We start from the raw sequence: 93,950 nt of genomic DNA, 5'->3' as shown, positions 1-93,950 counted from the left end.
GTCGGAGGGCCAGTAGCAGGCCCTCCGACGCCGATTTCATGCGCCAATTGCAGTCTTGGGCGAGGAATGGGTGTGAGATACGTCCGGCGTGCGCACTGCGGAAACTTGCGTCTCGCGCGAGCGATATGGGAGGCACATTGGCTCCTGCCCCTCGAATCTGACCGGCCCCCACCGAGTGGTCCGCGTGGACTGTTAGGTGTTTAGTCCCAGCATGTGATGGAGTGGTTTCATATTGAAGATATCTGGCTTGGATTTCCGGAGCTCTTCGATGGCCTCGTAGGTTGTCTTGAAGCGCAGAGCCTTCAACTGCTTGGCGAAGTTGTAAGCGACGAGCCAGTCGCGGACATGGCGGCGCAGTTCATTGATCGACGTGTAATGGAAGGATTTGACGGTGGCCTCCTTGATGGTGCGCACCATCCGTTCGGCCTGGCCGTTGGTCCATGGGTGATAGGGCTTGGTGAGGCGATGCTCGATGCCGTTCTGCTCGCAGACACGGCCGAAGATATGGCCGATCCATCCCAGTGGGCCGCCTTGGTCCCGCTGCACGAACTGTACGCCGTTATCTGTCAGGATGGTGTGGATCCTGGTAAGTGATAATTTTCCCCCACGCGGGGCGGACGGGCGCGGGCTTCGATTAGAAGCTGGCGCCTAATTTCGTTGTATCTAATTTCGATCGTGCTTTGCTCAGGCGGCGTTGGCGGTGGCACTCGTTTCGAACGTCATTTCGGCGGCCTTTGTATCGACCCAGTTCCCAGGTAGCAGGTCATCGATGGGCTCGCCGTCGCCGCGGGTGACGATGCGGGCAAGGACGTCGGCCAGGTAGGCGGCGGGGTTGATCGCACCCAGCTTGCAGGTCTCGATCAGCGACGCGATCGCCGCCCAGTTCTCGGCGCCCAGTTCGTGGCCCGCGAACAACGCATTTTTCCGTTGGAGTGCGATCGGCCGCATCGACCGCTCCACCGGGTTGTTGTCGATGTCGATCCGGCCATCGTCGAGGAACCGGACGAGCCCGGCCCAGTGGCTCAGTGCATAGTTGATCGCCTTGAGGGTCGGCGAGCCGCTGAACATGCGCCGGCGCTTGGCGTCGAGCCAGTCATGCAGCTCGTCGACGATCGGGCTGGACCGCGCCTAGCGGACGGCAAGGCGCTCCTCGGGCGTGCGACCGTGGATCTCGCGCTCGATGTTGTAGAGCAGCCCGATCCGGTGCAGCGCTTCGGTGGCGATCGGCGCGCCATCGCCCTTGCCGCCGGCGTCGAAGAAGCCGCGGCGAACATGCGCCCAGCAATAGGCCAGCACCGAGGGTCCGCCGGGACGTCCCGCCTTGCCGAACTGGCCATAGGCTTCATAGCCATCGACCTGCAGGATGCCGTGATACTCGCCGAGGAGCTTCGCCGCCCACATGCCGCCCCGGCCCGGCATGTAGCTGTAAACGATCGCGGGTGGATCGACCCCGCCATGCGGGCGGTCGTCGCGGACCATCGCCCACAGGTAGCCCGTCTTCGTCTTGCCGCTGCTCGGCGCCAGCACCATCGCGGTGGTCTCGTCGACGAACAGGCGATCGCTCTTCAGAAGCTCCGCCTTCTGCCGGTCGACGATCGGCTTCAGATAGCCCGCCGCGCGGCCGACCCAGCCCGCGAGCGTCGCGCGATCGATCGTCACGCCCTGGCGCGCCAACATCTGCGCCTGCCGGTAGAGCGGAAGGTGATCAGCGTATTTCTTGACGAGGATATCGGCGAGCAGCGCTTCCCTCGGCAGGCCGCCCGGCACCACATGCGCGGGAGCCTTCGCCTGCGCGACGCTATCGCCGCACGATCGGCACACCATCCTCGGCCGCACCGTCACGATGACGCGATATTGGGCGGGGATGATGTCGAGTCGTTGGGACCGATCCTCGCCGATCCGGTGCAGCGCACCGCCGCAGCCCGCGCAGCAGCCGGCCTCCGGCGCGATCTCGATCTCGTGACGCGGAAGATGCGCCGGCAGCGAGGCGCGGGTTCGTCCGCCGCACGCTTGCGCCGCGGCGGCGCGATGCCGGTGGCTTCCTCGCCCTGTTCGACCAGCAGTTCGGCTTCGGCCATCGATACGTCGCGATCTTCGAGCGCCAGCGCGAGCTGGCCGCTGTCGATCTTCTCCGACCGCTTGCCGAAGTGCATGCGATTGAGGACATCAAGAAGGTGCTGGAGCCGGGCGGAGCGGAGCCGTTCGGCGATGATCATCGCCTTTAGTGCCTCGACGTCGTCGGGCAGCTCTTCCACCCCCTCGCTCATGGTGCGGATGGATACATTATTTCGCGGTTTTCTGCCCGTTTTGTGCGGCAAGACGAGTCATTTTCACGGCCTATAACGCCATCACCGGACGCGCCACACGCGGGGCATGAACACGCACCCAGTCGAGCCCTTCGATCAGCGCCGAAGCCTGCGCCGCGGTAAGGCTCATCACCCCGTCGCCGAAGCGCGGCCAGCGGAACGTGCCCGTCTCGAGCCGCTTCGTCACCAGCACCAGGCCGGTCCCGTCCCATAGCAGCAGCTTGATCCGATCGGCGCGCTTGCGGCGGAACACGAACATGATTCCGGAGAAGGGGTCGCGGTTCAGCTCGTGCTGCACGAGCGACGCCAGGCCCACCATTCCCTTGCGGAAGTCGACCGGCTTCACCGCCACCAGCACTTTGAGTGGTCCCGGCGGGATGATCATGTCGACACCTGCACCGCGAGCAGCACCCGCTCGATATGGTCGGCAGTCACGCCGTCGGGAATGCGGATCGTCATGCCCTTGATGTTGATGCGGATCTCGGCGCCGCTGCCCTGCGCCTTCGGCTCCTCGACCATTGCCGGAACGAAGGCCGGCGCGTCGTCCGATTCCATCCGTTCGCGCGCTTCCCGGCGCCAGGCGTAGAGCTGCTGCGGCAGGATATCGTTCCGGCGCGCGATATCCGCGACGTTCGCCCGCGGCGCCATACTCTCGGCGATGATCCGGGCCTTCGCTTCCGGCGTCCACTGCCGACGCTCGCGACCCGCCGGGATCACCTCCATCGGGCGAGCACGACCGTTCCCGTTGCTTTCGAAGCTACTTTCGAACGTCGTTACATCGCCCATCGCTAGTTACGCTCCCGATACAGAAGGCGCGCAACATAACGATCTCAGAACATTCGAAAATGTGGGGGTAAATTAGCGCTTACGGTGGCCTGCTGCCGGTTTGGTGGACACCGAGATAAGTTCATTCAGGCTACCCCAGCTTCACGTTCGAAGTCGATAGGACTGAGGTAACCCAAGGTCGAGTGACGCCGGGTCGGGTTGTAGAAGCATTCGATATAATCGAACACGTCGGCCTTCGCCTGCGCCCTCGTGCGGTAGATCTTCTTCCCGATCCGCTCGGTCTTGAGCGAGGAGAAGAAGCTCTCCATGGCGGCATTATCCCATACATTGCCGGACCGGCTCATTGAGCAGGTGACCCCATTGTCGGCCATGAGCCGCTGGAACTGCTCGCTGTTATACTGGCTGCCCTGATCCGAGTGATGCAGGAGAGCATCGGGCTTGCCGCGCCGCCAGATCGCCATGATCAGCGCATCGGTGACGAGCTGGGCTGTCATGTTGGGAGTCATCGACCATCCGACCACCCGGCGCGAGAACAGGTCGATCACCGCAGCAACATAGAGCCATCCCTCGGCCGTCCAGATATAGGTGAAGTCGGCCACCCACTTCTGGTTCGGCCTGTCTGCCGTGAACTGGCGATCGAGCACGTTGCCGGCGATGACCGAACGATCGCCGTGATCCTTGGGAAGCCCGCGTCGCCGCGGCCTCGCTCGCAGACCCTGCGCCCGCATGAGCCGTTCGATCCGGTGCAGGCCGCAGGACACCCCATCGGCCAGCAGGTCGTGCCAGACACGGCGCGCGCCATAAGTGCGATAACTTCCTACATGGCTGGCACGGACCTTCGCACCGATCACCTCGTCGTCGCGGGCACGCTGCGACGGCGGGCGGATCAGCCAGGCATGGAAGCCGCTTCGCGAGACACCGAGCGCCCCGCACATCCATGCCACCGGCCAGATCCCTCGGTGCTTCGCGATGAACTGGAACTTCATATCGAGTCCCTCGCGAAGTAGGCGGCGGCTTTTTTTAGGATGTCGCGCTCCGCCTTCAACTTGGCCAGCTCGCGCCGCAGGCGATCGATCTCCATCTGCTCCGGCTTCATCTGACCGTGACCGGGAAAGGCATGACCCGGATCGGCGGCAAGCTCCCGGACCCATTTACGCAGCACGTTCGCATGCACATCCAGATCGCGCGACGCCTGCGCGATCGTCACCCCGCGTTCGCGGACCATCCTCACCGCCTCAAGCTTGAACTCGCGGCTGAACTTCCTTCTTTGCATTGTGGACCTCCGATAGGTGGAAACACCCTATCTCGGTGTCCACCAAACCGGCAGCAGGCCACGGATCCTGTATGGCACCGTCTTGATAAGCACGCGCAGGAACGCTGCCGCGGCAAGCTTGGTCGCCCGGCGATAGATGCGGGCGAACACCAGCTTCGAGGTGCGGTCCACTTCGACATAGAGGAAGCCTCTTCCGCCTTCATAGCGCAGTTCCGCGATATCGACGTGGAAGTAGCCAATCTCATATTTCTTGAACTTCTTCGGCTTCTCCCGATCGGCTTTGGGCAACCGACTGATCCCGTGGCGTTGCAGGCAACGGTGCAGCGACGAGCGTGTCAGGTGTGGGATCACGTCCTTCAGCGCGATGAACACGTCGTCGAGCGGCAATCGCGCCTGCACCGGACACCGGATGTGTTCGAGGTGCTGGAACGGGGCTGCGCGCAAGTGGGTTATCCCGCCTCGATCAGGGCTGACAATGGCAGCGAATTTTATCTCCCGCGAGCTCGATCTGTGGGCCTACATGAAGGGCGTGACGCTCGACTTCTCGCGGCCTGGCAAGCCCACCGACAACGCGTTCATCGAGAGCTTCAACGGCAAGGAATGCCTTAACGCCCACTGGTTCATGAGCCTGGATGACGCGGTGCGAAAATGCGAGGCTTGGCGTAGGGACTACAACGAGGTACGACCGCACAGCGCGATCGAAAACAAATCACCGATATCGCTCATGTTGGCATCAGCGGCACATGGCCCGCCCTGATGTCAGCACGCTGGAAGGCTGCCAGCAGGGCGGTCCAGAAACGGGTAGCAGCTCAGAAGCCATCGAGTATCTTGGCAAGTTCTGGACGATCCTGGGATGTCGGTTTGCCCCGAACTTCGTCGTTCTGATCGCAATGCAACTCGGGTACGCAAATCCTTGTCCCTGGTTCACTTGACAAATTTTCAGAAGTAGCAATTTTAGCTCCTATCCTGAGTAGCAGGTAAAGATTGTGCTGTTCTTGACTGATTTTCAGCAGGGACTCGAACCTCGGCGCGCAGAGGTTCCTGGGCGCGTTCAAATTCGCCGCGGTGTGCAGCCCATCCTGCTCGTCTGCCGATATGAGTCCAGATCAGATATTCGATGTCGGCCCATTCGAATGGCGCTGGATCGATCGACGAAGCTTGGCTGTAGTCAGGGTCCAACAAGGGAAGAAGGACGAACGCGGGCGCGAGACGGAGCGCCGCTGCGCAACGTAAATGGTCATCGAGCGCCACGGCCGGGTTACCGCTCTCGATCTCTCGTAGCCAACGAACGCTCAATCCAACTCTGCGGGCAAGATGCTCCTGACTCAAGCGACGGCGAAGACGCTCGCTTTCGATGCGCCGCCCAGAGAACTCCTTGAGCTGATCCAGCGAAGCGACGCCGCCCTTCTCGCATGTCCTGGTGTCCGACATGAGCTTCCGTCCGAATAGTATGTGGTGCGCTAGCGCTCCATGCGAGGCTGGCTATCGCTGAGCGACACAGCAAGTAGAGATGCTTTCAGTCTATTAGCTTCGTTCATCTTCAAGGATTTCAGTCTGTGTCGCGCCTGACGCAATTCCCTTCAATTCATTGATTCCAATATGAAAGTTGGAATCACGATGCTCGGCTGCGGCACAATCGTGCCGCCTTGGGGAACGCGCCTGCCCTCACGATTGCCGCTGGCTCACAGCGCGTCCATCTATCCCTCCGTTCCGACCGGCTGACTTATCACTGGCTGCCTCATCGGACGTTCACGCAACCCACATCGAACGGGCGCCGTCGCGCCAGGGAGGACTCATGTCATGCGATTCCGCGAACGATCGTGCTGCGCCTCGATTCCGGTTATCGTCATTATCGGCGAACGGCCCCTTCAAGAAACCTGCCGTCTTACTGGCGGCGGCCGCACTTCTCGCCTCGCCGGTCGTTTGTGCACAAGAGAAGACGGAGAAGGTGTTGCTGGCAAAAGCCGCAGCGGAGGCGGAGCAGCAACTCAAGCAAACCTTCACAAATCTCCAGTTCGATGATTTCGAACCGGCGCCGGTGAAAGGCGCGATCTATCAAGCGAGTGCTGGCGGCCGGATCGTCTATTATGCGCCCGAGAGCGAGCATCTCTTGTTCGCGTCGATCTTCGACAAGAACGGCGTCAATCTGACAGCCCTCGCGCAGGAAGCCGGCATCTCCAACCGTCTGAAATCGATAGACTCCTCACAGGCGCTTGAAATCGGCCCCAAGGATGCGCCGACGGTGATCGAATTTACCGATCCCGACTGCCCCTATTGTCGCGCGCTTAATCGATATTGGGCAGCGAAGGCCGCCGAGGGAAAACCGGTCCGGCGTCTCATATTCTTCGTGAGCGGCATTCATCCGGAAGCCGCGGCAAAGTCCGAGCACATCCTGTGCTCAGTCGATAAGGCGGTAGCCTTTAAAGCCATCTATTCGGGTGCCGCGCCGACAGCGCTGCGAACCTGCGCTGAAGGCCGCGGAAAGGTCGAAGCTCACGCCAAAGTGGTCAGCGCCGCTGGTGTCAGCGGGACGCCGACCTTGATCGCGGGCGGCAAGCTCATCTCCGGATTTCAGCAGGCCGAGATCGAGGCCTTTCTATCCTCGGCGAAGACCAACCGTGTCTCTCGCTGAATTCCATCTCTTCATGGCGGCTGCTCGGACGCAGAGAGCATCATCGCTCTCGGTCCCAACGCACCGGAATGCCGGCGGCGACGCCCCTTCGGGCCGTCCAGCACCGCCGTCGGCCGACAACGATCACCATCGATGCCGGCAGGCAGAGTTCAGGGCGGCCCAATGCCCAAGAAAGCAATCATTCATGGTCAAAAAACTTACCAGAACCGTACTTTCGGCCGCCGATGTCGGCGTACCGGTCCTGCTTCTGTCGCTCCTCGCGGCAAGCGCCCACGCCTTTACCGCGCCCGTGGCGGGGGATCTCGGCTACGACATCTACGACATTGTCGTGAACCAGGGTGTCAAAGGCCCGCTCGGCTTCGTCGGGGGCGTCGCCGCCTTCCTGTTCGGCGTGTCGCGACTGTTCAGCAATATCATGATCGGCATCCCGACGATCGTCGCTGCCGTCTGCCTCATTAAGGCGGACAGCATCCTTCAAACCTTCGGCATGGTGATCTGACGGCATCGGAACGTGGGCAAGCATTCGGGTTCCACGCTCGCCCACGTTCCGGTCACCGGGAGGAAGTGCTCCCGGACCCTCGTCTTCGCTTTCGATTTGCTTCGCTGGTGAGGACCGTAGCAGGAGGAGAAGGGTCGATGGACGAACGCTTGCCCCAATATCTGCACAAGCCGGTTCAGATCCTGTGGTTCGGATCGGACGAGTTCGTGTTGGTGGTCACCACCATCTTCGTCGCCGTCATCGTCGGCGGACTGGTCGGTTGGGCGTTCATCGCGGCCCTTCTCCTTTTCCTGCCATGGAAGCGCGCGCAGCCGCGCGGTTTCCTCGCCCATCTCGCATGGCGCTGGGGGATGCTTCGCTTTCGCCATTATCCGGGTCCGACCCAAACCCGATTTTACGAGTGAGGCCGCAGATGTTCTCGCGTCATCGCAAACCCCGAAGCGCGCCGGTCGACCCGCTGCTCGGTAAACCCGCCAGCTTCGGGATCCATCGGTACATTCAGGGCTCATCGAACCTCTTCGAAGAGAACCGGCTGCTCAAGTTCGCGATCGTCGGGCTGTTCGGCATTACCGCGGTGCTTGGCACGGTCATTTACAGCTCGGACCAGAAAGAGCGCACGGTGGTCGTGCCGTTCGGTTCGGGCGGCGATCTCTATGTGACCGGCTCGAAGCCATCGGCCGCCTATATCCGCACGATGACGCGCAATATCGTCGCGCTCGCCGGGACCTATTCGGCCTACTCGGCCGACCGGCAGTTCCAGGAACTGCTCTCGATCGTCCATCCATCGGCGTACGACAGCATGCGCGACAGCCTGAACGGCATATTGGACGAGCTCGCGGGCAATCCGACGCTGTCGATCGCGACCTACATCCGCCCCGATCAGCCGGTCCAGTGGACCGAGCGTGACATCCTGGTCCCGATCGAGAAGGTCCGCGTGATCGGCGGTGTCATCCGCAAGTTCCGCGGCGAACTTCGCGTCCGCTACGCCATCGAGAACGGACGCTTCTGGGTCATTTCGCTCACCGAGGAGAAATTCGATGTCCAGCCTCGCTAGGCTCGCGGCGGCGCTGCCCGTTGCCGCGCTGCTGTTGCCCGCGCCCGCATCAGCGCAAGCCATCACCGTCCTTCCCGACCAGATGAGCACGATCCGCCTCTCAAACCGCGACGTCAATCATATCGTCTGCGTCGGCGGCGAGATCGAGGATGTAAAATTCTCGGCCGAGAAGGCGATCGCGGTCGAGCGCGCGGGCTCCGACGCCTGGATCAAGTTTCTCGTCAAGGAAGTCGACGATATGGGTATGGTGACGCGCAGCTATGTGACGACACCCTCTGAGTTCTTCATCAGCTGCAACGGGGCCATCTATCCGCTCTATGCCGAGCCTACGGAAATTCCCGCGCAAACGGTCACGCTTGCTCCCGGACGGCCGCAGCGCGCACGGGCCAATGAGGAGCTGCTCGGGCCGCTAGTCGAGGAAGAGAGGGCAGTGTCGATCACGCTCGCGATGCTTCAGGACCGCGTGCCGGCAAGCTTCACCGAGGTCGCGCCGCGGTCGGGAACGATCACGATTGCCGGCCTCCCCTCGGCGCAGCTCGTCGAGCGCCGGCGTCTCGCGATCGAAGGCTCCGGCCTTTCCGTCTCCGAGTATCGCCTCGGTAGCGACAGCGATGTCGTGCTCGAGGAACAGCAGTTCCTCGACCGCGCGCTTGGCATCGACATCTTCGCAGTCACGCTCGACCGACTGAGCCTCAAGGCGGGCGAAAGCGCGCGGCTGATCGTTATCCGCCGGGGAGACGGCGAATGAACGACACGCCCGAACAAGAGCCGCTCGATCTCGGCGAGGTCGGCAAACCGCTTCCGCCCGAGGCCACTCGCGGCCCCGCTCTTCTCGCATTCAAGGAGCGCTGGGCGACGCTGGGCTCGAAACAGAAGCTGCGCGCCAAGCAGTTGAGTGTCGCGGGCGTCGTCGCGATGCTCGGTACCGGTCTCTACGCGGCGAGTACAGGCGGAGATGAGAAGGCGCCCGAGGCGCCAGCGGTGACCAAGCTCGACATGGGCGCCGGCCTGCGCGGCGACAGCCTCGAGACCAAGCTGCGGGGCGACCTCCAGAAGATTCTCGATGGCCAGACCTTGCTCGGCGACCGCGTCACCGCGATCGAGGAGGGCAAGGTCGTGCCCGGCAGCAAGCCAGGCGCACCTCCCGACGGCGACCCCGGGCTTCCCCCGGCTCTGCCGGGCGCGATACCGGATTATCCACCCGCGCCCGGCGATGCCGAAATCGCGACGGGCGAGATCCCGCCACCTCCTTCACCACCCGCGGCGCCCCCTGCTCCTCCTGCGCCCCCGGTTGAAAAGGCCGTCGGCGCGATCGGCGCCGCGGTGACCGCCCCCGGCACGATTGCCGCGGCCGATGGCAAGGGCGCGCCGTCTGGCGCTAAAAAAAAGACCCGGACGATCTATTTGCCACCTGGTTTCATGAAGGCGCGGCTGCTGACCGGGATCGACGCGCTCGCGAGCCGCGATGCTACCTCGAACCCCGAGCCGCTGATTGCGCGCGTCCAGGCGCCCGCCGTGCTGCCGAATGACGTCAAGGCCAATCTCTCGGGCTGCTTCGTCATCGGCAACGCGACGGGCAGCCTCGCCAAGGAGCGGGTCGAGGTCCAGCTCGTATCGCTGTCCTGCGTCGATTTCGACGAACGCTCGGTGGTCGACCAGCCGATCAAGGGTTTCTTCGTCGACACCGACGGCAAGAAGGGGCTGTCGGGCAAGGTGGTAACGCGCGCCGGCGCGAGTCTCGCGCGCGCCTTCATCGCCGGCACGATCAGCGGGATCAGCCAGACGGTCGAGAACACGGTCGGTGACGTGTCGACATCGGCCTTGGGTTCGGTGCGGACGCTCGATGTCGGCGACGCCGCCAAGGTGGGGATCGCAGGCGGCCTCTCGAAGTCGTCCGACAAGCTCACCGACTTCTATCTCGATCTCGCGCGGCAGGCGGGACCTATCGTCGAAGTGGGCGCCGCCAAGGACGTCGTCGTCGTCATCCAGGAAGGCGTCACGCTCGAGATCAAGCCGACCGCCGGGAGCAAGTTCTGATGCCCCCGCCCATCCTCGGAGGAATATCGATGACCGATATGTCAAACCGGCGCCGCGCGCGCCTCTGCTCAGCCGCACTCTTGCTTGCCGGCGTCTTGCCACTCTCAGGGTGCGCAACGCTCGGCTCAGCGATGTCGCCGTACAGCGAAAAGTTCAGCTGCAAGAACGACGATCACGGCCAGTGCATCCATCCCGAGAAAGCCTATGAGGATGCGGCGGAGGGCCGGGCTTCGCGTTCGGACCCGGCGGTGACACGCGACAAGATATTGCTCAAGGCGAACCAGCGCGGCACCGCGCGCCGAGGACGCAGCGATGCTGATGCCTATGGTGATTACCGCGACAGCGTCTACCGGGAGCTTCAGGGGCTGATCGAGGCGCCCGAGGCGCCGATGCTGCGGCCGGCGCAGGCGGTGCGAACACTGATCCTGCCCTATGCCGATCGGAACCGGCCCGACCGGCTCTATATGCCGCGTTTCGTCTATTCGGTGCTTGAGCCCCCCTCCTGGGTCGTCGGCGGCTATCTCGTGCCGCCGGTCTCAGCCGCGGCGCGCGTGCCGGTGCTCGAGCAGATCCGCGAGGTGCCCGGAAGCGAACTGACGCCGCCGGTTGTGCCCGCGCGCGCGGAGCCGCGGCCATGAAGGCGCCCGGAACCGGCGGTGGTCTTACCTTCTCCGACCTGCACCGCGCCGTTGCGCGCGACCGCTATTCGGATTTCCTCCCGCTCGTCGCCTGGGTCGAGGAAGAGGAAGCCTTTCTCTGCATCGATGATGGCTGGGGCTATGCTTGGGAGTTGACCCCTACCGCCTATATGTTCGCGCATGTTCACCAGGCGCTGCTCGGCCTGTTCAACGTCCAGTTTCCCGAGAACAGCGTCGTCCAGCTTATCAGCTTCGCCGACCCGCTGATTGCGCCAGCGCTCGACGCCTATCTCGACCTCAAGACCCGGCCAGATCCGCTGATCCAGGCATCGGCGCGCCGGACGCACGCTTATCTAAACGAAGGCCGGAACGGGCTTGGCGCGCTCCACGGCATTCCGGTGCGTGATTTCCGGACCTTCCTCGCTGTCAAAACGCGCGCCCCCATGCACAGCGACCTGCGCCGCCAGATCGAAGAGCAGCTTGCCAAGCTCGGCATTCGCCGCGTCGAGCCGCACGAAATGATCTCCTTCTATCGCCGTATCTTCAACGGCGTCTTCGAGGACGCTCCTGGCGTATTCGCCAGCGGTGCAGCCGGGCACCCCGCCCCGCCGATCCGCAAGCAGATCGTCGATGCCGGCCCCGATCTCGCTTTCGACGGACCCGAAGTGTTCCTCGGGGGCCAGGTCGCACGCTGCCTGACGCCGAAAGCGCCGGCGAGGCGGGTTACCGCGGAACACATGAACCGGCTGATGGGCGGGATGCGCGGGAGCGCCGAGGACAGCGACCAGATTGGCGGCCCCTTCCTCTATTGCCTCAACATCCTCTTCGACCATTCGCAGTTCGAAATTCACAAGCGCGCCCAGATATTGTCGGCGCAGAAAGCGGCGGGCAGCTTTGCGGTCGAGGTCGGCAAACAGATCGAGGAAATCGGCTGGGTGCTCGACGAGGCCGGCAACAGCCGTTTCGTCTCGGTCATGCCGACCGTCTGGGTGTTCGGCCGCGATTCCCATCACGCCCGCGAGATGGCCGCGCGCGCCAAGCGCCTCTGGGAAAGTGAACCGCTGCCCTGGATGGTGCAGGAAGAATCCTACCTCAATCCGATCTTGCTGACCGCGAGCCTGCCGTTCGGCCTTTATCCCGAGCGCCGAACGATCAAGATGCTCGAGCGCGATTTCCGGATGCCGGTGAAGGCGGCAGCGCTGATGGCGCCGATCCAGACCGACTTTCGCGGAGGCGGCCGCCCTGCCCTGCTCTATGTGGGCCGCAAGGGTCAGCTCGTCACACTCGACCTCTTCGATCCGCGCATCAACAATTATAATTTTGTGGTCGCGGCCGAAAGCGGCGCGGGCAAGAGTTTCCTCCTCAACGATCTCTGCCGGCAATATTATGCCCAGAACGCCCTCATCCGCATCATCGACATTGGCGGATCCTACCGCAAGCTCTGCACCCTCTGCTCGGGTCGTTATATCGACGTCGGCGAGGAACGGCTGGTTCTGAACCCGTTCGACCTCGGGCTCGCGCTAGACGGCGAGGACAAGCATTCGGCGATCGCGATGGCGGTCGCGATCGTTGCCGAGATGGGGAACGCGGCGACGCGCAAAGGCGTTTCGACCTCAGAATGGAATCTCATCAAGTCGGCCGTCCAGTGGACGATCGATGGGGGCTATGCCGATGAAGGCATCGACTCGGTCCGCGCCTGGCTCGGTGCCTATCCGCAATTTGCCGCAGCCGATCTCGACCGTGTCGAGCATCTGAAGCCGGTCGCGCGCGAGCTCGCGTTCAATCTCAGGGATTTCGGCTCGGATGGCGCTTACGGGCACTTCTTCAACGGGCCGTCGACCTTCGACATCTCCGCCGACGAGTTCGTCGTCCTCGAGCTCGAGCGGCTGAAAGCCATGCCTGACCTGTTCAACGTCATCGTCATGGTGGTGGTAAATGCGGTGACGCAGGAGCTCTACCTCTCGGCGCGCGACCGGCCCCGCTTCGTGCTTTGTGACGAAGCAGCGCAGTTCATGACGAAAAGCGATGGTCAGGATCTGTCGCGGCTGGCTGAAGCCTTCGCACAAGGCTACCGCCGTGCCCGCAAATATCAGGGCAGCTTCGGCATCGTCCTCCAGTCTATGAACGACCTCACGCTGTTCGGCGGCACAGGCCAAGTCATCCTCGAGAATGCGGCGACGCGGTTCCTCCTGCAAGGCTCCACCTATGATCGTGCTGTCGAGAGCAAAATTCTTGACTATTCCGGGTTCGTCCTCGACCTCCTGAAATCGGTCCGCAACAACAAGCCGAACTATAGCGAGGTCTTCATCGACTCTCCGCTCGGGCTCGGGGTCGCGCGGCTTGTCGTCGATCCCTTCAGCTACTGGATCAACACCAGCGCGCCCGGCGAAGTCGCGGCGTTCGAAGCACTGATCCGGGCCGGGCGATCGCCGCTCGAGGCTGTGTGCGAGCTCGCCGACGTCGATCCCCGCGAGATATTGGGCGATAGCCGCGACTTGCCGCGAGCATCGGAGCCAGCGGCATGAAGCGGCCTTCGCTCCATCCCGACGAGCTAGCGATGCAGCTCGACGCCATGTTGCCCGCCGATCGGGCGCTGTTCGACGCGGCCGTTGCGGCAGTGGCCGAGCGGCAGGCACTGGGTTGGCGGTTCCGGCTCGTCATGATCGAATCCGTCATGATGGCTGGCCTCGTTCTCATCGCCGGACTGCTGGTTGACCAGCCGACGTCGCTGTTTACGCAGGCGTCGGTGACGGTCGGAATCGCTTGCTTCGCAAGCGGGCTGGTCCTGATCTGGCTCTCGTCCGTGACGAGCGGTCTGATGCTCCGGTGGCGCGGTCATCGGCGGACACGATGAACGGCCTCCTCTCCCACGCTCCTTCGCCCATCGCGGTCAGGTTGGCCGTCGGTGGCCTGATGCTCGGCCAGGCGCAAGCCCTCATCCTCTTCGCCGCGCCCGGCCCAATCGCGAACTCGCCGCGATCGCTCATCGTCGTGCTGAGCCTTCTCTCGTTGGTTTCACTTGTCGGTGCGATCATCGGTGTTGGCAGCTCCGATCCGCGAGAAAGATGGAGGAGATATCGTCGTGGAACATGATCGCGGTAGCATTCGAGTGGCCGCCTGGCAGTTTGGCACCTCGTTGATGCTCGTGTTTGGGGCATTCGTCATCGCCGCCACGGCGCGTGGACAGACCGCGGCGATCGGGCGCACCTGGGCGATCGCTGAACCCGATGCCCTTTCTGAAATCGAGGCGCGCGTTGCGCAGCAGCCGAAAAGCATCGCGGGTCGTTTCGGTCCGCGTGAGAAGTGGAGCGCAATGCAGTCAGCCGCCCTCGGCGTTGCGCGCGCGAACAGGAAACGAAGCGTCGTGCCGTTCCACACGCTCGATTTTGAGGTCCGGTTGGACGACGGCAAACTGCTCTATCCCAAAGGCTACACCTTCAACCCCCTCACCTATGTGTCGATGCCGCAGCGCCTGATCGTGGTTCATTCGCGCGACCTGAACTGGGCGCTTGGCCACGCGCGGGCGAGCGACTGGATATTGCTCGCCGGAGGCGGCCCGGAGGTGACCGACCCGATCGCACTCGGAGAGAAGGTTGCGCGCCCGCTGTTCATTCTCGAAGAGCGCGTGAAGGAGCGGCTCGATCTTCGCGTTGCGCCGGTCATAGTCGCGCAGGTCGGACAAAAGCTCGAGCTCAGCGAGTTCGCGCTTGAACGAAAAGGCCCGGCTCCCGCGAGCCAAATCCTACGCTCGGCGAGCACGCCGTAATTTCGCCAGCTCTTTTTTGGCGCCTTCATCCAATCGCAAATCCGGTCATCCGCCTATTCGGACGCCGCGACCCAGGGGAGCTCTAATCGGAAACGAAGACAGAGTTCTTCATCTTGACGCCCGCCTGGCTCCGGCTGGACGGGCGTCTTTTTTTACTTCGATGAAGTTCGCAAGATTCCGCAGGGTCCCATTTGGCCCGATCGTCGACTTCGTTGATGCCTGGAGGAACTCGCTTCGCAAGAAGCGAGCTTTGGTGCCTTCCCTTCGCCATGGTCTGGTCCGCAAGGACGCGACGGGACCGCGAGCAGACATCTGATCGGCAAATCCAACCTCAGCGTCACGGAAGCCGGCCCCGCACCGCTGATAGCGGCAACGATGTGCCCATCCGCGGCATATCCTTTCCCATCTGGTTGCGACGAGCATGTCGGCGGGTCCATCTCCGCTTCGGGCAGGCCAATCGCCCATACAGAGCGCCGAAGCCTCATCCAACCTTTTCAGCGCCCTACCTGGCGGAACGGAGAAGTCATGCCAGCTTGCCGACACTTGCGCGCGACTTCCGCATCGGGGAGCAGCGGCGCCAGGCGCCAAGTCGAGCCGAAGAAGACGCGCCGGTCCTTTCGCTGGGCGGTACCCGTCGGGCTCGGCGCAGTTCTCGCTTTCATCCCCGCTCCAGCGCAAGCATCCAAATGTCCGAGCGACACGATCTTCAACCCGATCACCAAGGTGCGTTGGAACTGCATCTTCCCCATCACCATCGGCGGCGTGCGCGCCGGCAGCTACGACAAGCTCGACAAGGCGCTCGACGCACAATCGGCGTCGAAACCGCTGTGTGCGTGCCGCAAAGGTGCAACCTTCTGGTTCGGTGTCAAGGTCAGTTTCTGGACTCCGAACCGGATGATCGACGTGGTGACCGAACCCGGCTGCATGATGGCGCTCGGCACGGACATCATGGCGACCGGCGGCAAGCTCCAGGGCAGCCAGTCGTCGATTTCGGACGGCACGAACACGACGAAGTTGTTCGCGCAGATGCACTATTATGTCGCGCCGGTCTGGAAGATGCTCGACATGTTCAGCGATCTTCCGTGCCTCGAGGATGACGGTTTCGACGTCGCGCTGATGACCGAGGTGATGCCGACCTGGCAGTCGGGGACGCTGGGAGCGATCATCCAGCCCGAAGGCATCCTGTTCGGCAATCCCGCGGCCGGCCTTGCCTGCATGTCCGACAGCGCCGCGGCGGCAGCGGGCAAGGTCATCGACCCGCTCTTCTGGTGCATGGGCAGTTGGGGAAGCACCTATCCTGTCGCCGGCGACATTCACATGGGCGACCGCGTCGAAGCCTGGGCGGGGCTGGCAGCGCGCGGCACGTTCATGATGGGCCGGCTCGGCGCGCTGACCATCCATTCGGCGGACGGCTGCTCGTTCAAGCCGCAGCCGATCTGGACCAAGAGCCGATACAAACTCCAGCTCATGGAGCCGGTGAAGGGCGGCAAGTGCGTCAACATCGGCCGTCCCGGCGCGCTCTGGACCTCCGGCAAACACGCGCCGGGCAAGGACAACGCCCAGTTCATGCTCTTCGAGAAAGCGATCTGCTGTGCCGGCATTTCGACGCCCTGACCCGGCACTTCCCGATCGTCTCGTGCGCAGCCCGGAATCGGCCCGGTCTGCCCGCCACAGCCCCGGTGGCTGCCGGCAGGCGCGCGAGGCGGGAGCGGCGCCCTGCCCCCTCTCGGGCGCCGCTCCACCTGCAGACGATACGGGTAAATTGCCATCGCCACAAGCGAGACCGGCCCTGATCCCGCCGTGTCCTCGGGTAAAAGCGGTGCTCACGGTGTTCGACGGCCAGGCCGTCTATCGGCACCTCTCGCCCGGATCCGATGACTTCCGGGCGGGAGACCTGTTTCGGCTCGCGCATGGATCGCGCACTGTGGACGGTGATCGTTCGTGAAGCGCTCGGTTTCTCTCCTGTTGCTGCCGATGGCGGCAATGGCTTCCGCCAGCACACTGGCGCAGTCAGTCGAGGACCGCGCGCGCGCAGCCGCGGAAGCTTCTCGCGCGAAGTCCTCGACCAGCAAGGCGATCCAGGAGAATTACCTCACCCCCGGCCTCAGCGGACAGCCGATCGCGACGGTCGATCGCAGCCAGAGCTTTACGCCGAGTCTCGCCTGCCAGAAAACATCGAGCCTCCTCGAAATCCTGATCCAGCCTGACGGCACGGGCGACATCAACACCGTCCGCATCGCCCGCGACACCGATCTCGACGGCAGCTTCGACCGCGTGTCCACCTTGCCCGTGCCCGTCTCGGGCATCTGCGCCAACGGCGTCATCGCTTGCCAGCCCGGAAGCTGGAACGCGTGCAACTATCATCGTTGGAACGTCGATGTCTCGGGCGACCTGGGGCTCGCCGCCGCCGAAATGGCCGAACTCGCGGGCTGTTACTGCGTCAACAACAGCTGCGGCGCGAATCTCGTGATGGACAATCTGCCGTCGGTGCTCAAGGATCTCGGCGGCGGCGCGATCGGCGCACTCACGAGCCACGATCCCCGCGTCGGCGTGGCCGAGGCGCGCATCAACGGCCCGCTGATCCAGTATGTCGGAGCGCAATCAACCGCCTGCACGGCTTTGCCGGACCTTCCGCAAACAGCCTATCGCGGCCGTCCGACTTCGATCCTCGGCGACGCCGCGGCGACCGCAGCCGGAAGCTCGCTGTTCCAGAGCCTCAAGGGATCGCCCGCCGGCATCGGCAAGGCCGAACAGGTCCGCGCCTGCACGATCGAACGCGACGTCACACTGCGGCCGCTCGCGTATGAGGATATCGTCTCCGCGACGGGCGTCATCTATTCGGTTCAGGGCTGCGGCGAAGGCTGCCGACGCTTTCGCATCATCGGAGATGGCAATTGCAGTAGCGCGCCGCCGATCTTCACCGCGCGCTTCGAAGTCAGCGACCCCGCGAAGCTCCTGTCGGCGCGGATCGTCGAGATGGGCGCCGACGACTGGGTCCAGGGCCGCATCAACGGCCGCGTCGTCGGCTCCGCGGGGCCGCGTCCGTGGCTGACGACAGGATTGCCTTCAGGCGACTGCCGCACCGATGGCGGCGCGGCGCGCAATTACACCTCCTATGATTTTACCACCGACCTGCGGGCGGGGCCGACGACGGTGTCGGCACGCGTGCGCGGCGGCGGCGGCGGTGCGCCTCTCACGACCGAATGGGGACTGGTCGACGTCGAGATTCGCGTTTCGGACGCATGCGAACCGAGCGACCGGCTCGTCGACCAGTGCGAAGATATTGGCGCCAATCAAAAGTGCCGCCTCGACAGCGAGAGCGTCGATGGCGTCCAGACGTTTCTGAACGGCGTCGGCACCGGCCTTCGCCCCCTCCCGCGGTCGCGCCAGTTCGGCACGGGCAGTTGCACCGCTACCCTTACCCGCGACTTTTTCCTGCGCCAGCGGACCTATAAATGCGCGATCGACACCGGCGCGATGCCCGAACCCGACCTGTCGCGCGGCGCCTATATCATCGATCGTTCGACCGAGACGCTGCTCGCCGACCGCGTTCGGACGGCCGACGGCGGCAGCGCCGCGTCTACGCGCGCCTTCGCGCTTCCCGATCGCGGCTCGGTTCCAGCTTGCGAGGCGGTCTGCAAGACGCGCTCTGCGAAAGCCAATACCGACGCGGCGCCTGCGGGCGTCGTCGGCGCGCAGCAGACCAGCCCGACCGGCTTCGACACCTTCTATCACGCCTGCTCACCGGGCAATGTCTGTCCCGCCGGTCCCGGCGAGACCATCGTCACGCCCTGCGGCTGCCTTGATACCTTTCCCGAGGCGGTGGTCATGATGCAAACGGTCAGGCTCGCTGGCGCCGATCTCGCCTGCACGGCGACAGCGCGATGATGGGCCGCTTTCTCTTCTGGCCGTCGCGCCTCGCGCTGATCCTGTTCGGCATCGTCGCCTTCGCGCTCGCCGTTTACGCGTCGGCAGCGCAGGCGCAGCAGATTTGCGCGGTCGACCTCAATGGCAATGGTGACGCCGACGACGCGGGCGAGACCGCTAGCTGCGTCGGGATGCAAGGTGGTAGCTGGCAGTGCCCGATCGAACGGGCATCGTGCGCGCCCGAGCCCGGCGGCGCGTCGTCCTGCCCGCTTGGTTCGCAATATGCGTGCGAGACGCTGGCGAGCGGCGGCGTGCCGAGTTGCTCGCCGAACGCCTGCATCGATACCGCGGCAAACCCGATCGAGGATGAACCCGTCGTCGACGATCCGGGCGCGCCCGCCGACGGCGAAGTCGACACCGACGGCAATTGTCTCGGGAACATCGAGATATTCGGCGGCCGCGCGCTGCGCTGCCGCCCAGCGGGCCTCAAGACAACCTTTTCCAACTGCTGCAAGGACAAGGGTAAGATCGTCAAGGACGGAATGGGCTCGTCGATCGCGTCGACGCAGACGAAGATCGCGATCGCCAAGGGCGTGTTCACCGGAGCCCAAGCCGCCTATGCCGCCTTCCAGGCGGGCGCGACGGCAAGCCAGGCGGCGAGCGCGGGCGCCAATGCGATCATTGTCGGCATCGATCCGACCTCGATCGCGATCAGCCTCGCGGTCAACGTCATGATCGAGTTCCTCCTCTCCTCCTGCGACCAGCAGGACATGGAGACGGGCATGCTACGCGGCTCGGGCATGTGCGTCGAGGTCGGCTCCTATTGCTCGTCGAAGATCCTCGGCATCTGCGTCCAGAAGTCGCGCAGCCATTGCTGCTTCAATACCAAGCTCGGCCGCATCATCCAGGAACAGGGCCGCCCGCAGCTGAAGTCGTTCGCGGATGGCTGGGGACCGGTGAAGACGCCGAACTGCCGCGGGTTCACGCCCGAAGAGTTCCAAGCGCTCGACTTCAGCCGAATGGACCTCTCCGAATATTATTCGGAAGTTCAGGCCCGCGCGCAGGCCGACATCCAGTCAGACATGAAGGATCGTATCGATGCCTATATGCAGGCCATCGGCCGCTAGGCGCCGCGCCGTACTCGCGGTGGCGCTCGCCGACGTAGCCGGCATCGCCGGCCTTGCCGCAGCGCAAATATCGCCGGGCATCGACGACAACCCGTCGGCGCGCGAGAAGGTAGAACGCGAGGGCGAAGCGGCGATGGACCGGCTGAAGGGCGCGGTGTCGCGCCGCAAAGCCCAACAGCAAAACGGCCCATCTGACCTGCCGAAGCCGAGCGAGGTCGAACGCCGGCGCGCCTTCGAGGCGATGCGCGACCGTGCCAAGTCGCCAGCGATGGAAGCCCGCGCCCGCGATGCGCTTGAGACCGGCAAAGACCGCTTCGCCGCAGAGCGCGAGGCGATGGCGAAGCGGCTCGGCCAGGCACTCGGGCTCGAAGCGCCCGAGATCAAGGCCGTCGCCGATGCCGGTCCGGCGCCGGCGGCGAAAGGCTGGGTGCCTGTGCTGTTCGTCTCCTCGTCGATGCCGTCGTCAACGCTGCGCACCTATGCAGCGCAGCTCGAGAAGGCACGCGGTGTCCTCGCGTTTCGCGGCATGCCGGGCGGGATGGCCAAGGTCGCGCCGATGGCGAAGCTCACCGCCGAGATTCTCCGCCTCGATCCCGGCTGCGAGGGACCGGCATGCGTGATGCGCGACGTGCAGGTGATCGTCGACCCGCTGGTCTTTCGCCAGCACGGCGTCACCCGCGTGCCCGCGCTCGCCATGATCCCGGGCGATCCGGTGCTCCCCTATTGCGAGCGCGAGGAGGAAAGTCCGCGCGGGAGCCATATCGCTTACGGCGATGCCGCCCTTTCCGGTTTGCTCGAAGAAATTGCCCGCCTCGGCGGAAAAGAGGAGGTGCGCGATGCTCAGTCTCGCCTGGAAGGCCGGTAAGCATCTGGCGATCGGTTTGAAGGGACTGCCGCGGCGCGCAGCCGTTGCGCTCGGCAGTCCGGGGCTCGGCGAGCCCGCGCGCCCCGACCGGCTCTGGAAGGCGACGGCGATCGTTGTGCCACTCGGGCTTCTGACGTGCTGGGCGATGCAGCAAGCCATTCTCGTGATGTCGCCGTCGATCGACGCCTGGGCGGTGCGCGCGGCGCCGGGGCCGATCGAGAAGGGCGATTTCGTCCTGTTCATGCTCTCCCATCCGCTGGCCGGCCCCGAACCGGTCAAGGTGACCAAGCGCGCGCTTTGCATGCCCGGCGAGCGCATATCGCTGATCGAGAAACCGTCGACGATGGAGCCCCACGCCATGGACGGGTGGTATTATTGCGACGGCGTCCTGCTCGGCGTGACCAAGCCCTACGGGCGAAATGGCCAGCGGCTCGACTATTGGCGGCCCGATCACGGGCTGATCCCGCCGGGATTGATCTATGTCGGCTCGCTGCACCCGAGCGGGTTCGACAGCCGCTATTACGGACCGGTGCCGATCGCGCGCCTCACCCGCATGGAGAAGCTGCTGTGATCCGCCCTGCCCTCCTCGCGGCGCTCATCACGGCCTTCCCCGCCGCCGCGCAGCCGACCTCACCCACCCGCGAACCGAAGCAGGGCTATTGGTGGTATCAGGCACCGCCGCCGGTCGAAGATGCGGATGCCGAGCCCGACGCGCTGATGAAGCCGGCGATACCGCCGATGGCGGAACTGGCGACATGGACGCCGCCCAAAATCCGCAAGCTGATCGAGCAGCAACGCGACTATGCAGCGACCGTGCTCACCGTCGACGCGGTCGCGGACTTCTGGCGGCTGCAGGACTTCGCGCGGCGCAAGGCACGTGCGTTCGCAGGCGTGACTCAGATCGCCTTGCTTCAGAACCCCGAACTCAATGCCAAGTCCGCCAACCCGATCGTCGGCGACGCGCGCGCGGCGATGGGTGCCGAGAAGGAAGCGGTTCGCCGCCGGTATCTCCGCGCCCACGCAAGCCAGTTCGCGCTCGTCATGTTCTCGCGGAATTCCTGTGGCTATTGCCGGGTGCAATGGCCGATCCTCGAACGGTTCCGCGAGGAGACGGGCTGGCAGGTCACACAGATGGATCTCGAGCGCCGACCGGAGCTCGGACAGCGCTTCGGCGTCGAGGTGACACCGACGACGATGGTGATCCGCCGCGACAGCTCGGCAAGGATGGTGATCGCGTCGGGTGTCGAATCCTATCCCAATCTCGCGCAGACCACATACCAGGCCGTGCGGCTGATGCTCGGCGACATTCGGCCCGAACAGTTCCTGACCGGCGCGGGCGAGGAAGATGGTTTCTTCGACGCACTCGGCAATGGGCCGGTTTCCGCGACCGATCCCCGTGTGTTGGGCGGCGACCTCGTCGGTGCGGGCTTGGAGCCGCGTCGATGACAGCGTCTATTGCCGAGCAGCGCAGCGCAGTTGGATCAAGCTTTCGATTGATCGGGGTTCATCGCAGATTGCCCATGCTTTGCCAGAAGGCCAACAGCGCCTCGATCGAAGCTCACGAAGGTCTCGCCTCCCAGCCATTGGCCATCGTGGGCGATGACCCCATCAGCGAAGTCTCCACCTTGCTCCAGTATTGCAAGCCCCGCTTCAACAGCCTGTCGGTCCGCTGCGACATTGCCGGCGTCGATAAGCAATCTGACCGATGCAGCGACCCTTGCCGCCTCATAGCGATACACTTTTCTGAGCACCCAGCAGAACTCGCACAAGGCCGGAAGCGTCACAGCAACAAGTTCTGCTTCCTTCAGGAGCTTTTTTGCCAAGGGGCTTTGAACGGGATCGTCCAGCGTTGCGGATCGGACGAGGATATTGGTGTCGGCAGTAATTTTCACAGCTGTCCGGCCCAGCCCTTTTCAATGGCCTCATTCATCTCCTCGATCGAGATGGGCCGCTGGCCTTCCCGCTTGAGTGACCCGAAGAAATCCTCAATCTTTCCGGAAGGCCTGATGGCCCGAATCTTGATTTCACCGCCGGGGAGTTTGTCAAAGCTGATCTTGTCGCCTGGATGGACGCCGAGATGCCTGAGCAATTCCTTCCGCAGCGTGACCTGCCCTTTCGCGGTAATGGTAACAGCGTTCATGTGGCGAGTCCTTTCAATAGCACAAGGTAAGAGCAAATCCCCTTACCTGCAAGGCGAGTTCAGTATGTTGGCGCGATGTGCAAGCGCGCTGAGCATGAGCATCCTAGTCATTTCGCCCGGCATGGCGCAGACTGTCAGCCGCGAGGATGCAGCGCGCGCCGCGATCCATCCGGTCGGAACAACTGCGGCGATGAACCACTGGCTCTCGCGCGTTCCGGTGACGCGCGCTTTCCCGCCGGACTTTACCGAGGAACTGCGCGGACGCAGTTCGGCCTTCGTCGTCGAGATGAGCACCGCGCCCGGCTGCGTTCCCTGCGCCGATCTCTGGACCAAGCTCGGAAGTCTGGGAAGGCGATATGGCTGGCAGGTCCGCGCCATTTCCGCGCAGGAAGCGATGCTGCGATCGGGCCGGCTCGGCTTGCCCTGGATCGGGCATCCGGTCGCATGGGTGCGTCCGATGAACGATACGAACCGGATCATTCCAATCGCCGTCGGGACCGATCATGCGCCCAATTTAGCGCGCAACCTCTATCTCGCCGCGAAGATGCTGACGGGCGTTCGCCCAGCGGTAGGCGTCCGCGCACTCTCGAAATTCACTGGAATCGTTGGGGGCCCGTCGCGATAAGCCGGACGGAACTTTCTTAGCTCTGGCGCGGAATCTGCTTGAAACATCAAAGCCATGATGCATGCTTCATAAGCTGAATCTGGTCTTGTCATTATTGCCTCGCGTCGGGCGTAGGACGCGACCTGAGCGAGATTCTTGTTTTGATAACCGCTCGCGACTATATGAAAACAACGATCCAAACAGGATCGTGTTATGAGTGGAATGATGGCAAACGCTGTAACTCAAGTGCTGACGACGGTGAACGCCCCTTATGGGGCGGCCGTTTCCGCACATCAGCTTGCTGCCATGATCGTCGACTTGAAGAGCGCGATTGACTGCAACGCGCCGGTTTTCGCTTTCTTCTCCGAAGTGCCGCTGAACGTCCAGGAACAGTTCATGGCAGCGATGGGCGTAGACGCAAGTCAAGCGAGCCAAGTCGCCGATAAAATCTCCGAACTTTCGGGCTACACGCTACCGCTGGCGGCCTGACGCCGTGTCTGCAAAGCGGCCGAGCGAATGGCCGGTCCTTTTCAATCTCGCCGTAGATATTCTTGACCATTTCAGGAAGGCGAACGGCTTCGCGCCTCAGTGGAGCTTCGGCGGCGGAACCGCACTGATGCTGCAGATCGATCATCGTGAAAGTCACGACATCGACCTGTTTCTGGACGATCCACAAATCCTCCCATTTCTCAATCCGGAAACGCAAGGCATCAAACTCGATCACGCTCCTGACAGCTATCAGGCAGGCACCGATATGCTGAAGCTTGCTTATCACGATCTGGGCGAAATTGATTTCATCTGCTGCGACAGCATCATTCCAGATCCAACACGAGCGCACGACGTTCAAGGTCACGCCATCGCGCTTGAAACGCCAGCGGAAATCATCGCTAAAAAGGTCTTCTATCGCGGTTGGAGTTTCCAGCCGCGCGATATGTTCGACCTTGCAGCGGTCGCCGAGCATTTTGGACCCGACTATGTAGTCGGGGCTATTGAGCATTGCGGCCGCGCGAGGTGCGAAACGGCTCTGGCAGTCATCAACAAAACGAATCCCGCCTATGTTGAAGGGATTATTGGCCAGCTCATGCTTCGCGAAAAGACGCGCAATCTCGTTGCCCACTCCCGAGAAATCAGTCGAGACCTGATCGGACGAGCTTCAGCGAAACAGCCTATCCTGAATCCGGATACCCGGCCGCATGAGTCCGACCGGTGAACGATACGAACCGGATCATTCCGATTGCCGTTGGCACCGAATCATGCGCCCAATATCGCGCGCAATTTATATCTCGCCGTAAAGATACTGACCGGCATGCGCCCTGCAAGCCGGGGTCCGGGCGTTTTCGAAATTCACGGGAATTGTTGCTCAAGGGCCGGACATCTCACCGCAACGCCGAGCAAAGCCATAACTTCGAGCTTATTCCGGTTGGATATCCGTTCAGGGCGAAGAAGCGAAATCGAGCAACGACTTATCCCTGCAAATCTGGAGCTACGATCCAGATTTGCAGGGATCACATCATCGGCGTGCGTCCGACATGGCCGACGAGAGTCCGAGATGTTCCACGAAAGGATCAAAATCGCGGTCGCTGTAGAGCAGTGCTAACCCGTCTTCTATGCAACGGGTGGCGATAAGCGTATCGATGGTCTTGCGAATAGTGGCCCCTTTGCCGCGTAGTGCCCGAAAGTTTCGGGCCGCCTGGATCGCGATATCGCGACCTCCGATATCGATCTGGTCGAGAGACCCCATCAATCTCAGCCCGACGTTGAAGTCGCGGTCGCTGGTGAAACCCTGCAGGACTTCAGCCAGAATGATGTCGCCGGTCAGCAGTGGCTCGGCGCCTAGCAATGCGTCTAATCGTTCCGTCTGCGGTGTGGCATCGCCCCGGAAATAATCGATCCAGACGCTGGAATCGACGAGGATCACCCGTCGGTTCTCATGGCATCAAGATCGCCCGTCCAAGCGAGCTTACCCCGAAACTTCCGAATCTCGTCCTGTTTGCGAAGCCGAAGCAACGTCCGCAAGCCGAGCTCAACGGCCTCACGCTTTGTCTTGAGGCCCGTTGCCCGGAGAGCTTCGCTCATAAGATTATCGTCGATGACGATGTTGGTCCGCATGATGTGTATCCTTTTCTTAGATCATACACATACGAACCTTTGAAAGCGTTTGCAATCCATCACGGCATCTTGCCGACCCTGAAACATGGGACGAGGCGATGATCGACATGGCAGTGGCCCATTTCGCGTGGGACATATTGGCGGAAGGACCTTGCCTCTGAGAGGCGCGTACGTGCCTCTGCCCTTGTCGCGAGAGGTCAACACAAGCGACCCTGAGCGGGTTCAGCCTGCCACATCCCGCCCCTGAGAAAGAACGCTGATGTCCTCGCTTGGCGGCCGCCGCGCCATTATGATCGCCCTCATCCTGTCAACCTGCGGAGCCGGCGCGCCGGGAGCCTATGCCCAAAGCTGGGCCGAGCATTGGTTCGACAATGTGACCTACACGTCGCCCGGCAGTTTCGAGGACCAGGCGCGCGGTTATGTGACCGCGGGCGGCTTCTCGGGCCGCGTCGACGTCCACAACGACTATCTGATGAGCGTGACGCTGCCCAAGGTGCGCGCGGGCTGCGGTGGCATCGACATGTTCCTCGGCGGCATGTCGTTTCTCGATCCCGACTATCTCGTCCAGAAGCTCGAGAGCATCCTGCAGGCCGCGCCCGCCGTCGCCTTCCAGTATCTCCTCGAAACCCTCGACGAGAAGATGGGCAACATCATCTCGAAGATGGAGGCGGCGACCAACTTCCTGAACTCGATCCAGGTCAACGACTGCCGCCTTGCGAACCGCATGGTTCAGATCGCTCGAGGAGACGACAATATGTCGGGGATCATCGAGGAGATGACCGGCTATCGCTCGATCAAGCAGGGTTATGCGAAAAGTTATCAGCAAAGCCGCGAGAAGATTGAGGCGAACAATAATAATCCGACCGAGGATCTGAAGGAAGCGCTCGCCAACTGCCCGCGCGAGGTCACCGACATCTTCCGCACCGGCTCGCTGCTCGCGCACGCCGCCGCGCGCGTCGGCGCCAGCGAATGGACCAGCGTGATGCGTGCGCGGGTCGGCGATGTTTACATGCGTTGGGACGCGACCGACAAGGTGCCGCTCTTTTCGGCCATCCCTGCCTGCCCGCGTCAGGACACCGAAGGCGTCGAGGATTTCCTGACCGGACGTGTCCAGGCCCGGTCGCTCAACGTCCCGCCGACCAGCGCTGACTGCGCGACTGACGGGCCGGGCCGCGGCGCGCTCGTCCTCGCGCGTGAACGGATGCAGACGATCGCGACCAAGATCCGCACCCGCGCCGCGCTGACTGCCGAAGAGCGCCAGTTCGTCGCCAATGTGAAGACGCTCCCCATCTACCGGATGCTCGAATGGGGCGTGCGCGAAGGCGTCGAGGATGCCGTGATCGGCGATACCGACGAACTGGTCGCCCTGACCCTCGCCTACCAGATGCTCAATGATCTCACTCGCAGCATCGATTTCGCGCTGTCGAATGCCGAGCGCGGCACGTCGGCCGCCGGTGCCGCCGACGCAGGCAATGCCAATATCTGCCAGACGCGCATCCTCACCAAGGGGATAGAGCAGCTGCGCGATCTTCGCGAGGAAGTGCTGCGCCAGCGCGCGCAGATGCGCCAGTCCTATATGGCGGCGCTGAACCAGGCCAACCTCTCGGCGAACTATGCCGGGCTCGTCCGCCAGCGCGACCGCGACGCGCGCGACGCCGCCGGTGCCGCCGCTAACCGCAATCGCTGATCGCGATGTGCTCCCGATTCCTTTCCGCGCTGATCGCCGCCCTCGCCGCCACCGTGCCGACCGCTGCGCTAGCGCTCGAAACCAGCTTCCACACCTATGACGGGTTCAACGAGACCGTCGACGCGTTCCGGCTCGTCTCGATGATCTTTGCCGATCCGCGCTACGAAACGCTGGTGCTCATCGTCGCGGTCGCCGGGATCGCGCTCGGCGCGCTACTCGCGAGCGTGCGCGGCAACGGCATGGGGATCGTCGCTTTCGGCTTTCAGACGCTCGTCGGCATCGGGCTTTTCGTCGGCATGGTTGCGACCACGGGCACCGTCCATGTCTACGACCGGGTCCGCAACGCCTATCAGCCCGTTGGCGACGTCCCGAACCTGATCGTTCTCGTCGCGGGCGTCACCAATATGATGGAGCGGGCGATCGCCGAGACGATCGACGATAATACGATCGACCCCAATGCCAAGCTCGAGTTCGGTGCGGGTGGTCACAGCTTTGACTTGTTCCTGAACGCTGTTAGCCCGCGAGGGCCGATGACCGACACCTTCCTCGATGCAACGATCAAGGATTATGTCCGGCAATGCTATCCCGTCGCGCGCGTCTCTCCCGCCTATGGCATCGACGACGATCAACTCTTTCGTACCACGAACGATCTTCCCGCGGCTTTTGCCGCGATGTCTGGGCCGGCGACCTTCAGCACCGTCTTCACTGCCACCGACAAGGGCGGAACAACGGTGAGCTGCACCGAGACTTGGACGCATATCTCGGACCGGCTTTCCGATCCGTCGCTGTTCCACGGTTACAGTCAACAGGTCTGCGAGCGCACCGGCTATGACGTCTCGAACGCGGCTCAGCTCCAGCGCTGCCGGTCGAACCTCGGAGCGCTCGGTGACAAGATGCTCGCGACGCCGCTGACGCTCCAGCAGCTGATGACGAACATCAACCTCGGCAACGCCGTCGGCGACGTGCTGTTCGAAGATAGCCCTGCGACCGCCGCGCGCGTCATGGCGAACCGTGCCGTCGTCTCGAGCGGTCTCGCCACCATGTCGACGGCGAACGAATGGATGCCGACGATCCGCGCCACTGTCTTCGGCATCATGCTGTTCATGATGCCGATCGCGCTGCTCTTCATCCTGACCCCGATCAACCTGCGCGTCGCGAGCTTCGCGCTTGGCCTCTTCGTCTTCGTCGCCATGTGGGGCGTGATCGATGCCGGAATCTACCAGCTCACGCTCGGCCGCGCGATGGACGTGCTTGCCGAGATGCGCTCGAACCATGTCGCGGCGAACGCCTGGATGCTGGCGCCAGGTTCGGCGATGAAGGCGCTCGCAATCTTCGGAAGCTTTCGCACCGCGGCCGCCGGGCTGGCCGGCGCCTTTGTCTTCACCGTGTTCCGCTTCTCGGGCAATGTGTTCACCTCCTTCACCAGCGGCGCGCTCGGCGTGCAGGGCCAGGGCACCGCGGCCGCCACCCCGATCATGACGCATGAAGGCCGCGCGCAGGCGCTCGAGGCGCAGGCCTCGGCGACCGGCACGACCGCACGGCGCAGTGCGGCGTCGAGCTTCGGCGACTTCGGAGAGCGGTCTACCTTCGGTACCAATCGCGCCTTCGGCGCCGCAGGTGGCTATCTCAGCGATCGCACGCCTGGCGCGCCGGGAGCGACCGGCTTCGGGCTCGGCGTCACGGACGCCGCACGCGAGCTCGGGGGGCTCGCCCCTGCCCTCGTCGGCCGCGACCTCACTCATCCCGCGACGGCCGCAGCGGTGCGCGCCAATGCGACGACGTCGGCGATCCACAATTTCGCCGAGAAGGACGCGCTACGTAGTCTCGGCACGAGCTATTTTGGGCCGGGCCAGGCGGGCGAACGCGCCTTCGCCGGCTTCGCGCAGAACATGGTGCAGTGGAAAGCCTTCGGCGATACGCGCGCCTACGACATGATGATGCGGGGCGCGCAGCGGCATTTCGAGCGCAATGGCTATGATCAGAAAGACGCTGCGCTGAAGGCCTCGACCGTGATCGCGCAGGCATCGGCCGACCCGACCTTCGCGAAGTTGATCGCCAACACGTACGACCAGGAGGCAATGCTGCGGAACGATCTCACGGCTGCGCAGGTCAACGTCGGCGCTATGGAAGGCCGACGCGACTATGCGGGCGACAATGTCGCGGGGATCGAACGCCGCAACGTCGCGACCGAGCAGGCGTGGCGCACCGGGAACAACGAGGGGCAGCGCAATTCCGCGTCGATGCTCGGCCTCTCCATCGACGAAACCTCGCGCCGCATCGGCTTCATCAACACCCTCTCGGGCGAGGCGCGCTCGTCGGCGATTACCTCCCTCTCCCGCGCGACGGGCCGCAATGAGGCGCAGGTCATGCGTGCGCTGGAAACCTATAACGCCTCGGTCCAGCTCGGCACCGCCGACGGCGCGACCGCCGAGGCGGCACGCGAAGGCACGAGCGTCTATGGCCGCACGCGCGAGGCCGCTGGTTACGATTTTGCCGAGCGCTCGGGCAAGCTCGATGCCCAGCGCGAAGTCGGCCACGATGGCGTGCGCGGCGCCGCGCGCATCGGCGAGCAGCGACGGCAGAGCGATAATTTCGGGTTTGCGGAAGGTGCGGCGGCTGCCGGCGTATCGACGCGCGAGGCGGCCCGGCTCGACGCCTTCATCCAGGCACTGAGCCGCACGGCGGGCAACCAGGTCGACATGGCCGAGGGTGGCGCGGCCGGAATTGCCGATCGTGCGCGCAACGAGCGGCTGACGCGGATCGTGGACAATGAGCGGTTGACACGCATGCAGGGGCTGCTGCGCAGCGAGGGCATCAACATGACCAAGCGCGAGCTCGCCATGGCGCAGAATGGCGATCTCAATCTCAATGTCTCGCCCGACGTCGCGCGGCAGCTCCGCGCCGCAGGCCTCATCAACGACAGCCAATATGGCACGATCGCCGAGGGAGGCCGCGCCCGGTTCAGCTTCGCGGACAACGACCTGCTCGTGTCGAGCAGCACCGGGTTCACGCAGTCCGCACGCAGCGACACCAGCACCAAATATGAGGCCGGCAAGCAAGCCGGACCCGATACCATCGAAAACATGCTAAGCAGCGGACCCGAGGGTCAGGCGATGATGGCGAACTGGCTGCGCGGTGGCTTCGAAATGGACCGCAACGGCGAGTGGCGGCTCAATCCGCAGGTTGCGGATACGCTTCAACGCGACGTGTCGGCGATCATGGCCCAGACGGGATGGCAGCGGGCTATATCTCGCTCGGCGCAAGACCAAATCTCAATGGGAACTGCGGTTGGCGGCAATGTCGGCGCAAGTGCCCAAAGCAGTGACTATGCGTCGCGTGGTGGTCCGGCCAAGGGTAAGGAACGATCACAGACAGCAACGTCAGGGAGCGTCGGCGGGAGCTTGGGATATAGCAGCAGCGACATGGGCACGAGTAACGAGACAGCTCGGGCCTCGCTCGATATCGTAAACTATGATGTACGCGAGGCGATATCCGCCGCAGAGCGGGCGGCTGCGCGCTCTGCAAACCCTGAAATGACATTTACGAGCGAGCTGAACCGTCAGGTGCTTGGCCCCGAGGGGCTGCGAAATCGCTACCTTGGGCAAGCCGATTCCGCACGTGGAACCGCCGATATTACTGGACCGATGACGTCGCTCGAACAATCCTCGATCTTGAGCAGTGGCCGATTTTCGACCGACCTAGCAAATGGTCCATTCGACGGAGATAGCAGCTACAAGAAGCGCTAATCTCGACGTCCAGGGTGCTGAAGGCTGAGTGGGTTGCCGATATATAGTCCGCCGGAGCGCGGATCATAGATGTCGACCGACCAATGAGGTCGCCCAAGACGCTCCCAGTGCTCGTCCTCCATCCTCATCTGCTCGAGTTCGCCGATTTCCTCGTCCGAGAGAGGCTCGCCAGATAGCGGCCTGTCGAGCCAAGCTTTGACGAACCCGAAACCAAGCACCAGTAGTGCCGTCGGCGGAAAGAACAGCATGTTGAGATAGCCTGCGAGAGCGCTGGTGTAGAACTCCGCCAGTGCCGGGACCTTCAGCGAGGCCACCGCGCCTGTCCAGTAGACCGGGATCGCCGCCCACCAGAGCTTCGCGTACCAAGGCTTCCAGAGCCAATTGCGCGCAACGGGCGGCCGCGCGGTCTCGGCTGTTGATACGTTGGAAGGTTGGCTCGCCTGCATGGGTTTCCTCGGTCGGCAGCCTATCAGAAGATGCCGATTGAAGGAATCGAAAGAGTTTCCGGAAATGGACATATTGCCTTCCCTGATCCGGTGAGCATCCAGCCATCTCCTGTTCCCATTTGCAACTTCACACCAACGTCAGCTTCCCTCCTCCTCCCTTGGACTTGAGGCCGGATTCCCCGTCCCTCGCTTAGGTATGATAGATTGTGTTCTGGACGATCGAGAACGCGGCGGCCAATCAGATTCTATCGGAGCGGCACATTCGCCCGGGACTTCGCATAGTCGTCTAGAATGCACCGCAGGGTCGCTCGACCGCGAGCGGTCAGGGCGATGTTCGTTCGGCGCCCGTCGTGAGGATCGCGCTCGCGAGCCACAAGTTTCCGCGATTCCATCTCAGTTGTCTGCCGCGTCGCCGTCGGAACCGAAACGCCACTCGCATATCCTAGGCTTGAAACCGGCAGCCCTTTACCGACCGTATCCGCGACATAGAGTTCCAGTAGCATGATCCAGCCCGCATGGCTCCAGTCTTGCTTCTTGAGGTACCGCGCAATGATCTGCCGTTCGACAAGTAGTTCACGGCAAAGGCCAAGTCGTCGAGCTTCGACATCGAACGGTGGATCATCTTGTTCGATCCGCGTCGCCATGCGTCCGTTTGCGCCTCGCGTCAGTTTGACGTGGAGAGCCGGAACGTCCGGCGCCGAGGTGGATGCTGCGATCTATTGTGTTCCGTGCAGAGGCTCGAAAATCGGGTAGGCTAAAATCGAGCCCCCCTGTGGTAAAGTCGATCCAGCGCATATGTCGGAATCGAATCTTGGCGTAAAAGATGGTCAGCGCTTATCCGCATAGGCGTCCATGAGGAGTTTTTGATTATGGGTGGTGCGACGCGCTGGACCGTCAATGTCGCGCCCGAAACCGACATTGATGTCCGCACATACCTAGCTCAGCGCGGAATGAAAAAGGGCGACCTATCGCGCTTCATTGAAGAGTCCGTGAAATGGCGCCTGCTCGATCTTACGCTCGCCGAGGCCCGCGCCGGTTTCGATGACGTCTCGCCGGAAGAGATGAGCCAGTTGATCGATGAAGCGATTGCGGATGCGCGTCGGAACTGATCAATGCGCGTTGTCATCGACACCAATGTGCTTGTCAGCGCCCTTTTGCACGGGCGGTCGCTTCCCTTTCACCTGATTGCCTTGTGGTGCCAAGGCAAGATCACCTTAATCACCTCTGCTGAACAGCTAGAGGAAATTCGGCGCGGTACGCGCTATCCCAAACTGCGGGCTCGCTTGAATCCAGCCGTTGTCGGCAGACTCGTCAATGAACTCAAGGGCAGCGCCATTGTTATAGAGAATCTGCCCGACGTGTCCGTCAGCCCGGATCCCTGGGACAACTATCTTCTGGCGACGATTGAGGCCGGGATGGCCGAACTTTTGATCACCGGCGATAAGGCCGACTTGTTGAGTCTCGGGCGCCACGGCGGGGCGCGGATTATCACGGTTCGGGAATGCCTGAGGCTGATCACAGGAACCGAGCCTGATATCTAGCGCCTCGTCGGCGCCAGAGCCGGCGTCCCTTCAGCCGAGACGACTCCATCTCATCGGCCGAAACTGTGAGAGCACGGCAAAGGGCCGCTTTGACTTCATCGACGCAGAGCCCGTGACGATGCCGAGTTCGCTATCGCTCGCGTGGTCGACTGGGGAGCCTAAGGAAACTCGGCGCAAGCAGAGGCGCTGGGCGATTGCGAAGCGCCAGGCGGGACTCGACCGCGACCGCGACCGCGAGAAGCTCGGACCGATCTACAATTTCATGGTCACCAAGCGCTAAGGTCGCGTCGAATATGCGGTCCTCCAGTTCGGCGGTCTATTCGGTCTTGGCAGCGACTATTATCCGCTGCCCTGGGACGTCCTGACTTACGACACCGAACAGGGCGGCTATGTCGTCGATCTCGACAAGAAGGTTCTCGAACAGGCGCCGCGCTATGGCGCCGATAGCAAGCCGACCTTTGATCACGACTATGGTCGCGGGATCAATTATCCGTTCTAGTTTCCGGCGCAGGATTCGGATGCGAGGTAACCGCATCGGAGGGCTGCCTCATCGGCGCGGACTGTCCCTGCGCGGCAGCACGAGCGGCAATCCGCCGACCGCCTGCCGCCGGCGATGCATATCATCTGCGACCGCATCAATGATCACGACGAAATGCTGCGGTCGATCGCACGGATGGATTTCACGGTCGCGCCGGGCCGCGGTGACGGGGCGAAGAATGGCGGCGGCCCCGATCCGCGCGATCCGACATGGGCGCCGCGCGGGCGCACATCGGCGTCACGGCCGTTCGGACGACCCCCGAACAAGATGAAATCCTCCGTATCCGCAGCCATGATTTTCACTAACCGGACCTTATCGCAGAGCACCCATACGAGATACTCGGTGAAGAAAAGCAAATCGTTGCCAAGGGTTGCCTGAAAATTCCGGTCCGCCTACTCCCGTGTTAAGTTGAAATTCAGAGAGAGTCGGGAACCGGCTCTGTTGACGGAATGCACGGGGAGCCGCTTGCAGAATCCGTCGGAAAGCAATGCTCGGGTCGAGAAAAAGAGGTGCTGTTTTAGATAGCGTAAGGGACTTGCCGTCCATTGATGGCAAGCAGCGCGCACTTGTCTGCTAGTGATGTAAAAGAGCCGAGCATCGCTCTCTGCGAACGCTTGGCCCCGCGCCAACGCGAGTGCCTCCGCCATGTCTATCGGCTCAAGACCTCCAAGGAAATCGCCCTCGAATTGGGTCTGGGCGTCGGCACCGTCGACACTTACATCAGCGAGGCTGTCGCCATTTTGCGCGCCCGCAATCGCCGGCACGCAGCGGAACTTTTCCACGCCTTCGAAGACGCCGCGATGACCCCCCGCAAAATGCAGTTGGAGAATACGGGGGTAGGCACCGGCCAGGCCGATGAGCCACCGGAGAAGGCGGAACCACCGCCCACCTCCTGGGTCAGGTTGCTTCCTCTACGAACCATGGGAGTATCTGCAAATGACCTCGACCCGTACCTCCGTTACTTCTGGCTCGTCTTCCTTGCGATCGCGCTTGCAGTCGGCTTCGGCATGCTCGCCGTCGGACTCGACGTCCTCTCCCGGCTTCTCGGATAGAAGGTCCGACGATGAAGAGCGCATCAAGCATCTGACCGAATCGCTGTTCGGCTACGAAAAACTGCTGCAGCAGATTTTCGCGGAAGGCGGGCGGCTCGCCACTGCGGCAATCGACGCGCAGACGCACCAAAATCTTTCGCCGCTGGTCGGACATCAGATATTGTCGGCCCTGACCAACGCGCAGCTCTCGGTTACCGGAGCGCTCGGTTACATGGCCGAAGGTCATCGACAGCTTGAAGTGCTGGCACAAAAGCTGGGCATTGATCCTGAAGCTTTCGGGGATGTCGTCAAGCGCCCAAGCGCGCGCGGCGCGACGCCCCTTGAATTGGCCGCCTGACCAAGGGGGCCGCTGCTCGTGATCGTCATTGTGGCATTCATGATCCTGCTCTTCCTCGTCTCTGCCTATGCGCAGTGGCGAGGCGGAGCCCCGGAAAGGACTGCGTCGATCTGCATGGTCATCGCCACGATGGGAACTTTTTGGGCCGGACTAAGCAATCCATCCTATCGCGACGTCGAATGGGAAATGTTACTTATCGATTTCGGGCTCCTGCTGGCGCTTTCGGCAATCGCCGGGGCGGCAGACAGATTCTGGCCGATCTGGCTGGCAGCCTTTCAGTTGGTTGCGGTCGCGGCACACGGCGTCACGGCATACAATCCCGAGATCTTGCCCGTCGCCTATTGGTGGATCGTAGGTAAGATCGCCTATCCAATGGTCGCAATCCTCGCCATTGGGACACGGCGACATCACCGCAGGACACGTGACGGGCTCCAGGAATATGCTTGGACTCATCAGCGACATCGCGCCGCATCTTCGCGCGCGAAGACGATCACACCCGCCCCGCGTTCCTGACTGATTCGTCGCATCGTCGCCGACGCGCGAACCGTGGAGGGGCTCTGTGGCGACCATTCCACGCCGGGATTGACCACAATGCTCAGTCCGAGACTCCACTAAGCATCGGTCATGTCCGCGACTGGCGCACGGGCGCTCGAACTCGGAGTGTATGAAGATGAGCGCAGATCACGGGCTTAGCCAAAGAGCCTACACCAGCCTTAAACTCGATCTCATTGAAGGTCGTATCGCGTCTGGGCGAATCAATATCGGACAACTAGCTGATCGATATGGAATGAGCGCGACTCCGGTCCGCGAGGCGATGTTGCGGCTCGTCGGCGAAGCTTTACTCGACATGCCGGTAACTGGCGGATTTGAAATACCGTCGCTCGACGAGAATGCGGCTCGCCACCTCTATATTCTGAGCCAATATGTAATGCTCACAGCCGCCTCGTGCCGGAGCAGTCTCCTTGTTTCCCATGACTTTAATCAACAGGACGAGCTCGGCGCGCCGCCGCCGATTGAACTACTCTTCGACTCGATCTCCCAGGTGACCCAGAACGTCTTTTTCATGCATTTGGTCCGGAATCTCAACGATCGAATGCGTCGGATCCGGCGCGCCGAAGAGCGTAAATTGAGCGGTTTGCGCCGCGAATTCGATGCTTTGCTCGGGAAGATTGAACGCGGAAACAGGCAGTCAATCAGGCGATCGGTAGTCGCATATCATCGACGCCGTATCCGTAATCTTCCTGAAATCATGAGTGGACTTACCTAGGGCGGCCTCAAGAATGCCGATACCGGGGTTCGCCCCTTCCATATATAGCTTCAGATTCAGAACATATATGTTTGGATATATCCTCTGAAACTGGGATTCTTTCGGTGTCGCATTTGTGCGGCGGGAAAGGAGACTATCATGGACAAGGAACCGAACTATCGCGACGCTGAACTGATCGACCTCGGCACCGTCACCGAAGAGACCCACGGGTCGAACGAAAACATCGCGCCGGACGGTGTGCAGCCGCGCCAGCCGCTCGGCATCGTCGTCGACTGATCAATGGCCGGCCGGGAATGGATAAATTCCCGGCCGGCTTTTTCCGCCAAGGCGTCACTCATGCTTCCTTCGTGGGTTTCGAGCTGCGAAATCGATGGTCAGGTCGTCTTTCTGGATGTCCTCGCAAATCGATATTCACGCTTGGAAAAGGAGGCTGCGTCTGCCCTCGGAAGAGGAGACGTTGATTCACTGCAACCGAGCCTTCGGCGCCTGATTGAGGATCGCCACTGGTTGAACTCCAATGCGGAAGGAGCCCGTAGTTCCTGCTGCGCAATTACTCGCCCAGCTCGTGAACATTCCGCGGAATTCGATATGCGTTCGCCATCCGGCCGGCAAATTGCATCGGCATTCAGATCTCTCGCCAGCGCACGATTCACCATTGCACTGCGCGGATTCGATGAATTGCTGTGGTGGGTGCAACGCAATAACATGATCGCCCAGACAGAAGGCCCTCCGGCGTCAAACCGCAGCGGTCTGATATCAGCATTCGAATATGTAGAACGGTTTGCGATCAGGAGGGATCGCTGCCTGCTCCGTTCAATCGGCCTTCAGCATCTTTTGGCCCAAAACGGGTATGAGAGCACACTGGTTTTCGGTGTTCGGCTTCATCCATTCGAAGCCCATTGCTGGCTTCAGGATGATGACCTCATCCTCAACGATACGATCGAAATGGTCGGCCCCTTCGAACCTATCAGAGCAGTGCGATGATCGGCAGATTCTTAGCCGTCAGCTCGCCGACCCAGGTCCCATGCGCCCTCGACCTACATTTGGATGAAATAGCTCATCAGTCGGGGCTGAGCGTGACCCATCGTGACGAACGCCTTGTTGTCTATTCCGACAGCGGGTTGGAAATCAACCACCTCACCGATGGCACTGGCGTCGTCGTTGGCGACGTCTTCTGCCGGCATGTCCCGTCGCGCGCATTTGGAAAGAACATCGACGAAGGGGCGCGTGTCACGGCGGCGTATCGAGGCGGCCATTTGAACAATGAATATTGGGGTTCCTATATCGTCCTGGCCAGTTTGCCCAACGGCGTGATCACCTGCGAACGATCCCCATTCTGTAGCATCAATGCCTATTACATAGTCGAGGGCGGAGTCCTCGTTGTTGCCTCGGACACAAGGCTATTGCTGGAAATGGCAAGGCGCCCGCCGTCGATAAACTGGGAATCAGTCGCCAGACATCTGATTTGGGATAATCTCAGCATGTCATCCACATGCCTCTCCGGAGTTTCCGAGATCAGGTGTGGAGAATCGATCAAGTTTGAAGCCCCACGGGCGCTTGAGGCCAGTTTTCACTGGGACCCTTGGAAGTTCACCAATCCCGACGTCCTGATCACCGATCCAGATGAAGCCATGGAACTTGTTCGCCGGGAAATTCTTCGCTGCATCGGAGCGCAGATGCCGCGCGGACGGTTTTACGCCCTCGATCTTTCAGGGGGCTTGGATTCGTCGATAATCGCGGCGGGGTCCGCCACTGCTGGGCGTGAAATTCACGCGATCACGATGTTCAGCGAAGGAAACGATGGGGACGAGAGGAATTTTGCAAGAAGCGTAGCCAGCCACTTACATATCTCCCTGGACGAGGGTGCGCCTGATCATCGAAGACCAGATCTTCTTCATTCGGCGCGGCCGCACTTGCCCCGACCCCACTCGCGGTCCTTTGTTCAAGAAACCGATCGCATCTCCCTCGAAATGGCAACGGACCGGTCGATCGACACATTTGTCAACGGTCAGGGCGGCGACGCCGTATTCTGCCATCTGCAGAGTTCCGGACCCGCGGCGGACACCCTTCGAGCGAAAGGTCCGAGTCCAAATTTTGCACGAACCGTCTTTGAGGTGGCGCGTGCAAATCAGTGCAACGCGTGGGATCTCGGCTGGAAGGCGATCAGGAAGGGATGGAAAGGCAAGCACCACGCCAACTGGCGCGCGAATGATGCATTTCTTTCCAAAGATCTTCCATCCAATGAATCGCCACCTGGGCTGCCGTGGCCTCCGCCAAAAAACCGACCGCTTCCCGGAAAGGTTGAACATGTTCATGGACTATACAACAGCTGCTATAACATGAATGGTTATCGGCGCTCCGATTTGATGAAGGGGATATTTCCCCTATTGTCGCAGCCCCTTGTCGAGACTTGCCTACGCATACCGACTTGGCTTTGGGTCGGCCGGGGGCGAAGTCGTTACATAGCCCGCCGAGCCATGGAGCGGGATCTTCCCGCCAAAGTCGCATGGCGGATCTCAAAAGGAGGCCTCGGCCAGTTTCAATTGCAGATGCTGCGCGAGCGACGAGTTCTCATTCGCGAAATGCTGATGGACGGACTACTCAGCGGCGCGGGTATTCTTGATCGCAGCATGATCGAACAGCAGCTGAAGGACGACCTGACATTTGGCGTGAATGATATGGGACGAATTCTCCGCCTGTGCGACGTCGAGGCTTGGTGCAGAGCATCGCCGCAAGTCACCTTGAACACCGCGCCTTAGGCAATCGCCGCCAGTCGTCGAGTTCCATGAGCGTTCGTCTGAAAACGGCCTGACGATGAACCGGCTGCCATTTCACATGATACTCATCGGGGAAAATGAACATTGTCACATCACGGCCGAATTGCCGCAGCGCCCGAAGGGAGGCAGTGGCCAGGCGCGCTTCCCGATCCGCGCTCTGAATTATAATCTTCGCGCACACGCGGCTTGCGTTCATCGCGAGACTGACGCGCTTCCAACTCGATTTGTGCTGTTCCCAAGGCAGTGGATATTCATTCGTGCGCAAAATGCTCGCATAGGCTTCCCCAACACCGGTCTCCAAAATGCTCGGGTCTTCACAGCATGAGCTAATGAGCGCCAGCGAGAATATATCGGCATGGATTAGCGCATATGTCGCGGTGGACGCGCCATCGCTGAGTCCCGTGATCGCGATATGGTCGGCATCGATCGGGTGCGTGTCAGCCGCCAGCTTGATTCCGCGCATAAGAGAATCGTGAACGCTCGCACGATCGGTCCACGCGTTCGCGATGTGCTGTCGGGATACCGATCGGCCGGCGCGAGACATCGCGGTCCGGTAGTCGAGCGGACGGTCAAAACTCAGGACGGCAAAGCCTTTCGCCGCGATAGCCTGAATCGGATATTCGTCGCCAGTTCCGCCTCTGAGAAAGCCGCGACTGCTGTACTGCACGACAACAAGTGGCAAACGCTCATCGTGCCGAGCGTCCGGTGGAAGCACGAGATCGCCAAACGTTTCGATTCCATATTTGTTGGTCCAACGCAGGCGGGTCACTGTTCCGAGCCTGCGCGCGATCCATTCGGGGTTGAGCTCGATAAGTTGATGGATTTTTCCCGACCTCAGATCGATTTCAACGATGTCGCGGGGTTGAAGAGAAGCTTCTCGGGCGCAAACCAAAAGGAGTTGAAAATCACATCCGCGGATCGCGTCGTCTGTTGTGAGGATATTCGTCAGCTTGTTCTCACCCAGAGCCCATCGATAAATGCCGGTTCGCGCTGCGGCGAACCCTTCTCGGCGCATGAAGACAATTTCGTCGGCTCCCGGAACCGTCCATGCCGCTGCGACGCGGGCGCATTCCTTAAATTGGCAAACTATATTTTTGTCGCCGACCCTCGCCGCGAGTTGTCGATGGTCGATGATCGCAACAGCGGCGCCTTTGCGCGTCGGAGCGCGGCCTGCCTCCTCCGCCATTCTATCCTGCTGTGATGCACTGCCGGACCCACCGAACGTATCGGCCTCTCCGATCATGACAAAACGTTCGACTTCCGCAGGTGTCTCGCGTGGATATGGCGTGAGCTCGGCAAGCGGCCAAAATCGCTCGTCGAATTGGAAACCGCTTCGCCCCTCGGTTTGCAGTCGTTCTATGGCAGCGGCGTGATTTTCCCGTTGTCGATAGCGCAACTGCGATGCGTCATCTGACCAGGCGAAGTCGGCGACGTCGAAACGCCCGTCAGAGATACTTCTCGTGCCACCTTCGGACAGCGCGGTCACGAAAAGTCGCGTGATTCCTTCTTCTCGTTTCAGGAAGGCCAGCCACTTGCCATCTTTTGACCATTTCGGCGTCAAAGGTTCCGGAGTGCCGGTGGGGAAGCCCTCGAGACCGTAGAGCGTAATCGTCCGGCGCACGTAGTCGCCGCCCATGTCGACAATGCGCGGCGCAGTTCGAACATTGCCGAGATCATAAATCAGCAGGGCTTGGCAGTAGCTGTTGGAGACGGGGTCCGCCTGTCGAAGCTGGATTGCCAGATATCTTCCGTCGGGCGACACAGCAAAGCCGCCCGGGTCTGCCTCAGACGCATCCATCTTTCCGAAATCGCGGAGGCGAATGATATCATCCGCCTCCACACTTCGTGCTATCGATTGCGATGCGACCGGAGGAACTATCGTCGGACATGACGGGCTTGTGTCCCTCGCTGATTGCAAGTCGACGCCGGTCGCATTCGTAGCCACAACTTGCAGAGCGGGCGCCGTCGGTGGCAGCGGCGCAGCTTGTGAGAAAGCCGCACCCGGCAGCGCTGCGGTAGTAAGGAAAATTAACGTGAACGCGCGGTTCGCCGATCGCCGCGCGATGCATTCCATGACGAGGGCCATTAGAAAGACTGCGATAGCGACAACGCGACAAAGCGCCCCATTGGGGAATAATTGGTCGAGTCATAGGGTTCCGTGAAGGGTGCCGGCGCCAAATAGGGGGGCCGCTTGTCGAACAGATTCTCGACGCTGAGACCGATACGGAAACCGTTCGGAAAGCCGCCGGAAGTGGACGTTCGATAGCTGAGCGAAAGATCGACGGTAAACATTGATCGCCCGTCAATCGGGAGCGCCGCACGACGATCTTCGACGCCTCCAATATAGTTGAAATAGACGAATGCTTCGGCGGAATTCCCTTCCCAACCGACACTGGCGCGCGATCGAAAATGGGGTGGGTTCCAGATCGTTCCGGCAAGGTCAAAATAGGGGAAAGCTGATCCGTTCTTCTGGCGGCTGCGAAGCCAACTGCCATTCAACGCTGTGACCAGCGCGCCGTCGTGCAGATCCAGGCGATAGGACAAATTGACATCCACGCCCTCGATTTTTTGCGCCGCGACATTCATATTTCTGTTGTCGATGAGGTACAGGACCGACGCCGGGTCGTAGGCCCCGGCGGTATAATTGAGGAAGCCGCCGGACGCGCCATTGATGGCTGCCTGGAGCGCCACTTCGCTGGGATTCAGTGTGACATAGTTCGCATAATTCGGACTGAGTGCTTCGGGGTAAAACCCGATTGGAGTGCGAACACGGTCGATATATTTCACCCGGAAGTAGGACAGGTCCGCGTTAAGCCCCGGCAACGACTTGGGGTGAAAGGCGACCGTCGCAGTCCAGGTTGTGGCTCGCTCCGGCCGCAATGATGTGGAACCGCCATCAAGATAGAGGGCTGATTCATCTGGTGCAGCGTCGCTCCTCCCAAAATATGTCAGCGGAAGGAGGTACGCATATTGCGTCTGATAAATGGACGCGAGGGTGGGAGCTTTGAACGAACGCCCCCAGGAGAATTTCAGGTCGACGGCATTATTTGGGCTGTAAATCAGGCCGATCTTCGGCGTTGTGACGCTACCGCTATAATTGTACCGGTCGTAGCGGCCGGCTACCGAGATCGTCAGTGCCTTTGCGAATGCCGTTTCGTTCAGCCCTGAAATGACCGGGATCTGGATTTCGCCGAATGCGTAGGTATCGCTCTGATCCCCTCCAGTTGTGACGAATTGATCTCCGTTCGCCGACGATCTCCCGTGAACGCGATAGCGATTTTTCCGGTAGCCGGCGCCCAGCACCGCCCGCACATCCCCTGCGGGCAACGACAGCGCTGAGCCTTCCAGATAGGCTTCAACGGCGTGGAGCGAATGGCAGTAACAAAAGTCTTCGCGGAGGAATACGGTGCCGTTCGATGACGACGCGGTTTGGCGCCGATTCCGACTTCTCGCATAGGTGCTCGCGACCGAAAGCGACCAGTTGTCATCGACGGGGATGGTCAGAGACGGGCTGATCGAAAGCGAGCGATCGGTCGTATGGGAGACGCTAAGGATGTTATTCGTGTTGTAGCTCCCGTCCATGGCCCGATCCACGAAGGTAGCGTCGAGACTGAAGCGCACATCATCGAACAGGCTTTGTGACCCGCTTACGAGCGCGGAGTGCACGCGCTGCCCTTTGATCAGCGGATAAGGTTCCGGGAGATAGTTGGTATAGTCCCGATCCTCTGCATCCACCTCCTCATTTCGGCGAAAACCATATGCGACGAGCAGGTTACCGCTCTGCCACTGCTTGCCAGCCACGATCTGATAAAGCTGCGAAGTGCCGCCTCCATCGGTTGCCGTGCCGACGCGCGCGTTAGCGGTAACGCCGTCAAAGGAACGCCGCAAAATGACGTTCACGACGCCAGCCACCGCATCGGAACCATAAAGCGCCGATGAGCCGTCAGGAATGATTTCGACGCGCTCGATGGCTTCAGTCGGGATACCGGAAATATCGATGCCCTGCGCCGAACCCCCAAAAGACAATCTGTGACCGTTCAGAAGGGTGAGCGTTGCATCGGCTCCGAGGCCGCGCAAGTTGACGGCGGAACCTCCGGTCACATTATCGTTAGTATTTGCACCAGAGCGAGCGCCCTTCCCGACCCCCGGGTTTTGGCCCCCGCCGAAATTTTGCGGGATCGATCTCACGGCTTCGCCAAGATCACCAAACCCGGCTCGCTGAATATCGCCGCGATCAATTCTGATCTCGGGCGATGCAAGTCGCGCGCCTTTGATGCGCGATCCCGTAACGGTGATCTCCTGCTCGGCTGTCTCGACTTGGTCCGGAGAACGCGGTGTACCGGCCCGGCCGATTATAATCGCACTTTTCGTATTTCGGACGACCAGACCGGATCCCTCGATCAGACGCCTGACGGCTTCCTCAGGAGTGAAGTTTCCCGCCAACCGCGGCGCCTTTCGCTGTCGGACGTCTTCATTGTCGAAGACGATGTTTGTGCCGGAAATTCGGCGCACTGTATTCAGCGCGGAAGACAGATCCTGGGCAGGAAGATCATAGCTGGCGGTGATGGCGGACTCAGCAGCGATCGCTGAAGCAACCGGCACAAAGCTGGTGGTCGCGGCGAGCACGAAGCCCGCCACGCTGTAACGAAATTGCATGGACTCTCCCCTCAGTACAGCCAGGCGAGTTCTTGCCCGTGCCTACAGGGTATGAGCGTTGCGCACGCTGCGCAGGGTAGTCGAAGGAAGCGTTATTTCTGCGGATCGCCTAAAATAATGCGGTTCCCGCTCCGCGTTATCTGCAGATCGTAAAGATTCGACAGATTCTCAGCGAGCAATTCCGGGTCATCGATCCCGTTTAGCCCAGACACGATGCGCGGCGCGATGGCGGGGTCTTCAAGGTAGATTTTAGTCGCTGATCGATTGTTCACTCTGGCTATGAGATCTGCAACGCGCGCTTCCTGCGCTTCGGACACGCCCTCCGTCCAGTCGGCTTCCGTTCCTCGTTTTTGAACACTTGCCGAGTTGCCCGAACCTTCGATCGCATAGCGGAGCTCGTCACCTGGCTCGAGCCGGATCGGTTCAGCCTTCCCTGCCGACTGCGCTCGGCGAACGTCAATGGCGCCCCGCAGGAGATGAATCTCCACCGTGCGCTTGTCGCGAAAAGCTACGTCAAAGACAGTTCCCACGGCAACGATCTCGCTGTCGCCCGCGTCAACGACAAACGGACGTTCTTCGTGCGCGACATCGAAGCGCGCTCGGCCGCGGCCTAGTCGTAGACGGCGCTCGCCAGATCGAAACCATGCTCGGATCGTGGTGTCACCGTCCAAGGTCAGGCGAGACCCATCCGGAAGTGAAAACTCGCGCACCTCGCCAGCTTCGGTCGAATATTGGAGCGATGCGTCCGCGTGGCCCTGCGCCATTTGTGTCGTATCCGCTTCCGGCCAGAAGGCTGGTGCTCCGCTCGCGCGCCATGCGACGAAGCCTATGAGCGCCATGCATCCGATTACGGTGATCCAGACGCGTTTGGCCGTCCCGCGCACCGGCTTGGGCGGCGGCAGGTTTTCCCAATCGACGCGCTTGCCGGCGGAATGAAGGCCAGCGATGCGATTATAGGTCGCGCGATGCAGCGCACCACGCGCGAGCCATCGCTTAAATTCCCGCTCGTCTTCCTCACTCACATTCTCATCGTTCATGATAACGAACCATTCGCCGGCCTCGCGGCGGAGCTGATCTTGCTCATAGCGATGTGTTTCAGCCATTGGCGTTCACCCTGTGATCGAGATAGAGCAGTGCCTTCTTCATATGGTATTTGACACCGTCAACGGTGATACCGAGCTTCTCGGCGATCTCCTGATAGGTCAGTTCTTCCTGCCGATGGAGCCGGAATACTTCCCGCGTTCGCGATGGAAGTTCTGAAAGCGCCTCCTCGTAGCGGCGCATGAAATCCGACGCCTCCATCATCCATTCCTGTTCCGGATCGACCCACAACTCGTGGGCCTCGTCCACCGGGACATGGTTTGCTCGATCATGGGCGCGGGGACGCCGCGTGCGCTCCCACAACAGACTTCGGGCAATCGTGCGGAGATAGGCAGCGGGGGTGCGCACCTTAGACCTAGGGCGCGCCTCGACGAAATTGACAAATGTGTCCTGAACAAGGTCGTGCACCTCATCTTGGTTCCGGATCGATCGGCGGAAGAGGCGTGCGAGGCGCGGCGCCTCCGACCGGAACAACCGGTCGATCAACCGATCATTTTCGCCGGTTTCCGGCACAGGGGCGCGATCATTATCGGATCGGTTCATGCCGCAATACCCGCTGCAGAACGCCGCGTGCGCCGAGACGAGGTCTGAAGATTTGGTGGCATGGAATTGAAAGCCGATCAGCAAAGCATGACGCAGCATTGCCCGTGTGCAGGCCAATTGCGTAACGATGTGACGGCCGACCCGCATAGTCGGGCGTTTGTAGATCAGGAGACGGGTTCACCCATCCCCTTCGCGCATCATGACGAGGGTAGCTTGTCGTTGCAACAGCAGAATTTACGCCGCGCCCGCTCAGCACCGGTCCTGAGCGTGGCAACCGTCCGGCACAGGATCAGATATTGCCCGACTCTGACGCGGCAGCGCGTTCGAGCTCAGCCAGTTTCTCGGTGCAGATTTCCCGGACGATCGCGCTCAGCTCCTGCACGCGCTCGCCCAGCCATGCGAGATCTTCCGCGCTGATCCGATAATGTTTCGAATAGCGGGCTTTGACATAGGCGTCCTTCAAGAGGCTGAAGCGGCGGCGCGACTGCCTGTCGTCGTCGGGCCAGACATGGACGAGGCGCCGGTCGACCTTCCTCGCCTGGTTGCGGAGATTTTCCAGATTATGGCTGTGCGGCGTGTACAGCGTGCAGGTCAGCAGCAACGTGTGATAGAGACGCTCAGTAGCCTGATGCAGCTGAAACGCGGCATTCTTTCGAAACCCTTGATTTTGAGCAGCTTCGAACATGGCAAAGAACTCGCCGGCGCTCGGGTACCATTCGTCAAAATATTCGCGTGCCAGCGCGAGCGCATCCGCAGGGCGCTTGGGTCGTGGCGTCGCGAGCTCGCTGTCGTCCGATTGATACAGCGCAACCGCATCCTTGACGACGTCCAAGAAAAAGAAGCGTCCATCGGCGAGATTATTATTCACCTCTTGGAGCGTGTGGACGATCAGGCTCACCGGATGACGCAGCCGGTGAAGAACCATATAATCGCGCGCCAGCCGGTTCTCGAGATGATACCAATATTCGTGATCGGTAAGTTCGACCTGATTGACGATGACGAGGATGTCATAGTCCGAGACATAGCCCTTCTCGGTGTGCGGCTCGTATATCCCCTCGCCGCGCGCCATCGAGCCATAGAGAATGACTTTCAGGATCCGGCCAGCCTTGCGTTCGCCGTTCGCGAGCTTGTGGGCATCTTCGAATTCTTCGAAAATCGCCTGCACGATGGCCTCGAGTTCGCGCTGGCCGCGGGCGGGAAGGTGCGTAATGTCCGTGCGCATGACAATTCTTCCTGCATGACTGGGGGCCATCAGGCAATGGGCGACGGGTTATCGCGCTGCTGGATCGTCAGAGTCTGATCGATCGCGACAAGCGCCGCGGCAAGTTCGCGACGAACCAAATCCTCCGAAATGCCAAGGGCCGCGGCGATCGCCGGATAGTCGAGGCTGCCGCGGGAGGACAATGTGAACACGTCTCGGGCAAGAGGCGGCAGCGCGGCGATGGCGGCCGCCAAGCGCTCGGGATCGATGCTTTCACGGCTGCCGGGGCCGGTTGCGGCGCGGATCCAGGCGCCGATCCACACGCCCGCGCGATCGACGCGACAAGGTGCCCGATCGGCGATGAGCACGCGGTCTTCGGCCGCCCAGGCCTGCCTGGTCGCCTCAATGAGACCTGACGGAGCGGTGTCGTCGGCATCGACCGCAAGCACGGCCTGCACGCGTGCGAGAAGTTCACGTCGACGTCTGCGACGGCTGACGACGCCCAAGAACCTGCTTTCGTCGGCGAGTTGGTCGCGCAGTTCCCGGAGGAGCGCGCAAAGATGAACGGTGTCCATGGAATATATCCTTGATGGCAGCCGAGGACTCCAGCGGGTACGCAACCCGCTGTCCTCGCTTCCATCCTTCCCACTCCCCTTCCTGTCCGACACCGATCGCGCAGTCGTGGGATGCATCGATCAGCCATTGAGTGCCGACGAGCGGGCAGGATGCCGCGCACCATCGAACCTTGCGATAGTGTCGGGCAAAGTAAGTTCGCCCCCCGGAAATTCTCACTGGAAAGTCCGGGGGTAGTGATCAGCAATCACGATGACCGATGAACTGCGCAGACGCGCCGAGCGCGCCGCCTATCGGGGTCGATCTTGAATTCACACAATCCAAATCTTCGGTTCGACGCTGCATGCGTGCGCCAGCCATCGATCTATGCGCGGCAGCTAGCTGCCGCGCATTTGCCGTCGCACTTCTCTCGCGATCAGTTTGTCCGCGGTGAATGAGCTGAGATGGCGTCGGGAGGAAAAACCCAGCGCCGCGATGCCATTTTCGCCAGCCGACCCAGCACCTTATGCCCGCGCCGTCACGATCCCCCAGCATCTGACTGGTGCGATCCTCGCGAATATGATGCGTTGTTGCGGTGCGATCGCCGCGCGTTCGCGTGGGAATGGCTACGGCGGAACGGATTCTATCGCAGCCTTTGGAGCGCGCGTGATACACTGCCGTCAGACGCGCCCAAATGTGTTGGCCTCGTCGCATGGGTCGATCCGGCTCTCGCATCTCCCGTGGCGCGACCGATCTGGAGCACAAAACTGGACCCGAAGGTTGTGAGGAGTCACTTGACCGGCCGGCGAGCGGCTTCGAGTGACCTGTTCGATATTCGGGACTTCGCGTCATTCGTCTCGGTTGAAATTGATGCGAGCCAGACGGAACATTGGCTATTCAGTGACGGGCACTGGATCGTCAGGCTGGACGTGCATGGCGGTTCGCTACTCGGCGGCCCGGCAAGACTTGAATATCAATTGAGTGGCGTACGATCGGCAAAACCAAAACTGGAAGCACTACGACAGTTGCTCGCCCTGTTTGAAAATGGCCGCTTACCAAGGTCAATGATTCCCCGCGAACAGCGGGCTGCAAGGTGGATAATGGAACTTCGTATCGGCGATGCAATACTTGCCGGCGCCAGCGAACAAGAGATCGCGAGGGAATTGTTCCCAGATGCAATCGCGCCCAAGCGCTGGCGCCGAGAAAATTCGTCTCATCGCCTGAGGGTGCAACGGCTGGTTCGGACAGCCCGAAGTCGTCTTTCCGATCCGCTGGGAGGGCCATGGTTCGAATAATTTGTCGCAAATAGCCGGTGCCTGGGGGCAATTTGCGGGCTGCACACATGTCATCGCTATCTTGCGCGCTCACCATATTTGGCTGCCGAATCTTCTGCGTAGATGCTGCGAGACGCTCGCCGCGTAGCGCAGTTGCCTCCAACCCGTCGGGCTATGATAGACGCCGATCGCCTTCCAATAATCGCCGGCCGCCGCGAGCCCCGACAGGAATATCCAGCGCGCCGCCTCCGCATTGAAACAGGCATCGTTCTGGAGCCAATGCCGAACATGGGTTTCGGGCCGCCCCACGAGCGTCGCAATTTTGGGCACCCACCAGCTGTTGATTTGCAACGGCCCCAGATCATGAGTGCCATTGCTGTTGACGACAGCGGCGCCGATCCAGCCGCCTTCCTGATCGCGCAGACCCCAAAGCGTGCGTTCGAGCCACGGCTTGCCATGGGCGGCGCTGCGGATGCAGCGAGCGATCTCAGCATCGCCCGTCGCGACTGGCGCGCGAGCCATTGCCGGCAGTGAGATGCCGAATGCCAAGGTGAAGATGGCCGCCGTCACCCCAAACCGCAAACCTTGCGAAGCGCGGACCCCGATAGGCGCGCTGGCGAGTTCGGCTGTCCGTGGAAACGGGAATATGTTCATCGATCATGTCCTTGCTGTCGGGAATGCGGTTGCTCTGCGGGCTCGGGATCAGTCGGTGCTTGCGCGCGCTGGCTCTTCGTCGAGCCAGCGAGAATGCCGTTCAGATAGGAATCGAGCTTCGACATGCCGTCTCTCGCGCGGCCCGCGAGCATTTCCGCAAGCGATGGCGGACGCAGAACCTCGTTCCATTCGCGCTCGCGCTCGGCCCTTCGCTCGGCGCGATCCGCACGCGTGCTCAGCATCAGCTCGCGCGCCCGGTCGAGACTTTCAGCGAGCCGGGCGCCGCGGATGTGGTGGCTGTCGCGCCAGAGACGTCCCAAGCCTTCGAGCGAGGACGTCTTTTCGCCAGAATGCTTCTCGAGCTTCTGCACGAGGCGATCACGGTCCTCGGTCCAGAGTTTCACGCCGTAACGAGCACGAGTGATGGCGGTGTAGTAATTCTGGCCATTGACGAGGCCCGATCCGACCGGGGCAAGGACATAGACGCGGTCATAGGTCTTCGACTGCGCCGAATAGACAGTTTCGGCGTAGCCATAATCCCAGGTGCGATGAACGGAGAGGTCGATCTTCTGCGGCTCGACGCTCCGGTCCCAGCGAATAGTCGCGATCGTCCCGTCTAGACGCTCGATCGTCCCGCGCTCCGCATTTTTGAGGCCGAGCTCCCTGGTCGCAAGCCGCCACTGAATGCGATCGCCCGCGGCGATGTCGCGTTTGTCCTCGACGAACACATTGACTTGCGACGCGCGGCCGAGACGGGGATTCCAGAGGATCGTCCCACCCTTCTCGTCGACAAGCCGCACGAGCTGGCGTCCGCGAGCATCGCGTGCGATACCGTCGACACGATATTCGGCGCCGGCGGCGATACCGAGCCCGGCATTGTCGCGGGCGAAGGTCACGACCTGGCCACCCGAATAAAACCGGGCAAAATGCTTCTCCTGGTCGGTCATACCGGAGGGCGAAAGAATATCGATGCGCGCGTCTTCGGCGGCAACGGCCCCTTCCCGCTTCAGAACTTCGCGGATCTGCGTGTTGACGATCAGCCTGGTCGCGTTGTCGAGAACCAAGATATTGGTCTTGTCGCGGTTCTCGGGTTTGAGCCGCGTCCATTCCGCGACGAGGTTAGCCGCAAGTTTGTCCGCGCCCTCGCCGCTGACGATCTTGTCGAGCGATTGGAGTGACGCGGCATAATCCCCGCTGCGCGCGCTCGCCACCGCGGCCTTCATCGACTGGGTTTGCTGTCGGACCGCCTCCGTCAGTTCAGCCGTCGGCAGGCCCAGCTTCTGCATCAGCCAGAATGGTTTGCCCTGCTCGATCGCCCCGGTCTGCTTGTTGTCGCCGAGAAGAAGAACGCGCGCACCGGTGTCGTGGCTGATCTGCAATATCCGCTGCGCTTGTCGGCTACCGAGTTGGCCAGCCTCGTCGACGACCAGGACATGACGGTCGGTAATATCATGCCCGCCGCCGCCTAGGAGCGCGGCGACGGTACGAGAGTCGATACCCGCGTCCTGGCCGAGTTTCGCGGTCGCCGATGAGGTCGGCGCCAATCCGATGAAGGTCCAGCCCGGATCGGCCGCGGCCTTCAACTGCTTGATGAGAGTCGATTTGCCCGAGCCGGCGACGCCGTGAACACCCATGACGCGGTCACTGGATATCGCGATTTCGGCGAGCACCTGTCGCTGGTCATCATTGAGAATGCTCCCGCGCAGCGACGTGTCGATCCGTTCCCGCGACGCAAGCGGAACCCCATCGCCAAGGCTTAGCGAGATATGCGTCGATAGCGCGATCTCGAGCCGCGCGGCGCGGCGCGAGGTTCTGCCGCGCGTAAGGACTTGGTCACCGGTGGGCTCTCTCGTCTTTAGCAGCTTGAGCCGTGCTTCATGCTCCTCGAAGAGGGGGCGAATGTCTCGGAACCGAACATCGCCCACATGCGACGCGAGCCCGGTGCGGATGAGCCGACCAAGGTTATTGACCGCTTCGCGTGTCTCCGACTGGCGAAGCCCGAACAGCGCAGCGCGGCGCACGGTTGCAGTATCGGCGTCCAGATGCTTCTCCTCTCGCGCATCGGCGGCGTCGCGGACAGCTTCGAGCGCGGGAATGTGAGCCTTCGATCGCTCTGCCCATTGGGCATGGAGCGTGTCGAGATCGACTTTCTGCTTGGGGGGCCGGGTCGCGAAGAAAGAAATCGATCGCTCGGCCTGGCCCTGGAAACCATGTTCCTTCGCGTGCGCATTGATCTGCTCGGCCCGGCGCGACGTCGCATCGATCAGCTCCTTGGGGACACCCCGAATCTCGAACAACCCCCGGCGCGGGTCGAACTCGATCTCGTAACCAATCCCCCTGAGGTCATGGGCGAGGTCGTTGCGATAGATCTGGCCGGCGACCATCTGCTCGGCGAACATGGCGCGGGATTCGAGGCTCACCATCTGCTCGTCACCGGCATGGCGGGTCATGTTGAGGATGACGACATGGGTATGGAGGTGCGGATCGAGCTCGCGCGAGGCATGTTCGGTAAAACGCGCATAGAGAAGCTGGCCCGTCGTCTCGTGGGTAATCTTGCCGTCCATGCGCCGACGGAGTTCGGCATGCTCCTCGATCCAGGCGATGGCCGTCCCGACCGCGCGCTCATGCGCGGCGATGATCCTTTCATCGCCCGTCACCAGTGCCATGATCGACACCGACTTCGGGGCTTTGACGGCAAAGTCCCACCCCGGATGATGCTGAACTTCGCCATTCCGGATACGCCCGAGTTGCTGCCCATCGACCTTGCCGGCGAGCAGCGCCTCGAACGCCTTGCGGTCGACCGGCCCCGAAAGACCGAGGTCGGCCGCAAGCTTCCCGCCCCACTCCGAGGGCTCATCCCCACCCTTGGTGTAATAATCGCCGATCGTATAATAGCGGGCGATATTGCCGGGTTTGCCTCCAAGGCGGCGCGGATGGATCATGCAGGCTTCGCGGGCCGGCGGCGACCGCCCGGACGACCGTGCTGCCGTAGGGTGCGATCCCAGTGCGGGGCGATGATTTCGAGGGGCGTGGCCGGATTATCGGGCGAACCATCGGCGGGCGCGTCCCGGTCGGTTGGCGCCTCCCCATTCGTGTCTTCAGGCGCGGGATCGGACGCGCCCATCGGGAGATCGAGCTTCAGCTCGGGCGCATTCGCATTCGCTTCGCGCTTCCCGGACCGTTTGCGCGCTGGCGCACCGTTCTTCGCCGGTTTCGCCGATGACGGGGCAGCCTCTACCGAACCTGATGGTGACGGCGGCGCGGGCAGAGGCGCGATGCGATGCGGAAGTCGACGGCGTTCGGTAAATGCCTCTCCAATGGATGGCAGGTCGTTGTATCGATCCGCAAAGCGAACGACGGGCAGGTCGCGACCGAACCGCAGATAGCCCGACAGGTTCGGGAGGTTCGTGACCTCGGTGTGCATCACAAGAGGTCGCGTCACCTGGATGCGCGAGAGATTGACCCCGTCGCGCATGTCGTTGACGCCGTAGCTCATCCCCTCGTTCGCCTCGACCTGCTCGACCTGTCCCAAATTCTCGCTGACGTGCTTGGCGGTGGGGGTATCGTTCGCCCGGAGCGCGACCCAGGTCGAGCAATAGCCGGTGATCGCCGCGGCATCCTGGATGCCGTATGTCGCCTCGAGCTGCGGATAAGACTGGAACCCGAGGATGCCGCAGCCGCCATATTTGCGGGCGCGTGCGAGAAAGTCCGAAAGCGATGGCAGTTTCTGGAGCGAGGGTAGCTCGTCGATCACGCAATAGAGGCGGCGCTGCTGATCGGGTTTCAGGCTCATGATCGCGCTGATCGCGATATCGAGCCAGACCGTGATGAGGGGGCGGAGCGAGGGAAGCTGGTCGGCCTTCACGGTGACGAACAGCCAGCTGTCGTCCCCCTCGGTCGCCACCCAGTCGCGGATCGAAAGCCCGTCGTCGGTATCATCGAGATAGGCGAAGCTGCGCATCACCGACGCGAGCTCAGCCTGGACGCCCGCCGACGTGCGTTCGCCCTCCATCGAGATAAACGCCGCCGCATCGGTCCCTGCGGCGAAGGCGGACAAATCCTTCAGCGAGGAGCGGACGATGGTGTGAAGGAGGATCGATATATAGGTGCGTCCCTGCGCTGCGAGCTTGCGCAGCACGGCGACCAGAGTACCGCGCGCGGCCTTAGGCCAGAAAGGATCGCCATGCTTGTCGGGGATCGTCGATTCCGCGATCTGGTCATAATGATAATCGTGCGGAACATCGACCCAGGGCGACCAGATGGCCGACCGTTCGTCGAGGGGGTTGAGCAGGATGTCCTTCCCCTCGCGGTAGAATTTCTCGACGAAGGTGCCGGCGGTGTCGTAAACGATCGCCCGCTTGCCCTTGGCGCGGATGCCCTCGAGCATCTTGACGATCATGTTGGTCTTGCCCGTGCCGGGAGCGCCGCAGATCAGAACATGCTCGGTTTCAAAAGCGTTCGGGACGTTGATGCCCCCGATCGCGAAGCTGCCCTTCGCTTCGCCGCGAAGCGCGCGTCGTACCTGACGGACTGTCCCGAAGTGGGCCCCGCGCAGATATTCATTGGAACCGAGCCCCTTCCCTGTCCGGGTAAAATAGAACCAGGCGAAGACAAGTGCTGCGAGCGCGAACACCCCGGACAGGATCGCCCCGCCGATGAGATCGCTCTCGAGCTTTTCGAGCGCCTGCTTCGCGATCACAGAATCGACCAGCCAGTCGGCCGACGTCCAATATTCGCGGCCATCCGGGGTGCGGAACAGGACCGGGTCGTTCGTCCCCGGCGCGGCGTCGGCCTTGAAGTTTGCCTCAATGAGCTTGGTAAGGACGAAGCGCTGATAGGCATCCGATTTTTCGAAGGCGTACCAGATGGCGCCGATGACCCAGATGCTGAGCCCGGCGAGGGTGGTCTGGAAGAAGACCTGGGTGGTCATCCTCACATTGTGGACGATGGCCTGGCCGCCGCGCGTCCAGCTGCCGAGCGTGTCGTTGCGGAAGATGCTCATGACGACGCGCCTCCCCCCAGAGCGGGAAGGTCGCCAGCGGTGATCAGTCCCCGGTCGAGGAGTAGCCGCTTTGTATCTTCCATCCCCTTTGCGAGCGATTTGGGCGCGCGCGCGCCGACGTCGGACGCGAGGATCGCGAGCACTTGGATGACGGTCGAATGAAGTTCGTCGAAGCGGGCATGGAAGCCAAAGGGGTCGGCGCCGTTCAGCTGTTCGAGGGCGTCACGAACGAAGGCCGCGGTAGAGGCGCCTGCCGCATCCGCATCGGCCGCGAGCCGGTCGTATAGATCGTCGGGAAGACGAATAGTCAGTCTTGCCATGGCAAGCTCCTGGTCTGGAGCTTCGGCAAGTGAGGACGCGTAGCCCCTCTTATATAGCAAAACCGGCTCTGACAGGCAAATCGATGAAGGATATTTCGAGGTTCTGGCCTGTCGCAATCATCTCGATCCAGCTACGGTCGGCTTGAAAAACGGTTCAAACAAAACTATCTGAATGCCGTAAGCGTCGTATTTTGGTGAAGCCATGCCGAGCCTGTCGAAACAGATTCTGGATTATGTCCCCGAGGGGAAAGTCGTCGATCGCGCGCAGATTGCGCTCGACGCCGATTATGATTCCATTGGCCGCGTGCTGCGCAAGCTGGTCGACGATGGTAAACTCGTGCGTGTCGGTCGCGGCCGTTACCGCAGGCGGGCACGCGGCTCGACTATGTCCTCGAACTCGATCGCCGATCGTGTTGCGCGACGCGTGGCTCGTTCAAAGCGCAATGTCTTCCTGCGCCGGGATTTCGAGACGTTTGGCAGCTATGATGCCGTTGGGCGCGCCCTGCGGAGGGTCACCGAGGAGGGCCGCCTCGTCCAGATCGGCTACGGGCTCTATGCGCGCGCCGAACGCTCGCCGGTGACCGGCAAGCCCGCCCCCGTCGTCGGGATCAAGCGGCTCGCGACCGAGGCCCTCAAGCGGCTGGGGAAAACGGTCTCCGATTCCGGCCAGACAAGAGATTATAACAGCGGCCGAACGAACCAAGTCCCCACCGGGCGAACGATTGCCGTCAAGAACCGTGTCCGCCGCCGGATCGGCTATGATGGCGCCTATGTCATTCTCGAACGCGCCTGACGCAAGAACGCTCGGGCGCGTCGCAGGTGCGCTGCGCGTCGACGAAGCGTTCGTCGAGAAAGACTGGTATGTCGTCTAGGCCATTCAGGTCCTTCTCAACTGGCCACGCCCGACCTTACGCCAGTGTTTTCAGGGGGAACGTCGCTCCTAAAAGCGCACGGGCTGATTCAGAGATTTTCAGAGGAGTTAGATTTCAAGCTCATCCTCTCGGACGCATTCTTGGAAAAGTCTCCGGGGCAAAAACGTAGTGCGTTGAGCGCCTTCAAGAACGGACTCGCCGATGCCTGGGCGGCAGCGGGATTCGTCATAACCGGGGTCGAAGCCGGAAGTGGCAACGGGTTCATCCAGATCGACATGGACTATCCAACGATCCTCGATGGGCATGACGCGCTCCGCCCCCATATCCAGGCCGAGATATCCGCCAAGCCCACGCCGCTTGCGACCGGCGAACGGCCGCTGGCATCTTTCGTCCATCAGTATCGTGGATTGGAACCCGAGATCACCGCGATTGCGTGCGTCGATCCGGTCGAGACAGCCGCCGACAAGCTGAGCGCCTTCTGCTGGCGGGTGCTCACCCGCGACCGCGAGAGGGTCGGTGATGACCCGACGATCGTGCGTCATCTTCACGATCTCGCGGCGCTCGAAGCGACCGCTTCCGCAAACGCGCAGTTCCCTGCCCTGGCTGAAGAGACGATTATGGCCGATTCGCATCGCGGTGGCGGCGCACTGGAAGGCATGCTCCCTGCGCAACGCATGGCGGCCCTGGTGGAGCACCTGCAATCAGACACGCTCTATGCGGATGAATATGCCCGCTTCGTAGGCGGAATGGCCTTTGCCACTGAACAGAAATTCCCACATTTCCGGAAGCCGTCGGGGCGCTGGAGCGGCTTTGCAGGCCGGTACCGGCCAAATAGAGTCGGTACCGGCGTTTTTCCATGTGGCAGCTGCGGCAGCCAAAAGATGCCAAATGAAATCAGAAGCTTGCACCCAATGGCTGCCAAACGCGGCCGCAACCGGCAGCCGCGGCTGCCAGATGACGCCATCTTGGTCGAGCCAGGATATCCACATAACTAGCTGAATTAGAATGAGGAACAGATCCGCAGCACCCGTGCGTAGGGTGCATTACAAACGCCAACGGCGTGCGTCCGCCCACCGCAGCGACGTGTCGCTGCGACACCTCGTGCCGGAAGGCGCGGGGGTTCCCCCCGCCGGGGGGGATTTCTTCATCTGCCGGCGGCACGCCGGCCAGGATAATTGACGTTTGATCATGGCGCATTCCTTCGGATAGAATTGGAAGCTGGCGGGCAGACCATTTGAAGGATGATGGTTATGCCCAAGAAGAGTGAACGTGAACGCCTCGCCGATCTCGAAGCGCGTCAGCGCAAGGTCGCCGAGGACGTGGAGAATGCCCGCCGCGCCCTGCGCGGCCGCTATGCGTCGATCATCGGCGAGCTTGCCGTCGAGGAACTGACCGAACGCGAATTTCGAGAGCTTGTAGGCCTTGCTATCCGGTCCGGCGGCGAAGCGGCGGTGGGGGCACTCAAATCCCTGCCGATACGTCCCGCCAAGTAACGCTATCCCGAAGGGATGCCCCTGCGACGAGCACGGCGAAGCCGCGCGCAGGAGGCCGATGGCATCGCCATCGCATCGCCCGCGCGACGGACCCCGCCAGGGGTCCACGAGCGCGGGCGACCTTCCCTTACACCAAAAAGAAAAGGGACGGCCCGGCACTCCGGACCGTCCCTTTGCGCCGCCCGATCAGGCGGCGAGACGCTGGTCGATAAGGCGGAAGAAATGCGCGGGCACGCCCTTCGCGCGGACCAGCCGGGCGAGATGTGACTGAAGCCCCGAGCCTTCGCAGACCAGGGCTTCCACCGGGTTCAGTCCGAGCAGTTGCTCATTGCGCATAAACCCCGCGCGTTGCCCGAACTTGCTGCTGAGGGTGAAAGCGACGAGCGGTGTTGCGGTCCGGGCCGCCCATGCAGCGGCAATGGCATCGCACCCCTTGGACTGCGCGGTCGTCGCCAGCACCATCGCCGGGATGCGCACCTTGATCTGGTCGAGCCGCTCGGTCAGCAGGGCGTGATCTTCCCATTGCTGCCCGCCCGAGAAGATCACCACGGGCCCCTGCGGGGCGTGGGCGTCGATCCGGCGCTGACGCCGCGCGGCGAGGAAATCGGTCGCCGCCACCACCGCGGCGGTGCGCTTGCTCGACACCAGCGACCCCCGGGGTGCCGCCCATGGGCGTCCGGTTTCGGCGGCGAAGGTCTGGGCGGCATAGTCGCGCATGCAGGCCACCGCGTCGCGCGCCTCGTCGAGAGAATGGCAGAAGGTCTGCGCCTCCTCCAGCTCGGCGGTCAGGATCTCGCTGCCGTCGGCGTCGCGGACGAGATCCTTGACCTTCAGCGCGGCCTTGTCGGCTTCGGCATCGAGCTGGTCCGCGACCTTGTGGAAGCTGTGGACGATGCCCCAAGCAATGCGGTCGGCGATCCCTTCGAGGCGGGTGTCGCGGAACAGATCGAAGAAGGTGCGGACCGCCATTTCCGTAGCGAGCTCCGCCGCGTGGGGGAGCGGCATGTCGGCGTCGGTCGGCTCGTCGGCATAGCCCATCCGGAAGCCGCCCGTGGTTTCGGTGAAGGCGTTTTCGAAGGCGGGCGACACGGTTTCCGCGGCGATGAGGTCAGCGATTTCTTGGTCGGTGCGAGTGGTTTGTGTATGCTTCGTCATGAGAACCTCCTTGAAAAAGAGGTCTCCTTCCCTGCACGGGCTCTGAGCGACGGGGTCAAGGATCGGGCGCAGCCCGACCGCGCAGCGGCGATGGGGGTCACGATTTTCTTTGGCGGCCACCGGCACCCGATGGGCTACGCCGCGCCCGCCGCGCCGAAGAAAATGGTGGGGCCCCGTCGTCCTTGAGGCCGGCGCTGCCCCCGTGCCACACTAAAAAGAGTTGAGAGAGAAGAAGAGGCTTGCGAAGCGGGGGCTCGATGCCCCCGATTCGCAAATGGTTGCATCAAACGCGATTATTTGCGGAAGGTCTCCGCCAGACCGGGAGGTGCGCCGCAACGGTGCTGGTCAGCCCTTCGAAGGGGAAGCGAGAGAGGATGAAGATAGTTGGACGCGTGTGAGCAGACCGAACGGGTGGACAGCGCATCGCGGATGATCCTCGCCACGCCGCGGCAGTTGTTCCGTACCTATTTTGACGCCGAGAAGATGAAGAGTTGGCGGGTGCCCGATGGCGCGACGGGCACCTATTCGGTGCTTGAACCGCAGCCCGGTGGGCGTTTCTGCCTAAATCTCCTCTATTCCGATCGGGCGGAGATCGACGGGCCTGAAGCCGCAATCGAAATCATCACCGGCACATTCACCGAGTTCCTACCCGACGAGCGTGTGGTCGAAGCGATTCGCTACACGAACGCCGACGCGGCTTATTCCGGCATGATGACGTTGACCCTCACGATCGAGCCAGCGAAAGTCGGCTCCAAAGTCTCGCTCCACGCGACCGGCATGCCCCCGGCGCTGGAGGTCACCGCCCATCGCGCGACACTTGCCGCAGCGCTACGGCGGCTGGCGCTGCTGACCGAATGAACGAGGAAGGCGGCCGCCTCGCAAGAAAGGCGACCGCTCATTTTCTTAACGTCGTTCGAAGGCTTCTCCGGTCGGCGGCATATAGGCCTCGAACGGATTGCCGTCATGCAAATGTCCGAACGGCGTCATGACATAGCTCGAACCCTCGCGCCCCACCGCGCAGATGACATAACGGGGCTCGCCCGACGCCGCATCGGTACATTCCATCAGGGCGAGGTCGCCTTTTTCCGCCGCACGGCGGAGCGTCGCGAAGTTCCGCCGATAAGCCTCAGGAATCGCCATCGCCGTCACGCCGTCAGGCGGAGGCCGGGGCCCCGCTGTGCCGCCGGGCGCGAAACGTCATCCGGCTTCTTGAAGGCATGAATCGGCACCCCGGCCTTGCGGAGGAGCTGGTAAAGATTGGCCTGAAGCCCCGACCCCTCGCAGAGCAAAGCCTCGACTGGCTTCAGCTCGGCGAGCTTGCGGTTGCGGTTGAAGGCGGTTTTCCGCCCCGAGCCATAAAGGCCATAGGCAACGAGTGGCACGCTGTTCTCGGGACGCGCCGCCCATGCGGCGGCGATCGCGTCGGCGCCCTTGCGCTGGCCGGTCGTCACTAGCGTCATATGCGGCACGCGGGCCTTGATCTGGTCGAGCCGCGCCCACAGCGGTTCCCAGTCGGCCCAGACGGCGGGACCCGAGAAGACGACGATCGGGCCTTGCGGGAGGGTCCGTTCGCGCGCGGCGAGCGCCCGCTCGCGCAGAAAATCTTGCGCCGCGATCTGGCTCGCCATCGAGACGGACGACGCCCGGGTTCCCTTCGCCGGCGACCATGGCCAGCCGGTGAGCGCGCGATACATTTCGGCGGCATAATCGCGCATGCATTCGATGGCGTCGCGCTGTTCCGCGAGCGAGCGGCAGAGGAGCTGCTTCTCCTCCAGGCTCGTCGCATAGACTTCGCTGAGGTCCGGCGTGCGCGCGAGATCACCGAGTTCCTGCGCAATTGAATCTTCGCGGCGCGCAAGCTTTCCGGCCGTGAAATGGAATGAATTGACGAAGCCCCATGCGATGTCCGGAGCGAACGCTTCGAGGCGCGTGTCGGTGAAGAGGTCGAAGATCGCGGCGATCACGCCGCCGCATTCGGCCTGCGCGGCGAAAGGCTCGGGCATGTCGAGATCGCTCGGCTCGTCCCCGGCGGAGACGATCGAGAGCGGGATTGGGTCGCCGAAGGCGGCCTGAAATTCAGGCGTGGCGATGGCCTCGGCGTATAGCTGTTTCAGGTCGGCGAAGCGGTCGACGGACGCGGGGTTGGCGTTGGTCATGATGGGCCTCCAGTCAGCAAAAATGAAAATCGGCCGGAGCGGCTGCGCCGCCCGGCCGCACGAGGATCAGTGGAGCGTTGCGCCCGCAGGCTTCCGCGGCGCCGGGCTGGCAGCGATGCCGTCCAGCGGGCGCAGCCCGTTGACGACCTCCCATGCGAGGACGGGCGCGAGCGGTTCGAGCGCGGTTCCGGCGACGATGTCGAAGACAGCGGCGATGACGGCGCCGCATTCGATGAGACGAATCTGGGCCATGACGGCCTCCCAAGCTGGATGAGAAAAATGGGCCGGGAACCGAAGCCCCCGGCCCGTCAAGCCTGACCGTCAGAACGGGACCTCATCATCGACGTCGGCGCCGGCGCCCGCGCCATTATCCATCAGCGCGCCGTCGGTGCCTGCGGTGCTCTCGCCGAACCCGCCGCCCTGCTCACCGTCGCCATAGTCGCGGCGCGACGAGCGGATCGCGGGACCGAAGTCGTCGCGGCGCTGCGGGCGCCGCCACGCGACGCGGTAGCCATCCTGCTCGGACCCGAAGAGCGCGATCGGGAGCGGTTCCGGGAGGCTCGGGTCGTCGATCGAGCCCTGAAGGAAGACTTCGCCGGTGGTATTTTTGGCGACGGCTTCCCAGAGAGCGCCGAGTTGGACCCAGCGATTGCCGACGTTGAGCGCGACGATCTCATAGGCCGGGGCCCGCTCGTGATCGCTCTCGACCGGACGAAGGCCGAGACGCGGCAGATCGATGGTGCGGGTCGCGATCGACCCCATCAGACGGCCGTTCCGATTGCTGAATTCACCAATATTCATGGGACTTTCCTTTGACGTTCATCGCTCCGGCCAATCCCGAAGCGACACCCGCCAAGGTCCCCCTCTCCTCTCTGTCCCGCCGCCGCCGTCCGGCGCCGCGGCCTGCGGTCGCACCCGCCCTCGCGCCCTCACGCACCCGCTCGCTTCAGGCGCGCGGATGCGCTATGCAGGTCGCATGGATGCCGAGACGATGAGGACGGTTGCGCGGCTCGCGCGGTCGCGCGCGGATCGCGGCAGTTCCGCGGCGCATGGTGACGGGCTCCAGCGGCTCGGGGCCGCGCGGGCGCTGCGCCAGCTCGCGATCGATCTCGAAGTCTCGGCCGATGCGTGCGAGGTCAGTCCCCCGCCATCCCGTCGGCGCGGCCGACCGGCCTAGCTCCACCCGGCCCCCGCGCATTTCCCTTTCGGCAGCCAATCGTTACCCTTCAGGGCCGAGATCCGGCGCAGCCGGAGCTCGGTCGGAGCGGCGCGCAGCGCCGCGGAGATAGAGCGGCGGTGCCCGCGGCAGCGGACAGCCGCCCCGCAGCGACATCCAACCATCTGCGGATCAAGCACAACAGTCCGGTGCCAGGCTATTCCAGGGGACAGAGTCTCGAACGCGCCGCAGGCGCGCTGCCAATGCGGCGCGCCTGCGATCGGTCGGACGGCAGTCTCAAGATAAGAGAGGCGGCGGCCGCTAACGCCGCCGGTAGTGTCATTCCGCGATGCGAGGGGTCAGAGCGAGCGGTAGCTCGCGGTCCGGTGACGGCGCGGTCGCGGTGTTGCGCGTGAAGGTCGCCGGACCGCCCACAGAGCGGCGGCCAACGTCAAGACCAATTTCATTGAGGCGTGCCCAAAGCGCGGACGATCTAAGGGCGGGACCTTCCGGAGGATAAGACCGGGCTATTTTGCCTTGGCGCGGCCACGCGGGGCCTTGCCGCCGCCGCCCCGACCCTTGGTTCCGAGGCCAATGGCCTTGGCGAGAGTGCGGCGGGTCTCGGCATAATTGGGCGCGACCATCGGATAGTCCTTGGGAAGGTCCCACTTCGCGCGATACTCGTCGGGGGTCATGTTATAGGCCGTCATCAGGTGGCGGCGGAGCATCTTGAGCTTCTTGCCGTCTTCAAGGCACACGATGTAATCGGGCTTCACGGAGGCGCGGATCGAGACGGCGGGCTCCTGTTTGACTTCGGGGGGCTCGGTCACGCCAAGACCGGCGAGGGCTTCATGGACGGACCGAATGACGAGGGGAATGTCGGATATCGCGACGCTGTTGTTGCTGACATGAGCAGCCACGATATCGGCGGTCAGCGTTACGAGCGTTTCGGAATCGTCCATGCGTTCACCCTTCGAATGCCAAGCTATCTAACTTTACCAATAGCAGGCATTCCACCGGGAACAAAGGGCAAGTAATCGGCAGTCCGACACCGAACTATCTCATCCAGACACTTACAGGGACCTACCAAGGGAACGTCGGTAGCAAGTCCTCGGTCGGTCCGTCGCTGTCGAGCAGCACATAATCACAGCCGTTGTCGCGGCCGAGCGCCAGGATCGCGGGCAGTTCCTTGGGGAGACAGCGCTGCGCTTCGGGCGGTAGCGTCATCGTATGGAGGAACCAGCCATATTGCGTTGGCGCGACGCACAGCGGCCGCCTGTGCGGCGGATAGTCTGCCCAAGCGGTGAGCAGCTGCCCGGTCGCGCAGCGAATATGGGCGGTGCTGAGCACAAGATATTGTCCGGTTTCCATGGCGTATTCCTTGAAGGGAGGCTCTGGTCGAGGGCAATTCAACGAACCGATTCCTGCTGTTCGATCCGCGAATTCGGATCCGCGGTGCTCGATGGTCACGCCGCGAGCCGCGTGACACCGGCGTTGAACCGGTCGATCCATTCGCGGAGCGGCGGTCGCTCTTCGATCGGGATCTGCGCCGCGACTGCCTGGAATTCGACGAGGGCGACGGGTGCGCCGTTCACGATCGCGGCAATCTCGCGGGGCGGCAACAGGCCGCGGTCCCGGATGAACTCGGTCATCGTACCGGGCCGCGCACGGGTGGACCGCCGCCACAGGCCTTCGACATTGATCAGGCGGGGGGCCGCGCGCGCTTCCATCAGGACGATCAGGCGCAGACACCAAGCGGGCAAGGTCTGAACCTCGTGCGGCTTCATCGCGGCGCAGAAGAAGCAGCTCGACTTGACGGGAACGGGAAGGCCTTCGGCCTTGATGCGAGCCGCGCATCGATGCCGGTCCCAACCCCAGTCGCGTAAGGGGTAACAATAGTCATAGCGCGGGTCGACATGCCCCTCGCGGTGCGCATACCGGCGGCTGTCCGCCGGCGATGCATCGTAGCCAATGAGCTTGATCACCTTGCCGCCGCGTGCCCACGCCTGCTTCGCGGGATCCCAGCTCTCGACCCATTTATCCTGTGGCTGGATCTTCCATTTCTGACTGCAACTGTGACGCCCGAAGCTGATCGAGGGCAGGGTCGCGTTGGTGAGGCAGTTTTCGAGCAGGGAGAAATAGGGCGGCCAATGCTTGAAGCGCTTCGGGGCATAGCGGACGATCTCGTGCGCTATGCCGCGGGCATCCATCCAGCGCTGAAATATCGGGAGATAGTCATAGGTTTCCGGACGCTCGCTGCCGGTGTCGGCCGTCAGCACGAGGTCCAGGGGTCGGCCGCGCGCGATCCATTCGATGATCATCGCCGTGCTATCGAGTCCCATGCCCCATGCGGCGATGACCGGCGGACGTGGCAGCGCAGGATCGTCCGGAAGACCCGGGTGTGGCCGGACATCAGACGAGAGGCGGGCGAGCGCGGTAGCCATATCAACGGCACCGGCAGCCGAGCGATCGCCGAAAGAAGCGGTGCGAATGTTGCGGGCGTGAAGATGTCATCGGCGAATACCCTTCCAACGATCCTCGCCGATGCTTCTCCCTTCCCTCCTCCGTATTGGCCGGTCAGGCGACGAGGGTCGTCAACCTTTCGCCATTGCCGGGCGGTCGCGATGAGACCCTGAAAGGCCGCAGCGTCTCTCCAGTGTTCACGATGAACTGGGCGCGACCGCTGGCGGCGCACCGCCTGACGGCAACGGCATAGCAACGCTCGAAGGAGGCGAGTTCCGCGCGCCGCGGCGACAATCGGATCGATGGTTCAGCGTTCGCCATGACAAAGTCCAGTCGAAGTGGATGAGGAGAGGCCCGCCTTCAGGTGCCGACGCGTTTGATCGTGAGCCGGAAGGCATCACCGTCTTCGAACACGACATGAATATGCGCGGCATCGATCCTGGAGCTGGTCGCGATGCTTGCGATATAAGCCTGCGTGCCAAATGCCTCGGAGACGATGTGCGGCGGGCGCTCGTCCGGACCGCCCCCGGCGTTCTCGCATTTGTCGATATGCGTCTCGATCAGTTCGGAAAGGAACGCGGCCATCGTCGAAAGGCGCGTCCTCGCGGAGCCCGCGTCGCCACTCTCGGGAGGGCCGAGGTCGCGCAAGATGGGCGCAAGAGCATCGTTGATCAGGTTCAGGAGATGCGATCTCCCCTCGGCATCCATTCCGGCGAGTAGCGAGGATGGGATCAAATTGTTGACCGCATGGGTCGCGTTGTCGACGAGATCGTCGAATTCGTCTTCCGCCATGGGAGTGACTCCTCGGGAATTGGGCCGGTCAGGTGACCACGGATCGCCCGCTCGGTTCAAGATTCCGGCATCGTCATGCCACAGTGGTTTCAGGGTCGGCGTCATTGGCCGCCAACGCGACCCGCACATTGCCGTGATAGGCCTCGAGCGTGAGCCGCCGCCCGATCGGGATCATCCATTGAACTTCTTCGGCGAAAACGGCGCGGATGTTCTCGGCGAGCGCTTCATCGGCTCCAAGAAGCAGTTCATTTGCAAATTTGCGGGCATCGCGTTCAAAATCGCGGTGCTGGGTGTGCCAACTATCGCTGCTACAATCCTCGTCGTAGGCAAAGCAGCAATCCTCGATCATCTGCGCAAGCGCCGCCGGCGCGATAGTGGCTCCTTCGCGAACGAAGACATGGGTTTCATCAAGACCGCTTCCGCCATTCGCACAGACCAGCATGTCGACGGGAAAGTTCAACGTCGCGATCGGCTCGTCGGACGCGGCGCAGCGGACGACTGGAACTTCGAGCGTGATCATAGGAACGCGGCCAGACAATGTGTCCGAGCAAATCACATCGCCGTCGGCGTAGTGAATCTGACGCCCGTCAATCTCGGTCGCAAAGGACAGGCCCGTGACGCGGGGAAGGTCATCATACCATTTGTAGCCCGCGAACGCGTCCTCGGCGCGGACGGCACGAAAGCCGAGCCTCTCTTCGGTCAGCAGCGATGCCGCGCATTGCTCGATATCGGCGTCATGATCGGGAATCAGGATCATCGGGACGGCCTCGATGCGGGCGCCCTCGGCGCCGCCACGATCGTCCGCCGTGCGTGGGCACCATTCGGAGAGCCAGGCACTGGCTTCGGGAAGTTCGATGCCGAGATCGGCTGCGCGCTGCCAGTTCTGGAATGAAAGTCGGTGGCTGCTCTCGGTTGCAATGGTTCGATAAATGGTGGCCTGAACGGCTACCCGCAGCGAAGCGAGCGCGGCATTATCGACCATTTCCTTGCGCGCAGGGAGCACGAGCTGCAACGATGGCGCGTCGACGATGTCGATCCGGGCCGTCCAGGGATACGAACCATCGACCTCTTTGACCGACGGCAAGCGGCAGGCGACCTTGACCCCGTGAAAGTTGATCCGCGGTTCAGTCGCGAGATCATAATTCGCGCGGAAGATGCCGATCCGGCAACCGTTCCATTCCTCGACCCGATGGGCCCCTTCGAGGAAATCCTCACGCGGCAGCAGTGCGCCGTGGAAGTGGACAGGCAGGGGGAAATGCTTGGCAGCGGCCTCGATCTGGCCCCGAAGATTGCAGAGCCATTCCTTGGGCATGGCGATGATGATCTCTGTGCCCGCCCGGATGCGACAGTTTTCGACAGCCAGGGGCTGCGCTCCTTCCCAGCCGTCCGCGGGGATGGTCATTGTCCAGCCCTCGTCTGCGACCCGCGAGAAGGACCGCACGGTCACGGTCCTGCCGGCCAGGCTGAACACACCCATGCCGGCCGGGTCCTCGCGCTGCGCGATCTCGTCGCTCCAGCCAGAGCGCCCAAGCGTGACGAAGGAAGCAGGGTCGTCGATACCGCGGCCATCGTCGGCGATGTGAAGGCTCGAGCTGCCCTCGTGGTCGCCCAGATGAACGTCGATCCGTCCGGCGCCCGCGCGGCGGGCATTCTGGAACAGCTCGTTGAGAACGTCGGTGATCGTCCCATTGAACAGGCGCGATACCTTCGTGATGAGTTCATCGCCGACCGATGGCCGAATCTCGCGGGGAAGCGTCATGACAGGATCTCCGGTTGCCGGGCAACATCATTGCTGCCGCACCGCCCCGCTCCCCCTTTCCTCCTAGCCCAGGGGAAGCGGGCGCATGGGCCCGTCATCAGGGGCCCCGCTTATCGGCTTCGGCGAATGGCTCGCTCAGCCTCGGTTTCGACATAGACCTGTTGTGAGCGACCGCGGCGGCGCTTGCGGATGCGGCCATCGACATGGGCCTCGGCCCAGCGCCGCGCCTCGGCGGCGCGCATGCCCATCGCGCATTCGTCGGCTTGCTCGAAGATCGTGTAGGCAAGCGCATATTGCTCGCGCTCGGGAAGAGCGAGCAGGGCCGAAGCGACCGGCAGAAGCCCCTCGTAGAATTCGAGAACATGGCGGCCGCCGCCATGGTGCATCAATATGGCGAGGCGGCCCTTCTTGCCGATGCCGGTCGGCCTTGCGATCATCACATTGTGCGAGGCATAGGTGACGCCGGCGCTGCAGCCGTCGGGTTCCGTCGGATAGTAGACGCGATCATCGCGCGCCGGCAGTGGGTGGGCGATGATATCGTAGCCGTCGAACGTTTCGACCTTTCGTATGTGATTATGTCCGATAACGCTCATTTCAGACCCTTTCTTTTTGGGTGGCTTCAGGACGAGGTTGCAGGTTTCGTGGACTCGGCCGACCGACATCAGGCGGCGCGTAAATTGTCGCCCTGACGCAGACCGAGGTCGAAGGCCGTGAGAATGTCGAGGTTGGCCTCAAGGCGATCGAACGCGGCCGTGAGGTCCGCGATTTGGATCCAGACGCACGCATCGCCTGGGTCATGGTCGAGCTCGAATACGATCGGCACCGAGTCCGCTGTCATCTCGGGGAAGATCGAGCGGATGATCAGCAATTCGATCCTGCGGCTGAGCGCCCCGATGCGCGGCGCGAGGGCCGCACGTTCGACGGGGCTCATCATCAAATAGCGCTCGGGCGCTACGATGGGCGCCATGCGAACACATGCGATCCGCCCCGCAATCTTGGGCGCAGCGGACGCACCGCCGATCATGCGTCGTTCTGCCGCGACGCCGTCGGCGGGGACCAGGACGCGGTAGATATAATGGGGCGGCGTCCCCGCGAGGCGGGAACGGGAGACAATGATTTCCATCGATTTGCTCCTCAGGCAACGAGCCGCAGGGGCGGCGATCCGGGGTTGGGGAGATGGAGGTCGCGGCGGATGCGCGCCGCCAGGCGATCGGGCTCGAGCAGTTCGCCAATGGCGGCCCAATGATTGCGGTCGCCGCAATAGTCTCGTCGACCTGCGACACGGCGAAACATCACCTCGCGGCCGGACCCGATGCCGAGGCCGAGCTGGACATAGATGCCTTCGCCATGAAGGACGATCTCGCCGCTGACCGCGATGCCGCCCTTGTTCGAGCGCAGGTCGTAGCTTCCGTCGGCGAGGCAAAGCGCGTCGGCGAGGCGCTTCAGCGCCTTCCGGCCATCGCTATGGAAGAGCTTCTTGGCCTGCTCGTCATAGCTGACGCCCTTTTGCGCGAGCACCGCGAGGGCGGATTTGCCTCGCATGTCGGCAATCCGGTCCATGCAGGCGCGGCGAAGCAGACTGTCACCCTCGCCCAAGTCTCTCGCGATGGCGCCGAGATGGCGTGCCAGCAAAATCACGGCGGGATCGAGATCGTCGGACTTGCCCGCGTTCCGGCAATCCGTGATCGCGGCGGTCAGCGCGTGGAGACAGGCGGGAAGCGTCGACAGCCCCGAGGGATCGAGCGCTTGCTGAAATCGGAACGCGATATCGTAAGCCATGGGATAGGCTCCTGCCTTCGGGCGCCCCATCGCGCCCGCCCCTGCCCATCCCCCTCTCCTCCGGCTTCAGTCGGCCAGTTGCGGTTCGCAATTATCGATTAGCTCGGCACAGCAATCCTCGATCTGGACGCCCAGCGGGCTCGGGCCGGGATCGAAGATCATCTTGAGGCATGCGCAGATATCGGGCTGGCCCTGTGTCCCGCACATCAGTTCAAAATCGGACTGATCGGCGGTTCCGCTCGTCTGCGCATAGGCGGCAAAGGCCGATTGCCGCATGATTTGCTCGTCCCACACATCGACATAGAGCGTCACGCTCGCGCTGGTGATGCCGGTCACGTCCTCAATCCCGGGCGGACCGATCGCAGCGTTTCGTCCATCATCTCGCGGGTCGAGGTGCCGAGAATCTCCGTGCCGGTGATGACGAAATATCCGCCGCCATGCTGGCCCGGCCTGAACTTGTCGCAGGTAGACGCCCACTCGAAACCGAAGGGAAGCGCGCTTTTGCAGACCTTTTGGATCAGCGATGCGAGCGCCTCAACATCGGCTTCATGTCCGCGAATGAACGCGACGCGGCCCGTATCGTCGCGATTGTCGTCGATCGTGATGTCCGCATCGAATGAGGGAATATCAGGATAGGGCCAGAGTTCGAGGAAGGATGCGAACGGATCTTCTTCGTGATCTTGCTTGGGGAAGAATTTGCTGAAGGCATCGCTGCAGGCGGCGTAGAGCGACGCGAGCGCCGCCATCTCCCCGCTCGGTGTTCCCTCGAAATCGCCGGACAGTTTCTCGGCGACAAGAAAGCATTCCTCGAGCAGCGATGCTTCTTCGGGCGTGACGGGCACATTGAAGGCCGTCTCGACATAGTTGTTGGCCATGTTCGGATTCCTTGGCGTTCGTGCTGGTCGCTCATTTCTGCGATAGGTGGATGTCCAGGGCCTGGCGGAGCAGGTCGTCGCGCGCGCCATTGACGATGATCGCATCGGGATTGGTCGCCAGGACCGCACTGATGATCGTGTCGGCCGGGCGCTTACGCAGCGGGTACTGGAAGATCTGACCACGCTCGATCGTAACGACAAAGGTGCGCATCAGCCGCTTCAATCGGCGGCGTTCGAGTTCGCGGGCAAGGAGATCGCCGACTTCGACCTCGAGGTCATGATCGTAGGTGAACTTGCCGAAGGACTGCTGCGGCCGGTTCGCGACCAGCCATTGGTTGACTTCCATCTCGGTCCAGCGGCCGACCTTATGGAAGAAGTCAGCGCCGCCCGTCCCTTGGTTGCGGGCATGGAAGGCCAGTTCGCCATCGATATAGACGTCGGCCGTGTAGGCGCTGGTTTCCTGCGACAGCGCAGCATTATAGGTGATGCGGCGAAGTTCGATTTTCATGGGTAGTATACCTCCTGAGTTGGACGATCACCCGAGCCCCTCTCCCTCTTCTCCATGCAGCGACCACGATGGCTGCGCTGTCGGTCGCTGTTTGTCGGGAATTTCAGGCCGTGCTGGAGTATCGAGCCTGGGCTCAATTCTATGTGCGGAGAGTCGCTGTTCGATCGTACAGGTCGAGGAGAATTCCCAACCCCGCGGCTTCCGTATAGGTGAGATCGCGATGGCCATCCGCATCGAGGCCGCTTGCCAGCTCGATGACAGGGTGAACCGAGATAATTTGCCCTGAGGGAAGCCGAAACTGGTTCTCGATGCCGGGTGAGGGAGTGGTGCCGTCAGGCACGTCCATCCGACCTTGAATCTGGAAAATGATGTGCATGAGCTTTCTCCGTGAACGAGTAGATTTGGGCAGTCGTCGCCGCCGATCACTGAAAGGACCGCCTAGGCAGCGAGGTCGAGGAGCGGGAGCGCTGTGACGTCGCCTCCGGTCGCCGCCCGGTCTAGGATGGGATAAGGCAGGCTCGGCACCTTGCGCGCGGCGATCCGGACCGCCCTCGTCAAGGGAAAGAGATAGGCGTGGCAGCCAGGATGGCGGCGCCGTGTCAAAAAGCCGGTGTGTTCTAGGCTGGCGAGCCATTCGCCACGGTCCTCACCGAGGCGCGGCGCGCGGGCACCGGCTCGGATCAAATCCTCCATCGCATATCTCTGACCGCATTCGGCATTGCGGATCTTGGATATTGCCCGCGACGATATGGGGCGCCCATCGGGAAGGATGAGGTCAACGCGCGGGCTTGATCGGCCGGTGTAGCGACTTCCCATCACCGCGTAGAGGCCGCCGACATGGCCAGGAAGGAACACGTGTCCGTCTGCATCGACGCGCCTGACCGGGTCGGCATAGGATATGACCGACAGAATCTCGGGTTTCTGGCGGCGGAGCAGCCGGAACGCCCGTGCCGCCAGGAACGATTCCGAATTGGCGCCCTGACTGTCGAGTATGACGAGACGTCCAAGGTCGCACGCCGCGCGCGGATCGCCGAGGCCCGCCGTTTTCGGAGCGCTTGCATTATTGACCGGGTGCGAGAAGACGCAAACGCCCACGAGTTCCGATCGTCCGCCGCGGCCATTGGCGAAGAGGCCGACCGAGAGCCGTGCGACCGGCATCGCCCCCGCATAATGATGTTCCCTGACGAACGGCGCGGCCTCACGCCGGGTATCGATTATATCGACGGACAGGGTTCCGGGGTCGATCTCCCAGTGCCCGGCACCCAGCGGCACCGGCGCTCGCGCCACCGCTGGGTCCGGTCGGTGATCATTCGGGATCGCCCGCGCCGTCGTCGGTGGATTTGACTGCGGCCGTCCGAGAAAGGTCGGGAATGCGCGGGTCGTTGTAGATGCTGTCGAGCGACAGCGAGAGCGCGCGGTGCTGGGCGCCTTCGGGCGTCGAAGCGTCGATCGTGAAGACCTCGGTCGCGAAGCGGTCATCGCCGCTATAGAAATCGACGTCGACGACATAGGTGACGATATCTGCCGGAGCGGTCGGCGACAGTGACTTGTCGAGCAGGTCGATGACGGTGGATCGCAGACCGTCGATATCAGGATCGAAATCTTCCCACGTCACATGGTCGGGGCATTCATCGACGAGATAGTTGGACATGAGATCCTGCATCGTCTCAAGCAGCGTGTGGCGTGCGTCGGCCATGGTTTTCCTCCTTCGGAAAATTGGCCGCCGGACGATCGCGTCCGGCGGCGCAGAATGTCAGTGGACGGCTTCGAGGAGCTTGCGGGCCTTGCTCTCGATATCGAGCCTGCTGTCCTGGTGGGTCTTGGTACGGGCGAAGGCGGTGATGCCCTGCACGAAGTCGTAGATGCTCTCGGGCGGGCGGCCTTCCTCGCCCAGCACCGTCGCGACAATCTTGGCGGACTCGGCCTTCGAGAAGCCCCGCTTGCGCAGAAAGTCCTCGCGATCTTCGTCCTTCCGGGCGACGATGCGTTCACGCGCGGTTTTGACGCCACTGACGAAGCGCATCGGCGAGGAGTCCGCGAAACGCTCGAGCGCCGGCGCGGCTTCGTGCGCGAAGCGGTTGGCAGCGAATTTCGAGTGCCGGATCTTGACCTCCTCGAAATTCTCCACGCCCCAGAGGTTCCGGTTCATGCAGACGGCGCGGAGATAGAAGGTCGCCATGCCGAGCGTCTTCGCGCCGACCTCAGAGTTCCAGGTGTAGAAGCCGCGGAAGTAGAGATCGGGCTCGCCGTTCGGAAGCTTGCCCGCCTCGATCGGGTGCGTGTCATCGACCAGAAAAAGAAAGACATCGCGGTCCGAGGCATAAAGCGTGGTCGTGTCGCGGCTGACATCGACATAGGGATTATAGTACATGTTCGACCAGTCGAGCACGCCCGGAACCTTCCACCGCGTCTGCCCGACGCCGTCGCCGGCGATCTTCATCACCGCGGCGACGAGTTCGTGATCGAATATCCGGCCATAGTCAGGACCGGTGGCAGCGCGTAATTCGTTCCGACCATCGTGGGTCTGGTAGAGTTTGACCTGCTCGGCCCGGTGCGCGACGAGCCCGTGCTGGAGGTTGATCCCCGCGAGCGCCGCAGGCAGTTCGCGCAGATAGGATGCGGGCGCACTGACAAGGCTGCAAAGCTGTCCGAACGACCAGTTGGTCGGGGCAACGGGCCGTTCTTCACCGGGAACGATGAGCGAGAGGCGTTCGGGGCTGTCGCTGCGCGCCTCGACGCGAATCTCCTTGCTATCCACGACGCGCGCCGTGGAGCGGTCGGCGCGGGTACGAACGGCCGCGTAAAGCTCGGTCAGCGAAAGATAGCGCTCATCGTCGGGCCGCGAGAACCATTCAGAAGATACGCGCCCGATATTTCGGCCGCGGGAAATATCGACACGATAGGCGCCGGAAACGGGATGATCGGTCGTGGGTGCAAGCGTGGCCATGGTGGCTCTCCTTGATTGGCTGGGTTACGCAGAAGGCCGATCAGCCTTCGGACGCACTCCGCCCTCACCCCCTTTCCACCTCTGAAGCAGGGAAGCCGACGATCAGTCCAGACGGTCGAGATCGATCCGAATTCAGGATAGAGCGTCATTCGATGCCGGGGCGGTAAAGTGGCCGTTCCCGCTGCCACCGCCAAACGGTCAAGCTGGTCAATCGCTCACGGGGCTGCTTTTGAAGCAATTCTGACCGGTTGCGGTCGTGCAGCTTTTATCTAGCCAGCATCGAGAAGCAGACTTTCCGGGACTGAGCGTTAACTACCCAAGCTACCCGCAAACCGTTCGGCCAGCCGCTCGCGTTTGAAAACATCGGCGACCCAATCGACGAACGCGCGCGTCTTGCCGGGAAGCAGCGTGCGCGACGCATAATAGACCGAGATCGCACCCGCGTCGGCGTACCAGCGTGGGACCAGCCGCACCAGCTTACCACTCTCGAGTTCCGGCAGCACATCGGGCATCGCGAGAAGCGCGACACCGAGCCCGAGCCGCGCGACTTCGCGCATCGCGGCGGGATCGTTGACGACGATATCCTCACGCAATGTCGCCGCGCTCTCGTTCCCGACCGCATCGCGCATCATCCAGTGGCGGATGCGCCCCGACTGGAGCGAGCGCATGACGATGCCTTCAAACTCGACCAGTCCGGCAGGATCGCCCGGCGCGACGCGGCCCGCCATATAGGCGGGCGATGCGACCGCGACGATATGCGCGGGCGCCAGGGCCCGCGCCACGACTCCCGGCGACAGGTCGAAGCCGCCCCCGATCGCCGCATCATAACCCTCGGCAACAATGTCGACCGGCCGATTCTCGAAATGCCATTCGGGCCGGATGCGGGGATAACGCGCGAGGAAGGCGGGCAGCATCGGCAGCAGGTGCATAACGCCAAAGGTCGGCGCCATACTGACCTTCAGCACCCCCGCCGGTTCCCCGCTGTCCGAAGCAATCCCCGCGATCGCCGCCTGGATGTCGTCGAGGCTTCCCGCAATCGCGAGGCGAAAGGCTTCCCCCGCCTCGGTCAGCGTCAACCTGCGCGTCGACCGGTGGAAGAGCCGCACCCCCAGATTGCGTTCGAGCATCGTGACGTTGCGGCTCACCGCCGCCGGGGTCAGCGCCAGCCGGCGCGCCGCTTCGGAAAAGCTGCCCAGCTCGGCGCTGCGCACAAAGGATATAAGATTGGCGAGCGTTTCCATTTTCAATCAATGATTGAATATATAGCAAATCATTACCGACTAATCGAGCCATAAACATTGCGCCATCTTGGTCTCACCCCACAACAAGGAGTGCAGACCATGACCAAAGCTAGCCAGAACCTCACGGGCAAAACCGCCCTTGTCACCGGCGGCTCGCGCTCGATCGGCGCCGCCATCGCGCGCCGCCTCGCCGCCGACGGCGCGGCGGTCGCCATCACCTACAGCGCGTCGCCCGACAGCGCGGCGAGCGTTGTCGCCGAGATCGAAGCCGCGGGCGGGAAGGCCATCGCCATTGCCGCCGATGCGGGCGACCCCGACGCCGTTCGCGCCGCGGTCATCCAGACCGTCGAAGCCTTCGGCGGCATCGATATCCTCGTCAACAATGCCGGCGTCGCGGTCAACGCGCCGATCGAAGAGTTCCGGTTCGAGGATTATGAGCGCATGCTCGCGGTCAACGTCACCGGCGTCTTCGTCGCGACACAGGAAGCCGCGCGGCGCATGAAAGTGGGCGGCCGCATCATCCACATCGGTTCGTCGATGACGCGCTACGCCGCCTTTCCAACCGCGTCGGTCTATACGCTGACCAAGGGCGCGATCACCGGCTTCAACCGCAGCCTCGCGCGCGATCTCGGGCCCAAGGGGATCACGGTCAACACCGTCCACCCCGGCCCGACCGACACCGACATGAACCCCGCCGACGGCCCCGTCGCCGCGATCGTCGGTCCCGGCATGGCAATCGGCCGCTATGGCCAGCCGGCTGAAATCGCCAGCATCGTCGCCTTCCTGGCCAGCGACGAAGCCGCCTTCGTCACCGGCGCCGACATCGTCGCCGACGGCGGCTTGACCGCCTGACCCGACCAGAAAGGACTATCGTCATGCCCAGCATCGGCATCATCGGCGCCGGCAACATCGGCCGCGCCATCGCCACCGCGCTCGCGAACAAGGATATCCCGGCGACGCTCGCCAACCGCCGTGGCCCCGAGAGCCTCGCCGAGGTCGTCGCGGCCATCGGTCCGGCGATCACCGCCGGAACGCGCGAGGAAGCCGCCGCGAAGGATATCGTCTTCGTCGCGGTGAACTGGTCGAAGCTTCCGGCCGCGCTCGCCGACCTGCCCGACTTTGGCGGCCGCATCGTCGTCGACACCAACAACCCGATCGAAGCGCCGCTATTCAAGCCTTTCGACCTTGGAGGGCGTGCGTCATCAGAAGTGTTCGCCGACATGGTGCCGGGCGCCCGGGTGGTGAAGGCATTCAACCACCTTCAGCCGCATCTCGTCTCGCGCGATCCGGCCAGTGAAGGTGGCCATCGCGTGCTCTTCTACTCAGGCGACGATGCCCCGGCCAAGGCCAAGGTCGGCGCGCTGATCGACCGGCTCGGCTTTGCCGGGATCGATCTCGGCTCGCTCGCGACCGGCGGACGCCTCGTCCAGTTCCCGGGCGGACCGCTCCCTGCTCTGAATTTGGTCAAATTCGACTGATCAAACCGATCGGCGGCGGATTGAAGTGCAATCCGCCGCCACTGGCCGGTGCACCGAAGACTTTCTGACGCCTGGCGGCGTCCGAAACTCTCAACGTTTGCGGTCAGGCCGCTTTCGGTCACGAATCTTTGAAAGCGGACGCGGAGAAATGCTGAGCGCAGTGCGGCCACCCCAATGCACCTTACTTGCAGCCGTTTGGCGCGCGCGACCCGAGGTAGGCCCCGATGCAGGCGCATTCGCCTCCCCGCCATTCCGCACAGCCGGTGAAAGGAAGAAAACCCAACGCATCCTTAGTCACAATTTGCACCCACGCGGATTGCTTGGTGCATTTGTTCCTTATTTGTTCTATTGCGACATTTGAATCGGAGACCGAATTCGAGGACGACGCGTGCTCACCATTCCCAGGTTCCTGATTTCTGGATATCCAGATTTCTTGCAATCCACATTTGTGGATTGCAAGAAAGGCCGATTTCTGTATTTCTCCACCAGATGCGCACGGCCCACGGCGGTCCGCAGTGGGGAGGTTCGCCTGATGGTCGACAAGCAGATCGTAGACGATGGTGCCACGGATGGCGAAAACAAATCGCTCAATTTCAAGGTGAGCGCCGACTTCAAGAAGGACTTCAAAGGGTTCGCTGTCGCGCAAGGCATGACGATGACAGACCTTCTCAAGGAAGGCTTCGCGCTAACGAAGAAAAAGCGGCAGAAGTGATGCTGACGGCGCCGTCGCGGCTGACCGGACTCCGGCGATGACAGTGCACGCGCCCGATGCGGCGTTCGCTGGCGCCGAATGGCTGTTTTCGATCGGCCGCGGGGACGTCCCGGCCGTCGAAGGATTGGTTCCGGTTGCCTCGTTCGATCGCGAAGGGCAGAATCCGGATGTCGTAGCCATGATCGAGCGTGCGGCCAGTTATGGGGCACGCGCGGTCTTCTTCGAGGCGCAGCGACAAGGACGGACCCCGGTCGCGCAGGCGTTCGTCTTCGACACCAAGGATCATCCCGACGACACAAGATTTGCCGAACTCCACAAGCGACTATGGAGCTGGGGCGGCGTGCCGCTGGTCTATCGCGCAGGACCGGGCGTCATCCAGTTGTTTCGCTGCGCACACCAGCCGGATTTCGTCGGTACGGACGATCGTCCGATATGCAATCCGATCCGCACGCTGGAATTGGGCGCGGCGATCGCGGAGCAAGATGTCTGGTGGGACGCGCAGCGAATCCGCAATGGCGCGATCTGGGATGACCCCGACGCATGCCTGCTCATGCTGTCCGCGACCAAGTCGGCTCACCGCAAACTGGTCGCCGGGGTCCGCGCGCTCGCCATACAGCTTTCGGACAGCGAATTGCTTGACCCGGCGCTGCGCCGCCGGCTGCTCATCCTGTCACTGCTGATCGCATATCTCGAAGAGCGACTGGTCTTGCTCCCCCATGATTTCGCGAGCGCCCTGCCCGGTGCCTCTCGCTTCTTCGAGGTCCTTGCCGACGGTCCGGCGCTGATCAGGCTGCTCGAAGCGCTTGAGGCAAGATTCAACGGCCATGTCTTCCGACTTCGCGACAGCGAACGCGCCGCCTTGGCCAAAACTTCCGATCTCGCCCGCTATGCGCGATTGGTGCAGGGCTATGAAGATGAAACCGGCCAGCTCAGCTTCTGGCGCCTTTATTCGTTCCGAGACCTGCCGGTCGAGCTGATCAGCAACATCTACCAGCTCTTCGTGAAAGACGAGGCCAGCTCCATCTACACGCCGCCGGCGCTTGTTCGACTGATGCTCGAGGAGGTTCTCGATTGGGATCGGATCGACGCGCTGATGGAAAGCGACGGAGTCATCCTCGATCCGGCATGCGGTTCGGGCGTTTTCCTCGTCGAGGCGTACAAGCGGCTCGTGCTCCATTGGCGTTCGCGCAACGGATGGGTGCATCCCGGCGTGGAAACTCTTCGCGGGCTGCTCCAGCGCATTCATGGCGTCGATCTCGAGGAAGGTGCGGTCGAGCTCGCAGCATTCAGCCTCTGCCTCAGCCTATGCGACGCCTTGAAGCCCGAGGATATTCGCGCCAGCGTGAAGCTCTTCCCACGCCTTGCCGGCGAGACGCTCCATTGGAGCTGCTTTTTCGACGCAAAGAAAAATGGCCTTATCGCGCAGAAGGTCGCGATCATTGTCGGCAACCCGCCCTTCGCCTCGTCGCTGACGACCAAGGGTGCTCGCGATTGCGCCGCGTCGTATACGAAGGAGTACGGCCCCCTCGCCGACAAGCAGCTCGCCTACCTGTTCCTCCACGAAGCCATGGCGATGGCGACTAAAGGCGGCATTCTCGCAATGATCGAGCCGTCGGGGTTCCTGTACAACCAGAATGCCCATTCGGTCCGCCAAGCGTTCTTCAAAACCTGGCGTGTCCGCGAGCTATTGGACTTTGTATCCGTCCGGGGACTGTTCAAAAAGGGAAACGCCGATCCGAAGATTGTCGTCGTAATCGCAGAGGCGGAAGATCCCGAAGTCGACGGCCGCCTCCTGCACGCAGCTTTCCGGCGCAACGGCCGGGCGACCGCAGAGCAGGGATTCGACATTGATTATTACGATCTTCACTGGATCAGCAACATCGATGCTCAACAGTCGCGGGACATCTGGCGGGCCAATCTGCTGGGGGGCAGCCGGGCGCACGATCTGATCAAGCGGCTGCGCACCTATCCTACGCTGCGACAATTCGCCGAACAGCGGCAATGGGATTTCGGCGAAGGCTATATTGCGGGACAGAAGGGTATCTCGCGCCCCGCCAACCATCTCATCGGCAAACCGCTCCTTCCCACCAGCGCGCTATCCAGCGCCGGTCTCGACACGAGCAATCTTGCCGTCGTGCCCAAGCAACCAATCAAGGATACGAAGACGGAGCGCCGATTTACGCCGCCGCTCCTGCTCATCAAAGAGCATGAAGATCTGCACCACGGGATGTGGACGGGTCACTATCTAACCTATAAACACGAGATCGTCGGCCTTGCGGCACCACGCGGTCAGCTCCCTCAACTCGCGGCGATTGGCGAATGGCTTGAACGGGAGTCGGTAGCCCTGCGAGCCTATATCGCGGGCATCAGCCCCCGCCTGTTTACGCAGCGTGCGACGGCGATCCTAAACGCAGACGTGCTTGCCCTACCCTATCCCGAAAGCGGGAATCTGGATCTCAGCGATAACGAAAGGATCATTGCTGAAGACATCGTCGAGCATCAGCGCGATTTCATTCGGCTTGGTACGGGTTCCGCCGTCATGCAGGCAGCCCCGCCAGCGGCCCTTGAAGCCTTCGACAAGGTGTTCACGCGGCAGTTGAATGCGATCTATTCGCGCACGCCGCTGCGCCCGCTTCCCGCACAAAAATGGTCCGGCGCTATTTGCCGGGCCTTTGCCTTCGGTGATGGCCAAGTCGATTGGACGGGTGCCGATGAACTACGCATCAAACTCGACAGCTTGTTGCGCGAGCGGCGGGGCTCGAGCCTGACGATCACGCGGATTACGCGACTGTACGACAAGGAATTCGTTTTTCTGCTCAAACCCGACCGGCACCGTTTCTGGACCCGATCGGTCGCGCTCCGCGATGCCGACGATGTTCTCGCCGATCTGCGAGGCCAGGGTTTCTGATATGCTGGCCGACGACGGTGAAAGCGTTGGTCATGCGGGTTCGCTTGACGCCGGCGTGCATCTTCCCGGCGAATGGTTCTCATCCCTGATCCGCTTCCTACGCGATGCCCTTCCGGGATGGCGCGACGATCCTGCGCGCGAAACGGCGACAGGGGAGACGAAGTTGACCGCGCAACTCTGCGCGCGCCTCGCCAGCCTGACACGGCACGCTCCGGGATGGGATTTTCTTCAGTTCCGGCGCGAGGAGCCCGACGAAACCAACGGCAATCGCGCAATCGATCTCGCCGTCGCGCCCTGCGGCGATGTCATATGGATCGAAGGGCGGGCGTACACCGAGTATCAGACCCTACTGCCCGTGGAATGCAAGCGCCTCCCCACGCCTCCTGGCTCTGACCGCGACGAGCGCGAATATCTGATCAGCCGTTTCAGCAGCGCGGGCGGAATCCAGCGTTTCAAGGCGGGCCACCATGGGGCTGCACACAATCGCGCGGCGATGATCGGGTACTTGCAGGCCGAAGATTGTGTCTTCTGGCGAACGCAGCTCGACAGTTGGATCGACGGCATTGTGGCGGAGCCGGTGGAAGGATGGTCCGAAAGCGACAAGATCACATTGCACGACCATGACGCCGGAGCGCGTCTTGCCGCTCTGCAGTCCAACCATGTCCGGAAGCCTGGCCTAGCGCCAATCCTCATCGATCACCTTTGGATCGAAATGTAGGTCACGCGTACCTGCCTGACCAATGCGCCGAAGGGAGGGAGCGAGGCCGATGCAGCGGACCGTGGAGATAGCCGATTTCGAGCTACCGCGCGGCGGCATTGCTATTTCCCAGCTGATGACGATGGACCGGGCGAAGAATGATCGACCGGACGCAGGAGCGCTTCGGCATCTGGCCGCATCGGCTTGTAGCGGACGCAGCCTATGGTTCCGCCGCGAACCTGGCGTGGCTGGTGGAAGAGAAAGGCATCGAGCCGCATATCCCCGTGTTCGAAAAATCCGGTCGCAATGACAGCAGCTTCGAGCGCGTCGACTTCATCTATGATTATGACGACGACAGCTATATCTGCCCGGGTGGCAACCACTTGCGGCGGTCTAATCGCAACTTCAGTACACCGCGCACCGGGATCGATAAGGACGGCTCCATCCGCTACCGCGCGCGTCAGCACGACTGCGAAGGCTGTGCTCTGAAGCCGCAATGCACGCCCAATGCGCCAGCCCGCAAGATCACGCGTTCAATCCACGAAGGCGCGCGCGACATGGCCCGCGATATCGCGACAACCGACGCCTATCTTGTGTCGAGCAGAGAGCGGAAGAAGGTCGAAATGCTGTTCGCCCACCTCAAGCGCATCCTGAAACTGGACCGCTTGCGTCTGCGCGGCCCCAATGGTGCCCGTGACGAGTTCCACCTCGCCGCCGCGGCCCAAAACCTCCGGAAAATGGCAAAGATCTTCCCGATCCAGCACCTCGCCACCGCCTGATCAAGGTGGGGAGGCCGTTCGCCTCCCGTCCGCTTCCACCCTCCGCAGTCCGCCGGGCGACTTCTTCAACAGAATAGGGCGCTAAGCCGACAATCATTCGTCGCCTCTGAGGTCGATTCGGACGGGCGGATCGACATCTTCTCCTCGGCCAGGATAGTCGTCGAAGACCGTGACACTGTTGTCGGAACAATTATCGCGCTGGGCGGTCAGCTTCGATGGTCGCCGCATTTTTTTGCGCTGTCTGGATCGAAGTCGATTGCCCGGCGAGCGCGATACGCCGGCGTGGTGAGGTTCCGGGAACAGGAATGAATTTGAAATGCTGGGTATCCGCCTCGAACGTCCGCGCTCGGCGGTTCATTTCCTGCGCGGTTTCTCGCAAAAGTGAAAAATCCACTGCAAAATATGTAGCTCAACGCGCAACCGGGATCGACGGTGGATCTAGAATTCTATGAGTTCGAATCCACGCGGTTTGAGGATCTTGCGGACCCAGCCCTTGTCGATCTGCAGATTCTCACCGGTCAGGTCGATTGCGGGATCCGCTCGCTCGAACAATGCGATGCAAAGTTCGTCCGTGTCGAAGCGCGACCTATACTGGATGCCATCGAACGCCGTCTCGGTATAAACGATCGCGGAAATCCGTTGCGTAATGTCGTAACCACCAGGATTGGTGACCGGATCGAAATCGGCCGCTACGCCGGCAGCGGTGGTCTGAAACCAGGCGAGACCGGGGCCATGCAGCTTGGCAAGGCGTAGTGTTCGTCTGGTCTTGAACGTAGCCGCGCGCTTCTGCTCGACACGGTCCCATAACAGGTCCCGGTCAGCGGGCTTCCGCAGCAGGCTTTCCGCGAACGGGCCAACCAGTGTTTTCCCAAGATAAAGAACGCCGAATTGTCCGTCGGGATCGTCCCAGCGCCAGGACGCGTCCTTGCGGCCATACCAGCGCGCGTCGACGGATTTGCCATGAACACGGTGCAGCGTCCGTCCGGCAGCGATCGTCGCCACCGGCATCATCGATTTTGCCGCCATTGTCAGTCGTCGAGTGTTTGGGCGACACGCACGACACGATCGACATCGTCTTGATTGCCCCTTAGGAGGTCGATCGGCCGCGCGTCGCCCAGACCGTCGTCGCCGCTCACCAGATACTGGAGGACCGCCCAGCCGCTCGCCCCGGGTGCAGCACCGAGAACGCGGGGAATCGCCGGGAGGATGGCATTGCCATCGAACTGGAATGCCGGAAACAGCTTGGCACCATTGTCATCGATCATGAGGAGGCGACGGTCCCGGGCGGCCTTGTAGACGGCCTGCACTGTCTTGTGTCCGAGCAGATTGCGAACTGCTTCGGCATCGAAAGCTCCACCTGCGGCTTCGATCAGTCGCCGTTTGAAGGCGATGGCCCGGGTAATCTCTTCCGCCTGTTCCGGATCGCCGGCTTCGACCGACGGAATGCCGCGCGCGATATTCAGGACAAGCGCGGGGACGTCGATGCTGCCAATCGCCGCCGTCTTGGCGGCAGCTGGCATCATCTTGATGATCCGGTCGGCGCTTGCCAGGATGCGGTCACGCAGGATGCGATCTACATCGATAGCGGCCATACTGGCTGTGCGAGACATGTCGGCGCTCCTAGTTTAGTGAGTTTCATATAGGGCATATTGGGAACGCTTTCAACCATCCACAGACGCCGAAACGATGAACCTTCAAACATGGACGTCGACGGACGTCGTGCCATCACGCTGGCTCCGTGGCCTTGGCGGCTGCCGCTTCAACTCGCTGGGAGTAGCAGTAAACACCGTCCAGTCGCCGTAGTAGACCCCGTCATGCTCGACATAATCGTTGAAGATGGTGAGGCGCCAATCGCACAGCGGGCCGACGACGTTCGACAATCCTCGCGCCCGCCAATCGGACATCACCGCCGGGAAGTAGCGGTCCATCACTTCAGGTGTGGCAGCAAATTTGACGTCACACATATAGGTGGTGTGGACATAAGCGAGCGGCCCGATGACGGGTCCATCACTGCCCCAGTCTTCGAGGTTCTCATCGGGATCTTTGCGACCATGATAGAGGTGGAGATAGAGTTGCGGAACATCCGGGGCGACGGCTTCGGCTCTTGGCATCGTATCACCGGTCTCATTCGCTTCGCGGGCGGCAATCCAGTCCAGATAGCCGAGACGCGTGTCATCGTTTGAGATCTCGTATTTCCAGTCGGCTAACGGATGACCGGCGCGGCGGCTCCACGGTCCCTGCTCTTCCGGCGCGGAAGCGATCGAAATCGGAGGCGGAACGAATGCGGCAATTTCGAACCAGGCGTCGGCCGCGGCTATGGATCCGAGCCCATTCAACTCGGTCCGGCTCATGAGAACATGGTCCGACCCGTTGGTGTCGAAATATAGCGGATCGCCCTCGCCGGTATAGACGGCACGCTGAGCGCTGAACGCGCCGACACACGGATCCGAATTGCGAACAAAAGGAATGCCGTGGTGGGTGCAGAAATCCTCGACCTGATCGAATTGCCCGCCAACCAGGCCATGGGCGCAGATTTCGAGGGCTTGGCCATCGACAATGTGGGACGCATCGACGGTCGCTCCAACCCAGTCGAGCATTCCATGGTCGCACGCTATGGCGTCGATCAGCGGCTCGATCAGATCGCTCCTGATCGCCCCGCCGATCCGAATGATCGCGGATGCACGGTCTGTCATGGGAACCTCCATCGTCTCGATGGCCCTGCGGACAATTCCGCCGCCACACCGAGCCCCCCCCCACTCCCCCCTTTTCGCCTGTAAATTGGCCCAGCACGCAAACTATGGCGGTGACTGGGGGCCGCATTCGGCAGCGCCGATGAGGCTGCGAAGCTTCGACCATGCGAGTGCTTCGCCGGCGCACCGCCCTTGCCGGACGCCTATTTCGTACAGGCGATAGGTCAGGCTGACGATTTCAGGTGTGGCGTTCGAGGGGACGAGGATCAGGAAATCGCTTTCGTCGTCCAGGAGCTCGAAGACCGTGCCGTCGGTCGGCAAGGTCGTGACTGCAATGCTGGCCGAGCTCCCGAGCGCGGTGAGAGCCGTGTTGAAGCGGTCGACAAAGTCCTGATCGACCAGTGGATAGAAGTCGGACATCATGGCCCCCTTCGTGGATTCGGGATTCACTGCGGCCGCTCGGCGATGATCGCGGCGAGGACCTCGTCGGCCTTCTCGACAGGCAGGAAGAGCCGCGTCTTGTACTGGATCACCTCGCTGAACAGACCGCGCGCCTTCAGCCATTCGCGGTCCTGTGGCTGGAAATCCCGGACCTCGAAGCGCCGGCTACTGTTCACCATCGTGGAAACGAGGCGCGCGCCATGGAGGCCCGGGATCAGTGCGCCATCGCCGCCACGCGCCGCCTCGATCAGTTCATCGGGCGTGAGTTTGATCGAGGACTCAAGACCGAAGGCGGACTCCAGTTTCTCGAGCGCGGTGGGCATCACGATGCGTCCGAGGATGGACGTTCCCGCCGCGTCATCGATCCGCCAGACGCGGACATCGTCTTGCGGCAGCTTGTTCCAGACGGGCAAAAGGAGGCCGGTCGCGACGCTGATCGTGTCAATATCGACCTTATCGAGCGCTTCGGACACCTCTGCTTCCCAGAAGCTTTTGAAGCTATCGTGATCGACCTCTTTCCAGAAGGTGTGCCAAAGTTCGGCGAGTTGGATACGATTGGAACCCGTCGGCCGGACAAGCTCCAGCATCTTGACGGGGCGCCCCTCGTCGTCGGTGATCGACCAGGATGGAACGCAAACGGCGACGCGCCCCGAACGGCTGTTCCGCAGATATCGCACGTCGTCGGAGCTTCCCCAGATCTTGTCGAGGCGCGTCCATCCGGTGACGTGCGGCTTCAGATGAAGCTCGAGGCGGAGCAAACGCGTTTCGGCGCCGGATACCGGGTCTTTCCTGAGCACGCGCTCCGAGATCTGAACGATACGCTCGGCCCGGATCGCTTCGACGCCGAGGTCGAGCGTTCCGGCTTCGCGCGCTGCGTCGACGCGGGCCTGTATGAGCCCCATATATTCCTCGAAAACCGCGTTCTGGGTCGCGATCCTGAGCGCGAGGATGCGGTTGAGCCAGCGCTGGATCGGCGGCAGCTTGTCGAGCAAGGTGCCATGCTCATCGACAAGCTTCAGGCCTGTGATGATCTGGAATTTCTCGAGGCTGACGCTCGCGAGCTTGCCGGCGTGGAGGAGGTGATACCACTGGGTCAGGGCCTCGCGGGCATAGCTGCTTTCGAGATTATCGGCGGGATCGAACAGGTTCTGGCCGCCTGTCTGGCGTTGGCCGCGCGTGAGCGCGCCCAGCGTGTCGAGACGGCGCGCGATCGTGCTGATAAAGCGGCGTTCACCCTTGCAGTTGGTCGTGACCGGGCGGAACACCGGCGGCATGGATTGGTAGGTGCGGTGGGTGCGACCGAGGCCCTGGATCGCGATGTCGGCGCGCCATCCGGGTTCGAGCAGGAAGTGGATGCGCCGCTTGCGCGCGGTCGGGCAGTCCAGGTCAGCGTGGTAGGACCGCCCCGTGCCACCCGCCTCGGAAAAGACGAGGATGGGCTTTCGCCCCGACATGAAGTTGTCGGTCTCGGCGATGTTGGAACTGGACGTGCGACGCTCGACCTTCTGCCGGCCCTGCCCATCAACGACAATCCGCCGCGTGCGCCCCGTGACCTCGGAAACCATGTCGGTGCCGAAATGTACGATGAGAAAGTCGAGCGCAGCCGGAACAGGCGGCATCGAGCAGAGCCGCTCGATCAAATCGTCGCGCGCGGCGACCGCTTCCTGGCACAGGACACCGTTGCCGTCGTCATCGAGCATTGGCTCGGAGCGCATTGACCCATCGGTCGCGCGAAAGGCGCGCATTTGCCGGGTTGGGAAGGCGGTCTTCAGATAATCGACCATGGTGTCGAGTGGGGAGACATCGATCGAGAGGTTCGCCCGTTCTTCGGGTGACAGGTCAGCCAGGCGGCGGTCGAGTATTGCCTCGGCGGTACTGGTGAGCTGAACGACGGCGACATGGCCCGCGGCGAGTTCATCCTCGATCGCGCGAACGAGCGTCGGCATCTTCATCGCGATCAGGACCTGCGAGAAGAACCGCTGCTTCGCGCTTTCGAACCGGCTCAGCGCCGATCCCTTGGCCTGGGCGTTCATCGTCTGCCCCGAAATGCGGTCGACGATGTTCGACGCCTTCAGAACCTCGTCGAGGTTCTGGTGAATGATCGCCCATGCATCGGCATAGGCGTCGTAGATGTCGATCTGGTCCGGCGTGAGCTGATGCTCGAGCGGGTCATATTCGACGCCGGCGAAACTGAGCGCCCGGGCGGTGTAGAGACCCATGGACTTGAGATCGCGGGCGACGATTTCCATCGCGGCGATGCCGCCGTCGGTCATCGCGGCGAGAAAGCCGTCGCGATTGGCAAACGCCGTACCGGGACCCCAGAGCCCGAGCCGCGACGCGTAACTCAAATTTTCGGGCTTGGTGGCGCCGGTCGCCGATTCATAGACAACGCGGGCGCGCGGCAGCGCATTTTGCAGGCGGACCCCGGCGAGGCCCTGCTCGGATCCCTTGGCTTGCCGGTACTCGTCCTTGGTCCCGGCGGCGTTGCCCATCGAATGGGATTCATCGAAGAGGATCACGCCTTCGAACCCGGCGCCCGTCCACTCGAGAATCTGCTGCAGGCGCGAGCATTGGTCGTGGCGCTGGGACCGGAGCGTCGCATAGGTGAGGAAGAGGATGCCACTCGCCATGCCGATCGGCTGACCAAGCGGAAAGGCGTCGAGCGGCTGGACGTCGATTGGAAGCCCGCCGAGCGCGCTCCAGTCGCGCCGGGCATCTTCGAGGAGCGTCGCGCCCTTCGAGATCCACATGGCGCGCTGATTGCCGCAGTTCCATTGGTCCCGGATAATTGCGGCGCCTTCACGGCCCTTGCCGACGCCCGTCCCGTCCCCGATGAAGAAGCCCATGCGATAGGGGCGGCCTTCGGGGTCCTCGATCAGCAAGTCGCCTGCCGTGTTGGTGACGAACCGGCCCGAGAGGTCGCGCGAGAAGGCATCGCCTGCGTAAATGATCGCTTCGAGCTGGGCGTCTGACAGCGCCTCGCTTGCCCGCTTCTGGAAAAGCGGGCGATATTGGGGGATCGGGGGCAGAACCGACGCCATGGCGAGCGATTCCACGAGATCGTCGGGGTGGGGCTTCGCGCCTGGAATATCGATGCGGGCGAGCCGCCAAGGCGCATAGATACCGACCGGATCGCCGACAGGGAGCGGCGCGTCGCGGACCGAATAGGCGAGCGGCTGCGCTAGATCATCGGTCGCGGCGATCCGCGAGGGTGCGATGATCCTGGGGCCAGCGAGGCCGGAGAAGAGTGAGGACGACGAAGGCCTCAGCGCGGGACGCATCGGGATTACCGCCGGGGACGCCGGGGGCGGTTCGTCGGATGGGTCAAGCCGCGCCGGAGCCGCGAGCACGATGGGCAGCGCCGCCGCGATGGTGTCGACCGTGTGGCGCTCGGTTTGGCCGATCCAGCCCTTGTCGAAGACGATCAGGCGGACGGCGACGCTGGTGCCATGCTTCGCATAGGGACGGCCGAGAATCGTGATCTCGACGCGCGGGCGGGCAATTTCGGCGACGGAGACATAGCCGCTCGCGCCGCTCGCATCGTGCGCGAAGGTCGGCGACATGATCGCGACGCAGCGTCCGCCCTCGGCAAGACGCAGCAGCGCGGAGCGAAGATGGCGCGCTCCGGCATGGCGATCTTGGCCGCGCCCCTCGCTGCGGCTGAAGGGCGGGTTGATCAGGACAATTGTCGGCCGAACATCCGTCGGCAGCCGGTCGTTGATGAACTCGGCGTCATGGGTCGTGACTGGGCGGCCCGTCACGAGGGAAAGCAGCGCCGCCCGGCAGGGATCGCGCTCGTTGAGCGAAGCGCTCGCGCCCGCGGCGATCGCGCGCGCCGCAAGCATGCCGGTACCTGCCGACGGTTCGAGCACATGATCGCCAGCAGTGACCGCCGCCGCTCGGGCCGCGAGCCAGGACAGCGCCGCCGGCGTGCTGAACTGCTGCATATCGACCTGGTGCTCGCTGCGATAGGTCTGGGTCGGCAGCGCCTTCTCGAACGCGAGGATATCCGCGAATTCGTCTTCGGGCCCCCAGTCCGGGTTCGGGTCATCATCGGGCACGAGCGTGTCCGATGCCTGCGCGGCTTCGAGCGCGTCATAGGCATCGCGCATCGACCAGCGCCCGTCGGCATCGGAGCCGCGGAACGCTTCCACCATCAGGCGCTTGAGCAGCGAGCGGGTCACGGATTGCGGATCGGCGAGCCGGTCGCGCAGTGCGCGGGCGACGCCATAAAGGCGTTCGGCTTTTTCCCGGGCCTCGGTGCCCGGGGTTTCAGCGAGCTTCAGAAGCGGAAGGGTCATGGCAATTCTCCTGAAGAGGTTCGGGAGCAACACGCCCCCGCTGCCATCGCCCCTCCCCCTCTCCTCCCGACTGGAATGGGGGCATAAGAAAAGGGGCCGCGGCGCAGGACCGCGACCCCATAAAATCGAAGAGCGAGATTAGGCCGCGTCGGAGAGCGGCTCGTCCTCGTGGGTATCATCGGCGGGATCGCCCGCCGCCTCGGGTTCGACGGTGCCGCTCGTTTCGTCTTCGCCATCATCGTTCACCGGCTCGGCGACCGGATGCTCGAAGCGCATGGCGTCAGGCAGCCAGGCAAGCGCCTTTTCCTTGACGTCCGCCTCGACGATGATGTTCCCGGCGAAGAGCTGTTCAGCCGAAGAGGCGAGCAGGTTCTTCTTCGACGCCCCGTAGCGCTGGCTGAGCTCGCTGCCGCCGATCTCCTGAAAGAGGTCGATGATGGAGCTCTTGGTGAGCCGCTTGAAATAATTCTTCGCGGTCGGGCGCCACCAGGCGGCGACATCGATCTTGAGCTTGCAACCGAGATGATCGACGAAACCGCTGGCGGAATCTTTCATGGGCACCGCATGGATCGTCCGGGCGATCGCCCAAGCGAGCCAAGCCGCACGCGCTTCTTCGCCGAGCGCGCAGAAGGCATCGTAGCGCCCGGCGACGCCGATGTTCGGCTGGACCCAGCTTCGATCGAGCCCCTCTTCGAGCTTGGCCCATTCGTCAGCCGCGAGCGATCCGCTTTCGAAGCCAATGACACGCGACGGCGCGGCATCGGCGCGAAGGTCGCTGGCGAGATCGGAAGCGTAGCGCCGTAAAGCCGCATCGACCATCACGAAGGTTCCGAGATCGAGCGCAAAGCGGGGATCGCTTGCGACATGGACACGAAGCAGTTCCGCCTTCATCGTTGCGAGCTCGTCGATGAGTCGTTGGCTCATTGCCGGTTTCGCCGAGACAGAGCCGTCGGTCTCGGCGTCGCTATCATCGTCGCCATCGATGTCTTCGTCGGCCTCGGTCGGCACCATGTAGGCCTGATGGTGCACACGCGGCTGGCCATCTTCGCCGATGACGAGGAAGGCAAGTGCCGCGGCCTTTTGGTCGTCGGTCAAGACCGCCGGTCGATTCTGGATGCCGCTCAGTTCGGATTCAAGTTCGCGATACCGCTGTTCCTCGTCCTCGGTGATGCCGTCATCACTCTCGTCGGCAGATTCGGCGATCATGTTCATCTCAGCTTCGATTTCGGCGCAGCGCGCTACCTCCTCTGCGGTCGGTTCAGGAATCTCGCCGCGGACCGGGCGGAGGCCGTCATAATCCGCGAACGAGATGCGCGTCATCGGGACCGCGCGAATTTCCGCGAAGCCCTCGCGCGCCCGGATCGCTTCGGCTTCCGCAGCCAGCTTCTCATCAGCGAGGCGGTCGAGGACGTCGCCATCGATCCAGTTCTCGGATGCACTGTCGGAAAAGAGGTCAGAGTCGATCCGCCCGCCCGCCTCGACATAGGCATCGCGGCCGACGAGCAGCGCTTTCGGGTCGCCGCCCCGGTAGCTGCCGGCGGCGAGCTCACGCCGGATGGTGTACGGGTCGTTGCGGTAATAGCTGTCGCGATATTGCTCGAAGACGCGGGATTGGCGAGCCGTATCCGAGGTGCTGCCATAGGCCTTTGCAATTTCGAGGGTGATTTCGCCCTTGCGCAGCGCATCGAAGATCGTCTCGTGGAGATCGGCGAGACGGACGCGGCCGAGCACGAAGCGCTCGGTTTTGCCGAAGCGCGCCGCGACCTGGGCCGCAGTCTTGTCCTCCTTCTCGATCATGTTCTTGAACGCCATGCACTCGTCCGCGGCGGTCATCGGGAGCTTGTTATTCTCGGCGTAGCTGAACTCGATGGCACGCTTCGCGTCCGGCATCACCATGACCGGAATCTTGAAGTCGTCCGGGAGCCGCCCCTTTTCGATCAGGACGTGCACGCGCTCGAGGCGCCGACCGCCGCCGAAGATGCTGTAGTGGTCCTTCTTGCGCTTGACTGCCGTACCAATCAAATTCTGGAGCACGAAGCCGGCCTCGCCGATCATCGCCTCCAGTTCTGCGTCGGCATCGGGATCGCTTTCGGTCCTGACGTTGAGCGGCGAAGGGACGCAGTTGCGCGCAGGCGCGTATACGATGGGAAATGACATAATCAGTCTCCTGGCGGCGGAAGCCCGACCATTCAGGCCGCTCGGCGCCGCCAGTCCCCCACTCCCTTCCCTCCTTGCCTGAGGACATCGTTCCAGTCGTTTCGGCCGTTCCATGGCCAGATCGTATCGATGCGTCGTCCGGGCACCGCGTGCGCCTTCACGGCGAGCGGCACGGCGAGGCGGCCGGCACGGTCGTTGTCGGGCAACAGGATGAGACGCGACACCGATTCTGGAATAGTAATTTGTGGGATGCGCTCATTGCCGAGTGCGGCCCAGACCGGGATGCCGAGGAGGATCATCGCCGAGATCGCTGTCTCGACGCCCTCGGCAATTCCGAGTGTATAAGCGGCCGGCGCGAGTCGAACCGCACCTGTGCGGGGGTGACCGAGCAATCTGCGAGGGTGCCGGAGGTCGCGCGCGCGTCGGCCCCTGCCATCAAGGAAGGTCCGTTGGACGGCCAACAATCCCGAGTCATCGGTTACCGCGGCGAGCATCGCCGGTCGAAACACGGCCAGTCGGCCCTTGCCGAGAGGCGTTCGGGGAGCGAACCGCAGGCAGTTAGGTGCAATATCGATCGACCTGTTCCGCAAATAGGTCTCCGCGATTGTCCAGTTTATTGGCCGACCAATGCCCCACAGGTCACGGGCACGCTGCTGTAGCCATTCTTTAGGGAGGGAGGATGGCGCCCCCCTGCCGTCACGTGCGTCGAGGGCGTTCAGACCGTCGCGGCGAAGCGCCCGGAGCACATCGGAAATATCGCAGCCGGCAAAGCATTTGAACAAAAGTCGTGTTTCGCCAATCCTGACCGACAGGCTCGGGGTTTTATCCTCATGAGCAGGGCAGCGGCACATGCCAGAATCGCCAGACCAAGTCCCGCCGAAGCGGCGCACAAGAACGGCCCCGGCGACTTCGAGTTCTGGCTTGCGAGACGTTGAAAACCCTGCAGGCATGGCGAGCCTCTTCATCAGGACGGATACGCAATAACCCCCTCTTTTCCTCCTCGCTCCGCTTGGCTGCGGCATTAGTCTGTGGCCCCGCGGCGCGGGAATGCCGCCGACCGGTAGCTACGTGCCCTCCTCCTTGTGAAAATCGTGCCGCCGACCATGCTTGAGCGGGCGAAAGCTGCGTTGGAACCGCGCGCAAAAATGTCTCGTTGCGAGGACATGAAAGATGCGGGATTCCGATGACACTCCGGTTGAGATCGTATTTATCGAGCCCCTTACGGTACGGATTTCCACTGCCGTCAAGCTCACCGGAATCAGTCGATCCAGGATTTACGAACTCATCGAGTCCGGCGACCTTGAAACCGTCAAGGTCGGCCGATCTACGCTGATCCCATATAAAAGTCTGAAAGCCCTAACCAGCGCATAATCGGTTGCGCCACCGCTCGAAAAGAGGGTCCCAAATTTTCGTTCCCACCGTGTAGCTCGCGTCGGAGCAGCTATTGATCGCTTGGTCCATGCGGAGTCACATGCTGGCTATCTAGCTATGATCGTGCAAAGAGCAACAATGGCCCGATATCATGGCTATCGGCTACTTTAAGTGCGGCAACATAAGCTGCTCTCGTTTCGCTGGCATTGACCAGGCCAACGCTTCCCCATGTAAACGGTGTACATCCGAGTTGGACCGCCAGCATGTCGCCGACCATACGCGAAAAACGGCCATTGCCGTTCGGGAAAGGATGGATGGCAACGAGCCGGTGGCTGAATCGGACGGCAATTTCATCGGGTGGGTAGGTTCCATGCTCGACCCAATATCGCGTGTCGTCGATCAGTTGACGAAGGTCCATGGGGATTCTGTAAGCATCGACGCCAATGTTGCGCGGCGTGGTGCGATACTGCCCGGCCCAACGCCACACGTCTCCGAACATGCGTTTGTGAAGCTGGTTCATGAAATCCTGATCGAGAATATCCCGCTTCCGGCTCATCACCCATCGTAAAGCTTGCCTGATATTGATCTGTTCGGCTTCATTCAGCTCATGCCGCATGGTGATATAGGACGGGATGAGTTGTTCGCGCTCCTCGGCGGTCAGCGGCGTGTTGGCGTCGTCGTCATCGTTAAACAGCTTATCTGTCATTCATCATCCCACAGGCCGCGCAAGGAGCCGGATAGAATGAGTTCGATCATGCGCCGCTGTTCTTCGTCGAGATCGGCTTTGAGCAGGGCCTGATTTTCCAGCCGCATGGTATGGTCCAGCCGCGCAATATCCTTGCTCGCTTTCTGCTTCGCGCGGTCGCGCAGGATATCATCAAGCGGCTTCGTCGGTACGAAGGCATAAACGAAAGTGCAGTTCATTGCCTCAGCCGCCTGACGCAGCGTCTTAATCGTGGTGGATCCGCTGACTTCGGCCTTCTCAATCACGGGAATGCGCGAAATCGATGTTCCCATACGAGCGGCAAGCTGGCGGACCGTCATGCCCAGAGCTTCGCGTATTGCCTTTATCCAGCCTCTTGGGGGCACGGCAAAAGACGTTTCGCGCAAGGGCGCGAAACGTCTTTCGAGTTGCTTGCGGGCAAGGGCGGCCTGATCTTCGTTCATATATATATGTCCTGATGAGCCGAAGATGTATATATAAATATGAACATATCAAGATATTTTGATCGTAAATTTATGATCGTTACCTCATAAAATATACATAAATATATGAACGTACTACCGCAAAACCTGAGCGCGCTAGGCAGTCATTCGGCCGCCCCTCTGAAAAGATGGCCGCACAATCTGTGCGCCATCGCGGAGCTGGTCGAGATAGTCCGACCAGTGCTGCATCATGCGCACACGCTCATCCCAATATTCGCCGCGCGTGTAGATTCGCCGCGTCGCGTTTGCATCCAGATGCGCGAGCTGCCTCTCGATCGCATCGGGATGCCACATGCCCATCTGGTTGAGAAGAGTCGCGGCTGTCGAACGGAAGCCATGCGCCGTCATCTCCTCGCGGCTATAGCCGAGACGCCGAAGGGCCGCGCTCACCGTATTCTCGGACATGCACCGCCGGGAAGTTCGAAATGAGGGGAACAGAAATTGCCCATGGCCCGTGAGGCCGTGCAGCGCTTCAAGCATTTCGAGAACCTGCCTGGACAGCGGGACACAATGCTGACGGCGCATTTTCATCTTGTCGGCCGGGATCGTCCACACCGCGTCCTCGACATCGATCTCCGTCCATTCCGCCTGTCGCAGTTCGCCCGGCCTCACGAAGACATGCGGCGTCAGTCGCAGCGCAATTGCCGTGATTTCGTGACCAGCATATCCTTCGATAGCGCGCAGGAGCGCCCCTGTTTCCTTGCGGGTCGTGATCGCGGCGTGGTGCTTTACCTTCGGAGCCGTGAGCGCGCCGCGCAAGTCAGCCGCAAGATCACGGTCCGCCCTTGCGGTGGCGATCGCGTATCGGAAGACCCTGCTGATCACGCTGCGCATCCGACGCGCACTTTCATACCGTCCATTGGCCTCGACCTTACGGAGTACGGCCAGAACCTCCTGGGGCGTGATTTTCGAGATCGGACGGCTGCCGATCAGTGGATTGGCGATATCGAGGAGCCAGCGAATTTTGCGAAGCGTGACGGCCGCGCGCTCTTCCCGTTCGTTTTTCGCCAGCCATTCCTCTGCGATCGTCTTGAACGTGTTGTCCTCGGCGATCTTTCGGGTGATCCGTTCGACCTTCTTTTCCGCGGCCGGATCGAGCCCTGCAAGAAGCAGCTTTCGCGCTGCGTCGCGCAGTTCCCGAGCGGAAGCAATTCCAATATCAGGCCACGAACCGAAGTAGAGAGTCTTTTGTCGGCCCAGGTGACGATAGTTCATTCGCCAGACCTTTGCTCCGCTCGGTCTGACCACGAGATATAGGGCATCGCTATCGGCCATTTTATAGGCCTTTTCTGCGGGCTTGGCGTTCGAAATCTGGATGTGGGTAAGCGTCATGATGGTTTCACCTGCAAGAGGCTGACCGGAACCATCAAAAACACCATCAAAGCTGATGGTACGCTGATGGTTCCGGCTGGATCAGCCTGGATTCCATTCAGCGATTCTCATCGAAAAACGGTGGAAAACCAGCCGCTTGCTGGACGTTCCCGGACGTTGCCGGAAAGGTCACTGGTGCCCAGAAGAGGACTCGAACCTCCACGACCTTGCGATCGCCAGCACCTGAAGCTGGTGCGTCTACCAATTCCGCCATCTGGGCACGGGGTAGGAGCGGGCGCTTAGCGG

The 93,950-nt window shown here is 62.3% G+C and carries 95 protein-coding genes, 1 tRNA gene and 7 pseudogenes; 46 read left to right on the top strand and 57 right to left on the bottom strand.

What is annotated here, in order from left to right; translation table 11 throughout:
* Positions 1 to 192: 192 nt before the first annotated feature.
* From VGN68_RS14395 to VGN68_RS14370, 6 genes and pseudogenes are all read right to left on the bottom strand, one after another.
* A pseudogene (locus tag VGN68_RS14395) lies at positions 193 to 585 on the bottom strand (integrase core domain-containing protein); the annotation flags it as partial.
* A gap of 99 nt (positions 586 to 684) precedes the next feature.
* Positions 685 to 2,267, bottom strand: a pseudogene (gene tnpC / locus VGN68_RS14390) (IS66 family transposase).
* A 70-nt stretch (positions 2,268 to 2,337) separates the two neighbouring features.
* Positions 2,338 to 2,691: an IS66 family insertion sequence element accessory protein TnpB gene (tnpB, locus tag VGN68_RS14385; protein ID WP_062900420.1), complete on the bottom strand. Its 354-nt coding sequence runs from the start codon at positions 2,689 to 2,691 to the stop codon at positions 2,338 to 2,340.
* Positions 2,688 to 3,092 (bottom strand): IS66-like element accessory protein TnpA, encoded by a 405-nt coding sequence (gene tnpA / locus VGN68_RS14380; RefSeq protein WP_081997356.1) that lies wholly within the window; start codon positions 3,090 to 3,092, stop codon positions 2,688 to 2,690. The genes tnpB and tnpA overlap by 4 nt, the downstream gene beginning before the upstream one ends.
* A 125-nt stretch (positions 3,093 to 3,217) precedes the next feature.
* Positions 3,218 to 4,365, bottom strand: a protein-coding gene (locus tag VGN68_RS14375) for an IS3 family transposase (RefSeq protein ID WP_202988351.1) whose coding sequence is annotated in 2 segments (ribosomal slippage) — positions 3,218 to 4,107 and positions 4,107 to 4,365 — 1,149 coding nt in all. Because the reading frame shifts where the segments join, the coding sequence is not laid out codon by codon here.
* Between the two features lie 51 nt (positions 4,366 to 4,416).
* Positions 4,417 to 4,767, bottom strand: a pseudogene (locus tag VGN68_RS14370) (IS481 family transposase); the annotation flags it as partial.
* A gap of 6 nt (positions 4,768 to 4,773) precedes the next feature.
* Between VGN68_RS14370 and VGN68_RS14365 the strand changes: the two are divergent.
* Positions 4,774 to 5,122, top strand: a pseudogene (locus VGN68_RS14365) (integrase core domain-containing protein); the annotation flags it as partial.
* 197 nt (positions 5,123 to 5,319) lie between these two features.
* Here the strand turns inward: VGN68_RS14365 and VGN68_RS14360 are convergent.
* Positions 5,320 to 5,796 carry a helix-turn-helix domain-containing protein gene (locus tag VGN68_RS14360; protein WP_081997358.1) on the bottom strand — a complete coding sequence of 159 codons (477 nt, stop codon included), beginning with the start codon at positions 5,794 to 5,796 and terminating at the stop codon, positions 5,320 to 5,322.
* Positions 5,797 to 6,160: 364 nt separating this feature from the next.
* Between VGN68_RS14360 and VGN68_RS14355 the strand changes: the two genes are divergently transcribed.
* The 16 genes from VGN68_RS14355 (at position 6,161) to VGN68_RS14280 (ending at position 22,296) form a co-directional block, all read left to right on the top strand.
* Positions 6,161 to 6,997: a DsbC family protein gene (locus tag VGN68_RS14355; RefSeq protein WP_082665251.1), complete on the top strand. Its 837-nt coding sequence runs from the start codon at positions 6,161 to 6,163 to the stop codon at positions 6,995 to 6,997.
* 184 nt (positions 6,998 to 7,181) lie between these two features.
* A complete protein-coding gene (locus tag VGN68_RS14350; RefSeq protein WP_054588705.1) occupies positions 7,182 to 7,496 on the top strand; it encodes a hypothetical protein in 315 nt (104 codons plus the stop codon).
* Positions 7,497 to 7,633: 137 nt separating this feature from the next.
* Entirely contained in the window at positions 7,634 to 7,900 is a 267-nt protein-coding gene (locus VGN68_RS14345; protein ID WP_054588706.1) for a type IV conjugative transfer system protein TraL, read from the top strand.
* An 8-nt stretch (positions 7,901 to 7,908) separates the two neighbouring features.
* On the top strand, positions 7,909 to 8,550 hold the full coding sequence (locus VGN68_RS14340; protein WP_062900422.1) for a TraE/TraK family type IV conjugative transfer system protein: 642 nt from the start codon (positions 7,909 to 7,911) through the stop codon (positions 8,548 to 8,550).
* Positions 8,534 to 9,298, top strand: a complete 765-nt coding sequence (locus tag VGN68_RS14335; RefSeq protein ID WP_054588708.1) for a type-F conjugative transfer system secretin TraK — start codon at positions 8,534 to 8,536, stop codon at positions 9,296 to 9,298. The genes VGN68_RS14340 and VGN68_RS14335 overlap by 17 nt, the downstream gene beginning before the upstream one ends.
* Positions 9,295 to 10,587 carry a TraB/VirB10 family protein gene (locus tag VGN68_RS14330; RefSeq protein ID WP_054588709.1) on the top strand — a complete coding sequence of 431 codons (1,293 nt, stop codon included), beginning with the start codon at positions 9,295 to 9,297 and terminating at the stop codon, positions 10,585 to 10,587. Before VGN68_RS14335 ends, VGN68_RS14330 begins: the two co-directional genes overlap by 4 nt.
* Before the next feature lie 29 nt (positions 10,588 to 10,616).
* Entirely contained in the window at positions 10,617 to 11,225 is a 609-nt protein-coding gene (locus VGN68_RS14325; protein ID WP_054588710.1) for a TraV family lipoprotein, read from the top strand.
* Positions 11,222 to 13,750, top strand: coding sequence for a TraC family protein (locus VGN68_RS14320; protein ID WP_054588711.1), 2,529 nt, complete (start codon positions 11,222 to 11,224; stop codon positions 13,748 to 13,750). Before VGN68_RS14325 ends, VGN68_RS14320 begins: the two co-directional genes overlap by 4 nt.
* A complete protein-coding gene (locus tag VGN68_RS14315) occupies positions 13,747 to 14,079 on the top strand; it encodes a hypothetical protein (protein ID WP_054588712.1) in 333 nt (110 codons plus the stop codon). Before VGN68_RS14320 ends, VGN68_RS14315 begins: the two co-directional genes overlap by 4 nt.
* Before the next feature lie 285 nt (positions 14,080 to 14,364).
* Positions 14,365 to 14,991, top strand: a complete 627-nt coding sequence (locus VGN68_RS14310; protein WP_062902937.1) for a hypothetical protein — start codon at positions 14,365 to 14,367, stop codon at positions 14,989 to 14,991.
* 525 nt (positions 14,992 to 15,516) lie between these two features.
* Positions 15,517 to 16,605, top strand: coding sequence for a TraU family protein (locus VGN68_RS14305; protein WP_232014684.1), 1,089 nt, complete (start codon positions 15,517 to 15,519; stop codon positions 16,603 to 16,605).
* Positions 16,606 to 16,932: 327 nt separating this feature from the next.
* Positions 16,933 to 18,879, top strand: coding sequence for a hypothetical protein (locus VGN68_RS14300; protein WP_321164285.1), 1,947 nt, complete (start codon positions 16,933 to 16,935; stop codon positions 18,877 to 18,879).
* Complete coding sequence (gene traN, locus VGN68_RS14295) at positions 18,876 to 19,985, top strand: conjugal transfer protein TraN (protein WP_039575491.1); 1,110 nt, start codon at positions 18,876 to 18,878, stop codon at positions 19,983 to 19,985. Before VGN68_RS14300 ends, traN begins: the two co-directional genes overlap by 4 nt.
* Complete coding sequence (locus tag VGN68_RS14290; protein WP_054588714.1) at positions 19,957 to 20,850, top strand: type-F conjugative transfer system pilin assembly protein TrbC; 894 nt, start codon at positions 19,957 to 19,959, stop codon at positions 20,848 to 20,850. Before traN ends, VGN68_RS14290 begins: the two co-directional genes overlap by 29 nt.
* A complete protein-coding gene (locus VGN68_RS14285; RefSeq protein ID WP_054588715.1) occupies positions 20,822 to 21,421 on the top strand; it encodes a S26 family signal peptidase in 600 nt (199 codons plus the stop codon). The genes VGN68_RS14290 and VGN68_RS14285 overlap by 29 nt, the downstream gene beginning before the upstream one ends.
* Positions 21,418 to 22,296: a conjugal transfer protein TraF gene (locus VGN68_RS14280; protein WP_082665250.1), complete on the top strand. Its 879-nt coding sequence runs from the start codon at positions 21,418 to 21,420 to the stop codon at positions 22,294 to 22,296. Before VGN68_RS14285 ends, VGN68_RS14280 begins: the two co-directional genes overlap by 4 nt.
* Positions 22,297 to 22,331: 35 nt before the next feature.
* On the opposite strand, the gene VGN68_RS14275 is transcribed toward VGN68_RS14280, so the two are convergent.
* Entirely contained in the window at positions 22,332 to 22,742 is a 411-nt protein-coding gene (locus VGN68_RS14275; RefSeq protein ID WP_054588716.1) for a type II toxin-antitoxin system VapC family toxin, read from the bottom strand.
* Complete coding sequence (locus tag VGN68_RS14270) at positions 22,739 to 22,990, bottom strand: AbrB/MazE/SpoVT family DNA-binding domain-containing protein (protein WP_039575504.1); 252 nt, start codon at positions 22,988 to 22,990, stop codon at positions 22,739 to 22,741. Before VGN68_RS14270 ends, VGN68_RS14275 begins: the two co-directional genes overlap by 4 nt.
* 94 nt (positions 22,991 to 23,084) lie before the next feature.
* Between VGN68_RS14270 and VGN68_RS14265 the strand changes: the two genes are divergently transcribed.
* The 3 genes from VGN68_RS14265 to VGN68_RS14255 all read left to right on the top strand — a co-directional run bounded on the left by VGN68_RS14265 (position 23,085) and on the right by VGN68_RS14255 (position 24,804).
* Positions 23,085 to 23,615, top strand: a complete 531-nt coding sequence (locus VGN68_RS14265; protein ID WP_052208289.1) for a hypothetical protein — start codon at positions 23,085 to 23,087, stop codon at positions 23,613 to 23,615.
* Between the two features lie 192 nt (positions 23,616 to 23,807).
* Positions 23,808 to 24,083, top strand: coding sequence for a hypothetical protein (locus VGN68_RS14260; RefSeq protein ID WP_223181289.1), 276 nt, complete (start codon positions 23,808 to 23,810; stop codon positions 24,081 to 24,083).
* A gap of 4 nt (positions 24,084 to 24,087) precedes the next feature.
* Entirely contained in the window at positions 24,088 to 24,804 is a 717-nt protein-coding gene (locus tag VGN68_RS14255) for a nucleotidyl transferase AbiEii/AbiGii toxin family protein (RefSeq protein WP_052208291.1), read from the top strand.
* Positions 24,805 to 25,104: 300 nt separating this feature from the next.
* Here VGN68_RS14255 and vapC read toward each other — a convergent pair whose 3' ends face one another.
* Together vapC and VGN68_RS14245 are read right to left on the bottom strand one after the other, a co-directional pair.
* Positions 25,105 to 25,512: a type II toxin-antitoxin system VapC family toxin gene (vapC, locus tag VGN68_RS14250; protein WP_058804244.1), complete on the bottom strand. Its 408-nt coding sequence runs from the start codon at positions 25,510 to 25,512 to the stop codon at positions 25,105 to 25,107.
* Positions 25,509 to 25,703 carry a type II toxin-antitoxin system VapB family antitoxin gene (locus tag VGN68_RS14245; RefSeq protein WP_058804243.1) on the bottom strand — a complete coding sequence of 65 codons (195 nt, stop codon included), beginning with the start codon at positions 25,701 to 25,703 and terminating at the stop codon, positions 25,509 to 25,511. Before VGN68_RS14245 ends, vapC begins: the two co-directional genes overlap by 4 nt.
* Positions 25,704 to 25,992: 289 nt before the next feature.
* Between VGN68_RS14245 and VGN68_RS14240 the strand changes: the two genes are divergently transcribed.
* Together VGN68_RS14240 and VGN68_RS14235 are read left to right on the top strand one after the other, a co-directional pair.
* Positions 25,993 to 27,390, top strand: a complete 1,398-nt coding sequence (locus VGN68_RS14240; protein ID WP_234178595.1) for a conjugal transfer protein TraH — start codon at positions 25,993 to 25,995, stop codon at positions 27,388 to 27,390.
* Positions 27,391 to 27,395: 5 nt separating this feature from the next.
* On the top strand, positions 27,396 to 31,136 hold the full coding sequence (locus VGN68_RS14235) for a conjugal transfer protein TraG N-terminal domain-containing protein (RefSeq protein ID WP_062900423.1): 3,741 nt from the start codon (positions 27,396 to 27,398) through the stop codon (positions 31,134 to 31,136).
* Here VGN68_RS14235 and VGN68_RS14230 read toward each other — a convergent pair.
* Complete coding sequence (locus VGN68_RS14230) at positions 31,133 to 31,654, bottom strand: hypothetical protein (protein WP_232014686.1); 522 nt, start codon at positions 31,652 to 31,654, stop codon at positions 31,133 to 31,135. The genes VGN68_RS14235 and VGN68_RS14230 overlap by 4 nt on opposite strands.
* A 173-nt stretch (positions 31,655 to 31,827) precedes the next feature.
* On the bottom strand, positions 31,828 to 32,226 hold the full coding sequence (locus tag VGN68_RS14225; protein WP_082665249.1) for a MarR family winged helix-turn-helix transcriptional regulator: 399 nt from the start codon (positions 32,224 to 32,226) through the stop codon (positions 31,828 to 31,830).
* Positions 32,227 to 32,451: 225 nt separating this feature from the next.
* Between VGN68_RS14225 and VGN68_RS14220 the strand changes: the two genes are divergently transcribed.
* The 3 genes and pseudogenes from VGN68_RS14220 to VGN68_RS14210 all read left to right on the top strand — a co-directional run bounded on the left by VGN68_RS14220 (position 32,452) and on the right by VGN68_RS14210 (position 33,622).
* Complete coding sequence (locus VGN68_RS14220) at positions 32,452 to 32,691, top strand: ribbon-helix-helix domain-containing protein (protein WP_058804239.1); 240 nt, start codon at positions 32,452 to 32,454, stop codon at positions 32,689 to 32,691.
* Between the two features lie 3 nt (positions 32,692 to 32,694).
* The gene (locus VGN68_RS14215; protein ID WP_062900424.1) at positions 32,695 to 33,123 is read left to right on the top strand and encodes a putative toxin-antitoxin system toxin component, PIN family; all 429 of its coding nucleotides are present in this window, start codon (positions 32,695 to 32,697) and stop codon (positions 33,121 to 33,123) included.
* A gap of 118 nt (positions 33,124 to 33,241) precedes the next feature.
* A pseudogene (locus tag VGN68_RS14210) lies at positions 33,242 to 33,622 on the top strand (PRC-barrel domain-containing protein).
* A gap of 143 nt (positions 33,623 to 33,765) precedes the next feature.
* Here the strand turns inward: VGN68_RS14210 and VGN68_RS14205 are convergent.
* The gene (locus VGN68_RS14205; RefSeq protein ID WP_160328055.1) at positions 33,766 to 33,954 is read right to left on the bottom strand and encodes a hypothetical protein; all 189 of its coding nucleotides are present in this window, start codon (positions 33,952 to 33,954) and stop codon (positions 33,766 to 33,768) included.
* A gap of 255 nt (positions 33,955 to 34,209) precedes the next feature.
* Here VGN68_RS14205 and VGN68_RS20550 point away from each other — a divergent pair, with 255 nt between their 5' ends.
* The 7 genes from VGN68_RS20550 (at position 34,210) to VGN68_RS14175 (ending at position 39,076) form a co-directional block, all read left to right on the top strand.
* Positions 34,210 to 34,713: a helix-turn-helix domain-containing protein gene (locus tag VGN68_RS20550; RefSeq protein WP_058804235.1), complete on the top strand. Its 504-nt coding sequence runs from the start codon at positions 34,210 to 34,212 to the stop codon at positions 34,711 to 34,713.
* Positions 34,598 to 35,050, top strand: a complete 453-nt coding sequence (locus VGN68_RS14200) for a hypothetical protein (RefSeq protein WP_152998810.1) — start codon at positions 34,598 to 34,600, stop codon at positions 35,048 to 35,050. Before VGN68_RS20550 ends, VGN68_RS14200 begins: the two co-directional genes overlap by 116 nt.
* 18 nt (positions 35,051 to 35,068) lie before the next feature.
* Entirely contained in the window at positions 35,069 to 35,563 is a 495-nt protein-coding gene (locus VGN68_RS14195) for a hypothetical protein (RefSeq protein ID WP_136173716.1), read from the top strand.
* A gap of 157 nt (positions 35,564 to 35,720) precedes the next feature.
* Complete coding sequence (locus VGN68_RS14190; protein ID WP_160328053.1) at positions 35,721 to 36,317, top strand: GntR family transcriptional regulator; 597 nt, start codon at positions 35,721 to 35,723, stop codon at positions 36,315 to 36,317.
* A gap of 138 nt (positions 36,318 to 36,455) precedes the next feature.
* Positions 36,456 to 36,593: a hypothetical protein gene (locus tag VGN68_RS14185; RefSeq protein ID WP_160328052.1), complete on the top strand. Its 138-nt coding sequence runs from the start codon at positions 36,456 to 36,458 to the stop codon at positions 36,591 to 36,593.
* A 60-nt stretch (positions 36,594 to 36,653) separates the two neighbouring features.
* Complete coding sequence (locus tag VGN68_RS14180) at positions 36,654 to 37,301, top strand: lasso peptide biosynthesis B2 protein (protein WP_168707801.1); 648 nt, start codon at positions 36,654 to 36,656, stop codon at positions 37,299 to 37,301.
* Entirely contained in the window at positions 37,298 to 39,076 is a 1,779-nt protein-coding gene (locus VGN68_RS14175; protein WP_082819775.1) for an asparagine synthase C-terminal domain-containing protein, read from the top strand. The genes VGN68_RS14180 and VGN68_RS14175 overlap by 4 nt, the downstream gene beginning before the upstream one ends.
* On the opposite strand, the gene VGN68_RS14170 is transcribed toward VGN68_RS14175, so the two are convergent.
* From VGN68_RS14170 to VGN68_RS14145, 6 genes are all read right to left on the bottom strand, one after another.
* Complete coding sequence (locus tag VGN68_RS14170) at positions 39,054 to 40,934, bottom strand: Atxe2 family lasso peptide isopeptidase (protein ID WP_062900428.1); 1,881 nt, start codon at positions 40,932 to 40,934, stop codon at positions 39,054 to 39,056. The genes VGN68_RS14175 and VGN68_RS14170 overlap by 23 nt on opposite strands.
* Before the next feature lie 245 nt (positions 40,935 to 41,179).
* Positions 41,180 to 43,750 (bottom strand): TonB-dependent receptor, encoded by a 2,571-nt coding sequence (locus tag VGN68_RS14165; protein WP_082665244.1) that lies wholly within the window; start codon positions 43,748 to 43,750, stop codon positions 41,180 to 41,182.
* A 92-nt stretch (positions 43,751 to 43,842) separates the two neighbouring features.
* A complete protein-coding gene (locus VGN68_RS14160; protein WP_058804228.1) occupies positions 43,843 to 44,853 on the bottom strand; it encodes a FecR family protein in 1,011 nt (336 codons plus the stop codon).
* Entirely contained in the window at positions 44,846 to 45,493 is a 648-nt protein-coding gene (locus VGN68_RS14155) for an RNA polymerase sigma factor (protein WP_058804227.1), read from the bottom strand. Before VGN68_RS14155 ends, VGN68_RS14160 begins: the two co-directional genes overlap by 8 nt.
* A 190-nt stretch (positions 45,494 to 45,683) precedes the next feature.
* Positions 45,684 to 46,616: a HEPN domain-containing protein gene (locus VGN68_RS14150; RefSeq protein WP_058804226.1), complete on the bottom strand. Its 933-nt coding sequence runs from the start codon at positions 46,614 to 46,616 to the stop codon at positions 45,684 to 45,686.
* 29 nt (positions 46,617 to 46,645) lie between these two features.
* The gene (locus VGN68_RS14145) at positions 46,646 to 47,170 is read right to left on the bottom strand and encodes a sigma factor-like helix-turn-helix DNA-binding protein (RefSeq protein ID WP_058804225.1); all 525 of its coding nucleotides are present in this window, start codon (positions 47,168 to 47,170) and stop codon (positions 46,646 to 46,648) included.
* A 441-nt stretch (positions 47,171 to 47,611) separates the two neighbouring features.
* Here VGN68_RS14145 and VGN68_RS20545 point away from each other — a divergent pair.
* Together VGN68_RS20545 and VGN68_RS14140 are read left to right on the top strand one after the other, a co-directional pair.
* Positions 47,612 to 47,797, top strand: a pseudogene (locus VGN68_RS20545) (transcriptional regulator domain-containing protein); the annotation flags it as partial.
* 144 nt (positions 47,798 to 47,941) lie between these two features.
* The gene (locus tag VGN68_RS14140) at positions 47,942 to 48,442 is read left to right on the top strand and encodes a DNA -binding domain-containing protein (RefSeq protein WP_168707799.1); all 501 of its coding nucleotides are present in this window, start codon (positions 47,942 to 47,944) and stop codon (positions 48,440 to 48,442) included.
* 69 nt (positions 48,443 to 48,511) lie between these two features.
* On the opposite strand, the gene VGN68_RS14135 is transcribed toward VGN68_RS14140, so the two are convergent.
* From VGN68_RS14135 to VGN68_RS14120, 4 genes are read right to left on the bottom strand one after another with little or no spacing between them, the layout of a single operon-like run.
* Entirely contained in the window at positions 48,512 to 49,075 is a 564-nt protein-coding gene (locus VGN68_RS14135) for a lytic transglycosylase domain-containing protein (protein WP_327477474.1), read from the bottom strand.
* Positions 49,072 to 52,017 (bottom strand): MobF family relaxase, encoded by a 2,946-nt coding sequence (mobF, locus tag VGN68_RS14130; protein WP_062900429.1) that lies wholly within the window; start codon positions 52,015 to 52,017, stop codon positions 49,072 to 49,074. The genes VGN68_RS14135 and mobF overlap by 4 nt, the downstream gene beginning before the upstream one ends.
* Positions 52,014 to 54,077: a type IV secretion system DNA-binding domain-containing protein gene (locus VGN68_RS14125; RefSeq protein WP_058804223.1), complete on the bottom strand. Its 2,064-nt coding sequence runs from the start codon at positions 54,075 to 54,077 to the stop codon at positions 52,014 to 52,016. The genes mobF and VGN68_RS14125 overlap by 4 nt, the downstream gene beginning before the upstream one ends.
* Positions 54,074 to 54,397: a ribbon-helix-helix protein, CopG family gene (locus tag VGN68_RS14120; protein ID WP_058804222.1), complete on the bottom strand. Its 324-nt coding sequence runs from the start codon at positions 54,395 to 54,397 to the stop codon at positions 54,074 to 54,076. The genes VGN68_RS14125 and VGN68_RS14120 overlap by 4 nt, the downstream gene beginning before the upstream one ends.
* A gap of 202 nt (positions 54,398 to 54,599) precedes the next feature.
* Here VGN68_RS14120 and VGN68_RS14115 point away from each other — a divergent pair, with 202 nt between their 5' ends.
* From VGN68_RS14115 to VGN68_RS14105, 3 genes are all read left to right on the top strand, one after another.
* A complete protein-coding gene (locus VGN68_RS14115) occupies positions 54,600 to 55,190 on the top strand; it encodes a hypothetical protein (protein WP_058804221.1) in 591 nt (196 codons plus the stop codon).
* A gap of 123 nt (positions 55,191 to 55,313) precedes the next feature.
* On the top strand, positions 55,314 to 56,264 hold the full coding sequence (locus VGN68_RS14110; protein ID WP_232014687.1) for a nucleotidyl transferase AbiEii/AbiGii toxin family protein: 951 nt from the start codon (positions 55,314 to 55,316) through the stop codon (positions 56,262 to 56,264).
* A 255-nt stretch (positions 56,265 to 56,519) separates the two neighbouring features.
* Positions 56,520 to 56,762 (top strand): hypothetical protein, encoded by a 243-nt coding sequence (locus VGN68_RS14105; RefSeq protein ID WP_062902938.1) that lies wholly within the window; start codon positions 56,520 to 56,522, stop codon positions 56,760 to 56,762.
* A 186-nt stretch (positions 56,763 to 56,948) separates the two neighbouring features.
* Here the strand turns inward: VGN68_RS14105 and VGN68_RS14100 are convergent, their stop codons facing one another.
* Positions 56,949 to 57,917: an SLOG family protein gene (locus tag VGN68_RS14100; protein WP_062900430.1), complete on the bottom strand. Its 969-nt coding sequence runs from the start codon at positions 57,915 to 57,917 to the stop codon at positions 56,949 to 56,951.
* A 411-nt stretch (positions 57,918 to 58,328) separates the two neighbouring features.
* Between VGN68_RS14100 and VGN68_RS14095 the strand changes: the two genes are divergently transcribed.
* Positions 58,329 to 58,775: an SRPBCC domain-containing protein gene (locus VGN68_RS14095; RefSeq protein WP_062900431.1), complete on the top strand. Its 447-nt coding sequence runs from the start codon at positions 58,329 to 58,331 to the stop codon at positions 58,773 to 58,775.
* Between the two features lie 45 nt (positions 58,776 to 58,820).
* Here VGN68_RS14095 and VGN68_RS14090 read toward each other — a convergent pair whose 3' ends face one another.
* From VGN68_RS14090 to VGN68_RS14075, 4 genes are all read right to left on the bottom strand, one after another.
* On the bottom strand, positions 58,821 to 59,057 hold the full coding sequence (locus VGN68_RS14090; RefSeq protein WP_062900432.1) for a DUF6117 family protein: 237 nt from the start codon (positions 59,055 to 59,057) through the stop codon (positions 58,821 to 58,823).
* A 5-nt stretch (positions 59,058 to 59,062) separates the two neighbouring features.
* On the bottom strand, positions 59,063 to 60,073 hold the full coding sequence (locus VGN68_RS14085; RefSeq protein WP_062900433.1) for an SLOG family protein: 1,011 nt from the start codon (positions 60,071 to 60,073) through the stop codon (positions 59,063 to 59,065).
* Between the two features lie 66 nt (positions 60,074 to 60,139).
* Positions 60,140 to 60,325 (bottom strand): hypothetical protein, encoded by a 186-nt coding sequence (locus VGN68_RS14080; protein WP_062900434.1) that lies wholly within the window; start codon positions 60,323 to 60,325, stop codon positions 60,140 to 60,142.
* A gap of 69 nt (positions 60,326 to 60,394) precedes the next feature.
* On the bottom strand, positions 60,395 to 60,874 hold the full coding sequence (locus tag VGN68_RS14075) for a DUF736 domain-containing protein (protein WP_062900435.1): 480 nt from the start codon (positions 60,872 to 60,874) through the stop codon (positions 60,395 to 60,397).
* Between the two features lie 157 nt (positions 60,875 to 61,031).
* Here VGN68_RS14075 and VGN68_RS14070 point away from each other — a divergent pair, with 157 nt between their 5' ends.
* Positions 61,032 to 61,250, top strand: a complete 219-nt coding sequence (locus tag VGN68_RS14070; protein ID WP_232014688.1) for a hypothetical protein — start codon at positions 61,032 to 61,034, stop codon at positions 61,248 to 61,250.
* A gap of 506 nt (positions 61,251 to 61,756) precedes the next feature.
* Here VGN68_RS14070 and VGN68_RS14065 read toward each other — a convergent pair.
* The 16 genes from VGN68_RS14065 to VGN68_RS13990 all read right to left on the bottom strand — a co-directional run bounded on the left by VGN68_RS14065 (position 61,757) and on the right by VGN68_RS13990 (position 73,593).
* Positions 61,757 to 62,191: a MucR family transcriptional regulator gene (locus VGN68_RS14065; RefSeq protein ID WP_062900437.1), complete on the bottom strand. Its 435-nt coding sequence runs from the start codon at positions 62,189 to 62,191 to the stop codon at positions 61,757 to 61,759.
* A gap of 121 nt (positions 62,192 to 62,312) precedes the next feature.
* Positions 62,313 to 62,600: a hypothetical protein gene (locus VGN68_RS14060; protein WP_062900438.1), complete on the bottom strand. Its 288-nt coding sequence runs from the start codon at positions 62,598 to 62,600 to the stop codon at positions 62,313 to 62,315.
* A gap of 95 nt (positions 62,601 to 62,695) precedes the next feature.
* The gene (locus tag VGN68_RS14055; RefSeq protein ID WP_232014689.1) at positions 62,696 to 63,571 is read right to left on the bottom strand and encodes a hypothetical protein; all 876 of its coding nucleotides are present in this window, start codon (positions 63,569 to 63,571) and stop codon (positions 62,696 to 62,698) included.
* 481 nt (positions 63,572 to 64,052) lie between these two features.
* Complete coding sequence (locus VGN68_RS14050) at positions 64,053 to 64,589, bottom strand: hypothetical protein (protein ID WP_327477473.1); 537 nt, start codon at positions 64,587 to 64,589, stop codon at positions 64,053 to 64,055.
* Positions 64,558 to 65,961, bottom strand: coding sequence for an ATP-binding protein (locus tag VGN68_RS14045; protein WP_238929703.1), 1,404 nt, complete (start codon positions 65,959 to 65,961; stop codon positions 64,558 to 64,560). Before VGN68_RS14045 ends, VGN68_RS14050 begins: the two co-directional genes overlap by 32 nt.
* 392 nt (positions 65,962 to 66,353) lie before the next feature.
* Positions 66,354 to 66,836 (bottom strand): hypothetical protein, encoded by a 483-nt coding sequence (locus tag VGN68_RS14040; protein WP_062902940.1) that lies wholly within the window; start codon positions 66,834 to 66,836, stop codon positions 66,354 to 66,356.
* A gap of 68 nt (positions 66,837 to 66,904) precedes the next feature.
* The gene (locus VGN68_RS14035) at positions 66,905 to 67,366 is read right to left on the bottom strand and encodes a hypothetical protein (protein ID WP_062900441.1); all 462 of its coding nucleotides are present in this window, start codon (positions 67,364 to 67,366) and stop codon (positions 66,905 to 66,907) included.
* Positions 67,367 to 67,377: 11 nt separating this feature from the next.
* On the bottom strand, positions 67,378 to 68,022 hold the full coding sequence (locus VGN68_RS14030; protein WP_062900442.1) for a hypothetical protein: 645 nt from the start codon (positions 68,020 to 68,022) through the stop codon (positions 67,378 to 67,380).
* Between the two features lie 66 nt (positions 68,023 to 68,088).
* Complete coding sequence (locus VGN68_RS14025) at positions 68,089 to 68,358, bottom strand: hypothetical protein (RefSeq protein ID WP_062900443.1); 270 nt, start codon at positions 68,356 to 68,358, stop codon at positions 68,089 to 68,091.
* Complete coding sequence (locus VGN68_RS14020; protein WP_062900444.1) at positions 68,355 to 68,897, bottom strand: hypothetical protein; 543 nt, start codon at positions 68,895 to 68,897, stop codon at positions 68,355 to 68,357. Before VGN68_RS14020 ends, VGN68_RS14025 begins: the two co-directional genes overlap by 4 nt.
* 31 nt (positions 68,898 to 68,928) lie before the next feature.
* A complete protein-coding gene (locus tag VGN68_RS14015) occupies positions 68,929 to 69,405 on the bottom strand; it encodes a hypothetical protein (RefSeq protein ID WP_062900445.1) in 477 nt (158 codons plus the stop codon).
* Positions 69,406 to 69,544: 139 nt separating this feature from the next.
* Positions 69,545 to 69,781, bottom strand: a complete 237-nt coding sequence (locus VGN68_RS14010) for a hypothetical protein (RefSeq protein ID WP_062900446.1) — start codon at positions 69,779 to 69,781, stop codon at positions 69,545 to 69,547.
* Between the two features lie 62 nt (positions 69,782 to 69,843).
* Positions 69,844 to 70,692, bottom strand: coding sequence for a hypothetical protein (locus tag VGN68_RS14005; protein ID WP_232014691.1), 849 nt, complete (start codon positions 70,690 to 70,692; stop codon positions 69,844 to 69,846).
* A gap of 19 nt (positions 70,693 to 70,711) precedes the next feature.
* Positions 70,712 to 71,101 (bottom strand): hypothetical protein, encoded by a 390-nt coding sequence (locus VGN68_RS14000; RefSeq protein WP_232014692.1) that lies wholly within the window; start codon positions 71,099 to 71,101, stop codon positions 70,712 to 70,714.
* 57 nt (positions 71,102 to 71,158) lie between these two features.
* Positions 71,159 to 72,352, bottom strand: coding sequence for a hypothetical protein (locus VGN68_RS13995; protein WP_062900447.1), 1,194 nt, complete (start codon positions 72,350 to 72,352; stop codon positions 71,159 to 71,161).
* 308 nt (positions 72,353 to 72,660) lie between these two features.
* Complete coding sequence (locus VGN68_RS13990; protein ID WP_062900448.1) at positions 72,661 to 73,593, bottom strand: LysR family transcriptional regulator; 933 nt, start codon at positions 73,591 to 73,593, stop codon at positions 72,661 to 72,663.
* Between the two features lie 99 nt (positions 73,594 to 73,692).
* Here VGN68_RS13990 and VGN68_RS13985 point away from each other — a divergent pair, with 99 nt between their 5' ends.
* From VGN68_RS13985 to VGN68_RS13975, 3 genes are all read left to right on the top strand, one after another.
* Entirely contained in the window at positions 73,693 to 74,445 is a 753-nt protein-coding gene (locus tag VGN68_RS13985; RefSeq protein ID WP_062902942.1) for a 3-oxoacyl-ACP reductase family protein, read from the top strand.
* Positions 74,446 to 74,468: 23 nt separating this feature from the next.
* On the top strand, positions 74,469 to 75,071 hold the full coding sequence (locus VGN68_RS13980) for an NADPH-dependent F420 reductase (RefSeq protein ID WP_062900449.1): 603 nt from the start codon (positions 74,469 to 74,471) through the stop codon (positions 75,069 to 75,071).
* A 532-nt stretch (positions 75,072 to 75,603) separates the two neighbouring features.
* Positions 75,604 to 75,783: a hypothetical protein gene (locus tag VGN68_RS13975; RefSeq protein WP_062900450.1), complete on the top strand. Its 180-nt coding sequence runs from the start codon at positions 75,604 to 75,606 to the stop codon at positions 75,781 to 75,783.
* Here VGN68_RS13975 and VGN68_RS13970 read toward each other — a convergent pair.
* Positions 75,740 to 76,099 carry a hypothetical protein gene (locus VGN68_RS13970; protein ID WP_202988355.1) on the bottom strand — a complete coding sequence of 120 codons (360 nt, stop codon included), beginning with the start codon at positions 76,097 to 76,099 and terminating at the stop codon, positions 75,740 to 75,742. The genes VGN68_RS13975 and VGN68_RS13970 overlap by 44 nt on opposite strands.
* Positions 76,100 to 76,240: 141 nt before the next feature.
* On the opposite strand from VGN68_RS13970, the gene VGN68_RS13965 reads away from it, so the two are divergent.
* From VGN68_RS13965 to VGN68_RS13955, 3 genes and pseudogenes are all read left to right on the top strand, one after another.
* Positions 76,241 to 78,691, top strand: coding sequence for an HsdM family class I SAM-dependent methyltransferase (locus VGN68_RS13965; RefSeq protein WP_327477472.1), 2,451 nt, complete (start codon positions 76,241 to 76,243; stop codon positions 78,689 to 78,691).
* A gap of 1 nt (position 78,692) precedes the next feature.
* Positions 78,693 to 79,409 (top strand): hypothetical protein, encoded by a 717-nt coding sequence (locus VGN68_RS13960; RefSeq protein WP_062900452.1) that lies wholly within the window; start codon positions 78,693 to 78,695, stop codon positions 79,407 to 79,409.
* A 131-nt stretch (positions 79,410 to 79,540) separates the two neighbouring features.
* Positions 79,541 to 80,167: pseudogene (locus tag VGN68_RS13955) on the top strand (transposase); the annotation flags it as partial.
* Between the two features lie 438 nt (positions 80,168 to 80,605).
* Here VGN68_RS13955 and VGN68_RS13950 read toward each other — a convergent pair.
* The 7 genes from VGN68_RS13950 to VGN68_RS13920 all read right to left on the bottom strand — a co-directional run bounded on the left by VGN68_RS13950 (position 80,606) and on the right by VGN68_RS13920 (position 90,706).
* Positions 80,606 to 81,193: an RES family NAD+ phosphorylase gene (locus tag VGN68_RS13950; RefSeq protein WP_062900453.1), complete on the bottom strand. Its 588-nt coding sequence runs from the start codon at positions 81,191 to 81,193 to the stop codon at positions 80,606 to 80,608.
* 2 nt (positions 81,194 to 81,195) lie between these two features.
* Complete coding sequence (locus VGN68_RS13945; protein ID WP_062900454.1) at positions 81,196 to 81,777, bottom strand: hypothetical protein; 582 nt, start codon at positions 81,775 to 81,777, stop codon at positions 81,196 to 81,198.
* A gap of 84 nt (positions 81,778 to 81,861) precedes the next feature.
* Positions 81,862 to 82,860 carry a hypothetical protein gene (locus VGN68_RS13940; protein WP_120216964.1) on the bottom strand — a complete coding sequence of 333 codons (999 nt, stop codon included), beginning with the start codon at positions 82,858 to 82,860 and terminating at the stop codon, positions 81,862 to 81,864.
* A gap of 102 nt (positions 82,861 to 82,962) precedes the next feature.
* Positions 82,963 to 83,277 carry a hypothetical protein gene (locus VGN68_RS13935; protein ID WP_062902943.1) on the bottom strand — a complete coding sequence of 105 codons (315 nt, stop codon included), beginning with the start codon at positions 83,275 to 83,277 and terminating at the stop codon, positions 82,963 to 82,965.
* Positions 83,278 to 83,303: 26 nt separating this feature from the next.
* The gene (locus VGN68_RS13930; RefSeq protein ID WP_062900456.1) at positions 83,304 to 87,599 is read right to left on the bottom strand and encodes a strawberry notch family protein; all 4,296 of its coding nucleotides are present in this window, start codon (positions 87,597 to 87,599) and stop codon (positions 83,304 to 83,306) included.
* Between the two features lie 138 nt (positions 87,600 to 87,737).
* The gene (locus VGN68_RS13925) at positions 87,738 to 89,756 is read right to left on the bottom strand and encodes a ParB/RepB/Spo0J family partition protein (RefSeq protein WP_327477471.1); all 2,019 of its coding nucleotides are present in this window, start codon (positions 89,754 to 89,756) and stop codon (positions 87,738 to 87,740) included.
* A gap of 32 nt (positions 89,757 to 89,788) precedes the next feature.
* Complete coding sequence (locus VGN68_RS13920) at positions 89,789 to 90,706, bottom strand: DUF7146 domain-containing protein (RefSeq protein ID WP_062902944.1); 918 nt, start codon at positions 90,704 to 90,706, stop codon at positions 89,789 to 89,791.
* A gap of 220 nt (positions 90,707 to 90,926) precedes the next feature.
* Between VGN68_RS13920 and VGN68_RS13915 the strand changes: the two genes are divergently transcribed.
* Positions 90,927 to 91,127 carry a helix-turn-helix domain-containing protein gene (locus VGN68_RS13915; protein WP_062900458.1) on the top strand — a complete coding sequence of 67 codons (201 nt, stop codon included), beginning with the start codon at positions 90,927 to 90,929 and terminating at the stop codon, positions 91,125 to 91,127.
* A 115-nt stretch (positions 91,128 to 91,242) separates the two neighbouring features.
* On the opposite strand, the gene VGN68_RS13910 is transcribed toward VGN68_RS13915, so the two are convergent.
* The 4 genes from VGN68_RS13910 to VGN68_RS13895 all read right to left on the bottom strand — a co-directional run bounded on the left by VGN68_RS13910 (position 91,243) and on the right by VGN68_RS13895 (position 93,924).
* A complete protein-coding gene (locus VGN68_RS13910; protein ID WP_062900459.1) occupies positions 91,243 to 91,833 on the bottom strand; it encodes a mobile mystery protein B in 591 nt (196 codons plus the stop codon).
* The gene (locus VGN68_RS13905) at positions 91,830 to 92,294 is read right to left on the bottom strand and encodes a mobile mystery protein A (protein WP_062900460.1); all 465 of its coding nucleotides are present in this window, start codon (positions 92,292 to 92,294) and stop codon (positions 91,830 to 91,832) included. The genes VGN68_RS13910 and VGN68_RS13905 overlap by 4 nt, the downstream gene beginning before the upstream one ends.
* 135 nt (positions 92,295 to 92,429) lie before the next feature.
* Positions 92,430 to 93,665: a tyrosine-type recombinase/integrase gene (locus tag VGN68_RS13900; protein ID WP_062900461.1), complete on the bottom strand. Its 1,236-nt coding sequence runs from the start codon at positions 93,663 to 93,665 to the stop codon at positions 92,430 to 92,432.
* 172 nt (positions 93,666 to 93,837) lie between these two features.
* Positions 93,838 to 93,924: transfer RNA gene (locus VGN68_RS13895), tRNA-Leu, on the bottom strand.
* Positions 93,925 to 93,950 lie beyond the last annotated feature (26 nt).

The sequence above is a fragment of the Sphingopyxis sp. genome (assembly GCF_035998965.1).
Taxonomy (GTDB): domain Bacteria; phylum Pseudomonadota; class Alphaproteobacteria; order Sphingomonadales; family Sphingomonadaceae; genus Sphingopyxis.
The sequence above is the reverse complement of the archived record's forward strand: the minus strand, read 5'-3'. Positions and strand labels throughout refer to the sequence as shown.

Excerpts from the sequence above, each read along its gene's own strand:
- VGN68_RS13915 (WP_062900458.1), top strand. The coding sequence starts at position 90,927 with ATGCGGGATTCCGATGACACTCCGGTTGAGATCGTATTTATCGAGCCC.
- VGN68_RS14180 (WP_168707801.1), top strand. The coding sequence starts at position 36,654 with ATGCTTCCTTCGTGGGTTTCGAGCTGCGAAATCGATGGTCAGGTCGTC.
- VGN68_RS14100 (WP_062900430.1), bottom strand. The coding sequence starts at position 57,917 with ATGACGAAGCATACACAAACCACTCGCACCGACCAAGAAATCGCTGAC.
- VGN68_RS14035 (WP_062900441.1), bottom strand. The coding sequence starts at position 67,366 with ATGGAAATCATTGTCTCCCGTTCCCGCCTCGCGGGGACGCCGCCCCAT.
- VGN68_RS13940 (WP_120216964.1), bottom strand. The coding sequence starts at position 82,860 with ATGACAGACCGTGCATCCGCGATCATTCGGATCGGCGGGGCGATCAGG.
- VGN68_RS14265 (WP_052208289.1), top strand. The coding sequence starts at position 23,085 with ATGAGCATCCTAGTCATTTCGCCCGGCATGGCGCAGACTGTCAGCCGC.
- VGN68_RS14080 (WP_062900434.1), bottom strand. The coding sequence starts at position 60,325 with ATGGCCCAGATTCGTCTCATCGAATGCGGCGCCGTCATCGCCGCTGTC.
- VGN68_RS14235 (WP_062900423.1), top strand. The coding sequence starts at position 27,396 with ATGTGCTCCCGATTCCTTTCCGCGCTGATCGCCGCCCTCGCCGCCACC.
- tnpA (WP_081997356.1), bottom strand. The coding sequence starts at position 3,092 with ATGGGCGATGTAACGACGTTCGAAAGTAGCTTCGAAAGCAACGGGAAC.
- VGN68_RS14075 (WP_062900435.1), bottom strand. The coding sequence starts at position 60,874 with ATGAATATTGGTGAATTCAGCAATCGGAACGGCCGTCTGATGGGGTCG.
- VGN68_RS14135 (WP_327477474.1), bottom strand. The coding sequence starts at position 49,075 with ATGAACATATTCCCGTTTCCACGGACAGCCGAACTCGCCAGCGCGCCT.
- VGN68_RS13950 (WP_062900453.1), bottom strand. The coding sequence starts at position 81,193 with ATGGCGGCAAAATCGATGATGCCGGTGGCGACGATCGCTGCCGGACGG.
- traN (WP_039575491.1), top strand. The coding sequence starts at position 18,876 with ATGATGGGCCGCTTTCTCTTCTGGCCGTCGCGCCTCGCGCTGATCCTG.
- VGN68_RS14055 (WP_232014689.1), bottom strand. The coding sequence starts at position 63,571 with ATGGGACTCGATAGCACGGCGATGATCATCGAATGGATCGCGCGCGGC.
- VGN68_RS14220 (WP_058804239.1), top strand. The coding sequence starts at position 32,452 with ATGGGTGGTGCGACGCGCTGGACCGTCAATGTCGCGCCCGAAACCGAC.
- VGN68_RS13995 (WP_062900447.1), bottom strand. The coding sequence starts at position 72,352 with ATGGCCACGCTTGCACCCACGACCGATCATCCCGTTTCCGGCGCCTAT.
- VGN68_RS14260 (WP_223181289.1), top strand. The coding sequence starts at position 23,808 with ATGAGTGGAATGATGGCAAACGCTGTAACTCAAGTGCTGACGACGGTG.
- VGN68_RS14225 (WP_082665249.1), bottom strand. The coding sequence starts at position 32,226 with ATGGCGACGCGGATCGAACAAGATGATCCACCGTTCGATGTCGAAGCT.
- VGN68_RS14175 (WP_082819775.1), top strand. The coding sequence starts at position 37,298 with ATGATCGGCAGATTCTTAGCCGTCAGCTCGCCGACCCAGGTCCCATGC.
- VGN68_RS14200 (WP_152998810.1), top strand. The coding sequence starts at position 34,598 with ATGACCTCGACCCGTACCTCCGTTACTTCTGGCTCGTCTTCCTTGCGA.
- VGN68_RS13960 (WP_062900452.1), top strand. The coding sequence starts at position 78,693 with ATGCTGGCCGACGACGGTGAAAGCGTTGGTCATGCGGGTTCGCTTGAC.
- VGN68_RS14120 (WP_058804222.1), bottom strand. The coding sequence starts at position 54,397 with ATGGCAAGACTGACTATTCGTCTTCCCGACGATCTATACGACCGGCTC.
- VGN68_RS14150 (WP_058804226.1), bottom strand. The coding sequence starts at position 46,616 with ATGCGCACGGACATTACGCACCTTCCCGCCCGCGGCCAGCGCGAACTC.
- VGN68_RS14270 (WP_039575504.1), bottom strand. The coding sequence starts at position 22,990 with ATGAACGCTGTTACCATTACCGCGAAAGGGCAGGTCACGCTGCGGAAG.
- tnpB (WP_062900420.1), bottom strand. The coding sequence starts at position 2,691 with ATGATCATCCCGCCGGGACCACTCAAAGTGCTGGTGGCGGTGAAGCCG.
- VGN68_RS14165 (WP_082665244.1), bottom strand. The coding sequence starts at position 43,750 with ATGCAATTTCGTTACAGCGTGGCGGGCTTCGTGCTCGCCGCGACCACC.
- VGN68_RS14010 (WP_062900446.1), bottom strand. The coding sequence starts at position 69,781 with ATGCACATCATTTTCCAGATTCAAGGTCGGATGGACGTGCCTGACGGC.
- VGN68_RS14050 (WP_327477473.1), bottom strand. The coding sequence starts at position 64,589 with ATGACGCCGACCCTGAAACCACTGTGGCATGACGATGCCGGAATCTTG.
- VGN68_RS13910 (WP_062900459.1), bottom strand. The coding sequence starts at position 91,833 with ATGACAGATAAGCTGTTTAACGATGACGACGACGCCAACACGCCGCTG.
- VGN68_RS14060 (WP_062900438.1), bottom strand. The coding sequence starts at position 62,600 with ATGGAAACCGGACAATATCTTGTGCTCAGCACCGCCCATATTCGCTGC.
- VGN68_RS14305 (WP_232014684.1), top strand. The coding sequence starts at position 15,517 with ATGCCAGCTTGCCGACACTTGCGCGCGACTTCCGCATCGGGGAGCAGC.
- VGN68_RS14330 (WP_054588709.1), top strand. The coding sequence starts at position 9,295 with ATGAACGACACGCCCGAACAAGAGCCGCTCGATCTCGGCGAGGTCGGC.
- VGN68_RS14230 (WP_232014686.1), bottom strand. The coding sequence starts at position 31,654 with ATGTCCATTTCCGGAAACTCTTTCGATTCCTTCAATCGGCATCTTCTG.
- VGN68_RS14190 (WP_160328053.1), top strand. The coding sequence starts at position 35,721 with ATGAGCGCAGATCACGGGCTTAGCCAAAGAGCCTACACCAGCCTTAAA.
- VGN68_RS20550 (WP_058804235.1), top strand. The coding sequence starts at position 34,210 with ATGGCAAGCAGCGCGCACTTGTCTGCTAGTGATGTAAAAGAGCCGAGC.
- VGN68_RS13930 (WP_062900456.1), bottom strand. The coding sequence starts at position 87,599 with ATGACCCTTCCGCTTCTGAAGCTCGCTGAAACCCCGGGCACCGAGGCC.
- VGN68_RS13975 (WP_062900450.1), top strand. The coding sequence starts at position 75,604 with ATGGTCGACAAGCAGATCGTAGACGATGGTGCCACGGATGGCGAAAAC.
- VGN68_RS14020 (WP_062900444.1), bottom strand. The coding sequence starts at position 68,897 with ATGGCCAACAACTATGTCGAGACGGCCTTCAATGTGCCCGTCACGCCC.
- VGN68_RS14205 (WP_160328055.1), bottom strand. The coding sequence starts at position 33,954 with ATGGCTGCGGATACGGAGGATTTCATCTTGTTCGGGGGTCGTCCGAAC.
- VGN68_RS14090 (WP_062900432.1), bottom strand. The coding sequence starts at position 59,057 with ATGGCGATTCCTGAGGCTTATCGGCGGAACTTCGCGACGCTCCGCCGT.
- VGN68_RS14340 (WP_062900422.1), top strand. The coding sequence starts at position 7,909 with ATGTTCTCGCGTCATCGCAAACCCCGAAGCGCGCCGGTCGACCCGCTG.
- VGN68_RS14285 (WP_054588715.1), top strand. The coding sequence starts at position 20,822 with ATGCTCAGTCTCGCCTGGAAGGCCGGTAAGCATCTGGCGATCGGTTTG.
- VGN68_RS14185 (WP_160328052.1), top strand. The coding sequence starts at position 36,456 with ATGGACAAGGAACCGAACTATCGCGACGCTGAACTGATCGACCTCGGC.
- VGN68_RS14015 (WP_062900445.1), bottom strand. The coding sequence starts at position 69,405 with ATGAAAATCGAACTTCGCCGCATCACCTATAATGCTGCGCTGTCGCAG.
- VGN68_RS13925 (WP_327477471.1), bottom strand. The coding sequence starts at position 89,756 with ATGTCATTTCCCATCGTATACGCGCCTGCGCGCAACTGCGTCCCTTCG.
- VGN68_RS14325 (WP_054588710.1), top strand. The coding sequence starts at position 10,617 with ATGACCGATATGTCAAACCGGCGCCGCGCGCGCCTCTGCTCAGCCGCA.
- VGN68_RS14290 (WP_054588714.1), top strand. The coding sequence starts at position 19,957 with ATGCCTATATGCAGGCCATCGGCCGCTAGGCGCCGCGCCGTACTCGCG.
- VGN68_RS14105 (WP_062902938.1), top strand. The coding sequence starts at position 56,520 with ATGCCCAAGAAGAGTGAACGTGAACGCCTCGCCGATCTCGAAGCGCGT.
- VGN68_RS14245 (WP_058804243.1), bottom strand. The coding sequence starts at position 25,703 with ATGCGGACCAACATCGTCATCGACGATAATCTTATGAGCGAAGCTCTC.
- VGN68_RS13900 (WP_062900461.1), bottom strand. The coding sequence starts at position 93,665 with ATGACGCTTACCCACATCCAGATTTCGAACGCCAAGCCCGCAGAAAAG.
- VGN68_RS13945 (WP_062900454.1), bottom strand. The coding sequence starts at position 81,777 with ATGTCTCGCACAGCCAGTATGGCCGCTATCGATGTAGATCGCATCCTG.
- VGN68_RS14335 (WP_054588708.1), top strand. The coding sequence starts at position 8,534 with ATGTCCAGCCTCGCTAGGCTCGCGGCGGCGCTGCCCGTTGCCGCGCTG.
- VGN68_RS14215 (WP_062900424.1), top strand. The coding sequence starts at position 32,695 with ATGCGCGTTGTCATCGACACCAATGTGCTTGTCAGCGCCCTTTTGCAC.
- VGN68_RS14115 (WP_058804221.1), top strand. The coding sequence starts at position 54,600 with ATGCCGAGCCTGTCGAAACAGATTCTGGATTATGTCCCCGAGGGGAAA.
- VGN68_RS13990 (WP_062900448.1), bottom strand. The coding sequence starts at position 73,593 with ATGGAAACGCTCGCCAATCTTATATCCTTTGTGCGCAGCGCCGAGCTG.
- VGN68_RS14355 (WP_082665251.1), top strand. The coding sequence starts at position 6,161 with ATGTCATGCGATTCCGCGAACGATCGTGCTGCGCCTCGATTCCGGTTA.
- VGN68_RS14155 (WP_058804227.1), bottom strand. The coding sequence starts at position 45,493 with ATGCTGCGTCATGCTTTGCTGATCGGCTTTCAATTCCATGCCACCAAA.
- VGN68_RS14310 (WP_062902937.1), top strand. The coding sequence starts at position 14,365 with ATGCTCGTGTTTGGGGCATTCGTCATCGCCGCCACGGCGCGTGGACAG.
- VGN68_RS14030 (WP_062900442.1), bottom strand. The coding sequence starts at position 68,022 with ATGGCTTACGATATCGCGTTCCGATTTCAGCAAGCGCTCGATCCCTCG.
- VGN68_RS13935 (WP_062902943.1), bottom strand. The coding sequence starts at position 83,277 with ATGTCCGACTTCTATCCACTGGTCGATCAGGACTTTGTCGACCGCTTC.
- VGN68_RS14070 (WP_232014688.1), top strand. The coding sequence starts at position 61,032 with ATGCGCTATGCAGGTCGCATGGATGCCGAGACGATGAGGACGGTTGCG.
- VGN68_RS13905 (WP_062900460.1), bottom strand. The coding sequence starts at position 92,294 with ATGAACGAAGATCAGGCCGCCCTTGCCCGCAAGCAACTCGAAAGACGT.
- VGN68_RS14315 (WP_054588712.1), top strand. The coding sequence starts at position 13,747 with ATGAAGCGGCCTTCGCTCCATCCCGACGAGCTAGCGATGCAGCTCGAC.
- VGN68_RS13980 (WP_062900449.1), top strand. The coding sequence starts at position 74,469 with ATGCCCAGCATCGGCATCATCGGCGCCGGCAACATCGGCCGCGCCATC.
- VGN68_RS14160 (WP_058804228.1), bottom strand. The coding sequence starts at position 44,853 with ATGGCTGAAACACATCGCTATGAGCAAGATCAGCTCCGCCGCGAGGCC.
- VGN68_RS13985 (WP_062902942.1), top strand. The coding sequence starts at position 73,693 with ATGACCAAAGCTAGCCAGAACCTCACGGGCAAAACCGCCCTTGTCACC.
- VGN68_RS14085 (WP_062900433.1), bottom strand. The coding sequence starts at position 60,073 with ATGACCAACGCCAACCCCGCGTCCGTCGACCGCTTCGCCGACCTGAAA.
- VGN68_RS13920 (WP_062902944.1), bottom strand. The coding sequence starts at position 90,706 with ATGCCTGCAGGGTTTTCAACGTCTCGCAAGCCAGAACTCGAAGTCGCC.
- VGN68_RS14350 (WP_054588705.1), top strand. The coding sequence starts at position 7,182 with ATGGTCAAAAAACTTACCAGAACCGTACTTTCGGCCGCCGATGTCGGC.
- VGN68_RS14320 (WP_054588711.1), top strand. The coding sequence starts at position 11,222 with ATGAAGGCGCCCGGAACCGGCGGTGGTCTTACCTTCTCCGACCTGCAC.
- VGN68_RS14045 (WP_238929703.1), bottom strand. The coding sequence starts at position 65,961 with ATGGGTGTGTTCAGCCTGGCCGGCAGGACCGTGACCGTGCGGTCCTTC.
- VGN68_RS14345 (WP_054588706.1), top strand. The coding sequence starts at position 7,634 with ATGGACGAACGCTTGCCCCAATATCTGCACAAGCCGGTTCAGATCCTG.
- VGN68_RS14360 (WP_081997358.1), bottom strand. The coding sequence starts at position 5,796 with ATGTCGGACACCAGGACATGCGAGAAGGGCGGCGTCGCTTCGCTGGAT.
- VGN68_RS14145 (WP_058804225.1), bottom strand. The coding sequence starts at position 47,170 with ATGGACACCGTTCATCTTTGCGCGCTCCTCCGGGAACTGCGCGACCAA.
- VGN68_RS14040 (WP_062902940.1), bottom strand. The coding sequence starts at position 66,836 with ATGAGCGTTATCGGACATAATCACATACGAAAGGTCGAAACGTTCGAC.
- mobF (WP_062900429.1), bottom strand. The coding sequence starts at position 52,017 with ATGATCCATCCGCGCCGCCTTGGAGGCAAACCCGGCAATATCGCCCGC.
- VGN68_RS14240 (WP_234178595.1), top strand. The coding sequence starts at position 25,993 with ATGATCGCCCTCATCCTGTCAACCTGCGGAGCCGGCGCGCCGGGAGCC.
- VGN68_RS14065 (WP_062900437.1), bottom strand. The coding sequence starts at position 62,191 with ATGGACGATTCCGAAACGCTCGTAACGCTGACCGCCGATATCGTGGCT.
- VGN68_RS14125 (WP_058804223.1), bottom strand. The coding sequence starts at position 54,077 with ATGAGCATCTTCCGCAACGACACGCTCGGCAGCTGGACGCGCGGCGGC.
- VGN68_RS14000 (WP_232014692.1), bottom strand. The coding sequence starts at position 71,101 with ATGGCCGACGCACGCCACACGCTGCTTGAGACGATGCAGGATCTCATG.